Origin of the sequence: Mesorhizobium sp. M0701, from assembly GCF_040320365.1 — a bacterium.
Lineage (GTDB): Bacteria > Pseudomonadota > Alphaproteobacteria > Rhizobiales > Rhizobiaceae > Mesorhizobium.
Genome location: NZ_JAMYPO010000029.1, coordinates 1 through 89,382, shown reverse-complemented (window position 1 = coordinate 89,382; position 89,382 = coordinate 1). Strand labels below are relative to the sequence as shown.

General features: G+C 63.5%; 76 protein-coding genes and 1 tRNA gene. 33 read left to right on the top strand and 44 right to left on the bottom strand.

The window, feature by feature from the left end:
- Positions 1–146: 146 nt before the first annotated feature.
- Positions 147–842, bottom strand: a complete 696-nt coding sequence (locus tag NKI24_RS24130) for a sulfate transporter family protein (protein ID WP_352748960.1) — start codon at positions 840–842, stop codon at positions 147–149.
- A 215-nt stretch (positions 843–1,057) separates the two neighbouring features.
- Here NKI24_RS24130 and NKI24_RS24125 point away from each other — a divergent pair, with 215 nt between their 5' ends.
- Positions 1,058–2,050 (top strand): adenosine kinase, encoded by a 993-nt coding sequence (locus tag NKI24_RS24125; protein WP_352448506.1) that lies wholly within the window; start codon positions 1,058–1,060, stop codon positions 2,048–2,050.
- A 184-nt stretch (positions 2,051–2,234) separates the two neighbouring features.
- Here the strand turns inward: NKI24_RS24125 and NKI24_RS24120 are convergent, their stop codons facing one another.
- Positions 2,235–4,514 (bottom strand): NADP-dependent malic enzyme, encoded by a 2,280-nt coding sequence (locus NKI24_RS24120; RefSeq protein ID WP_352448507.1) that lies wholly within the window; start codon positions 4,512–4,514, stop codon positions 2,235–2,237.
- Positions 4,515–4,717: 203 nt separating this feature from the next.
- Here NKI24_RS24120 and mutS point away from each other — a divergent pair, with 203 nt between their 5' ends.
- The gene (gene mutS, locus NKI24_RS24115) at positions 4,718–7,366 is read left to right on the top strand and encodes a DNA mismatch repair protein MutS (protein ID WP_352748962.1); all 2,649 of its coding nucleotides are present in this window, start codon (positions 4,718–4,720) and stop codon (positions 7,364–7,366) included.
- 226 nt (positions 7,367–7,592) lie between these two features.
- Here the strand turns inward: mutS and NKI24_RS24110 are convergent, their stop codons facing one another.
- The 3 genes from NKI24_RS24110 to NKI24_RS24100 form a co-directional block, all read right to left on the bottom strand.
- Positions 7,593–8,438: an aldo/keto reductase gene (locus NKI24_RS24110; RefSeq protein ID WP_352748956.1), complete on the bottom strand. Its 846-nt coding sequence runs from the start codon at positions 8,436–8,438 to the stop codon at positions 7,593–7,595.
- Between the two features lie 109 nt (positions 8,439–8,547).
- Complete coding sequence (gene copM / locus NKI24_RS24105; protein WP_023676379.1) at positions 8,548–8,934, bottom strand: CopM family metallochaperone; 387 nt, start codon at positions 8,932–8,934, stop codon at positions 8,548–8,550.
- Between the two features lie 43 nt (positions 8,935–8,977).
- The gene (locus NKI24_RS24100; RefSeq protein ID WP_352748953.1) at positions 8,978–11,482 is read right to left on the bottom strand and encodes a heavy metal translocating P-type ATPase; all 2,505 of its coding nucleotides are present in this window, start codon (positions 11,480–11,482) and stop codon (positions 8,978–8,980) included.
- A gap of 227 nt (positions 11,483–11,709) precedes the next feature.
- Between NKI24_RS24100 and NKI24_RS24095 the strand changes: the two genes are divergently transcribed.
- From NKI24_RS24095 to NKI24_RS24075, 5 genes are all read left to right on the top strand, one after another.
- A complete protein-coding gene (locus NKI24_RS24095; RefSeq protein WP_352748951.1) occupies positions 11,710–14,508 on the top strand; it encodes a [protein-PII] uridylyltransferase in 2,799 nt (932 codons plus the stop codon).
- A 46-nt stretch (positions 14,509–14,554) separates the two neighbouring features.
- Positions 14,555–16,153, top strand: coding sequence for a murein biosynthesis integral membrane protein MurJ (gene murJ / locus NKI24_RS24090; RefSeq protein ID WP_352540447.1), 1,599 nt, complete (start codon positions 14,555–14,557; stop codon positions 16,151–16,153).
- Between the two features lie 281 nt (positions 16,154–16,434).
- Positions 16,435–17,511 carry a tryptophan--tRNA ligase gene (gene trpS, locus NKI24_RS24085; protein ID WP_352748948.1) on the top strand — a complete coding sequence of 359 codons (1,077 nt, stop codon included), beginning with the start codon at positions 16,435–16,437 and terminating at the stop codon, positions 17,509–17,511.
- A 185-nt stretch (positions 17,512–17,696) separates the two neighbouring features.
- Positions 17,697–18,188 (top strand): universal stress protein, encoded by a 492-nt coding sequence (locus NKI24_RS24080; RefSeq protein WP_023717912.1) that lies wholly within the window; start codon positions 17,697–17,699, stop codon positions 18,186–18,188.
- Positions 18,189–18,466: 278 nt separating this feature from the next.
- Positions 18,467–19,036 (top strand): NifU family protein, encoded by a 570-nt coding sequence (locus NKI24_RS24075; RefSeq protein ID WP_023676386.1) that lies wholly within the window; start codon positions 18,467–18,469, stop codon positions 19,034–19,036.
- Positions 19,037–19,147: 111 nt separating this feature from the next.
- On the opposite strand, the gene NKI24_RS24070 is transcribed toward NKI24_RS24075, so the two are convergent.
- The 4 genes from NKI24_RS24070 to NKI24_RS24055 form a co-directional block, all read right to left on the bottom strand.
- Positions 19,148–19,765, bottom strand: coding sequence for a L,D-transpeptidase (locus NKI24_RS24070; RefSeq protein WP_352448678.1), 618 nt, complete (start codon positions 19,763–19,765; stop codon positions 19,148–19,150).
- A 339-nt stretch (positions 19,766–20,104) separates the two neighbouring features.
- Complete coding sequence (locus tag NKI24_RS24065) at positions 20,105–20,230, bottom strand: hypothetical protein (protein ID WP_352748945.1); 126 nt, start codon at positions 20,228–20,230, stop codon at positions 20,105–20,107.
- Entirely contained in the window at positions 20,231–20,359 is a 129-nt protein-coding gene (locus tag NKI24_RS24060) for a hypothetical protein (protein ID WP_023676389.1), read from the bottom strand.
- A 159-nt stretch (positions 20,360–20,518) separates the two neighbouring features.
- Positions 20,519–20,845 (bottom strand): GYD domain-containing protein, encoded by a 327-nt coding sequence (locus NKI24_RS24055; protein WP_023676390.1) that lies wholly within the window; start codon positions 20,843–20,845, stop codon positions 20,519–20,521.
- Positions 20,846–20,995: 150 nt separating this feature from the next.
- Here NKI24_RS24055 and NKI24_RS24050 point away from each other — a divergent pair, with 150 nt between their 5' ends.
- Complete coding sequence (locus NKI24_RS24050; protein ID WP_352748942.1) at positions 20,996–21,295, top strand: DUF1330 domain-containing protein; 300 nt, start codon at positions 20,996–20,998, stop codon at positions 21,293–21,295.
- A 712-nt stretch (positions 21,296–22,007) separates the two neighbouring features.
- Here NKI24_RS24050 and NKI24_RS24045 read toward each other — a convergent pair.
- Entirely contained in the window at positions 22,008–22,331 is a 324-nt protein-coding gene (locus NKI24_RS24045; RefSeq protein WP_352748939.1) for a hypothetical protein, read from the bottom strand.
- Between the two features lie 214 nt (positions 22,332–22,545).
- Here NKI24_RS24045 and NKI24_RS24040 point away from each other — a divergent pair, with 214 nt between their 5' ends.
- Positions 22,546–23,046: an MmcB family DNA repair protein gene (locus NKI24_RS24040; RefSeq protein WP_352748936.1), complete on the top strand. Its 501-nt coding sequence runs from the start codon at positions 22,546–22,548 to the stop codon at positions 23,044–23,046.
- Positions 23,047–23,457: 411 nt separating this feature from the next.
- Here the strand turns inward: NKI24_RS24040 and NKI24_RS24035 are convergent, their stop codons facing one another.
- From NKI24_RS24035 to NKI24_RS23995, 9 genes are all read right to left on the bottom strand, one after another.
- A complete protein-coding gene (locus NKI24_RS24035) occupies positions 23,458–23,820 on the bottom strand; it encodes a nuclear transport factor 2 family protein (protein WP_352577470.1) in 363 nt (120 codons plus the stop codon).
- An 85-nt stretch (positions 23,821–23,905) separates the two neighbouring features.
- Positions 23,906–24,379 carry a carboxymuconolactone decarboxylase family protein gene (locus NKI24_RS24030; RefSeq protein ID WP_352448517.1) on the bottom strand — a complete coding sequence of 158 codons (474 nt, stop codon included), beginning with the start codon at positions 24,377–24,379 and terminating at the stop codon, positions 23,906–23,908.
- Positions 24,380–24,490: 111 nt separating this feature from the next.
- Positions 24,491–26,044 (bottom strand): alpha/beta fold hydrolase, encoded by a 1,554-nt coding sequence (locus NKI24_RS24025; protein WP_352748931.1) that lies wholly within the window; start codon positions 26,042–26,044, stop codon positions 24,491–24,493.
- Positions 26,045–26,149: 105 nt separating this feature from the next.
- Entirely contained in the window at positions 26,150–26,458 is a 309-nt protein-coding gene (locus NKI24_RS24020) for a formate dehydrogenase subunit delta (RefSeq protein ID WP_352469984.1), read from the bottom strand.
- A complete protein-coding gene (fdhD, locus tag NKI24_RS24015; RefSeq protein ID WP_352702418.1) occupies positions 26,448–27,278 on the bottom strand; it encodes a formate dehydrogenase accessory sulfurtransferase FdhD in 831 nt (276 codons plus the stop codon). Before fdhD ends, NKI24_RS24020 begins: the two co-directional genes overlap by 11 nt.
- 3 nt (positions 27,279–27,281) lie before the next feature.
- Positions 27,282–30,194, bottom strand: coding sequence for a formate dehydrogenase subunit alpha (gene fdhF, locus NKI24_RS24010; protein ID WP_352748928.1), 2,913 nt, complete (start codon positions 30,192–30,194; stop codon positions 27,282–27,284).
- 12 nt (positions 30,195–30,206) lie between these two features.
- Complete coding sequence (locus tag NKI24_RS24005; protein WP_352748925.1) at positions 30,207–31,763, bottom strand: formate dehydrogenase beta subunit; 1,557 nt, start codon at positions 31,761–31,763, stop codon at positions 30,207–30,209.
- A complete protein-coding gene (locus NKI24_RS24000) occupies positions 31,760–32,239 on the bottom strand; it encodes a formate dehydrogenase subunit gamma (RefSeq protein WP_352748922.1) in 480 nt (159 codons plus the stop codon). The genes NKI24_RS24005 and NKI24_RS24000 overlap by 4 nt, the downstream gene beginning before the upstream one ends.
- 133 nt (positions 32,240–32,372) lie before the next feature.
- Positions 32,373–33,272: a LysR family transcriptional regulator gene (locus tag NKI24_RS23995; RefSeq protein ID WP_352613836.1), complete on the bottom strand. Its 900-nt coding sequence runs from the start codon at positions 33,270–33,272 to the stop codon at positions 32,373–32,375.
- Between the two features lie 194 nt (positions 33,273–33,466).
- Here NKI24_RS23995 and NKI24_RS23990 point away from each other — a divergent pair, with 194 nt between their 5' ends.
- Complete coding sequence (locus NKI24_RS23990) at positions 33,467–34,108, top strand: DUF47 family protein (RefSeq protein WP_352613837.1); 642 nt, start codon at positions 33,467–33,469, stop codon at positions 34,106–34,108.
- Positions 34,108–35,115 carry an inorganic phosphate transporter gene (locus NKI24_RS23985; RefSeq protein WP_352748918.1) on the top strand — a complete coding sequence of 336 codons (1,008 nt, stop codon included), beginning with the start codon at positions 34,108–34,110 and terminating at the stop codon, positions 35,113–35,115. Before NKI24_RS23990 ends, NKI24_RS23985 begins: the two co-directional genes overlap by 1 nt.
- Before the next feature lie 38 nt (positions 35,116–35,153).
- On the opposite strand, the gene NKI24_RS23980 is transcribed toward NKI24_RS23985, so the two are convergent.
- The gene (locus NKI24_RS23980) at positions 35,154–35,531 is read right to left on the bottom strand and encodes a VOC family protein (protein ID WP_352748915.1); all 378 of its coding nucleotides are present in this window, start codon (positions 35,529–35,531) and stop codon (positions 35,154–35,156) included.
- 194 nt (positions 35,532–35,725) lie between these two features.
- Here NKI24_RS23980 and NKI24_RS23975 point away from each other — a divergent pair, with 194 nt between their 5' ends.
- From NKI24_RS23975 to chrA, 4 genes are all read left to right on the top strand, one after another.
- Entirely contained in the window at positions 35,726–36,910 is a 1,185-nt protein-coding gene (locus NKI24_RS23975) for an Mrp/NBP35 family ATP-binding protein (protein WP_352577477.1), read from the top strand.
- A 238-nt stretch (positions 36,911–37,148) separates the two neighbouring features.
- Complete coding sequence (locus tag NKI24_RS23970; protein ID WP_352748911.1) at positions 37,149–38,954, top strand: IlvD/Edd family dehydratase; 1,806 nt, start codon at positions 37,149–37,151, stop codon at positions 38,952–38,954.
- A 318-nt stretch (positions 38,955–39,272) separates the two neighbouring features.
- Entirely contained in the window at positions 39,273–40,112 is an 840-nt protein-coding gene (locus NKI24_RS23965; RefSeq protein ID WP_352748909.1) for a chromate resistance protein ChrB domain-containing protein, read from the top strand.
- Positions 40,109–41,497, top strand: coding sequence for a chromate efflux transporter (gene chrA, locus NKI24_RS23960; RefSeq protein WP_352748906.1), 1,389 nt, complete (start codon positions 40,109–40,111; stop codon positions 41,495–41,497). Before NKI24_RS23965 ends, chrA begins: the two co-directional genes overlap by 4 nt.
- A gap of 3 nt (positions 41,498–41,500) precedes the next feature.
- Here chrA and NKI24_RS23955 read toward each other — a convergent pair whose 3' ends face one another.
- Positions 41,501–43,090 (bottom strand): trimethylamine methyltransferase family protein, encoded by a 1,590-nt coding sequence (locus NKI24_RS23955; protein ID WP_352455053.1) that lies wholly within the window; start codon positions 43,088–43,090, stop codon positions 41,501–41,503.
- Positions 43,091–43,284: 194 nt separating this feature from the next.
- Positions 43,285–44,778: a MocR-like pyridoxine biosynthesis transcription factor PdxR gene (gene pdxR, locus NKI24_RS23950; RefSeq protein ID WP_023676815.1), complete on the bottom strand. Its 1,494-nt coding sequence runs from the start codon at positions 44,776–44,778 to the stop codon at positions 43,285–43,287.
- Positions 44,779–45,033: 255 nt separating this feature from the next.
- Between pdxR and pgi the strand changes: the two genes are divergently transcribed.
- Both pgi and NKI24_RS23940 read left to right on the top strand, forming a co-directional pair.
- Entirely contained in the window at positions 45,034–46,677 is a 1,644-nt protein-coding gene (pgi, locus tag NKI24_RS23945; RefSeq protein ID WP_352748903.1) for a glucose-6-phosphate isomerase, read from the top strand.
- Between the two features lie 5 nt (positions 46,678–46,682).
- Positions 46,683–47,405, top strand: coding sequence for an HAD family hydrolase (locus NKI24_RS23940; protein WP_352748901.1), 723 nt, complete (start codon positions 46,683–46,685; stop codon positions 47,403–47,405).
- On the opposite strand, the gene NKI24_RS23935 is transcribed toward NKI24_RS23940, so the two are convergent.
- A complete protein-coding gene (locus NKI24_RS23935; RefSeq protein WP_352748898.1) occupies positions 47,389–48,045 on the bottom strand; it encodes a class I SAM-dependent methyltransferase in 657 nt (218 codons plus the stop codon). The two genes, NKI24_RS23940 and NKI24_RS23935, sit on opposite strands and share 17 nt — an antisense overlap.
- 85 nt (positions 48,046–48,130) lie before the next feature.
- Positions 48,131–49,762 (bottom strand): long-chain-fatty-acid--CoA ligase, encoded by a 1,632-nt coding sequence (locus tag NKI24_RS23930; protein ID WP_352748896.1) that lies wholly within the window; start codon positions 49,760–49,762, stop codon positions 48,131–48,133.
- Between the two features lie 55 nt (positions 49,763–49,817).
- Here NKI24_RS23930 and NKI24_RS23925 point away from each other — a divergent pair, with 55 nt between their 5' ends.
- The 6 genes from NKI24_RS23925 (at position 49,818) to NKI24_RS23900 (ending at position 55,855) form a co-directional block, all read left to right on the top strand.
- Positions 49,818–50,405 (top strand): hypothetical protein, encoded by a 588-nt coding sequence (locus NKI24_RS23925; protein ID WP_352748893.1) that lies wholly within the window; start codon positions 49,818–49,820, stop codon positions 50,403–50,405.
- A gap of 165 nt (positions 50,406–50,570) precedes the next feature.
- Positions 50,571–52,163, top strand: coding sequence for an ABC transporter substrate-binding protein (locus NKI24_RS23920; RefSeq protein WP_023676821.1), 1,593 nt, complete (start codon positions 50,571–50,573; stop codon positions 52,161–52,163).
- A gap of 58 nt (positions 52,164–52,221) precedes the next feature.
- A complete protein-coding gene (locus NKI24_RS23915) occupies positions 52,222–53,229 on the top strand; it encodes an ABC transporter permease subunit (protein WP_023676822.1) in 1,008 nt (335 codons plus the stop codon).
- A gap of 1 nt (position 53,230) precedes the next feature.
- Positions 53,231–54,148 carry an ABC transporter permease subunit gene (locus tag NKI24_RS23910; protein ID WP_023676823.1) on the top strand — a complete coding sequence of 306 codons (918 nt, stop codon included), beginning with the start codon at positions 53,231–53,233 and terminating at the stop codon, positions 54,146–54,148.
- A gap of 4 nt (positions 54,149–54,152) precedes the next feature.
- A complete protein-coding gene (locus NKI24_RS23905) occupies positions 54,153–55,028 on the top strand; it encodes an ABC transporter ATP-binding protein (RefSeq protein ID WP_023676824.1) in 876 nt (291 codons plus the stop codon).
- Positions 55,025–55,855, top strand: a complete 831-nt coding sequence (locus NKI24_RS23900) for a dipeptide ABC transporter ATP-binding protein (RefSeq protein ID WP_352448539.1) — start codon at positions 55,025–55,027, stop codon at positions 55,853–55,855. Before NKI24_RS23905 ends, NKI24_RS23900 begins: the two co-directional genes overlap by 4 nt.
- Positions 55,856–55,877: 22 nt before the next feature.
- Here the strand turns inward: NKI24_RS23900 and NKI24_RS23895 are convergent, their stop codons facing one another.
- Positions 55,878–56,798 carry a LysR family transcriptional regulator gene (locus tag NKI24_RS23895; protein WP_352448540.1) on the bottom strand — a complete coding sequence of 307 codons (921 nt, stop codon included), beginning with the start codon at positions 56,796–56,798 and terminating at the stop codon, positions 55,878–55,880.
- A 93-nt stretch (positions 56,799–56,891) separates the two neighbouring features.
- On the opposite strand from NKI24_RS23895, the gene NKI24_RS23890 reads away from it, so the two are divergent.
- Positions 56,892–57,764 (top strand): NAD(P)H-dependent oxidoreductase, encoded by an 873-nt coding sequence (locus tag NKI24_RS23890; protein WP_352748888.1) that lies wholly within the window; start codon positions 56,892–56,894, stop codon positions 57,762–57,764.
- Here NKI24_RS23890 and NKI24_RS23885 read toward each other — a convergent pair.
- The 16 genes from NKI24_RS23885 to NKI24_RS23810 all read right to left on the bottom strand — a co-directional run bounded on the left by NKI24_RS23885 (position 57,695) and on the right by NKI24_RS23810 (position 74,603).
- The gene (locus tag NKI24_RS23885) at positions 57,695–58,987 is read right to left on the bottom strand and encodes a cysteine desulfurase-like protein (RefSeq protein WP_352448542.1); all 1,293 of its coding nucleotides are present in this window, start codon (positions 58,985–58,987) and stop codon (positions 57,695–57,697) included. The two genes, NKI24_RS23890 and NKI24_RS23885, sit on opposite strands and share 70 nt — an antisense overlap.
- A gap of 29 nt (positions 58,988–59,016) precedes the next feature.
- Positions 59,017–59,691 (bottom strand): amino acid ABC transporter permease, encoded by a 675-nt coding sequence (locus tag NKI24_RS23880; RefSeq protein ID WP_292656040.1) that lies wholly within the window; start codon positions 59,689–59,691, stop codon positions 59,017–59,019.
- Between the two features lie 108 nt (positions 59,692–59,799).
- Positions 59,800–60,591: an ABC transporter substrate-binding protein gene (locus NKI24_RS23875; RefSeq protein ID WP_352448543.1), complete on the bottom strand. Its 792-nt coding sequence runs from the start codon at positions 60,589–60,591 to the stop codon at positions 59,800–59,802.
- Between the two features lie 178 nt (positions 60,592–60,769).
- On the bottom strand, positions 60,770–61,165 hold the full coding sequence (locus NKI24_RS23870) for a RidA family protein (protein ID WP_352448544.1): 396 nt from the start codon (positions 61,163–61,165) through the stop codon (positions 60,770–60,772).
- Between the two features lie 72 nt (positions 61,166–61,237).
- Positions 61,238–62,386, bottom strand: a complete 1,149-nt coding sequence (locus NKI24_RS23865; protein ID WP_352448545.1) for an acyl-CoA dehydrogenase family protein — start codon at positions 62,384–62,386, stop codon at positions 61,238–61,240.
- Between the two features lie 224 nt (positions 62,387–62,610).
- Positions 62,611–63,423, bottom strand: a complete 813-nt coding sequence (locus tag NKI24_RS23860; RefSeq protein ID WP_352448546.1) for an enoyl-CoA hydratase family protein — start codon at positions 63,421–63,423, stop codon at positions 62,611–62,613.
- Positions 63,420–63,890 carry a MarR family winged helix-turn-helix transcriptional regulator gene (locus tag NKI24_RS23855; protein WP_023676834.1) on the bottom strand — a complete coding sequence of 157 codons (471 nt, stop codon included), beginning with the start codon at positions 63,888–63,890 and terminating at the stop codon, positions 63,420–63,422. Before NKI24_RS23855 ends, NKI24_RS23860 begins: the two co-directional genes overlap by 4 nt.
- Positions 63,884–64,657, bottom strand: a complete 774-nt coding sequence (locus NKI24_RS23850) for an SDR family NAD(P)-dependent oxidoreductase (RefSeq protein WP_352448547.1) — start codon at positions 64,655–64,657, stop codon at positions 63,884–63,886. The genes NKI24_RS23855 and NKI24_RS23850 overlap by 7 nt, the downstream gene beginning before the upstream one ends.
- Positions 64,654–66,948, bottom strand: coding sequence for a bifunctional salicylyl-CoA 5-hydroxylase/oxidoreductase (locus tag NKI24_RS23845; RefSeq protein WP_352448548.1), 2,295 nt, complete (start codon positions 66,946–66,948; stop codon positions 64,654–64,656). The genes NKI24_RS23850 and NKI24_RS23845 overlap by 4 nt, the downstream gene beginning before the upstream one ends.
- Before the next feature lie 143 nt (positions 66,949–67,091).
- Positions 67,092–67,691, bottom strand: a complete 600-nt coding sequence (locus NKI24_RS23840) for a VOC family protein (protein ID WP_352748880.1) — start codon at positions 67,689–67,691, stop codon at positions 67,092–67,094.
- A gap of 80 nt (positions 67,692–67,771) precedes the next feature.
- On the bottom strand, positions 67,772–68,602 hold the full coding sequence (locus NKI24_RS23835) for an ATP-binding cassette domain-containing protein (RefSeq protein ID WP_352748877.1): 831 nt from the start codon (positions 68,600–68,602) through the stop codon (positions 67,772–67,774).
- Positions 68,595–69,485 (bottom strand): ABC transporter ATP-binding protein, encoded by an 891-nt coding sequence (locus tag NKI24_RS23830; protein ID WP_352448551.1) that lies wholly within the window; start codon positions 69,483–69,485, stop codon positions 68,595–68,597. The genes NKI24_RS23835 and NKI24_RS23830 overlap by 8 nt, the downstream gene beginning before the upstream one ends.
- On the bottom strand, positions 69,482–70,330 hold the full coding sequence (locus NKI24_RS23825) for an ABC transporter permease (protein WP_352448552.1): 849 nt from the start codon (positions 70,328–70,330) through the stop codon (positions 69,482–69,484). Before NKI24_RS23825 ends, NKI24_RS23830 begins: the two co-directional genes overlap by 4 nt.
- Positions 70,323–71,330: an ABC transporter permease gene (locus tag NKI24_RS23820; RefSeq protein ID WP_352448553.1), complete on the bottom strand. Its 1,008-nt coding sequence runs from the start codon at positions 71,328–71,330 to the stop codon at positions 70,323–70,325. Before NKI24_RS23820 ends, NKI24_RS23825 begins: the two co-directional genes overlap by 8 nt.
- Positions 71,331–71,394: 64 nt before the next feature.
- Positions 71,395–72,921, bottom strand: a complete 1,527-nt coding sequence (locus NKI24_RS23815; protein WP_352448554.1) for an ABC transporter substrate-binding protein — start codon at positions 72,919–72,921, stop codon at positions 71,395–71,397.
- Positions 72,922–73,028: 107 nt separating this feature from the next.
- Complete coding sequence (locus NKI24_RS23810; protein WP_352748872.1) at positions 73,029–74,603, bottom strand: phytoene desaturase family protein; 1,575 nt, start codon at positions 74,601–74,603, stop codon at positions 73,029–73,031.
- 117 nt (positions 74,604–74,720) lie between these two features.
- Here NKI24_RS23810 and NKI24_RS23805 point away from each other — a divergent pair, with 117 nt between their 5' ends.
- The 5 genes from NKI24_RS23805 (at position 74,721) to NKI24_RS23785 (ending at position 81,541) form a co-directional block, all read left to right on the top strand.
- Positions 74,721–75,512, top strand: a complete 792-nt coding sequence (locus NKI24_RS23805; RefSeq protein WP_352448556.1) for a cyclase family protein — start codon at positions 74,721–74,723, stop codon at positions 75,510–75,512.
- A gap of 149 nt (positions 75,513–75,661) precedes the next feature.
- Complete coding sequence (locus NKI24_RS23800; protein ID WP_352748869.1) at positions 75,662–77,233, top strand: phytoene desaturase family protein; 1,572 nt, start codon at positions 75,662–75,664, stop codon at positions 77,231–77,233.
- On the top strand, positions 77,233–77,712 hold the full coding sequence (locus tag NKI24_RS23795; RefSeq protein ID WP_023676846.1) for a MarR family winged helix-turn-helix transcriptional regulator: 480 nt from the start codon (positions 77,233–77,235) through the stop codon (positions 77,710–77,712). The genes NKI24_RS23800 and NKI24_RS23795 overlap by 1 nt, the downstream gene beginning before the upstream one ends.
- Positions 77,713–77,754: 42 nt before the next feature.
- Complete coding sequence (locus tag NKI24_RS23790) at positions 77,755–79,908, top strand: thiamine pyrophosphate-dependent enzyme (protein ID WP_352748866.1); 2,154 nt, start codon at positions 77,755–77,757, stop codon at positions 79,906–79,908.
- Positions 79,901–81,541: an indolepyruvate oxidoreductase subunit beta family protein gene (locus NKI24_RS23785; protein WP_352748863.1), complete on the top strand. Its 1,641-nt coding sequence runs from the start codon at positions 79,901–79,903 to the stop codon at positions 81,539–81,541. Before NKI24_RS23790 ends, NKI24_RS23785 begins: the two co-directional genes overlap by 8 nt.
- Positions 81,542–81,576: 35 nt before the next feature.
- Here the strand turns inward: NKI24_RS23785 and NKI24_RS23780 are convergent, their stop codons facing one another.
- Positions 81,577–82,605 carry a YaaC family protein gene (locus NKI24_RS23780; RefSeq protein WP_352748860.1) on the bottom strand — a complete coding sequence of 343 codons (1,029 nt, stop codon included), beginning with the start codon at positions 82,603–82,605 and terminating at the stop codon, positions 81,577–81,579.
- 163 nt (positions 82,606–82,768) lie between these two features.
- Between NKI24_RS23780 and NKI24_RS23775 the strand changes: the two genes are divergently transcribed.
- The 3 genes from NKI24_RS23775 (at position 82,769) to NKI24_RS23765 (ending at position 85,722) form a co-directional block, all read left to right on the top strand.
- Positions 82,769–84,667, top strand: a complete 1,899-nt coding sequence (locus tag NKI24_RS23775; protein ID WP_352748858.1) for a DUF7380 domain-containing protein — start codon at positions 82,769–82,771, stop codon at positions 84,665–84,667.
- 66 nt (positions 84,668–84,733) lie between these two features.
- Positions 84,734–85,183, top strand: coding sequence for a hypothetical protein (locus NKI24_RS23770; protein WP_352748856.1), 450 nt, complete (start codon positions 84,734–84,736; stop codon positions 85,181–85,183).
- On the top strand, positions 85,180–85,722 hold the full coding sequence (locus NKI24_RS23765) for a hypothetical protein (RefSeq protein WP_352748853.1): 543 nt from the start codon (positions 85,180–85,182) through the stop codon (positions 85,720–85,722). Before NKI24_RS23770 ends, NKI24_RS23765 begins: the two co-directional genes overlap by 4 nt.
- A gap of 129 nt (positions 85,723–85,851) precedes the next feature.
- Here the strand turns inward: NKI24_RS23765 and NKI24_RS23760 are convergent.
- Positions 85,852–85,927 (bottom strand) — tRNA-Thr (locus NKI24_RS23760).
- A gap of 354 nt (positions 85,928–86,281) precedes the next feature.
- On the opposite strand from NKI24_RS23760, the gene NKI24_RS23755 reads away from it, so the two are divergent.
- Positions 86,282–87,433 (top strand): hypothetical protein, encoded by a 1,152-nt coding sequence (locus NKI24_RS23755; protein WP_352748851.1) that lies wholly within the window; start codon positions 86,282–86,284, stop codon positions 87,431–87,433.
- 98 nt (positions 87,434–87,531) lie between these two features.
- Here NKI24_RS23755 and NKI24_RS23750 read toward each other — a convergent pair whose 3' ends face one another.
- On the bottom strand, positions 87,532–89,133 hold the full coding sequence (locus tag NKI24_RS23750) for a cisplatin damage response ATP-dependent DNA ligase (RefSeq protein ID WP_352748849.1): 1,602 nt from the start codon (positions 89,131–89,133) through the stop codon (positions 87,532–87,534).
- Between the last annotated feature and the right edge of the window lie 249 nt (positions 89,134–89,382).

Here is an 89,382-nt window from a genome sequence, read left to right as displayed (position 1 = left end):
ACGGACGGCTCCCTTGTTTGAGATCTCAACGAACTCATTCTGGCACATCCGATGCCGTCGGGCGCCGTCCACCCCATCATGCCGTTACTGTGGCTGGAGAGTGCAGCGATTCCGTGCGTCGAACCTGCACTCCCAACAAAGGGCGGTCAGCTCCCTTCCCGTGCCGAGATCGCCTTGTGCAGATGCACCATCATGGCGGCGGCGAACAGCGGCGTCAGAAGGTTGAGCAGCGGCACGGCGAGGAAAGCGGCGACCACCAGCCCGGCCAGGAACACGGCGATGGAGTGCTTTCTGCGCAACGCCTTGGCCTCGGCCTCCGGGCGAAAGGGCATGGCGGCGAACTCGAAGAATTCGCGCCCGAGCAGATAGCCGTTGACGACGAAGAAGGCGGCAATGTTGATGCCCGGCACCAGGAGCAGCAGCAGGGCGACGATATTGCCGAGGATGACGACGCCGAAGAACCGGATCGCCAGCACCAGCGAGCGCAACGCCGGCACGGCGCGGCCGGGCGGGTCGTTTGGATAATCCGTGCGCTCGACCACTTCGGCGACGTCGTCGAGGAACAGGCCGGCGATGATCGCCGTCACCGGCGCGATGAGCAGCGCCAAGCCCAGCGCAAGGCCGATGCCGGCGACGACGGCGCCCAGCCATCCGGCCCAGGAGGGTAGGGCGGGCAGCCATCCATCGATCCACGGCCAGGCCAGCCATTCGAACAGGCTCTTGATCCCGAACCAAAGCGCCGCCAGCGCCAGCAAGGTCAGCGCCAGCGTCTTCAGGAACACGGAACGGAATTCGGGCGAGAACAGCCGGCTCAAGGCGGCGCGGGCGGCGTCGAGGATCACGGCGTTTCCAATTCCATGTCAAACGAGGCCCATGGGCGATATTTCGGGATAGGCGGAGACAGGTCGCGAGACAAGCGCAAACCGCGCGATACGAAGCATCTGCGTTCTGCCCGGATTTATAACTCGCGGCCTAGGCAAAGCCGCATCAAACCGCTAGACCCGCCCGCGCCCGGCGTGGCAGAAAGCCGGTGGGTTTTTGGCGGAGACATGAATTGATGCCGGACTATGACGTGCTTTGTATCGGGAATGCCATCGTCGACATCATCGCCCAGTGCGACGAGGCGTTCCTGGAGACGAACGGCATCATCAAGGGCGCGATGAATTTGATCGACACGAGGCGCGCCGAACTGCTCTACAGCCGCATGGGCCCGGCCATCGAAGCCTCGGGCGGCAGCGCCGGCAACACGGCGGCGGGCGTCGCCTCCTTCGGCGGCCGCGCCGCTTTCTTCGGCAAGGTCTCCAACGACGCGCTCGGCGAAATCTACGCGCATGACATCCATGCCCAGGGCGTCGCCTTCGACACCAGGCCGCTTAACGGCGAACCTCCGACAGCGCGCTCGATGATCTTCGTCACGCCCGACGGCGAGCGCTCGATGAACACCTATCTCGGCGCTTGCGTCGAGCTCGGCCCGGAGGACGTCGAGGCCGACAAGGCGTCGGGCGCCGCCGTCACTTATTTCGAGGGCTATCTGTGGGACCCGCCGCGCGCCAAGGAGGCGATCCGGCAGACGGCGAAGCTCGCCCATGCCGCCGGGCGCGAAGTGTCGATGACATTGTCGGACTCGTTCTGCGTCGACCGCTACCGCGACGAGTTCCTCGATCTCATGCGCTCCGGCACCGTCGACATCGTCTTTGCCAACAGCCACGAGATCAAGTCGCTCTACCAGACCGCGTCGTTCGACGAGGCGCTGGCCCAGATCCGCAAGGATTGCAAGATCGCCGCCGTCACCCGCTCGGAAAAGGGCTCGGTGATCGTGCGCGGCGACGAGACCGTGACCATCAATGCGACCAGGATCCGCGAGCTGGTCGACACCACCGGCGCCGGCGACCTCTACGCCGCCGGCTTCCTCTACGGCTACACGCAAGGCCGCAGCCTGAAGCAGTGCGGCGATCTCGGCTCGCTAGCGGCCGGGCTGGTCATCCAGCAGATCGGCCCAAGGCCACGCCAGAATTTGCGCAGAGAGGCCGAGCAGGCGGGGCTGCTGTAGCGGCACCTCTTCCTTCTCCCCCTGTGGGAGAAGGTGGATCGGCGCGCAGCGCCGAGACGGTTGAGGGGTGCTGGACGGAGTGCTGCCGGTGCCAAGCTGGAACACCCCTCATCCGACCGAGCTTCGCTCGGCCACCTTCTCCCCCAGGGGGAGAAGGGAGAGGCGCTGCTGCTGCCCCCGCTCGTCAAGCTCCCGCGCTATACGCCGCAATCGCTGCCATGTTGACGATGTCCGAATCCTTGGCATTGAGCGAGACGATCTGAACCGGCTTGTTCAGGCCGACCAGCAGCGGGCCGATGACGGTCGAGCCGCCGAGCTCCTGCAGCATCTTGGTCGAGATCGAGGCCGAGTGGAAGGCCGGCATGATCAGCACATTGGCCGGGCCGGTCAGCCTGATGAACGGGTACTGCGCCATGGCGCGGGCGTTGAGCGCCACGTCGGCGGCCATCTCGCCGTCATACTCGAAATCGACGCGGCGCTTGTCGAGGATGCGCACCGCTTCCTGGACGCGCTCGGAGCGCTCGCCCTGCGGATGGCCGAAGGTTGAATAGGCGAGCATGGCGAGCCTCGGCTCGTAGCCCATGCGGCGGGCGAAACCGGCGGCCTCCTCGGCGATGTCGGCGATCTCGACGGCATCCGGCATGTCATGCACCGCGGTGTCGGCAACGAGGACGGTGCGACCGCGCGCCAGCACGATCGACACGCCGATGACGCAATGGCCAGGCCTTGCGTCAATGACGCGGCGGATGTCGTCGAGCGCCGTCGAATAGTTACGGGTAACGCCGGTGACAATGCCGTCGGCATCGCCCAGCGCCACCATGCAGGCGGCGAAATGGTTGCGGTCGTTGTTGATCAGCCGCTGGCAGTCGCGGAACAGAAAGCCTTTGCGCTGCATGCGCTCGTAGAGATAGTCGGTGTAGACCGAGTTGCGCCGCGACAGCCGCGCATTGATGATCTCGATGCCTTGCTTGCCGAGATCGATGCCGGCGTTCCTGGCGTTTTCCTTGATGATGTCGTCGCGGCCGAGCAGGATGGCGGTGCCGAGCCGCTGGTTCACATAGGAGACGGCGGCGCGCATCACCTGCTCCTCCTCGCCCTCGGCAAAGACGATGCGCTTGGGCTGGCGGCGCACCCGGTCGTAGATGCGCTGCAGCGTCGAGGCGATCGGGTCGCGGCGCGCGGAAAGCTCCTGCGCGTAGCGGTCGAGATCGAGGATCGGCTTGCGCGCGACGCCGGAGTCCATCGCCGCTTTGGCCACCGCAATCGGGATGGCCGAGATCAGGCGCGGATCGAACGGCACCGGGATGATGTAGTTGGGGCCGAATTTCGGCCGCATGCCCTGATAGGCGGCGGCGACGTCGTCGGGCACGTCCTGGCGCGCCAGTTCGGCGAGCGCTTTGGCCGCGGCGATCTTCATGTCGTCGTTGATGGTGGTCGCCCGCACATCGAGCGCGCCGCGGAAGATGTAGGGGAAGCCAAGCACGTTGTTGACCTGGTTGGGATAGTCGGACCGTCCCGTCGCCATGATGGCGTCGGTGCGGATCTCGGCGACCTCCTCAGGCGTGATCTCGGGGTCGGGATTGGCCATGGCGAAGATGATCGGGTTCTTGGCCATCGACTGCACCATTTTGGTGGTCAGCGTGCCTTTGGCCGAGAGGCCGAGGAACACGTCGGCGCCGTCCAGCGCCTCGGCCAGCGAGCGCGCGCCGGTTTTCACGGCATGCGCCGATTTCCACTGGTTCATGCCTTCGGTGCGGCCCTGGAAGACGACGCCCTTGGTGTCGCAGAGGATGATATTTTCGGGCGCAAAGCCCATCGCCTTCATCAATTCGATGCAGGCGATGCCGGCAGCGCCGGCGCCGTTGCAGACCATTTTCGTGGTCTTCATGTCGCGGCCGGTGATTTCCAGCGCGTTGATCAGGCCGGCAGCCGAGATGATGGCGGTGCCGTGCTGGTCGTCATGGAAGACCGGGATATCCATCAGCTCGCGCAGCCGCTGCTCGATGATGAAGCATTCCGGTGCCTTGATATCCTCGAGGTTGATGCCGCCGAAGGAGGGTCCAAGGAAACGCACGCAGTTGATGAATTCGTCGGCATCCTCGGTGTCGACCTCGAGATCGATGGAATCGACATCGGCGAAGCGCTTGAACAGCACCGCCTTGCCTTCCATCACCGGCTTCGAAGCAAGCGCGCCGAGATTGCCGAGGCCGAGGATGGCGGTGCCGTTGGAGATGACCGCGACCATGTTGCCGCGAACCGTATAGTCGAAGGCGCGGCTCGGGTCCTCGGCGATGGCGAGAACCGGCACGGCGACGCCCGGCGAATAGGCAAGGCTGAGATCGCGCTGCGTCGCCATTGGTTTTGTGGCGACGATCTCCAGCTTGCCGGGGCGGCCCATGGCATGGAATTCCAATGCCTCCTGGGCGCTGACGGAGGGCCCGTTGCTTTCGGTTTTCTTGGCCATGGTACTTTTGGTTTCCTCGCCCGTACGGCACCGCTTGAGATGGGTGCGCATGCTTTCTTTTGTGGAAGGTTCGGGATTAAGGCTACACTTCGCCGCTGTAAACCGCCAAGCATGGCTTGCAAAATTTTGGAAGCAGCTTCTTGAACGACGAGACGCCCATTCGAAGCGACAACGCCACGCCGGCCTTCGCGCCGGCGACGCCGATGATGGAGCAGTATATCGAGATCAAGGCGGCGAACCCGGATTCGCTGCTGTTCTACCGCATGGGCGATTTCTACGAGCTGTTCTTCGACGATGCCGAGAAGGCAAGCCGGGCGCTCGGCATCGTGCTGACCAAGCGCGGCAAGCATCAGGGGCTCGACATCCCGATGTGCGGCGTGCCGGTGCATGCCGCCGACGATTATCTGCAGAAGCTGATCGGCCAGGGGTTCCGCGTCGCCGTCTGCGAGCAGATCGAGGATCCGGCCGAGGCGAAGAAGCGCGGCGGCAAATCGGTGGTGCGCCGTGACGTGGTGCGGCTGGTGACACCCGGCACCATCACCGAAGACAAATTGCTGGCGCCGTCGGAATCGAGTTTCCTGATGGCGCTGGGACGGGTCAAGGGCGGGGCAGAGCACGCTTTTGCCTTAGCCTGGATCGAGATCTCGACCGGTGTCTTCCGCGTCGCCGAGACAACCGCCGACCGGCTGCTCGCCGATGTCTTCCGCGTCGATCCGCGCGAGCTGATCGTCGCCGAACCGGTGTTTTACGACCCGGAGCTGAAACCGGTCTTCGACGTGCTCGGCCGCGTCGCCAGCCCGCAGCCGCCGTCGCTGTTCGATTCGGCTTCGGCCGCCGGCCGCATCGCCCGCTTCTTCGAGGTGGCAACGCCGGATAGTTTCGGCACATTTTCGCGCGCCGAACTGTCGGCGATCTCAGGTGTCATCGCCTATGTCGAAAAGACGCAGAAGGCCGAGCGGCCGCCGCTGTCGCGGCCGCAGCGCGAGGAGCAGGGTTCGACGCTGTTCATCGACCCGGCGACGCGCGCCAATCTGGAGCTGCTGCGCACGCTGTCCGGCAGCCGCGACGGGTCGCTGTTCAAGGCGATCGACCGCACGGTGACCGGCGGCGGTGCAAGGCTGCTCGCCGACCGGCTGATGGCGCCGCTGACCGATCCGGCGGCAATCGCTGCAAGGCTGGACTCGGTGTCGTTCTTCCGCTCCGAAACGCGCCTTTGCCAGGCGGTGCGGGCAAGCCTGAAGAGCGTTGCCGACATGCCGCGCGCGCTGTCCAGGCTGGCGCTCAACCGCGGCGGCCCGCGCGACCTCGGCGCGCTGCGCGCCGGTTTCGAAGCGGCCGGCGCCATCGCCGAACTGTTCGGCCAAACCGCCTTGCCGGGCGAACTGGCCGCGGCGTTGGGAGCTATCAAGGCGCTGCCCAATGAACTGGCGACGCATCTGGCGCAGGCGCTCAGCGACGAGCTGCCTTTGCTCAAGCGCGACGGCGGCTTTGTCCGTTCCGGCTACCATGCCGAACTCGACGAGATGCGGGCGCTGCGCGACGAGTCACGAAAGGTGATCGCCGGGCTGGAGCGCTCGCTGATCGACGAGACCGGCATCCGCTCGCTGAAGATCAGGCACAACAATGTGCTCGGCTACTATATCGAGGTCACCGCCAATCATCATGCGCTGATGACCGGCAGCGACGGCGCCAAGGCGCGCTTCATCCATCGCCAGACCATGGCCAACGCCATGCGCTTCACCACCACGGAGCTCGCCGAGCTGGAATCGAAGATCGCCAATGCCGCCGACCGGGCGCTGGCGATCGAGCTTGCCGCTTTCGAGGCGCTGACGGCGGAAGTCGTCGGCCAGGCCGACACGATCCGCGCCGGCGCCGAAGCGCTCGCCGTGCTCGACGTTTCGGCCGCACTTGCCTTGCTTTCCGAGAGCGAGGCCTGGTGCCGGCCGCTGGTCGATGCGAGCCTTGCCTTCGAGATTTCGGGTGGACGACATCCGGTGGTCGAACAGGCGCTGCGGCGTTCCGGCGAAGGCCCGTTCGTCGCCAATGATTGCGATCTGTCGCCGCAAGGCGATGCCAAGGCCGGCGCGATCTGGCTGCTGACCGGCCCCAATATGGGCGGCAAATCGACCTTCCTCAGGCAAAACGCGCTGATCGCCATCCTCGCCCAGACCGGCTCCTTCGTGCCGGCGGCATCAGCCCATATCGGCGTCGTCGACCGGCTGTTTTCGCGGGTCGGCGCCTCCGACGATCTGGCGCGCGGCCGCTCCACCTTCATGGTCGAGATGGTCGAGACGGCGGCGATCCTCAACCAGGCAGGCGAACGCGCACTGGTCATCCTCGACGAGATCGGCCGCGGCACCGCCACTTTCGACGGCCTGTCGATCGCCTGGGCGGCGGTCGAATATTTGCACGAGAAAAACCGCTGCCGGGCGATCTTCGCCACGCATTTCCACGAAATGACGGCGCTGGCCGGAAAACTGCCGCGGCTCTCAAACGTCACCATGCGGGTCAAGGAATGGGAGGGCGACGTGGTCTTCCTGCACGAGGTCGGCAAGGGTGCGGCCGACCGTTCCTACGGCGTCCAGGTAGCGCGGCTGGCCGGCCTGCCGGAAGCGGTCGTCGGCCGGGCCAAGGAAGTGCTGCACCAGCTTGAAGCCGGCGAGGTCTCGGGCAAGGCCAACCGTCTGGTCGACGACCTGCCGCTGTTTTCCGTGGCGGCGAAGCGGGAAGCGTCGAAGCCGGCGAAGAGTGACGGGCTGGGCGCGGCGCTAGCGGAGATCAATCCCGACGAGATGACTCCAAGGGAGGCGCTGGAAGCGCTGTACCGGCTGAAGGGGCTGGCTGGGAAGTAGCCGTCGCTGGCTGAGCCCGCCGTCTGTCGGCATTCCTTCGCGCCCCCTCTGTCCTGCCGGACATCTCCCCCACTTGGGGGGAGATTGGCAGCTTCGCTGGCAGCGTCTTTTCTTCGTTTGAAGTTGGCGAAAGCCGATGCGACGTCCAATCTCCCCACTCGTGGGGGAGATGTCCGGCAGGACAGAGGGGGGCGCGAAGGATCGCAACCTTGTACTGCGCGAACCCTCAAATCATCGCCAGGCCCGACTTCCGCCTCGGCGGTGGGAAGGCGCGGTCAATTTCGGCGAAATCTTCGCTCGTGAGCTCGATCTCCAACGCCGCGACATTCTGCCGGATATGCTCCGGGCGGCTGGCCTTCGGAATGGCAATCACCCCCTCCTGCGCCATCACCCATGCAAGTGCGATCTGCGCCGGTGTCGCACTGTGGCGGGCGGCGATGGCATCTAACCTGGCGTTGCGCGCCAATACCCCCTGATCGACCGGCGAATAGGCCATCAGCGGCATGCCGCGTTGCCGGCTCCACGGGGCGAGGTCGAACTCGACGCCGCGCTGCGACAGATTGTAGAGCACCTGGTTGGTCTGGACGTTGCCGCCGGCCGGCAACCGGACCAGCTCCTCCATCTCGCCGGTATCGAAATTGCTGACGCCCCAGTGGCGGATCTTGCCGGCTGCCTTCAACGCTTCGAACGCCTCTACCGTTTCCGTCAAAGGCACGCTGCCCGGCCAATGCAGCAGATAAAGATCGATTCGGTCGGTGGCGAGATGCCTCAGGCTGTTCTCGCAGGCCCGTTTCACGCCGGCGCGCGAGGCATTGGACGGCAGCACCTTGGAGACCAGGAAAACCTCGTCGCGGCGACCGGCGATGGCCTCCGCCACCACCTCCTCGGCACCGCCGCTGGCATACATTTCGGCGGTGTCGATGAGCGTCATGCCGAGATCCAGCCCGAGCTTCAGGGCATTGGCCTCGTCGCCACGGCGGCGAGCGTCTTCGCCCATCTTCCAGGTGCCCTGGCCGAGCACCGGCACGGCTTCGCCGCAGGGCAGGGAGGTCGTTCTTATCGTCGATGGCATGGCATGCTCCAGTCCGAGGCCCGGATAGCACCATAGCCGCCAAGGGAAATCCAGGCGAAGCAGAAATCCAGGTGAAGCCTCTCGCCCGGATTCCCCGACAGCGTGACGCCTACTTCACCGGATGGGCAGCGAGCCAGTCCTGCATCTGCTTGATCTCGGCTTGCTGCGCGGCGATCACTGCTTCCGCCAGCTTGCGGATTTCCGGGTCCTTGCCATTGGCGAGCTCGACCTTGGCCATGTCGATGGCAGCCTGGTGATGCGGGATCATGCCGCGGGCGAAATCGACATCGGCATTGCCGGAATATTCGATTGCCATCATGTCGGTATGCATCTTGTCCATCGCCGCCTTGTAGCCCTCGGTCGAGGGGCTCTGCGCGCCCATTGCGCCCATGTCGTGCTTCATCTCCTCGGCTTGTGCCGGAACACTTTCGAGGAAAACGGCAAGCAGCATTCCCGCCGCCATCATCAGCAGCACGATCTTCTTGGCCAAGGTCATTCATCGTCTCCTTTTTTGAACAGGGTCTATCTGGAATGTTTACTCAGAGTTTCAACGTCCTGAGCCGCAATGCGTTGGCGATCACCGAAACCGAAGACAGGCTCATCGCCGCCGCCGCGATCATCGGCGACAGCAGCGTGCCGGTGAGCGGATAAAGCACGCCGGCAGCAACCGGCACGCCGAGCACATTGTAGAGGAAAGCAAAAAACAGGTTCTGGCGGATGTTGCGGATCGTCGCGCGGGCCAGCGTCCTCGCCCTGACGATGCCGTTGAGATCGCCCTTGACCAGCGTAATTCCCGCACTTTCGACCGCAACATCGGCGCCTGTGCCCATGGCGATGCCGACATCGGCGGCGGCCAGTGCGGGCGCATCGTTTACCCCGTCGCCGGCCATGGCAACGCCGGCACCGCCGGCGCGCAATTCCTCGACCAGCGCGTTCTTCTGTTCGGGCAAGAGCCCGGCACGCACCGCGTCGATGCCGAGCTTGGCGGCGATGGCCTTGGCGGTGCGCTCGTTGTCGCCGGTCGCCATGACGATCTTCAGCCCGCTGTCATGCAGCGCCTTGATCGCCTCGGCGGTGGTCGCCTTGATCGGGTCGGCAACGGCGACGAGGCCGGCGAGCCGGTTGCCGACAGCAACGAACATCGCGGTCTTGCCGTCGGCCTGCAGCGCCTCGGCGCTGGCCAGGACCGCCGCCGTGTCGATGCCGAGATCGGCCATCATCGCGGCATTGCCGAGCGCCACCTTCTGCCCCGAAACCGTGCCGGAAACACCCTTGCCGGTGACGGCCTCGAAACCGCCGGCGTCCGGGATATTCACCCCGCGTTCGCGGGCGCCGTCGACGATCGCCTCGGCCAGCGAATGCTCCGAGCCTTTTTCCAGCCCGGCGGCGAGCGCCAGCAGCTCGTCCTGCGGCATACCCTCGACGCCGACGACGTCGGTCAGTCGCGGCCGGCCTTCGGTCAGCGTTCCCGTCTTGTCGACGATCAGCGTATCGACCGAGGCAAAGCGCTCGAGCGCCGCCGCTTCCTTGATCAGCACGCCGGCATGCGCGCCGCGCCCGGTGGCGGTCATGATCGACATTGGCGTGGCAAGGCCGAGCGCACAGGGGCAGGCGATGATCAGCACCGAGACCGCCGAGACTATGGCAAAGACCAGGCTGGGTTCCGGTCCGACGATCGCCCAGGCGACAAACGCTATGATCGCGACCAGCACGACGGCCGGGACGAAGTAGAACGAGACGCGGTCGGCCAATCCCTGGATTGGCGCGCGTGAACGCTGCGCCTTGGCGACCAGCTCGACGATGCGCGCCAGCGTCGTCTCGGCGCCGATCTTTTCGGCGCGCATGATCAGCGAACCATTCTTGTTGAGCGTGCCGCCGGTGAGGTTGTCGCCTTCGGTCTTCTCGACCGGCAGCGGCTCGCCTGTGATCATCGATTCATCGATGGAAGAGCGTCCTTCGAGCACAGTGCCGTCGACCGGCACGGCGTCGCCTGGGCGGATGCGCAAGCGGTCGCCGGCCTTGACCGTATCGAGCGGCACGTCGTTTTCGGAACCGTCCGCGCCGATCAGCCGCGCCGTCTTCGGCGCCAGGTCGAGCAGCGCGCGGATCGCCGAGCCGGTTTTCTCGCGGGCGCGCAATTCCAGCACCTGGCCAAGGAACACCAGCGCGACGATCACCGCCGCCGCCTCGAAATAGACCGGCACGGTGCCGTCATGGCCGCGGAACTGGTGCGGAAAGAGGCCTGGAAACAGCGTGGCGACGACGCTGTAGAGATAGGCGGCACCGACGCCGAGCGAAATCAGCGTCCACATATTGGGGCTGCGGTTGAGGACCGAGTCCCAGCCGCGGTGGAAGAACGGGAATGCCGCCCACAGCACCACCGGGCTGGCCAGCGCCAGCTCCAGCCAGACCTTCGCCCGCTCGTCGATAATGGCCTGAAACGTCAGGCCGAGCATCGGCGCCATGGCGATGACCAGCAACGGCACGGACAGCACCGCGCTCACCCAAAAGCGCCTGGTGAAGTCGACCAGTTCCGGGTTAGGCCCCTCGTCGCCGGTCGGCACGCCCATCGGCTCCAGCGCCATGCCGCAGATCGGGCAGGAGCCGGGCTTGTCGCGGATGATTTCCGGATGCATCGGGCAGGTGTATTGCGTGCCCTTGGGCATCGGCTGCGGCGCCGGCCTGTCGCCGAGATATTTTGCCGGCTCGGCTTCGAACTTCGCCTGGCAAGCGGCCGAGCAGAAATAGAAGCCCCGGCCCTCGTGCCGCAAAAAGTGCTTGGCCGTGGCGCGATCGACGCTCATGCCGCAGACGGGATCGGTTGCGGTCAGGTATTTTTCCGGCTCGGCGACGAATTTCGCGCGGCAGCTCTCGCTGCAGAAATGATAGCGATGGCCGTCATGCTCGGCCGTCGGCTTGCCGGCAGCCGGATCGACGGTCATGCCGCAGACCGGATCGCGGATGACGGCGTCGGCAGCAGAGGAGGCGCCTTTTGCCGAGCAGCAGCTGCCATGGGCGTGATGATGGTGATCGGAATGCGTCATGCCGAAAGCCCCTGTATTTCGATGTTGCGGCGGAGGTAGTGCTTCCAGTAACTGGAAGGTCAAGGGCTGATTTCGATTTTTCGTGGCCAGGCCCAAACTGCACCGGCCGCGGGCATGAGACGATCGTCCCGTTCCACGGCTGCGGAGAACGCGTCCGTCCGCCCCATACCCAGCGCCGCGAAAACGCGCTATAGACGCCGCCGAAACGGCGAGGCCGAACGGCATCTATGGCAAGAATATCCCTGAAGCTCGAGGAACTGATCGACGGCGAAGCCTTGCGCCGCGAGATGACCGAACTGACCGCGGCCACGGCAGGCGACGGCTCCGGCAAGGCGGCGCGCAGCGGCGTTCTCAAGCTTCTCAAAAGCCGACTCGCCGACGGCCGCACGGTCGCCGAACGCATGCTGATGGACGATGGCAGCGGCACCGCCTGCGCCGCCCGGCTGTCGCATCTGATGGATGAGATCATCCGCGCGCTCTACGACTTCGCCGCCACCCATGTCTATCGCGTCAAAAACCCGTCATCGGCCGAGCGCATGGCGGTCGTCGCCGTCGGCGGCTATGGCCGCGGCACGCTGGCGCCCGGGTCCGACATCGACCTGCTGTTCCTGCTGCCGTACAAGCAGACGCCCTGGGGCGAGCAGATCGTCGAATACATGCTCTATATGCTGTGGGACCTCGGGCTGAAGGTCGGCCACGCCACCCGCAACATCGACGAGTGCCTCAGGCTGTCGCGCACCGACATCACCATCCGCACCTCGATCCTGGAGGCGCGCTTCCTGTGGGGCGAGCAAAAGCTCTATGACGAGCTTTTGCAGCGCTTCGACCACGAGGTGGTGCGCACCACCGGCCCCGAATATGTCCAGGCCAAGCTCGCCGAACGCGACGAGCGCCACGCCAAGGCCGGCGAGAGCCGTTACCTGGTCGAACCTAACGTCAAGGACGGCAAGGGCGGCCTGCGCGACCTGCAGACGCTGTTCTGGATCGCCAAATATTTCTACCGCGTGCGCACCGGCGAGGAACTGGTCGACAAGGGCGTCTTCACCGACGCCGAATACAGGGAATTCCAGAAGGCCGAGGATTTTCTATGGGCGGTGCGCTGCCACATGCATTTCCTCACCGGCAAGGCCGAGGAGCGGCTGCATTTCGATATCCAGCGCGATATTGCCGAGCGGCTGGGCTACACCACCCATCCCGGCCTGTCGGCGGTCGAGCGATTCATGAAGCACTACTTCCTCGTCGCCAAGGATGTCGGCGACCTGACCCGCATTTTCTGCGCCGCGCTGGAAGAAGAGCAGGCCAAGCATGTGCCGGGCTTCAACCGCATCTTTCTCACCTTTTCGCGGCGCAAGCGCAAGCTCGCCGGCACGGCCGATTTCATCGTCGACAACCACCGCATCAACATTGCCGACGACGAGGTGTTCGAGCGCGATCCGGTTAACCTGCTCAGGCTGTTCTGGTTTGCCGATAAGCATGGCCTGGAATTCCACCCCGATGCGCTGAAGCTTTTGACCCGCTCTCTCGGCCTCGTCGGCAAGGCGCTCAGGCGCGACGAGGAGGCCAATCGGCTGTTCCTCGATGTGTTGACCTCGGACCGCAACGCCGAGCTCAATCTGCGGCGCATGAACGAGGCCGGACTGCTTGCCAAGCTGATCCCGGACTTCGGCAAGATCGTCGCCATGATGCAGTTCTCGATGTACCACCACTACACCGTGGACGAGCATTTGATCCGCTGCATCGGCGTGCTGGCCGAGATCGAGCGCGGCGACGGCGAAAAGGTCCATCCACTCGCCCACTCGCTGATGCCGGGGCTGAAGAAGAGCCGCGAGGCGCTCTATGTCGCCGTGCTGCTGCACGACATCGCCAAGGGCAGGCCGGAGGACCATTCGCAAGCCGGCGCCAGGATCGCCCGGCGCATCTGCCCGCATATGGGGCTGTCGCCGGCCGACACCGAAACGGTTGCCTGGCTGGTCGAGAACCACCTCGTCATGTCGATGACGGCGCAGACCCGCGATCTCAACGACCGCAAGACGATCGAGGATTTTGCCGCCATCGTGCAGTCGGTCGAACGGCTGAAGATGCTGCTTGTGCTTACCGTCTGCGATATCCGCGGCGTCGGGCCTGGGGTCTGGAACGGCTGGAAGGGCCAGTTGCTGCGTACGCTCTACTACGAGACCGAGCTTTTGTTGACCGGCGGGTTTTCGGAGGTGTCGCGCGCCAAACGGACGGCGGCGGCGCGCGAACAACTGGCCGAGGCGCTTGCCGACTGGCCGGAAAAGGCCCGCAAGCGTTATGTCGGCCAGCACTACGAGAACTATCTGCTGGCGGTCGATCTTCCCGACCAGCTCCGCCATGCCGAATTCATCCGCGAGGCCGATCACGCCGGCAAGAAGCTCGCCACCATGGTGAAAACCCACCAGTTCGAGGCGGTGACCGAGATCACGGTGCTGGCGCAGGACCATCCGCGCCTGCTCTCGGTGATTGCCGGCGCCTGTGCCGCGGCCGGCGGCAACATCGTCGACGCGCAGATCTTCACCACCTCGGACGGCCGCGCGCTCGACACCATCCTGATCTCGAGGGAGTTCGACCGCGACGAGGACGAGCGCCGCCGTGCCGAGCGCGTCGGCCGGCTGATCGAGGACGTGCTGTCGGGCAAGAGCTGGCTGCCCGAAATGATCGAGAAGCGGACCAAGCCGCGGCGCGGCGCCAAGGTTTTCCGTATTCCGCCACGCGCCGAGATCCGCAACACCCTGTCGAACCGTTTCTCGGTGATCGAGGTCGAGGGGCTGGACAGGCCGGGCCTTCTGTCGGAGATCACCGGCATGTTGTCGGACCTGTCGCTCGACATCGCCTCGGCCCACATCACCACCTTCGGCGAAAAAGTCATCGACACGTTCTACGTCACCGATCTCACCGGCCAGAAGATCGACAGCCCGTCGCGTACGGTGACCATCCGGAACAGGCTGATCGCGGTGCTCGAGGGCACGGCGTCCGAGCGCGGCAAGACCAAAACGGCCGCCGAGTGACTGTTACCTTCCATTTGCCCCAATCGCACAGGCAGTCTTCAAGCGCATGAGCCTTGTCAAGAAATTCGCCACGGTCGCTTCCGGCACGCTGATGAGCCGCGCACTCGGTTTCGGCCGCGAGATGCTGATGGCTGCCGCACTCGGCACCGGGCCGATCGCCGACGCCTTCAACGCCGCCTTCCAGTTTCCCAACACCTTTCGCCGGCTGTTCGCCGAAGGCGCCTTCAATGCCGCCTTCGTACCGCTGTTCGCCAAGGAGATCGAGACACACGGCACCGACGGCGCCAAGCGCTTTTCCGAAGAGGTGTTCGGCGTCTTGTTCACGGCGCTTCTGGCGCTGACCATCGCCATGGAACTGGCGATGCCGCTGATCGTGCGCTATCTGGTGGCGCCGGGCTTTGCCGATACGCCGGGAAAATTCGAGACGACGGTGGCGCTGGCGACCGTCATGTTCCCCTATCTGATCTGCATGTCGCTCGGCGCCATGATGGCCGGCATGCTGAATTCGCTGCGCCGCTATTTCGCCGCTGCGGTGGCGCCGGTGTTCCTCAACGTCATTCTTATCGCCGTGCTTGCCTATGCCTGGTACAAGGGTTCGGACGCCCGCACCGTTGGTTTCGGCCTGGCCTGGGGCGTGCTGGCGGCCGGCCTGGTGCAGCTGGCGATCGTCTGGGCGGCGGTGCGCCATGCCGGCATTTCGATCGGCTTCCGGCGGCCGAAGATGACGCCGAACGTCAAGCGGCTGCTGATCCTGGCACTGCCGGCGGCGATCACCGGCGGCATCACCCAGATCAACCAGCTGATCGGCACGGCGATCGCGTCGGCGCAGGACAGCGCGGTGTCGTCGCTGGCCTATGCCGACCGCGTCTACCAGCTGCCGCTGGGCGTCGTCGGCGTCGCCGTCGCCATCGTGCTGTTGCCGGAACTGTCGCGGGCGCTGAAATCAGGCAATCTGGTCGAGGCCGCCAATCTGCAGAACCGCTCGGTCGAGTTTACCCTTTTCATGACCTTGCCGGCGGCGGCCGCGCTGCTGGTCATGTCCGAGCCGATCGTGCGGCTGGTCTATGAGCGCGGCGCCTTTGCCGCCAACAATTCGACGCCGACGGTCGCGGCAATCCTGGCGATCTTCGGCCTCGGCCTGCCGGCCTTCGTGCTGATCAAGGCGTTCACCCCAGGCTATTTCGCCCGCGAGGACACGCGCACGCCAATGATTTTTGCCGCCATCTCGGTGGCGGTTAACATTACGACGGCGCTGACGCTGTTTCCGACCATGGGCGCGCCCGGCATTGCCGTTGCCTCCGCTGTCGCCGGCTGGGTCAATGCGGCGATGCTGCTCGCCGTGCTGATCCGGCGCGGCCATTGGGGCCGCGACGTGCCGCTCATGAAACGCATCCCGCGGCTGGTGCTGTCGGCGGCAGTGATGGCCGCGGCGCTCTATTTTGCCGAACACTGGTTCGCCGCAAGTCTCGGCTCCGGCTCGCTGCTGGTGATCAAGGCGGTAACCCTGCTTGCGCTCGTCGCCGGCGGGGCGCTGCTTTACTTCGTCACCGCCTTCGCCACCGGCGGCGCCGATTTCGGCATGATCCGCCGCAATATCGGGCGCAAGGGCTCCCAGCCGGTCAAGGAGCAATCTCCGGATCCGTGAGGGGGAAAATTCATCAGCGCCAATTTTGTTCTTGCTTTGTGCCGGCAGCTATGCTATTAATCTCGGTATGGTGCTAATTGGCTCCAACGACCCGCCCACCGAGGCGGGTTTTTGTTTCTGGTCGGCGCCATCCCTCAAACAGCCTTCTGTTCGGCCGACGTCAAAGCCTGCGCGCCCTGGCCCACGCCCCTCTTGATCGTCTCCTCGCTCTCGTCCATAAGCGCGCCGTCGCAAGACTTTCGCCGCGCGCGAAACGGCCCTCCACAAGCCAGGGAAACACCATGACCGATCAGCCCCCCTTCAAACCGCTCGTTTTTTCCGGCGTCCAGCCAACCGGCAATCTGCATCTCGGCAATTATCTCGGCGCCATCAAGAAATTCGTCGCCCTGCAGGACACCTCCGACTGTATCTATTGCGTCGTCGATCTGCATTCGCTGACCGCACAGCTCGTCCATGAGGATCTGCAGGACCAGACGCGGTCGATCACCGCGGCGTTTCTCGCCTCCGGCATCGACCCGACCAAGCACATCGTCTTCAACCAGTCGCGGGTGATGCAGCACGCCGAGCTTGCCTGGATCTTCAACTGCGTGGCGCGCATCGGTTGGATGAACCGCATGACGCAGTTCAAGGACAAGGCCGGCAAGGACCGCGAGAACGCCTCGCTCGGCCTGCTCGCCTATCCCTCCCTGATGGCCGCCGACATCCTCGTCTACCGCGCCACCCATGTGCCGGTCGGCGACGACCAGAAGCAGCATCTGGAGCTGACCCGCGACATTGCGCAGAAATTCAACAACGACTTTTCGGACCGCATCGCCGCGCTTGGCGTCGGCGTCGAGATGCAGGTCGGCGAAGAGACGGTGAACGGCTATTTCCCGCTGACCGAGCCGGTCATCGGCGGCCCGGCAGCGCGCATCATGTCGCTGCGCGACGGTTCGAAGAAGATGTCGAAATCCGATCCGTCGGACCTGTCGCGCATCAACCTGACCGACGATGCCGACGCCATCTCGAAGAAGATCCGCAAGGCCAAGACCGACCCGGAGGCTTTGCCCGGCGAACTGGACGGGCTTGCCGGCCGGCCGGAAGCGGAAAACCTCGTCGGCATCTATGCCGGCCTCGCCGAAATCTCGAAAGAGGCGGTGCTGAAGGAATATGGCGGCCAGCAGTTTTCGGTGTTCAAGCCGGCGCTGGCCGACCTTGCGGTGGAAAAGCTGGCGCCGATCGCCGAAGAGATGCGCCGCATCTCCGGCGACCGCGCCTATGTCGACGCGGTGCTGCGCGATGGCGGCGAGCGTGCCGGCACATTGGCCGAAGCGACCATGAAGACCGTGCGCGACATTATCGGCCTGCTGCAAGGCTAATGCATGTCGCGCAAAAGTGTGCAGCGGTTTTGCGATAACGACATGCATAAAACAAGAACCTGAAGCGCGTCGCTGGTCGAACGCGACGCGCTTTAAGCTGCACCAGCATTGCCACAGCCGCCGGTCGCTTGCGGGCGGGCTGTGGCGGTGGCAGATTGCGACCGAAACCATCGAACAGGGTGAATATGGTCTCCAAACGCCTCAGCCGCGAAGCCGGTCATCGCCGCAAGTTCCTGGCGATCATCGACGACACGCCCGAATGCGAGCGCGCCGTCGCCTACGCCTCGAAGCGGGCGCAAAGCACGGGCGGCGTACTGGTGCTGCTCTATGTCATCGAGCCGGATGATTTCCAGCACTGGCTGGGCGTCGAGAAGATCATGCGCGAGGAGGCGACCGCCACGGCGCGTGCCGCACTGGACAGCTACGCAAACAAGGTGCGCCAGAAGCTCGGCATCGAGCCGGAACTGGTGGTGCGCGAAGGCAAGCCGACCGAAGAGATCCACAAGCTGATCGAGGAAGACCAGGACATCGCCATTCTGGTGCTGGCGGCAGGCGCCGGCAAGGAAGGGCCTGGGCCGCTGGTCGGCGCGGTCGCCGGCAAGGGCGCCGCCTTTCCGATTCCCGTCACGGTGGTGCCGCAGAACCTGTCGGACGAAGAGATCGACAGCCTCGCCTGAGATGCGCTGATATTCAGGTGAGGCCGGCCTGCAATTGGCGGCTTCCTGCGCTTCCGGTGCTCACGTACCAAAAGTACGCTCCGCTCCGGTTCTCGGAACCCACCATTTTCGGCTCGGCCTGACCTGAATCTCAACACATCTCCAATCGTTTCAGCGAACTAGCAAAACATTCCGCCAGCCAGCCGTTCTCCCCGATGCCTTTCGCTTGAATGTCGGGCGGATAAAGCCTAATTAGAATTGTTCCAAACTAGCTGCCCGAAATGGGCACGGAGACGGCCATGTTCATCCAGACCGAGTCGACGCCAAACCCGGCGACGCTGAAATTCCTGCCCGGCAAGGAAGTGCTGCAAGAAGGCACCGCCGATTTCCGTGATGCCGACAGCGCCGCGACGGCTTCGCCGTTGGCCGGCCGGCTGTTCGAGATCCCCGGCGTCACCGGCGTCTTCTTCGGCTATGATTTCATCACCGTGACCAAGGACGGCCCCGACTGGCAGCATCTGAAGCCGGCTATCCTCGGCGCCATCATGGAGCATTTCATGTCCGGCGCGCCGGTGATGGCCAAGGCCGGCCCCGCCGCCGAGACCAGCCAGACCGGCGAATTCTACGACAAGGCCGACGAGGAGCTGGTCGTCACCATCAAGGAGCTGCTCGACACGCGGGTGCGCCCGGCGGTGGCCCAGGATGGCGGCGACATCACCTTCCGCGGCTTCGAGAACGGCACCGTGTTCCTGCACATGAAGGGCGCCTGCGCCGGCTGCCCGTCGTCGACGGCGACGCTGAAGCACGGCATCCAGAACCTGCTCCGGCACTTTGTGCCGGAAGTGCAGCATGTCGAACAGGTCTCCTGACGCGACGGTTCCATCGTCAACATCGATAGACAACAAAAAACCGGGCCAAAGTGCCCGGTTTTCTGTTTGCGACGTCTGTGTTGTTGCCTAGACGGTCCGCGTATAAGGGTTTTATATCACAATGACCTTGGCGCCGACCGAGGTGCGGTCGTAGAGGTCGATAATGTCCTGGTTCATCAGCCGGATGCAGCCCGACGACATCGCCTTGCCGATCGAATTCCATTCCGGGCTGCCATGCAGGCGATAACCCATGTCGCCACCCTTGTTGAACAGGTACATGGCGCGCGCGCCGAGCGGGTTCTTCAACCCCGGCTCCATGCCACCGGCAAACTTGGCCAGCTCCGGCTGGCGCTTGATCATCTGCGAAGGCGGTGTCCAGGTCGGCCATTCGCGCTTCAGCGCGATATGGGCGGTGCCGTGCCATTCGAAACCCTCACGGCCGACGCCGATGCCGTAGCGCATCGCCTCGCCGTCGCCCATGACGAAATAGAGGAACTTGTTCTGCGTATCGACGATGATGGTGCCCGGCTTTTCCCTGGTGTCGTAGTCGACGATCTGCCGGCGGTATTTGAACGGCACCTTTTCGATCGGAACGCGCGGCAGGTGATAGCCGGCGTCGGTCACCGCGCCGTAGTTGTTGGTGAAGATCTGCGAGCCGATGGTGCTGCAACCGGCGACAGCCGTCGACAGCGCCAGGGCCGCGACGATTGCAAGTGACTTCATGCGCATGAAAAGGTCCGATGCCTGCCCAAACAACAGCGGCTCGAGTCGGCCGCTTTTTTCATCTTCATTCATGCTGGCATTTGCTTTGCTTGCCAAGCGGGCGATGCCTATATCCTTGGACTTGCGTGCTGGTAAACCTGCGACTATGGCATTTCGGCAACAGCCCCCGCAGGATTATGTTGCAAAATCAATGGGGCCAGGAACAAGGACCAGGAGACGAAGAAATCACCCATGAAGTCGGCGACGCTGCCCGGCGCTCTGGCCTGCGGCCAAGACCATCCGTTGCTACGAGGAGATCGGCCTGAGACGCGGCCGCCGCAGGGGAAAGTCCAGACGGGCCCGGGTTTAATAAAGGACGCCGCGAAGCACGGCCCAAGCCAGAAGCCCGAACGTGCCGATCACCACCAATGCACCAAGGACCGTGCCGATCTTTTCAGGCAATCCATCGGGGCGACCAGGACCGTCGGCCATTCAACTATCGATCATGACGTAGGCCGCACCAAACACGGCAACGATAATTGCCCCAAGCACCGCCCATCCTCTGATGGCCGGGCGGATTTCCTCCGGCGTCGCTGATTTCCGGTCGTCATCTTCCGTCATCTAATGCTCCTCGTAAAACACCGTAGCCGACATTGAAAGCGCAAGCTGCCGGCGCTGCCAAGAGCCGCAGTGGACTCTTTTGCGCCAAAGTTTAGGAACGTGCGCAGTTCGCGAGCAAGCGTTACCAGCCTTCGACACTCCGCAAAGCGCGGGCGGCGGTCACGATCCCGGTGGGCGATACCGGATCGACTTGGCTTTCCCAAGAGCGTCCATCGTCTCTTCGACACTTAACAGCACGGTGGTCTGGTACGAGCTGAGCGCGCCTCCCGCACCGATGGCGAGCATGACGGATGCCATCGACACGTTGTCCGGCGCCTCCCATAGGTTCCAGCCGTCGTACTCTCCGAAGGCATACCAGAACCCGTGCAGCTTTCCGCCGACCGACTCGATATAGGAACGGGCAGCCTCGCGTCTATCCTCGGGATTATCCATCAAGCGCGCCCAGGTTTCGGGCCTGTAGCTGAATCGCGTGAGATACATCGGCATGGTTCGTCTCCTCCCAGAGCTGCCCCCACCAAGACAGTTAAGCGCCCCAATCCGGGAGAACGCGAGTCGTTTCCGAGGCGTAGTACCGCTGGCTTAGTTGCGGGGCCGCTAATAGACCTGTTTCAATGTTTTTTTCAGGGAGTAAGGTCAATGGCCGCATATCTCATTGCTGATGTCGACATAACCGACGCCGCCGTTTTCGAGGAATACCGCCGGGACGTGCCGGCAACCGAAGCCCGCTATGGGGGGAGGTATATCGCTTGCGGCGGAGCCACCAAAGTTCTGGAGGGCGATTGGGAACCTCATCGCCTCGTCATTGTCGAATTCCCGGACATGGCGTCCCTCCTGGCATGGTACGACTCTCCAGAATACGGCCGCCTCAAAACCATCCGCGAACGCTGCGCAAAGACGAGAATTATTGCTCTGGAAGGGATGATGCCGGTTAGCTGAAGGTCGGGTCGATGACAATGGCAAGTCTGAGTTGCCATATCAGGTGCGGCCCGGCGACGGGACAGGAGCATTCTGATATGAATCAGCAAGCTTTAAACTTGCGGGCGGGAAACGGCCAATGATGGGAGGATGACGCCGGAAACACTCATTGAACGGGACCTACAAATCAATATGACCCAACACCAGATCGGCAGGCGGTGTTACAGCGTGACCTAGGGTTGTGTCATGGCGTTGAAAATGCCGGCGCCAACTATCGCACATAAGGCTGCGGCCCCAAGCCCTCCCACAATGATGCACCACCAGGCGCGGCCATTTCCCCGAAGCACGGGATTCATTTTTATCATCCGTCGCGCCAGAAGCCCCTGGTAGAGTGCATAAGAAGACCCGAAACCGGCGAGCCAAATGACGGAAAATACGACGCCCCGCGTGAGCATCCTATTGAGCCTAGTCTGCTCGACCGTCAAACTTGCATTCTCAGTAACCATGCTTCGCCACCTTTTTGATTATGCTGCGACCACTATCGGGCCTGCAGCGGTGAATATTAGATCAACCGCGACGCCTCGCGAAAACATAGCTCCCCTCACCAGTAGGAAACGCATTCATAACGCGAGCGGCCCGCCTTGTGGAAGGGCGGGCCTTGTAGCGCCCGCTCCACAGTATTTTGCAGATTAGGTTTGTCAGCCAGATAATCGCCGCGAGGCGATTATGTACTTTACAAACAGGGAGGTCTGAAGACGCGGGTAGCCCCCTCTTCGGGGTCGATCACCAACACAACGTTTTCTGGGTTTTGCCAAGGCAGCGACATCACGTAGGCCGCAAAGTCGTCTTCGGAGAAATGGTTGAAGCCGCCGCCGGCTACAAACATTTGCGGGTGCTTGCTGCCGCCAAAGCTAGCCTCGACACTGTTAAGTTGTTGGAAGGGGCCGCGCTCCGCCAGCCATTCCTGTATGCGCTCAAAAAGAACGGGTTGACCGTTCGGGCTCGAACAGTCTTCGGCAGCGGATGTACAAAGCACCACACCGCTGACGACGCTCATTGTGACTCAGCCATTGCCTAACGGGCCTTCTTGCCCGTCTCCAGCCGTTCGAAAGCAGCTTCTTCGTTGTGGAAGTGTGGCTCGAAAAGGACACTCATAACCCGGATTCCTACTGTGGATTCAAGGTATCAGGCACATCGCCGTGTTTGTAAAGTGCGTAATCGCCCGCAAAAACCGGTTCAAACCGTGAACAAAATCTGCCATGGTATCCTCCATGCCGATCATCTCACCGATTCCCCTCAATCCGCTCATCGACGGCCGCCAGTCGGAGCGTGCCATGCTGGTCAGGCGTGGCGTGCAGCGGCTGCTCGGGCAGATGGGCGCGCATGTCTTGCCCGAACTGTCGCTGGCCACCGGCCGGCGCGCCGATCTCGTCGCGCTGACCCGCCACGGCGACATCTGGATCATCGAGATCAAGTCCTCGGTCGAGGATTTCAGGGTCGACCGCAAATGGCCGGACTACCGGCTGCATTCCGACCGGTTCTTCTTCGCCACCCATCCCGGCGTACCCCAGGAGATCTTTCCGGAGGAGTGCGGCTTCATTCTCTCCGACGGCTACGGTGCCGAGATTTTGCGCGATGCGCCCGAGCACCGCATGGCAGCGGCGACGCGCAAGGCGCTGATGCTGCGGATCGCACGCGCCGGTGCGTCGCGGCTGCTCGCGGCCGAGCTTGCCGGCGTGTCGGTGCCGGCGCTGGAAGGCGAGAGCGAGTAGAGCTCTCCTGCAGACGTCGCGCTGCCCCTCATCCGGCTGCCGCCACCTTCTCCCCGTAAGTGACGGGGAGAAGGGAGTAAGCCGGACTGCTATTCCACGATACGGTAGATGTTCCACAGGCTGGTGCCCCGACACCGCGTAGGGCTCCATCTCCTTGCCTCATTTGGCGTGCGCATCGATCTTGCCAATCTTGGCGAAGAAAGCCTCCAATTGGGCGAGGCTTTCGACCTGCTGGTGGGACTCGATCGTCGCTTCCCGCGCGCCGATCGATCCGGTCATGATCTAGAACTTGAGGTCGTCGAGACCGACCTGCGAGCCGATCTCGCGTTCCCATTTCTTCAACAGAGCACGGTCTGCTTGTGGCCGAACTTGGCGTCGATCTGCCATCCGGCACTGAACATCGCCGCCTCCTCACTCGTCCCACGCCTGCACGACGGTCTGCCGCGCGATCTGGCCGTTCTTCAGCTCCAGCATCGCCGCGCAGAACACCTTGGTCCCGTCCGGATAGGCGCACGCCTGGGTGAAGGCGAGATTGTTGCCGTCGGCGATGGTGGTGTCGACCTTGTGGGTCATCGCCCGGCTGCAGATATCGTCCCAGAACGTGGTGATCGCAGCGCGCCCGCGGATTTCGCGCGGCTTGCTCGGCGGGTTGTTGCGGTCGATCACCCGCACCAATGCGTCGTCGGCATAGAAGCTCGCCAGCAATTTTCCATCACGGCCCTCGATCGCCTTCTTGATCGCAGCGCCGTCTATCGTCTGTGTCTTGGTCAGCAATTTTTCCTCCATAGGCCCGTCTTCTCGGATCGGGTGGTTGCTTGATCAGGTACTGCCCGGCGCTCGCCGCCGGGCAGTGGCTTCTTCACTGCGACTTCGCCTTGACGGCCGCGAACACCTCGTCGGACTGCTTCTTGAAAGTGGCGAGATCGACCTGGCTGCCGTTGAGCATCGTCGACCAGTGGCGCACGATCGCCGCCATCGCCACCGCCTCCTTGATCTCCTCGTCGCTGGCGCCATTGAGCTTGGCCGCCTGCGTGTGGAAATAGATGCAGTACTGGCAGGGGATCTGCGAGGCGACGGCGAGGCCCATCAATTCCTTGGTCTTGCCGTCGAGCGCGGTGTTCGGGTTGAGCTGCACGCCCTTGATCTCGGCCCAGGCGCCGGCAACGGCGACGTCCGGCAGCGTCTTGAACATGTCCGGTACCGAGCCGAGCGTTGCCTGGATGTCCTTGTAGGCAGCCGTCGCCGAGGCGTCTTCGGCCTTGGCAGGAACGATCGCCAACAGCGCGCCAACGCCTGCCGCCAGCACCAGTGATTTGAGTGTCGACTTCAGCATTTTATTCCTCCCTTCGCAGCACCTTTCCTGGCGACATCCGCCTGGCCTGCATGGGACGAAGTGATAGCGCTTACGCATGCCTGGCCGCTTCGCCCGAAAGCGCCATGGCTCCTATGGCCCGTGCGGGCCAGCGTGCCGGGCCGAGAACGCCGCCGCCGCCGCCCGCGACGGCAGGTCCAGCTTGAGCAGAATATTGGCGACGTGGCGCTTGACGGTGTGTTCGCTCAGCCCGAGTTCGGCGGCGATCGCGGCATTGCTCTTGCCATCGGCGATGAGGTTCACCACCTCGCTTTCGCGCGCCGTCAGTGCGGCCGGCTCGGCAGCCTTGGCCTTCGGCCGGCAGGCCGGCTCCAGATGCTGTTCCGAGGTCGCCTGCACCAGCGCCAGCGGCTCATCCAGCTCGTCAAGCGCGATGCGCCCGGCGTCATTGAAATGAAGGCCTGAACCGGCGGCGAGGTCGGCGACCAGCCGCGAAGCGAGGATGTCGCCGCGCCCGGCATGCGCGGCAAGCTGCATCGTCACGCGCGCCGTCAACCCCGTCGGCGGTCCGCGCAACTCGACCTCGCCGACATGCACGCCCTGCGCGCTGGCGACGCCGATCTCCTGCGCCGCATCGCGCAGGGCCGCCGCGCAGCGTACGGCCCGTGCCGGGCCGTCGAAGCGCGCCATCATCAGCTCGCCATGCGTGCCGGCCGGCCGGCCGCCATGGCGCCCGACCAGCAGGCGCCATGTTTCCTGAAAACGTCGGCTGCGCTCGCTCCACATACGGTCGCCAAGCCGCGCCGTGTCGTAGATCCGGGTGACCAGCAGTGCAGCCAGCACGCGCTCGGCCTCGGCAACGGCGCGCGCTCCGGTCAGGAATTCCTCGATCAGATCGGCCACCCGGTCGACATCGCCGGTCCAGATCGGGTGGTCGCGCCCGGCCACCTCGACCAGCCGCGCATTCGGGATCTTCCTTGCCAGGAAGCGGCTGGCCTCCGGGTCGACGCGCGCATCGTTGCGGCGATGGATGAGCAGCGTCGGTGCGCTGATCGCCGCCAGCACGCCGCGCACGTCGATAGCCGCATTCATGCGGGCCAGGGCGATTGCCGCGGTCGGGCTCGCCGACAGCCGCTCGAAGCGCGCCCACCATGTGGCGAAACGCGGATCGTCGACGCGGCCGGGCGCGAAATGCGGCAGGGTGGCGCCGGTGCCCCATGCGGTCTCCGCCGTCGCGATGAACGCCTCAAGGCGTTCCGGCGGCATCACCCATTTGTGGAAATGCGCATAGCCGCCATAAAGCGCCAGCGCCCGCGTCCGCTCCGGGTAGGTGGCGGCGAACAGCATTGCCATCGGCGCGCCTTCCGAAGCGCCGAGCAAGGCGGCGCGGCCGCTGCCGGTCGCATCCATCACCGCGCGTACATCGTCCATGCGGGTTTCGAGGCTGGGCAGGTGGTGGACATCGACGCGGTCGGACAGACCGGTGCCGCGCTTGTCGAACAGGATCAGCCGTGAGAACGCGGAAAGCCGCTTCAACAGCCGGGTGTAGCCCTCGTCTTCCCAGTGCAGGTCGAGATTGGAAATGAAACCCGGCACGAAGACGAGATCGAGCGATCCCTGGCCGACCACCTGATAGGCGATCCGCACGTCGCCACTGAGCGCGTATCGAGTTTCGATCGGCCTCACGAGTTGTCCGCCCGACCCGACGATTTCTTATCGCCGGATCATAGCAGAGGCGCGCGGCCTGCGGCAGATGAAACTTCAGAGAGTGTGAATGTGGGCCAGCGGCGCCTACTTCTGTGACGCGGCGGCAGTCTCGGTGTTCGCTCCGCCGACGCTAAAACCTGCGCCCTCCGGCGCGCCCGGCCGCTTGATGTGTGGCGCGGCCGCGACGACAAGCTCGTTGAACCCCTCGCCACCGCTGTCCAGCATCTCGAACAATTGCCGGCGCATCCTCGGCTCCCAGAATTTGTTGATGTGCTCGGCGACGCCGGCAATGCCTTGCTCGCGCGGCTTTGAGTGGAAAAAGGCGGCAATCTGGTTGGCCATGCGAACCAGCTTTTCGCTGGTGCTCATGAGGTGGCCCTCGTCATGCGACATGCTTGGCAACTCCGGAAACCACGCGGTCAGGATGGGTGAAAATATCGAAATCGTCGCCGCGCACCAGCGCCACCAGCGTCATGCCGGAATCGTTCGCGGTGCGGATGGCAAGTGCCGTCGGCGCCGAGACGGCAATGATGACGGCCGAGCCGATCGCCGCGGTCTTCTGCACCATCTCGACCGAAACGCGCGACGTGACGACGACGGCCCCCGACCTGCCGTCGATACCGGCTTTGGCCAGCGCGCCAGCCAGCTTGTCCAGTGCGTTATGGCGGCCGACATCCTCGCGCGCCATGACGATGCCCTTGCCGGGAAGGTAAAAACCGGCGGCGTGGACGGCACCGGTCTCGGCGTGCAGCGGCTGCAGCTTCGACAAAAGCTTGACCGAGCGGACGATGTCATTGGCCTGAAGTGTAAGTTGCGACGCACCGACCGGGTTTACCGAGCGCATCGCCTCCTCGATCGATTCGATGCCGCACAACCCGCAGCCGACCGGGCCGGCCAGGCGTCTGCGACGCGCTTCGAAGCGGGTGTTGGCCTGGTCCTTCAGCCGGATCTGGATATCGATGCCGGCGCCGTGATCCTCGACCTCGATCGCTTCGATTTCGTCCGGCGAGGCAATGATGCCTTCGGTCAGCGAGAAGCCGAGCGCGAAATCCTCGAAATCAGCCGGGCTTGCCATCATCACCGCATGCGTGGTGCCGGCAAAGGAGAACGCCACCGGCGTCTCTTCCGGCACCATGCGGTTGGCGGCCGCAGTGCCGCCGGCGCGGCGCGCGAGGCGCGAGATCTGCGCAATGGCTTTGCGGCGCGCGGTCAAGGACTACTCCGCCGCTTCCAACTTCGCGATGCGGCGGCTTTGCTTTGCCTGCTCGTCATAGTCGCGCTGCCATTCCGACGGGCCGTTGGATGCACCCACCTGCACCGCGGTCACCTTGTATTCCGGGCAGTTGGTCGCCCAGTCGGAGAAGTCGGTGGTGATGACGTTAGCCTGGGTGTCGGGATGGTGGAAGGTCGTATAGACGACGCCCGGCGACACCCGCTCGGTGATCAGCGCGCGCAGCGTCGTCTCGCCCGAGCGGCTGGTCAGCCGCACCCAGTCGCCATCGCGCAGGCCGCGATTTTCGGCATCGTGCGGATGGATCTCCAGCCGGTCCTCGCTATGCCAGACCACATTGTCGGTGCGCCGGGTCTGCGCGCCGACATTGTATTGCGACAGGATGCGGCCGGTGGTCAGCAGCAGCGGGAAGCGCGGTCCGGTCCTTTCGTCGGTCGCGACATATTCGGTGCGGATGAACTTGCCCTTGCCGCGCACGAAGCCGCCGATATGCATGATCGGCGTGCCTTCCGGCGACTTCTCGTTGCAGGGCCACTGCACCGAGCCCACCCGGTCGAGAAGGTCGAAGGAAACGCCGGCGAAACTTGGGGTTGTCTTGGCGATCTCGTCCATGATCTGGGACGGATGCGTGTAGTTCCAGCCGAGGCCGAGCGCCTTGGCGAGCTCCTGCGTCGCTTCCCAGTCGGCATAGCCGCATTTCGGCTCCATTACCTTGCGCACCATGTTGATGCGGCGCTCGGCGTTGGTGAAGGTGCCGTCCTTCTCGAGGAACGTCGAGCCGGGCAGGAACACATGCGCGTAGTTGGCCGTCTCGTTGAGGAAGAGGTCGTGCACGACGACGCATTCCATCGCGGCGAGACCGGCGGCGACATGCTTGGTGTCGGGGTCCGACTGCAGGATGTCCTCGCCCTGCACATAGAGTCCCTTGAACGAGCCGTCGACGGCCGCATCCAGCATATTGGGGATGCGCAGGCCGGGCTCGTCGTCGAGCTTGACGCCCCACAGGCTCTCATAGATGGCGCGCACCGCGTCGCCTGAAATGTGGCGATAGCCGGGAAGCTCGTGCGGGAACGAGCCCATGTCGCAAGAGCCCTGCACATTGTTCTGGCCGCGCAGCGGGTTCACGCCGACGCCCGGCCGGCCGATATTGCCGGTCGCCATGGCGAGGTTGGCAATGGCGATGACGGTGGTCGAGCCCTGGCTGTGCTCGGTCACGCCGAGGCCGTAATAGATCGCGCCGTTACCGCCGCGGGCGTAGAGCCGCGCCGCGCCGCGTATGTCGTCGGGATCGACATTTGCAAGCTGGCCGATCACTTCCGGGCTATTTTCCGGCAGCGCCACGAACGATGCCCAGTCCTGGAACTCGTCCCAGTCGCAGCGCTCGCGGATGAAGGCCTCGTCGAACAGGCCCTCGGTGACGATGACATGGGCAAGTGCGGTCAGCATGGCGACGTTGGTGCCCGGCTTCAGCGGCAGATGGAACTGCGCCTCGACGTGGGCCGAGCGCACGATGTCGGTGCGGCGCGGATCGAGCACGATCAGCTTGGCGCCCTCGCGCATGCGCTTCTTCATGCGCGAGGCGAACACCGGATGCGCGTCGGTCGGATTGGCGCCGATCAGCAGGATCACGTCGGTCTGCTCGATCGAATCGAAATCCTGCGTACCGGCGGAGGTGCCGAAGGTCTGGCCGAGGCCATAGCCGGTCGGCGAATGGCAGACACGGGCGCAGGTATCGACATTGTTGTTGCGGAAGCCCTGCCGGACCAGCTTCTGGACGAGGTAGGTCTCCTCGTTGGTGCAGCGCGACGAGGTGATGCCGCCGATCGAGGTGCGGCCGTACTGGTACTGGATGCGGCGGAATTCGTTGGCGGTATGGGTGAGCGCCTCTTCCCACGACACTTCGCGCCACGGATCACTGACCCGCTCGCGGATCATCGGCTTCAGGATCCGGTCCTTGTGCGTCGCATAGCCATAGGCGAAGCGGCCCTTGACGCAGGAGTGGCCGTGGTTGGCCTTGCCTGCCTTGTAAGGCATCATGCGGATGACCTCGTCGCCCTTGACCTCGGCCTTGAACGAACAGCCGACGCCGCAATAGGCGCAGGTGGTGACGGTCGAGCGCTCGGGCAGGCCTTTCGCCAGCACGGTCTTTTCCCTCAGCGCATCGGTCGGGCAGGCCTGCACGCAGGCCCCGCACGACACGCATTCGGAATCGACGAACGCCTCGTGCATGCCGGCCGAGACCCTGGATTCGAAGCCGCGGCCCTCGATGGTCAGCGCGAACGTGCCCTGCACCTCCTCGCAGGCGCGCACGCAGCGCGAGCATACGATGCACTGCGTCGGATCGTAGGTGAAATACGGGTTCGATTCGTCGCGGGCGATGTAATCGATGGTCAGCGAGCCATGGCCGGGCGCCACGCCGTTTTGCTGCTTGACGTGGTTGCGGCCGTCCACGCCATAGCGGTTCTCGGTCAGGCCGACCGTCGTGACGACCTTGTCGAACTCGCTGGCGCCGGTGCCGGCCTTCTCGCCCCACGCCGCCGGGTGGTCGGAGACGTAGAGTTCCATCACGCCGCGGCGAATGGCGTTCAGCCGATCGGTCTGCGTATGCACGACCATGCCTTCGCCGACCGGCGTAGTGCATGAAGCCGGCGTGCCGCCGCGCCCGTCGATCTCGACGAGGCAGACCCGGCAGGAGCCGAACGAGTCCAGCATGTCGGTGGCGCAGAGTTTCGGGATTTCGACGCCGGCTTCCATCGATGCGCGCATGATCGAGGTCCCCGCCGGCACTGTTATCGACTTGCCGTCGACCGTCAGCGTCACTTGCTGCTCGGCTTCAGAGGCAGGTGTGCCGTAGTCGATTTCCTGGACCAGCGATTTGATGTCGAATGCCGCGTTCATGGCTGTCCGCTCCTATTCCGCTGCTTCGGCGACCGGCGTCGGCCGAAAGTCGTCCGGGAAATGGTTGAGTGCACTCATCACTGGATATGGGGTGAAGCCGCCGAGAGCGCAAAGCGAGCCGAACTTCATTGTGTTGCAAAGGTCGGTGACCAGCGCGATCTGCTTTTCCGGTTCGACGTTCTGGGCGAGCCTGTCCAGCACCTCGACACCGCGAGTCGAGCCGATGCGGCACGGCGTGCACTTGCCGCAGCTCTCGATGGCGCAGAATTCCATGGCAAAGCGTGCCTGCTTCAGCATGTCGGCGCTGTCGTCGAAAACGACGATGCCGGCATGGCCGATCAGCCCGTCCTTGGCGGCAAACGCTTCGTAGTCGAACGGCGTGTCGAACAGCGCGCGCGGGAAGTAGGCGCCGAGCGGGCCACCCACCTGCACCGCTTTGACCGGGCGTCCCGTCGCCGTGCCGCCGCCGATATCGTCGACGATCTCGCCCAGCGTCATGCCGAACGCCGCCTCGTAGAGACCCGGATACTTGACGTTGCCGGCAATCTGGATCGGGATGGTGCCGCGTGAACGGCCCATGCCGAAATCCTTGTAGAAGGCAGCGCCCTTGTCCATGATCACCGGCACCGAGGCCAGCGAGATGACGTTATTGATCACTGTCGGCTTGCCGAACAGGCCCTTGTGCGCCGGCAGCGGCGGCTTGGCCCGCACCTGTCCGCGCTTGCCTTCGAGGCTGTCGAGCAGGGCGGTTTCCTCGCCGCAGACATAGGCGCCGGCGCCGACGCGCACTTCCATGTCGAATGAATTGGCCGAGCCGAGCACATTGACGCCGAGCACGCCGGCCTTGCGAGCGATCTCGACGGCCTTCTGCATCACCGCCACCGCGTGCGGATATTCGGAGCGGATATAGATAAAGCCCTTGGTCGCGCCGGTGGCGATGCCGGCGATCGCCATGCCTTCGATCAGCACGAAGGGGTCGCCTTCCATGATCATGCGGTCGGCGAACGTGCCGGAATCGCCTTCATCGGCATTGCAGACGATGTATTTGCGGTCGGCCGACGTATCGAGCACAGTTTTCCATTTGATGCCGGTCGGGAAGCCGGCGCCGCCACGACCGCGCAGCCCGGACTCGGTCACCTGCTTGACGACCTCGGCCGGCGTCATCGCCACTGCATTCTGCAGGCCCTTCAGCCCGCCATGCGCCTTGTAGTGATCGAGCGACAGCGGATCGGTGACGCCGCAGCGCGCAAAGGTCAGCCGCGTCTGCCTGGCAAGGAACGGGATCTTGTCCGGTGCGCCCAGCCAGCGCTTGTGGTGGCCGCCGGTGAGGAAGCCGCAGTCGAACAGGCTTTTGACGTCGGAGGGCTTCACCGGCCCATAGGCGACGCGGCCATTAGCTGTTGCCACTTCGACCATCGGCTCGAGGAAATAGGCGCCGCGCGAGCCGTTGCGCACGATCTTGGCCTCGATGCCGCGCTCGGCCAATTCCGCACGAACCGCCTTGGCAACCTTTTCCGCACCGAGCGCCAGCGCGCCGGAATCGCCGGGAATATAGATACGCGGGATCATGAGCGCACCTCGGCAACGATCTCGTTGAGCTTTTCGTCGTCGAGCCGACCGATCACCTCCCCGTCCAGCATCGCCGACGGTGAGCAGGCGCAAAGGCCGAGGCAATAGACCGGCTCCAGCGTCACCGAACCGTCACGGGTTGTCTCGTGGAAGCCGATGCCCAGCAATGATTTGAGCTTGGCGGCGATCGCATCCGAACCCACCGACTGGCAGGCTTCCGCCTGGCAGAGCTTCAGCACATGCCGGCCAGCCGGCTGGCTGCGATAATCGTGATAGAAGGTCACGACGCCATGAACCTCGGCCCTGGAGATGTTCAGCGCCTCGGCGATGACCGGAAGCGCGTCCTGCGGCACATAACCGAACTCTTCCTGGATGCCGTGCAGGATCGGCAGCAGCGGGCCTTCGAGGCCTTTCAGCTCGTGGATGATCGCCGCGGTGCGCGATGCGATCTCGGTACTTGCAGGCTGCATCGTCATGCAGCGCCCTCCCTGGTCGTGGCGGTCTTCCGCTAAGTGCTTAGGAAATCAGAGGAAACCCACTAAATCAATAAAGCCGATCCGTTGCTCGATAGAAATCTTCTATCGTTCGCGGTCACCAGCATTGTCTAGCCTAGCGGCGGCCGTGGAAATCGTCCGCCAGCGCCATTGCCTCGTCCAACAGCGCCGAGACCAGCGGCGTGTGCGGTTCGCGCCGCGCCGCCACCAGCCCGACCGTGTGGCTGGCATCCGGCTCGACGATCGGGATCGCCCGGATCGGCTCGGAAAAACCGAAGGTTTCCGCAAGGTTAAGCGGCATGATCGACGACCATTTGCCGGTGCGGATATGCGAAAACAGCACGATCATCGAGTTGGATTCCAATGTCGGCCGCACCTGCACGCCGGCTTCGGCCAGATGCTGGTCGATGATGCGGCGGTTCTGCATGTCCGGCGTCAAGAGGCAGAGCGGCAGCTGGCTGAGTTCCGCCCATGTCACTTTGTCGCGGTCGAAATAGGGGTTCCCGACCGCGGTGATCAGCTGATAGCGCTCGTCATAGAGCGGCACGCTAGTGACGCGTCCGAGCGGCTCGTTGTCGAGATAGGTGATGCCGGCGTCGATGTCGAAATTGCCGAGCAGCGATAGCACCTCAATCGAGGTGCGCGACAGCACCGAGAAGGTGACGCCGGGATGCTTTGCCCGAAACGGCGTCGTCAGTCGCGCCACCATGGCCAGCGCCGTCGGGATCGCGGCGATGCGGATGCGCCCCGACAGGCCGTGGCGCGCCGCCCGCATCTCCTCGCGCATGGTCCTGCTATCGCCGACGATGCGGCGCGCCCACACCAACACCTGCTTGCCTTCCGGCGTCAGCCCCTGGAAGCGCGAGCCGCGCAGCACCAGCATCACGCCGAGCTGACCCTCCAGCTGCTTGATGCCGGCCGAAAGCGTCGGTTGGGTGACGCCGCACACCTCCGCCGCCCGGCCGAAATGTTCTTCCTTGGCAAGTGCTATGAAGAATTCCAGCTTATCGATCATGCCGTCGGGAGCCTGTCACGGACGCTGTGTCCGATCTTAGCGCGCAAGGTCGGGGAAATCGCCTTCGGCCGCAAGCCGCCTGTGTAAATCGTCCGCATCCACATCTTTCAGCCGGCTTACTGTTTCCCGCGATGGAATGCGGCGCTATGTGGATGAGACGGGGTCGTGGACTGGACACGACGGGAGTACCGAACATGCTGGGCTGGTTCCGCAAGCTTTTGCCGCGCGAAGATCGCTTCTTCGACCTGTTCGAGCGGCATTCCCGCACCGTGGTCGGTGGCGCCGAGGCACTGCAGCAGCTTTTGCAGGGCAACGACATCGACCGCTGGTGTCAGACGATCATCGATCTCGAGAACGAAGCCGATCAGATCACCGCGGAAGTGCTGCTGGCCGTGCGCCGCTCCTTCATCACGCCCTTCGACCGCGGCGACATCAAGGACCTGATTCAGTCGATGGATGATGCCATCGATATGATGCACAAAACCGTCAAGACGGTAAGGCTGTTCGAGAAGAAGGAATTCGACCCGCTGATGCAGGAAATGGGAGGTGTCATCGTCGAGGCCGCCAAGTTGGTGGCCGAGGCGATCCCGCTGCTCGGCAAGGTCGGGGCGCATACGGTGCGCCTCAACGCCATCGCCGAGGAGGTCATGCGCGCCGAAGGCCGGGCCGACGACCTGCACGAGCAGGGCCTGAAGGACCTGTTCAAGCGGCACGGCCGCAGCGATCCGATGGCCTATCTGATCGGCAGCGAGATTTACGGCCAGCTGGAAAAGGTGGTCGATCGCTTCGAGGACGTCGCCAACGAAATCAGCGGCATCGTCATCGAGAACGTATAGTGTCAGAAGCCGCAATAGCCTTTCCCGTGCTGGTCGGCCTTGTCGTCGTCGCGCTGTTCTTCGATTTCCTCAACGGCCTGCACGATGCCGCCAACTCCATCGCCACCATCGTCTCCACCCGGGTGCTGCGGCCGCATTATGCGGTGTTCTGGGCGGCCTTCTTCAATTTCATCGCCTTCATGTTCTTCGGTCTTCACGTAGCGGAGACGCTCGGAACCGGCATCATCGACGCCAGCATCGTCACGCCGGCAGTAATCTTCGCAGCACTTGTCGGCGCCATCGTCTGGAATATCGTCACCTGGCTCGTCGGCATCCCGTCCAGCAGCTCGCACGCTCTGATCGGCGGTTTGGTCGGCGCCGGCGTTGCCAAGGCAGGCACCGGCGCCATCGTCTGGACCGGGTTGGGCAAAACGACGGCGGCCATCGTGCTATCGCCGGCGGCAGGTTTTCTGCTGGCGCTCGTCCTGATCCTCGCGGTCTCCTGGCTGTTCGTGCGGCGGACGCCGTTCGCCGTCGACAGCACCTTCCGCGTCATGCAGTTCTTTTCCGCCTCGCTCTATTCGCTCGGCCATGGCGGCAACGACGCGCAGAAGACTATGGGCATCATCGCCGTGCTGCTCTATTCGCAAGGCATGCTCGGCGCGAATTTTTACGTGCCGCTGTGGGTCGTCATCACCTGTCAGTCGGCGCTGGCGCTGGGCACGTTGCTCGGCGGCTGGCGCATCGTCCACACCATGGGCTCGAAGATCACCCGGCTGAACCCGATGCAGGGTTTCTGCGCCGAGACCGGCGGAGCGATCACCCTGTTCGCCGCCACCTGGCTCGGTATTCCGGTATCGACCACGCACACGATCACCGGCGCCATCATCGGCGTCGGCGCCGCCCGCCGCGTCTCCGCCGTTCGCTGGGGCATTGCCGGTAACATCGTGGTGGCATGGATCGTCACCCTGCCGGCAACCGCGGCGATCGCGGCTCTCACCTACCTCGCGGTCGGCCTGGCATGGTGACAGCACCGTAGCACTGCGCGGCAGGCGATGCGCCGTATCTACCTATCCACAAGGTTCAGGATGTTGCCGTCCAGATCCTTGAACCATGCGACCTTCATGCCCTGACCGACATGAACATCGCCCTCCAGCGTCAGGCCTGGCATGTCGTAATGCTCGAAGGTCACGCCCTTCGATTTCAATGCCTCAACGATCTTGCCGAGTTCGTCGCCGACCGTCCATGTCACAGCCGTCGCCTTGTTGGTCCCAGCGAAGTTCGAACGGTAGACGTTGATGCTGGTGTCGCCGCTTTTATAGACGATCAGTTCGCCACCTTCATTGTGCACCTCTTTCAGGCCAAGGACCCCTTCGTAGAATGCCTTGGCCTTGGCCAGGTCCTTCACGGCGAGATTGGCCGTCGCGTTGCTGTTTGCGAGCATGATTCGTCTCCTTCCCTGGCTGTCATTCCATGCTCATGAAATAGGCTGCGTTGACGATTTGGCGACGGCTGCTCCCACTGGAAATGCCGTCATATGCTCGCTGCCTCCCCGATACGCCGCTGCAATTGGTGGTCCATCGCTTGGTTCTGTTCCGGAACTGCATTATCTGGAGCGGAAAAGTAGAGGAAAAACTCATGCCCGCCGCCAATGAAAACGTGACCAAGGAAATCGTTATCGAGCGCCTGAAGACGGTCAATGGGCCGGATTTCACCGGCAATATCGTCGACCTCGGCCTGGTTTCCGAGATTTTCATTGCCGATGCCAAGGTGTTCTTTTCGATCACCGTTCCCGCTGCCCGTGCCCAGGAGATGGAACCGCTGCGTGCGGCGGCCGAACGTGTCGTCAAGGCGATCCCCGGTGTTGCCGGCGCCGTGGTCGCGCTGACGGCGGAAAAGAAGGGCGGCGGCATGGAGGCGCCGGTTCCGCAAAGACCGGCTCAGAGGCCCGCTCCGCCGGCCGCACCTGCGCGTCCCGCGCCGCAGGCGCCCGCCTCGCACAGCCAGGGCAAGCGCGGCGTACCCGGCATCGAAGCGATCATCGCCGTCGCTTCCGGCAAGGGCGGCGTCGGCAAGTCGACCACCGCCGTCAATATCGCCCTTGGGCTTGCCGCCAACGGGCTGCGGGTCGGGGTGCTCGATGCCGACATTTATGGCCCTTCCATGCCGCGTCTGCTCAACATTCGTGGCAGGCCGCAGACCGTCGACGGCAAGATCCTGAAGCCGATGCAGAATTATGGCCTCAAGGTCATGTCGATGGGCTTCCTCGTCGATGAGGAGACGCCGATGATCTGGCGCGGGCCGATGGTGATGTCGGCATTGACGCAGATGCTGCGCGAGGTCGAGTGGGGACCGCTTGATGTGCTCGTCGTCGACATGCCGCCCGGCACCGGCGACGCCCAGCTGACCATGGCCCAACAGGTGCCGCTGGCCGGCGCCGTCATCGTCTCGACGCCACAGGACCTGGCCCTGATCGATGCGCGCAAAGGCCTCAACATGTTCAGAAAGGTCGACGTGCCGCTATTGGGTATCGTCGAAAACATGAGCTATTTTCTCGCCCCCGATACGGGAAAACGCTACGACATCTTCGGCCATGGCGGCGCGCGCCGCGAGGCCGAGCGTCTCGGCGTCACCTTCCTTGGCGAAGTGCCGCTCGAGATGGGCATCCGCGAAAGCTCCGATGCCGGCACGCCGGTGGTGGTCTCCAAGCCGGATGGCGCTGAGGCGAAAATCTATCGCGACATCGCCGCCAAGGTCTGGGACCGCGTCAATGAAGAGCGCGGCGCGGCCGAGGCTGCAGTGCCGAGCATCGTGTTCGAGTGATGCGGATGTCCCTCCCCCAAGTGGGCCTCTTGAGGGGGAGGGTGGCCGGAAGGGTCAGGTAGGGTCCGCGGCGACGCGCTCCAACTCTCCGGGATGGCGGGCTGACAAACCACGATCCCGTCTAGCGCGGAGGCAGATGTATGTCTTTCGTACCAAAGAGCGGATTCGGATGGCGCGTGCCCCTTGCCTGCTCCCGCGCGTTGTCATATCGATTTGTCATACAAATACGGAGACCACGATGGCAGGCGCCCCCACCCACAAGAAAAAATTTCGCTCGCAGGAGTGGTTCGACAATCCCGACAATCCGGGCATGACGGCACTCTATCTGGAGCGCTATCTGAATTACGGGCTGACGCGGGCCGAACTGATGTCCGGCAAGCCGCTGATCGGCATCGCCCAGACCGGCTCCGACCTGTCGCCCTGCAACCGCCATCACATCGAACTGGCCAAGCGCGTGCGCGAAGGCATCGTCTCGATGGGTGGCATCCCTTTCGAGTTCCCTTGCCACCCGATCCAGGAGACCGGCAAGCGGCCGACTGCTGCACTTGACCGCAACCTTGCCTATCTCAGCCTGGTAGAGGTGCTTTACGGCTATCCGCTCGACGGCGTGGTGCTCACCATCGGCTGCGACAAGACGACGCCGGCCATGCTGATGGCCGCGGCCACCGTCAACATTCCGGCTATCGCGCTTTCGGTCGGCCCGATGCTCAACGGCTGGCACAAGGGCAAGCGCACCGGCTCCGGCACCATCGTCTGGGAATCGCGCCAGCGCCTGTCGGCCGGCGAGATTGGCTATGACGAGTTCATGGATATCGTTGCCTCCTCGGCGCCGTCGACCGGCTATTGCAACACGATGGGTACCGCCACCACGATGAATTCGCTGGCCGAGGCGCTCGGCATGCAATTGCCGGGCTCGGCCGCTATCCCCGCCCCCTATCGAGAGCGCGGCCAGGTCGCCTACGAGACCGGAAAGCGCATCGTCGACATGGTGCATGAGGATCTGAAGCCCTCCGACATCATGACCCGTAAGGCCTTCGAGAACGCCATCGTCGTCAACTCGGCGATCGGCGGCTCGACCAATGCGCCGATCCACCTCAACGCCATCGCCCGCCATCTCGGGGTTTCGCTCGACAATGACGATTGGCAGAAGGTCGGCCTCAACATACCGCTCATCGTCAATCTGCAGCCGACGGGCGAATATCTCGGCGAGGACTATCACCATGCCGGCGGCGTGCCGGCCGTGGTCGCCGAACTGATGAAGGGCGGCCTGCTGCCCTATCCGGAAGCCATGACAGCTAACGGCAAGACCATCGGCGACAATTGCAGCGGCGCCGTCAACGAGAACCTCGACGTCATCCGCACGGTTGCCGAGCCGCTGAAAGCCAATGCCGGCTTCATCAATCTCAAGGGCAATCTGTTCGATTCGGCGATCATGAAGACCAGCGGCATCTCGCCCGAGTTCCGCGAGCGCTATCTGTCGAACCCGAAGGACCCCGAAGCCTTCGAGGGCAACGCCATGGTGTTCGACGGGCCCGAGGATTACCACGCCCGCATCGACGATCCGGCACAAGGCATCGACGAGCACACCATCCTGTTCATGCGCGGCGCCGGCCCGATCGGCTATCCGGGCGGCGCCGAAGTCGTCAACATGCAGCCGCCGGCCTATCTGATCAAAAAGGGCATCCACGCGCTGGCCTGTATCGGCGACGGCCGCCAGTCGGGCACGTCGGGTTCGCCGTCGATCCTCAACGCCTCGCCGGAAGCCGCCATCGGCGGCGGCCTGGCGCTGCTGAAGACCGGCGACCGCGTCCGCATCGACCTGCGCAAGGGCACCGCCGACATCCTCGTCAGCGACGACGAGATCACGCGGCGCCGCGCCGAGCTGCAAGACAATGGCGGCTATCAGTATCCGAAGCACCAGACGCCCTGGCAGGAAATCCAGCGCGGCATGGTCGACCAATTTTCCGAAGGCATGGTGCTGAAGCCGGCGGTGAAATACCAGGATGTGGCTCATACAAGCGGCGTGCCGAGGGACAATCACTGACCAGGGTCCGTCGCACGAACCAGCCGCCGGTGCAGGCAATTTGCCGAGGTCAGCGCCAGGAGGGGTAGGGGTGGGGGTACATCGTAGAGCGAAAGCCTCGGCTTTCCACCTGCGATAGCCTGCCGTTAATGGGCAGAAATGCCCGGCACAGGGTTGGACGCGGTCATTTGTCAACAGCGATTGCTCCCGCGAGAACGGCAATGCTTGACAAGCGGGCGTGACAAATCCACGATCATCGCAAGGGGTGCATCGCGACGACCCCGTGAGGCGTCAGCCCAACGTTCGCGTCCAAGCTTCTCTTTCAAGGAGGTGGACGCCATGCCGTCAACAACCGCTATCACTGTATCGCAACTGTCCCGTCTGATTGGGCTGCCGGGTGCACCCGCAATCATCGACGTCCGCATCGATGATGACTACAACGCCGATCCGCGCCTGCTGCCGGGGTCGGATCGTCGCGATTTCAGGAGTGTCTCGAACTGGGCTGCCGACTTCGCCGGCAGGCAAGTGACAGTCGTCTGCCAACAGGGAAAAAAGCTCTCGCAAGGCGTGGCCGCATGGCTACGGCAGGAGGGCGTTGCCGCCGAATCGCTCGATGGCGGGTTTGAAGCGTGGCGCGATGCCAAGGGCCTTCTCGTTCACGCCGGCAAGATACCGCCCACCGATGCCAAGGGCCGCACCGTTTGGGTGACGCGTACGCGCCCGAAGGTCGACCGCATCGCCTGCCCCTGGCTGATCCGGCGCTTCATCGATCCTCACGCGGTCTTTCTCTTCGTCGAGCCGGCCGAAGTGGCGGCCGTCGCCGATCGCTTTCAGGCCGTGCCTTTCGACATCGAGAACGTGTTCTGGAGCCACCGCGGCGAACGCTGCACCTTCGACACCATGATCGAGGAGTTCGGGCTCAAATCCGAAGCGCTCGATCGCCTGGCCACGATCATACGCGCTGCCGATACTGCGAGCCTCGATCTTGTTCCACAGGCGGCCGGGTTCCTGGCCGCCTCGCTTGGCCTGTCACGGATGTTTCGCGACGATCTGGAGCAGCTCGAGGCCGGCATGCTGCTTTACGATGCGTTCTTCCGCTGGTGCCGCGATGCCACCGAGGAGACGCATAACTGGCCGGTCGCCGGCGCAGTCAGTCTCGGCACAGGCAAACCATCGTGAGCGCCGTCCTTTCGAAAAAGCCGGCGGAGATTCAGGAGCCCGCTGTGCCGAGCTTCCGGCAGGCCGTGAAGGTCTGGGCAAAAATCGGCGTGCTCAGCTTTGGCGGCCCGGCCGGGCAGATCGCGCTCATGCACAAGGAACTGGTCGAGGAACGGCGCTGGATCGGCGAACAGCGCTTTCTGCATGCGTTGAACTACTGCATGCTGCTGCCTGGCCCCGAGGCCCAGCAACTCGCCATCTATATCGGCTGGTTGCTGCACAAAACGGCCGGCGGCCTTGTTGCCGGCATTCTCTTCGTCGTGCCGGGCGCGCTTGTCATGCTCGTCCTGAGCAGCCTCTATGCGCTCTATGGCGATGTACCGCTCGTCGCGGCGCTGTTTTTCGGGGTCAAGGCGACCGTGCTCGCCATTGTCATCGAGGCGGTGATCCGGATTGGCAGACGCGCGCTGAAAAACCCGGTCATGGTGTCGATCGCACTCGCCGCCTTCATCGCCATCTACGCGTTGAACGTGCCGTTTCCGCTGATCGTGCTGCTTGCCGGGCTGGCAGGCTGGATCGGCAACCGTAGTGCGCCGGCAGTTTTTTCCGGCGCCTCGCATGGCAAGGGCGATGTTCCCGACATAAAGGGCGTGGTCGATCTGATGTTCGAGCGCGGTGAACTGACCCACGTCAGGCCGACACGATGGCACGCGCCGCGCACTTTGGCGATCTGGCTGCCGATCTGGCTGGGGCCTGTTCTGCTGGTCTGGGCTTTCACCGGCCCTGCCAGCGTTTGGACTCAAATCGGTGGCTTCTTCAGTGTCATGGCGGTCGTCACCTTCGGCGGCGCCTACGCAGCCCTTGCCTATGTCGCGCAGGCAGCGGTCGAGTACTTCGGCTGGCTGGCACCCGGTGAAATGGTCGACGGCCTCGGACTTGCCGAAACCACGCCGGGTCCGCTCATCCTGGTCTTGCAGTTCGTCGGCTTCGTTGCCGCGTTCCGCCAGCCGGGCTTGCTGGCGCCGCTGCTTGCCGGACTGTTTGGCGGGCTGTTCACGCTGTGGGCGACGTTTACCCCATGTTTCCTATGGATATTCCTTGGGGCGCCTTACATCGAAGCGCTGCGCGGCAACAAGGCGCTGTCGGCGGCGCTCGGTGCGATCACCGCCGCCGTCGTCGGCGTCATCATGAATCTCGCTCTATGGTTCGGCTTGCACGTCATCTTCGGCGAAGTGCGCAATGTCGGGCTTGGAATGGACGTGCCGGTGCTTTCATCGATAGACTGGCGCGCGGCGCTGCTTTCCTGTGCCTCGATGATCGCCATTCTGAAGCTGAAGATCGGTATGCTGCCGACGCTTGCCGGATCGGCGCTGGCCGGTGTCTTGTTGCTGGCGGCGAGCGGGTAACGCTCAGCCGCCCATTCTGCCGCGCGGCAGCTTGATCATATCGCCGAAGCGGGCGCGCAATTTGTCGTCGACCGGCTTTGGCACATGGCGCGGGAAGCGTTCGGCAAGCACGCGTTTCTTCTCGATGATCGCCCGCTGCAGGATATCGGGCCTGCCTTTCTCATTCCATTCCTTCGGCGAAAAGCGGTCGCCGACGGCCGGATAGAAATATTCGGTCTGCATCAGCCGCAGCGTCTGCTCGTTGCCGAGATAATGGCCCGGGCCCTTCAGGCAGACATCGGCAATCGTGTCGATCGACAGCGACTCGTCCGTCACTTCGATGCCGCGCACGCAGCGCAGGCAGTGGCCGAGCATGTCGTTGTCGATGATCAGGCTCTCAAGGCAAAAGCCGAGCAGCGAGGCGTGCATGCCGGCCGATTCGTAAACCAGGTTGAGGCCGGCAAGACCGGCCATCACGTCGGTTATGCCCTTTTCGTAGCCGGACTGAATATCAGGCAGTTTCGAATCTGTCATGCCGGCGGCCGAACCGCCCGGCAGGTCGTAAAATTGCGCCATCTGCGCGCAGGCCGCGGTCAGCACCGCCTGCTCGGCCGAACCGCCCGACATGGCGCCGGTCCGGAGATCCGAGACAAACGGCCAGGTACCGAAAATCGCCGGATGGCCTGGCTTGATGGCGTTGACGTAGATGAGGCCGACGAGCACTTCGGCGACCGCCTGCACCACGGCGCCGGCAATCGCCGCCGGTGCCGTCGCACCCGCCTGTCCTGCCGACAGCAGCAGGATCGGAATGCCGCCCTCGACGCAGGCTTCGAGAACGCCACAGGCGTCCTCGGCAAACTTCATCGGCGGCACGACGAAGCAGTTCGAATTGGAGACGAAAGGCCGCGCGCGAAAATTCTCTTCGCCGCCCGCGATCGCATAGAGCATGTCGAGCGCCGGCTTGACGTTCTCACGCACGGTAAACGAGGTGCCGACATGCTTCGACGTGCCCATGACGCAGGCGTAGAGCGTGTTGAAATCCATATCGAGCGGGTCGGGAATGTCGCGCGGCACCATCGGCCGCTGGAAGAAATGGATGTTGTCGAGCCCTTCGACCAGGCGCGCGGCATCGTAAATGTCCTGCAGCAGCGACTCGCGATACTCACGCTTTTCGACATCGACAAGATGCACCGCAGCACCGGCCGTGCCGTAGTGCACACGCTTGCCCTGGATCACCATGTCGTGCTTCGGATCCTGGCCGTGGAGGGTGAAATGCCGCGCCGCGTTCTTGATGGTGTCGAGCACAAGGCCGCGAGGAAAGCGCAGGCGGCCGTCCTCACTGAAGGTCGCGCCGGCTTTGGTCAGCGCCTCGATGCAGGAGGGGATGGCGTTGGCGAAGCCGACCGTCTCCAGAAGGGTAAGCACGGCCTCGTGGATACGTTCGCAATCGCTGCCGCTGAGCGGGCTGTAGCTTCCGCCTTCGAGGCCGGCACGCACCGGCTTGACGTCGTCGGCAAGCGGTGCCGCCCGCATGGCGCGGCGCGCCTCGCGCCCGCCGGACCGCCGCGAACGCTGGTCTGCGGACACGTCCTGCTTCTCATGGGCCATTGGCATGAAGGCACTCCAACTTTAGCTGCGGAGCGGGCGCGGCGGTTGGTCCACCATCGGCCTGCTTCGTCCCCTCTATACAGCGACTATGCCGCCGGCATTGGCACAGCCTATGTGCCAGCCGGTCCCGTCGCATATGCCAAGGAGCTAAAGAACCGGAGCCGCACTACATGCGCCAGGCTCCGGTCGGGGAAGGGAGATCAGGCCGCTGCCGGCCTGCGTCCGGCTGCCGTCGCCAGTTCGCGGATGCCGGGTTCGATGTGCTGCAACGCGATCGAGGAAATGCCCAAGCGCATGAAACGCGATGGCTTTTCGGTGCGGTCGAAGAAGCGGTCGCCAGGCTCGATGATGACGCTGCGCGAGGCCGCGGCCTCCGCCAGCCCGCGCGAATCGGTGCCGCGCGGCCCCTCGAGCCAGAGCGACGTGCCGCCGGCCGAATCGGTCGAGCGCCACTCCGGCAGGAAGGCGGAAATCGCATGGACCAGACGCTTGCGCCTCTCGTCGAAGGCGCTCGACAGCCGCCGCACCAGCGCCTCGTGATGGCCGAGCGACAGGAACAATGCGACGGCGCGCTGGTTGTTCGCCGGCGGATGGCGCAGCATGAAGCGGCGTAGCGCCCGAAGCTCGGAGATCAGCCCGGCCGAGGCGACGATGTAGCCGAGCCTGAGGCCGGGAGCCAGCGTCTTCGACATCGAGCCGACATAGACGACGCGGCCGGAGCGATCGAGGCTCTTCAGCGCCTGCTGCGGCGCCTCGTCCAGGAGCTGGCTGTCATATCCGTCCTCGATGATGATCTGGTTGTGCCGGTTGGCGCGCGCCAAAAGCTCCTGCCGCCGCTCTGCCGACAGCGGCACCATGGTCGGGCAATGGTGGCTGGGCGTGACGAAGACGAAGCCGGAATCATTGGGAATGGCCGAGGTTACGATGCCGGAGTGGTCGACCGGAACCGGCTGGATCTCGGCGCCAGCCAGCCGGAAGATCGAACGTGCATCGGGATAGCCCGGGTCCTCCATCGCCACCTTGGAGCCCTTGGTCATCAACAGCGTCGCCAGCATGTAAAGCGCGTTCTGCGCGCCCAACGTCACGATGATCTCGTCCGGATTGGCGAAGATGCCGCGTCGCGGCAGCAGCCGTGCCTGGATCTGCTCGATCAGGAGCGGATCGTCGCGGTCGACCATGTCGGATGCCCAGTTGCGGATTTCGAGCACCGCCAACGCCATGCGGTTGCACTCGCGCCATTCGGCGGTCGGGAACAGCGCCGGGTCGAATTGGCCATAGACGAAGGGGTATGACGACTTGATCCAGTTGTCGTGCTTGGCCGGCGGCGGCATGTCGCTCGCAGCGATCTGCCGACGCGCCTTCCAGTCGATCTCGTTGGCCTGGTCGGGCGCCTTCTGATGCGGCTTGGCCGGCGTCGCCAGCACTTCGGGATTGACGAAATGGCCGCGGCGCTCGCGCGCTACCAGGAAGCCCTGATCGACCAGCTGCTGGAAGGCCAGCACCACGGTGCCGCGCGCCACGCCGAGTTTTTCGGCAAGAATCCGGCAGGACGGAAGCGGCATGGAAGCCGCGATCTGCCGGTCGAGGATGGCGGCGACGATCGCCTGGCGGATCTGCGCCTGCAGGGTCTGACCGGATTCCGCCGAAATCCGGAACAGGCCGGACCATATGGCCGTGTCGTTTCGCTGTGGCATGGGAGATGTTCCTCGATGGCCAGCTTTTTTCACTTGGCTGGACCAGTCGAATGTACCGGTGGCACAAGGTGTTGCGCCAATCAATTTTTCTGATCGCTGGGATTTATGCCAGTGATCCTTTGAGCCGGCCCACGCTGCGCTGCGGCATCGCTGCGCATTGAAACAGATGGAATTCGACCCGATAGTTTGCCGCGACGACACGCGCCGGAAACATCCGGCCTGATAAGATGCATCTCAAGAGACCGGAGCGAAGCAGTGGATCAATCGTCCTTTCAAAAGCAGCTCGACGCATTGCGCGATCATCGTGCGGCCAAATCGGGCTCGATGCGCGAGGCTTTCGCTGCCGATCCGCAGCGCTTCGAGAAATTCTCCGCCAGTGACGGCGACCTGCTGCTCGACTGGTCGAAATGCGCGGTCGATGCGCGGACTATGGAGTTGCTGGAGAAGCTGGCTGAGGCCGCTGACCTCGAAGGCCGGCGCGACGCGATGTTTGCCGGCAAGAAGATCAACGTCACTGAAGGCCGTGCCGCGCTGCACACGGCGCTGCGCAACCTGACCGGCAAGGGCATCGTGCTCGACGGCCAGGACGTGAAGGCGGAAGTCCTTGCCGTACTCGACGCGATGGGTGCCTTCGCCGACGCGGTGCGTTCCGGCAAGGCGGCCGGCGCGACCGGCAAGAAAATCACCGACATCGTCAACATCGGCATCGGCGGCTCCGATCTCGGCCCGGCCATGGCGACGCTGGCGCTGGCGCCCTATCATGACGGCCCGCGCGCGCATTACGTATCCAATATCGACGGTGCCCATATCCACGACACGCTGAAGGGTCTTTCCGCCGAAACCACCCTGTTCATCATCGCCTCCAAGACCTTCACCACGGTCGAGACGATGACCAATGCCGAAACCGCGCGCAGATGGGTCGAGAAGGCGCTCGGCAAGGAAGCGGTCGGCAAGCATTTCGCCGCCGTCTCGACGGCGCTCGATCTGGTCGCCAAATTCGGCATCGCGCCCGATCGCGTCTTCGGCTTCTGGGACTGGGTCGGCGGCCGCTATTCCGTCTGGGGTGCGATCGGTCTGCCGGTGATGATCGCCATCGGCCCGAAGGATTTTCGCGCCTTTCTCGACGGCGCCCATGAGATGGACGAGCAGTTCCGCACCGCGCCGCTGGCGAAGAACCTGCCGGCGCTGATGGGGCTGATTGGCTGGTGGCACCGCGTGATCTGCAAATACTCCGCTCGCGCCGTCATCCCCTACGATCAGCGTCTGTCCAGGCTACCGGCCTATCTGCAGCAGCTCGACATGGAATCGAACGGCAAGAGCGTCACCCTGGACGGCGGCGCTGTAACGACGCCGACCGGCCCGCTGGTCTGGGGCGAGCCCGGCACCAATGGCCAGCATGCCTTCTTCCAACTTCTGCATCAGGGCACCGATTTCATTCCGGTCGAATTCCTTGCCGCTGCCGTCGGCCACGAGCCGGAACTGAAGCATCACCACGACCTTCTGCTTGCCAATTGCCTGGCGCAGTCGGAAGCCTTCATGAAGGGCCGCACGCTTGAGGAAGCCCGCGCGCAGATGCTGGCGAAAGGCATGAAGCCGGCCGATGTCGACAGGATTGCTCCGCACCGTGTCTTCTCCGGCGACCGCCCCTCAGTGACGATCCTCTACAGGAAACTCGACCCCCACACGTTCGGACGGCTGATTGCGCTTTACGAACACCGCGTCTTCGTCGAAGGCACGCTGTTCAACATCAACTCCTTCGACCAGTGGGGCGTCGAGCTCGGCAAGGAACTGGCGACCGGGCTGCTGCCCGTCGTTGAAGGCAAGGAGAACGCCGCAAAGCGGGATGCCTCGACTGCCGGACTGGTGGAATACATCCACCGCTTGCGCGGCCCGGAGTGAAAAGCTTGGCGGACATTAAGGGAATATTGTTCGACAAGGACGGCACGCTCGTAGATTTCAACGCGACATGGCTGGGCATCGCCGACTTCATGGCGATGGATGCGGCCGAAGGCGATCGCTGGAAAGCAGACAGGCTGCTTGCGGCGGCGGGCTTCGACTTCGCCACCAAGCGCTTCAAGCCGGATTCGATTTTTGCCTCAGGCACCAACATGGACGTCGTCGAGCTGTGGTTTCCACGGCTGTCCGACGCGGACCAGATGCTTGCCGTCGCCCGCTTCAACGCCATCACTTCGGCGCAGGGATCGGCAATGGCGGTGGCGCTGCCGGGTGTGGTCGAGACGCTTGGGCTGCTTCACAGAAAATCCTACCGGCTTGGCGTCGCCACCAACGACTCGACCAGCGGCGCGGAAAAAACCTTGGTCACGCTGGGCGTCGCGCAGCTTTTCGAAGCCGCCTATGGTTACGACGCGGTGGCCAATCCAAAACCGGCGCCGGATACGATCCTTGCCTTTTCGGATCTGACAGGGCTCAGGCCGGCGACGATCGCAATGGTCGGCGACAATCGTCACGATCTGGAGATGGCGCGCGCCGGCGGCTGCGGCCTGGCGATTGGCGTGCTTTCCGGCACCGGCACACGTGAATCGCTGTCGCAGATCGCCGACGTCATCCTGGATTCGGTGGCCGATCTGCCCGATTTTCTTGCGGCGCGGGTCAGCGAGACAGTCTAGACTCGCAGCTAGCTGGTCCGAACGAGAACACGCCGCTCGGTTTCATCGCCGCATTCCTGCCTTCGCCGACATCCGGCACCTCGTATTCGGCCAGCAGGCGAAGCCGCGAGCGGGGCAGATAGGCGCGGCCCGGATCGCCGATCAGCACGGCGATGCCGGCTGCAAGGCAGCGGTCGAGGAAAGAAAGGGCCCGGCCGGCAAGATCATGGGCGTAAAACAGGTCGCCGACCACCACGACATCCACCGGTGGCGGCGGACCGCTGGTGATGTCTTCGCCAATGATCATGATAGCGACGCCGTTCGCAGTCGCGTTGAGGCCGAGCGCAACCACACCATTGTGATCGATCTCGGCCGCGACGACCTCGCTGGCTCCGGCTTTTGCCGCTGCGATACCGACGAGACCCGAACCGGCGCCGAGGTCGAGCACGCGACGCCCGGCCACGGTCTCCGGCCGGTCGATTATGTAGCGGGCAAGCACCGCGCCGCCGGCCCAGACATAGGCCCAGTACGGTGGCTCCGGTTCAGGTCCGTCTTCTTCGGTCGCATGTTGGTTCCATTCGAGAAGCCGCCTGAGCCCGCTTCCCGGATGGGCGGTGTAAAGCCGGATTTCGGGAAGCGCGGGCACGGGGGCGATCCGCATGTTCGCCCGGATGAACTCTGCCGGGTCCGGGCGCGAACCTATACTCACGGCGTTGGCGCCGGCGATGCAATCGCTCAAGCTGCGCCTAGCCCCGCAACGCCCGTCGCAGGATCTTGCCGACCGGTGTCTTCGGCAGCTCGGTGCGGAACTCAATATATCTGGGACGCTTGTAGCCGGTCAGGTTCTCGCGGCAATAAGCCGTCAGCATGTCGGCGGTCAGTGCCGGGTCCTTCTTGACGACGAACAGCTTCGGCACTTCACCCGAATGCTCGTCCGGCACGCCGATCGCCGCCACTTCGAGTACGCCTGGATGCTGCGCCACCACTTCCTCGAGTTCGTTCGGATAGACGTTGAAGCCGGAAACCAGGATCATGTCCTTCTTGCGGTCGACGATCTTGGTGTAGCCAAGCTCGTCCATGAAGCCCATGTCGCCCGATTTGAAGAAGCCGTCCTCGGTCATCACCTTGGCGGTCTCGTCCGGCCGGTTCCAGTAGCCGGCCATCACCTGCGGTCCGCGGATGCAGATTTCGCCGACTTCGCCGAGCGGCAAATTGTTGCCGTCGTCGTCGCGGATGGCGATCTCGGTCGAGGGCAGCGGCAGGCCGATCGTGCCGGTGTAAACGCCGTCGCTGAATTTGTTGATGGTTGTCCCCGGCGAGGTCTCGGTGAGCCCGTAGGCCTCGCTGATCGGGCAGCCGGTCAGCGCCTTCCAGCGTTCGGCGATGGCCCTCTGCACCGGCATGCCGCCACCCAGCGTCAGGATCAGCGGCTTGAAATCGAGCTTGCGAAAATCCTCATTATTGAGCAGCGCATTGAACAGCGTGTTGAGGCCCGGAAAGATGTGGATCGGGTATTTCTGCAGCTCCTTGACGAAGCCGGGAATGTCGCGCGGATTGGGGATGAGGACATTCTGCGCGCCTTGCTGCATGCCTACCAGCACGTTCGCCGTCAGCGCAAAAATGTGATAGAGCGGCAGCGCGCAGAGGAAGTTCAGATGCGCCGGCTTCGGCTTGACGGTAAAAGCGTCTTCGGCCCACAGCGCGTTCTGCGCGACGTTCGCCAAAATGTTGCTGTGCAAAAGCATCGCGCCCTTGGAGATGCCGGTCGTGCCGCCCGTGTATTGCAGGAAGGCGATGTCGTCGGCCGCGACCTTTGCGGGCCTGAAGGCCATGCCGGTGCCGGCCTTCAGCGCGGCGTTGAACTTGACATGGCCGGGCAGCGACCATGCCGGCACCATCTTCTTGACGCGGCGTACAACGAAGTTGACGATCGTTCCCTTGAGCCCGCCGAGCATGTCGCCCATCGAGGCGACCACGACATGCTTGACCGCGGTCCTGGCGATCACCGCCTGCAGGGTGCAGGCAAAATTTTCGAGGATGACAATGGCTTGAGCGCCGGAATCCTTGAGCTGATGCTCCAGCTCGCGCGGCGTGTAGAGCGGATTGATGTTGACCACGACATAGCCGGCGCGAAGCACTGCCATAATCGCCACCGGATATTGCAGCACATTCGGCATCATCAGGGCGACGCGCGCGCCCTTCTGCAGCCCCGTTGATTGCAGATAGGCGCCGAAGGCGGCCGACTGTCGCTCGAGGTCGGCATAGGTGATCGATTTGCCCATGCAGACGAAGGCCGGCCGATTCGCAAACTGCTTGCACACGGCGACGAGAAGGTCGCCGATCGAACTGGAGGGCAGGTCGCCAATCTCGGCCGGCACGATTTTTGGGTAACTCTGGAGCCACGGTTTTTCAGGCAGGCCAGCGGCCAGTGCGGTGATCGCCTTCGGTAATCTCTTGGCCGGACCTGCCGGCGGTCGTGGCGCTGTCGGCACTGCCTTCGCCGCCGGCTTGGCGGCAGATTTTGCAGCAGGCGCAGTCTTGCCGGTTGCCGGTTTAGCAGCCGTTCCAGCCGTGGTCTTCGCCGCCGGCTTCGCGCTTGCCTTCGCGGTAGCCGTCGGCTTGGCGGCGGCCGCTTTTGACTTGACTGCTTTCGATGTTGCCTCGGCCTTTGCTTTCGCCGCATTGGTTGTCTTTGCCGGTTTTGCCACCTGTCGCTCCCTCAATCGTTCTTATTGTTTCGGCATGCTTGCGCGCCACTACCGCCCTGATCAACAAAGATATCCCATCGCTTGCCGCAATATCCTGAACTTGGGAAAATCCGGCACGCTGCCCATCTATCTATGTATTGCCACAAGCGGCGGCCGTGCAAGCCTCGCCACCTGGAGTGCGGCAAGACTTGCCGTCAAACCTCTTGGCCGCGACCGGTTTTCGGACGCGCATCTCTTGAACCGAACGGCTCGATTCCCCCAATCGGCGGCATTACCGATCAACAAAAAATTGAAGTCGCTAATAATGTCGTGATTTGCGGATTCGGCTCGTTTTTTCCACAATTTGCCGCGTGCCGGAATTTTTTTCTGCTTCCCGTGGGTTAGGCAAACAAGCAGTTCCAAAGCTAGAAAAACGGTGCTTATATGCGGCCTTCGCGAGCCTGACAGAGGGGCTTGGAAGAACATCAGGGAGTGCTCAATGAAAAAGAAACTGACTTTTGCAGCCGCGTTGCTGGCTGCAAGCGTCCTCGGCGGCGTGGCCAATGCAAAACAACTGGTCTATTGCTCGGAGGCTTCGCCGGCCGGCTTCGACCCGTCGCCATGGAGCGGCGGCAACGACTTCGACGCCTCGTCGCGCACCATCTATTCGCGCCTGGTCGAGTTCGAGCATGGCAAGACCACCATTTCGCCCGGCCTGGCCGAGAGCTGGACGGTTTCCGATGACGGTCTCGAATACACCTTTAAACTTCGCCCGGGTGTGAAATTCCAGACGACCGATTATTTCACGCCGACGCGCGACCTCAACGCCGACGACGTGATCTTTTCCTTCGAACGCCAGTGGAAGAAAGAAAGCCCGTGGTACAGCTATCTGGAAGGCACCGGCTGGGAATATTTCACCGGCATGGGCTTCCCCGATCTCCTGAAGGAAATCGTCAAGGTCGACGACCTGACGGTGAAATTCGTGCTGAACAAGCCTGAAGTCGCGTTCCTGCCGGACCTCGGCATGGATTTCGCCTCGATCGTTTCCAAGGAATATGCCGACCAGCTCGACAAGGCCGGCACCAGGCAGCAGTTCACCCAGAAGCCGGTCGGCACTGGTCCGTTCCAATTCGTCGACTATCAGGTCGATGCGGTCGTGCGCTATGCAGCATGGGACGGCTACTATGGCGGCCGCCAGAAGATCGATGATCTGATCTTCGCCATCACGCCCGACCCCGCCGTGCGCGCGCAGAAGCTGAAGGCAGGCGAGTGCGATATCATGTCATACCCGGCGCCGGCCGACATTGCCGGACTGCAGGCTGACGCGAACCTCAAGGTCGACGAGCAGGAAGGCCTGAACATCGGCTACATGGCTTACAACACGACGCAGCCGCCCTTCGACAAGGTCGAGGTCCGCAAGGCCCTCAACATGGCGGTAAACAAGAAGGCGATCATCGACGCGGTCTATCAGGGCGCCGGCGCGCCGGCCATCAACCCGATCCCGCCGACCATGTGGTCCTATAACAAGGACATCAAGGACGATCCCTATGATCCGGAGGCGGCCAAGAAGATGCTGGCCGATGCAGGCGTCAAGGATCTGTCGATGAAGATCTGGGCTATGCCGGTCAGCCGCCCCTACAACCCGAACGCCCAGCGCGTCGCCGAGTTGATCCAGGCCGACTATGCCGCCGTCGGGGTCAAGGCGGAGATCGTCAGTTACGAATGGACCGAGTATCGCCAGCGCGGCAAGGCTAAGGATCGCGACGGCGCCTTCCAACTGGGCTGGACCGGTGACAATGGCGATCCGGACAACTTCTTTTTCCTGCTCGGTTGCGATGCCATCGGCCAGTCCAATTATGCGATCTGGTGCAACCAGGAATTCGAAGCCCTGCTGAAAAAAGGCAAGGCAACGACGGACGTCGCCGAGCGCACCAAGATCTACGAGGAAGCTCAGGTGGTGTTCAAGCGTGAGGCTCCGTGGCTGACCATCGCCCACTCCAAGGTCTTCATGCCGATGAACAAGAAGGTGTCGGGCTTCGTTATGGACCCGCTCGGCATTCATCGGTTTGACGGCGTCGACGTCACCGAATAAGTCCTGAGAAATTGAACGGCGGCGCTGGACTTCCCGCGCCGCCGTTCTATGAAGCAAGATGCTCCGTTATCTCCTCCACAAGCTCGCTTTGATCATCCCGACCGTGTTCGGCATATCGCTGGCGGCGTTTGCTTTCGTCCGGCTTCTGCCCGGCGATCCTATCCTGGCCCTGGCGGGCGAGCGCGGCGTCAGCCCCGAGCGCTACGCCCAGCTCATCGAGCAGTTTGGCTACAACCGGCCCTATGTCATCCAATACCTGGAATATATCGGCAGGGTCCTGACCGGCGATTTCGGCATATCTATTGCCACCAAGCGGCCAGTGCTCGGCGAATTCCAGGCGCTGTTTCCAGCCACGCTGGAACTGGCGACAGTGGCGTTGATCATCGCCGTCCTGCTCGGCATTCCTGCCGGTATCTTCGCCGCGGTCAAGCGCGGCTCGTGGTTCGACCAGGCGACGATGGGTGTCGCGCTGACCGGCTATTCGATGCCGATCTTCTGGTGGGGGTTGCTGCTCATTATCTTCTTCTCCGGCTATCTCGGCTGGACGCCGGTTTCCGGCCGCATCGGCCTGCAGTATTTCTTCAGGCCGACGACCGGGTTCATGCTCATCGACAGCCTGATCTCCGGCAGGAGCGGCGCTTTCAAATCTGCCGTCAGCCATTTGATCCTGCCGTCGATCGTGCTGGCGACGATCCCGCTTGCCGTCATAGCGCGCCAGACGCGCTCGGCGATGCTCGAGGTGCTGGGCGAGGACTATGTCCGCACCGCGCGCGCCAAGGGCCTGGCGCCGCGCCGCGTCATCGGTCTGCACGCTTTTCGCAACGCGCTGATCCCGGTAGTTACCACCATTGGACTGCAGGTCGGCACCTTGATGGCGGGCGCCATTCTGACCGAGACCATTTTTTCCTGGCCGGGCATCGGCAAATGGATGATCGATGCCATCGGCAAGCGCGACTATGTCGTCGTCCAGAGCGGATTGCTGATCATCGCGCTGATCGTCATGGCGGTGAACCTGATCGTCGACGTGCTCTACGCCGTCATCAATCCGCGCATCCGGGTGCAGTGAGATGACCGACGAATCCGCCGCCGAAGCTACCGCCGCCTCCATCCCGACAGGCGGCAGGCAACGGGCTTTCGCCGAGTTCTGGCACTACTTCTCGATGAACACCGGCGCGGTCATCGGCCTTGTCGTGTTTTCGGCGCTGGTGCTGGTGGCGATCTTTGCGCCGTTCGTCGCCCCACATTCGCCCGACGAGCAGTTTCGCGATGCGCTGCTGGCACCCCCTGCCTGGCAGGAAGGCGGCAAATCGATGTTCCTGCTCGGCACCGACGCGGTCGGCCGCGACATGCTTTCACGGTTGATCTTCGGGGCGCGTTTCTCGCTGTTCATCGGTCTGGTGGTCGTTGTCTTCTCGCTCACCAGCGGCATCGTGCTTGGCGTGCTCGCCGGCTATTTCCGCGGCTGGGTCGACACTCTGATCATGCGCATCATGGATATCATCCTGGCCTTCCCGTCGCTGCTTCTGGCGCTGGTGCTGGTGGCGATCCTCGGCCCGGGCCTGTTCAATGCCATGCTGGCGATCGCGCTGGTGCTGCAGCCGCATTTTGCGCGCCTCACCCGCGCCGCCGTGATGGCCGAAAAGAACCGCGAATATGTCATCTCCGCCAAGGTGGCTGGTGCCGGTCATCTTCGCTTGATGGTGAGGACGATCCTGCCGAACTGCCTGGCACCGCTGATCGTGCAGGCGACGTTGTCCTTCTCCAACGCTATTCTCGAGGCTGCGGCGCTCGGCTTCCTCGGTGTCGGTGCGCAGCCGCCGACGCCGGAATGGGGCACGATGCTCGCCTCGGCGCGCGAGTTCATCCTGCGCGCGCCTTGGGTGGTGACCTTCCCCGGCCTTGCTATCCTGATCACTGTGCTTGCCATCAATCTGATCGGCGATGGCTTGCGCGATGCCTTCGATCCCAAGCTGAAGAGGTCATAATCCAATGCCTCTTCTCGAGATCAAGAACCTGACCGTTTCCTTCGACACCGCCGCTGGACCATTCATGGCGGTACAAGGCATCGACCTGTCGGTCGAACCGCGCGAGGTGCTGGCGATCGTCGGCGAATCCGGTTCGGGCAAGTCGGTGGCGATGCTGGCGGTGATGGGGCTTTTGCCCAACACCGCGACGGTGAGGGCCGACCGCATGGCCTTCGACGGCATCGACCTGCTCAAGCTCGGCCCATCCGAGCGGCGCAAGATCGTCGGCAAGGACATTTCGATGATCTTCCAGGAGCCGGTCGCCAGCCTCAACCCGTGCTTCACCGTCGGCTTCCAGATCGAGGAGGTGCTGCGCTTCCATATGGGCATGGACCGCGCCCAGCGCCGGGCGCGTGCCATCGAATTGATGAAGTTGGTCGGCATCGCCGACCCCGAGGAACGGCTGGGCTCCTTCCCGCACCAGATGTCGGGTGGTCAGTGTCAGCGCGTCATGATCGCCATCGCCATCGCCTGCAATCCCAAGCTTTTGATCGCCGACGAGCCAACCACGGCGCTCGATGTCACCATCCAGAAGCAGATCCTCGATCTGCTGGTCGGCCTGCAGGCCAAATATGGCATGGGCCTGATCATGATCACCCACAATATGGGGGTGGTTGCCGAGACCGCCGACCGTGTCATCGTCCAGTACAAAGGCCGCAAGATGGAAGAGGCCGACGTGCTGTCGCTGTTCGAGTCCCCCAAGAGCAACTACACGCGCGCGCTCCTGTCGGCGCTGCCCGAAAACGCCGTCGGCGACCGGTTGCCTACTGTTTCCGACATGCTGTTTGAGCCGGCCCCATCTGTAGTCGCAGCCCGGTCCGCAGGAGGAACCGCCTCATGAGCGTGACGGTAGTCGAAGGCAAGAACATCGTGCGCGACTATCATGTCGGTGGCGGGCTTTTCCGCCCTTCCCGTACGGTTCATGCGGTCAAGGGTGTTTCGTTCAGCGTCGACAAGGGCAAGACGCTGGCCATCGTCGGCGAGAGCGGCTGCGGCAAGTCAACACTCGCCCGCATCATCACCCTGATCGACCCGGCGACCTCCGGCGAGCTTTTCATCGACGGCAAGAAGGTAGACATCGGCAGGAACGGCCTGTCGAAGGAAATGCGCCGCAAGGTCCAGATCGTCTTCCAAAACCCTTATGGTTCGCTCAATCCACGCCAGAAGATCGGCGACGTGCTTGCCGAGCCGCTGCTCATCAACACCGACAGCACGGCCGACGAGCGGCGCGATCTTGCCATGAAGATGCTAAAGAAGGTCGGTCTCGGCCCCGAGCACTTTAATCGCTATCCGCATATGTTTTCGGGCGGCCAGCGCCAGCGGATCGCCATCGCCCGCGCGCTGATGCTCAACCCCAGCCTTCTGGTGCTGGACGAGCCGGTCTCGGCACTTGATCTTTCGGTGCAGGCGCAGGTGCTGAACCTGCTCGCCGACCTGCAGGACGAGTTTCAGCTAACCTATGTTTTCATTAGCCACGACCTGTCGGTGGTGCGCTACATCGCCGACGACGTGATGGTAATGTATTTCGGCGAAGCGGTCGAATACGGCTCGCGCGACGAGGTGTTCGCCGACCCCAAACACAGCTACACCAGGACGCTGTTCGCTGCGACGCCACGTGCCGACGTTGCCAGCATCAAGGCACGTTTGGCGAAGAAGAAGGCCGCCTGATCCGGCGAGGTTTGCCGGTCGGCTACCGCTTCTCGATCCCCGGAATGCCGGAGATCTGCTCGGCGAGAAAGTCGACCAGCAGCCGCACCCGGGCAATGCCCACACGCTCCGGAACGATCAGCATGCTCAGCGGGACGGGAGGCGGAAAATAGCCCGGCAGGACCACTTCCAGCCGGCCGGCCGCCAGGAGATCGTCGACAAGCCAATGGTGGGCGGGTGCGATACCGCGTCCGGCGACAAGGGCTTCGCGCGCGGCAAGCCCATGGTCGACCCGAAATCGATCGCCAAAGGGCACCGCAAAGCGTTTGCCGCCCGGCCCCTGCAGGGCGAGTGTGTCGCTTCCCGCGATGTTCGACATCCGGATGCCTTCATGGCCAGGCAGATCCTGCGGGACAGCCGGTCTGCCCCGCGCCGCCAGATAGGCCGGCGCCGCCACCAGCAGACGCCGGGATTGCCCGAGCGCCCGCAGTTTCATTGAGCTGTCGGTGAGCGGACCCAGGCGAAGCGCAATGTCGACGCCCTCCCGCACAAGATCGATGCGCTCGTCGGTGAGGCTAAGATCGATGCCGATATCGGGATAGCGGTCCTGAAAGGCGAAGATCAGCCGGCTGACGTGCAAGACCCCGAGCGCCGCCGTGCAGGATATCCGGATCGTGCCGGCCGACGCGCCGCGCGTGCCCCGCGCCTCATCGCCGGCCTGCTCAACGAGGCGCAGGACCTGGACGCTGTCGGCATAGTAACGGCTGCCTTCATCAGTCATCGTCACACGCCGGGTGGTCCTGCTGAGCAAGGGCACTCCGACGGCCTCCTCGAGTTCTCGCAAATGCCGTGTGACCGTCGACTGCCCAATTCCGAGCTCGCGCGCCACCGCCGAGAGGCTGCCGCGCTCGGCGACGCGAACGAAGGTGCGCATGCGCTCGAGAGTGACGTCCGATCTATCCATTATTCGGCATTATCTTATACATTTCCTACATATAGTGGATCATTCCGCGGCTGGTTACCTTTGGTGTCTATCGTCCTTCTTCGGAGTAGACCCATGAAAGTCCTGCTTGTTTTTGCTCATCCTGAACCGCGTTCGCTCAACGGCGCGCTGCGTGACGTCGCCATCAGGGAACTCGAGGCCCAAGGCCACGAGGTGCGGGTGTCGGACCTCTATGCCGACGGCTGGAAAGCCGAGGTGGACCGTGCCGACTTTCCGTCGTGGCCGCCCGAAGCACGCTTCCTGCCGGCCGGCGCCTCCAAAAAGGCTTTTGCGACCAACACTCTGACCGATGACGTCAAAGCCGAGATCGACAAGCTGCTATGGGCCGACACCCTGATCCTCCAGTTCCCGCTGTGGTGGTACGCCATGCCGGCGATCCTCAAGGGCTGGGTCGATCGCGTGTACGCCTACGGCTTCGCCTATGGCGTTGGCGAGCACAGCGACAAGCGGTGGGGTGACCGCTTTGGTGAGGGAACGCTCGCCGGCAAGCGCGCAATGCTGATCGTGACCACCGGCGGCTGGGAGGAGCATTATTCCGCCCGCGGCGTTAACGGCCCGATCGACGACCTGCTGTTCCCGATCAATCACGGGATTCTATACTATCCGGGCTACGACGTGCTTCCGCCGTTCGTGGTTTACAGGGTGGACCGTTTCGGGGAGGCGGATTTCGAGCCTGTCGCGGAGCGACTGCGCGAAAGGATGCGAACGCTCGAGACGATCCGGCCCATTCGTTATCGGCAGCAGAATGGCGGCGATTACTTGATCCCAAGCATGCAATTGCGCCCCGGCTTGGAGAACCCGGGTGCGACCGCCTTTGCGCTTCACGAGGATCGCGCCGGCGTCGCCGCCCAGTCCGATCAGGACAGCCGGGCGATGATGATGCGCAGCGCCTCGCCGAAGCGCCGGACCTCCTCGATCGTATTGTAATGCACCAGCGAGGCGCGCACGGCGCCGCTGTCCATGCTGAGGTTGAGCCGCTTCATCAGACGCGGCGCATACATGTGGCCGTCGCGAATGCCGATCTGCATCTCGGCCATTTCCTCGACGATCCTCTGCGGCGACAGCGTGCCGACATTGAAGCAGAAGGTCGGCACGCGTTCGCTGAGGCGTGCCTCTTCGGCCACGCCGTAGATCGTCGCGCCGCAATCTTTGAGCACCGCCAGCATTTCGCGCGCCAGCACCTGTTCGTAGTCGCGGATTGCATTCATGCCGGCGACGATGTTGTCGCGGCGCGACCGATTGTTCTCGGACAAGAAATTGCGGCCGATCGATTCGAGGTAACGCACCGCGGCATCCATGCCGGAGACGTTCTCGTAGATGAACGTGCCGGCTTCGATTTTGTGGGGCGGCTCGTCGGGGATGAAATCCTCGCGGAAGGTCGGCAGGCGCTTCAGAGTTTCGAAGCGGCCCCACAGGAAGCCCATATGCGGCGAGAAATTCTTGTAGCCGGAGCAGACCAGATAGTCGCAATCCCAGGCCTGCACATCGATCAGCCCGTGCGGCCCGTAATGCACGCAGTCGAGGAACACTTCGGCGCCTGCCGCATGCGCAATCGCAGCCACGGAAGCAACGTCGACAATCGAGCCGATCGAATGCGCCGTGACCGTGCAGGCGACGAGCCGGGTGCGCTCTGAGACCAGCGGGCGCAAATCGTCGACATGCAGATTGCCGTCGTCGCGCATCCGCCACCATTTGAACTTGGCGCCGGCGGGCGCCAGCGCCAGCCACGTCGCGATATTGGCGTCGTGATCCATGTCGGTGATGACGATCTCGTCACGCTCCCCGTTTGGGCGCTCGGAAAGCATCTGGCCGATGCCGAGGCTGACCAGGCGGATGAACGAAGTGGCGTTCATGCCGAAGCAGATCTCCGCCGGGTTGGTGGCGTTGATCAGCAAGGCCACGCTTTCGCGAGCGCCGGCGACGGCTTGGTCGACGGTGACGCTGCGGCCATAGCGGCCGCCGCGCTGCACATTATGCGCGACCAAATGGTTGGTGACCGCATCGAGCACGCTTTGCGGGATCTGCGCGCCGGCGGCATTGTCCATGAAGACGAAGTCCCCGGCTTGCTGCAAGGCGGGAAACATGGCGCGGATCGTCTCGACCGGGAAAGCCGCGGCATCGCCGGTTTTCGAAATCTGATGCTGGTTCAAGGTCGTCTCCTGCGAAGTGCGCTGACAGATTAGCGGGTCTTTTCGGTTTGAAAGCGGCGTTCAAGGAGGCTGACGAGACGGACCATCGGCCAGAGAAAGATGAGATAGACCAGCGCCGCGCCGATCAGCGGTGAAGGATTGGCATAGAGCGATTGCGCGTTGGTCGCTTCCTTCAGCAGTTCGGGCAGCGCCACGGTGGAAGCGAGCGAAGTATCCTTGAACATCGAAACGCAATTGCTGGTCATTGGCGGAATGACGACGCGGATCGCCTGCGGCAGCACTACCTTGCGCAAGGTCAGCAAGAACGGCAGGCCGAGCGCCTGCGCCGCCTCGAACTGGCCGCGCGGAATGCTCTCTATACCGGAGCGGAACACCTCGGCCGAATAGGCCGCCATGATGATGGCGAAGGCCATCACCGCGGACGTCCACGATGACAGGCGAATGCCGAGGAACGGCAGCGCATAGTAGATCAGGATCAGCACGACCAGCACCGGCATCGCCCGGAAAATGTCAATGTAGCCGACAGCCAGCAGCCGAAGCGGCTTTGGCGCATAGAGCCGCACCAGGCTGATCGCGAGGCCGACGGGAATACCGATGCCGATGCTCATGATTCCGAGCAGCAGGGTGTTCAGGAAACCGCGCAGCAGCGCCGGCAGGCTGGAGACCATGACGTCGGCGTTGAAGAAGGTGTCCAGCAGCGACATCGCAGCATTTCCGAAACGTTTGGCGTCCCGCGACGCTCGAGCCCGAGCCCGAAATCCGAATCGTGCCGGCATCGAAAGCCGGCGCGACATTTAAGCGTGAACTGCCGCTCAGGCCTTCGGCATAGGAATTTCCTTGACGGTCGAGGAATCGGCAGGTGCGTCGCTGCCGAACCACTTCTTGTGGATCGCGGCCAGCGTGCCGTCCTTCTTCATCGCGGTCAGCGCGTCGTTCAGCTTGCCGAGCAGCGGGTGGTCCTTGGTCATCATCAGACCGTACTGCTCGCCGGTCTTGATGCGCTCTTTTACGGCGAGATCCTTCATCCTGGTGAAAGAATATTCCAGGCCCGGAATATCGCTGACCGCCGCATCGACGCGGCCTGAGCTGAGATCGAGTAGCAAATTCTGCTGCGTGTCGTAGCCCTTGACGTCACTGAACCCGTCCGCTTCCTGGTGGGCCTTGACCCAGGCTTCGCCGGTCGAGCCGGACAGCACGCCGACGATCTTGCCCTTGAGGTCGGCCTCGGCCTTGATCGGGCTGTCGGCCTTCGCGGCGATGCCCATGTCGGAATCATAGTAGGGCTGCGTGAACGACTGAGACTTCAGCCGCTCCGGCGTGATGGTGATCGACGAGATGGCGACGTCGATGCGCTTCGAGGTGGTGGCGGCGAACAGCGCCTGGAAACCGAGATCGGCGATATCAGTGGTCATGCCGATACGCTTTGCCGCCTCATTGATGATGTCGACTTCGAAACCCTCGAACGTGCCGCTCTCGTTCTTGTATTCAAAAGGCGGATTGGTCGGATAGGCGCCGACATTCAGCGTGCCTTCGGCGTAGGCCGGGCCGCCGGCGATGCCGATGGCAGCAGCAAGAAGCAGCAGGTTGCGACGGGTGAAGTTCATTTTCGTTCCCTCTGGTTGTGATCGGACGGGTTTGGCCCCGCACGGTTTTGATGCGTCAAGTGACGGGACTGCCGGAAAGCCCTCCCGGCACGGCAGTCGCAAGACATCGGATGCTATCCAAAGTACCGCGCTTTTCAAGGCGAAAGTTTTAAGCTTAAAAAATTGCCGCGTGTTGCCGTCACTCCGGAATAACCGCCGTGGCCTGGATCTCAACCTTGGCGCGATCCTCGACCAGCGCCATCACCTGCATGGCGGCCATCGCCGGAAAATGCCGGCCGATCACCTCGCGATAAACCTCGCCGATCCCCTTGAGATTGGTCAGATATTCCGCCTTGTCGGTAAAGTACCAGGTCATAGAGGTGATATGTTCCGGCTTGGCGCCGGCCTCGGCGAGCACAGCAACAATATTGGCCAGCGTCTGCCGCACCTGGCCGACAAGATCATCGGTCTCGAAGCGGCCCTGTCCGTTCCAGCCGACCTGCCCGCCGACGAAGACAAGCTGCCCGCGCGCGGCGACGCCATTGGCGTAGCCGACGGGTTTCGCCCAGCCTTCCGGCTGCAGGATGGTGTGCATGTCAAAACCTCCCAATGCTCAAATCCGGTCGCTCAAAACTCGAAGACAATAATTTTCACGCAAACTCCTGTCTCAGGCCGCTCCCATCACTTGCCGTGCAATCACCACCTTCTGCACGTCGGACGCTCCCTCGTAGATGCGTAGCGCCCGGATCTCGCGATACAGGCTTTCGACGATATGGCCCTTGCGGACGCCGTCGCCGCCATGCAGCTGCACAGCCTTGTCGATCACCTCCTGCGCTTTGTCGGTAGCGAACAGCTTGGCCATGGCGGCTTCGCGGGTAACCCGAGCCGCGCCCATGTCCTTGGTCCAGGCGGCACGATAGACCAGCAACGCGGCGGCATCGACATCCAGCGCCATGTCGGCGATGTGGCCCTGCACCATCTGCAGCTCGGCCATCGGCGCACCGAACAGCCTGCGCTCGGCCACTCTTGTGATGCTTTCGTCCAGCGCGCGCCGGGCAAAGCCGAGCGCCGCTGCGCCGACGGTCGAACGGAACACGTCGAGCACGGACATGGCGATGCGAAAACCGTCACCGGGTTTGCCGATCAGCGCCGAGGCTGGAATGCGTGCATTGTCGAAGGACAGCCGGGCGAGCGGGTGCGGCGCGATCACCTCCAGCCGCTCGGCAACGATCAGCCCCTCGGTTTCGGAAGGCACGACGAAGGCGGAAAGCCCCTTGGCGCCGGGCGCCTCGCCGGTACGGGCAAAGACAACATAAAAGTCAGCGATACCGCCGTTGGAGATCCAGGTCTTTTCGCCGGATAAGAGATAGCGGTCGCCGTCACGCGCGGCCGTCATTTCCATATTGGCAACGTCCGAGCCCGAACGCGGCTCCGACAGTGCGAACGCCGAAATCGCCTTACCGGCCCGTGTCTTAGCCAGCCAATGCTGCTGCTCGGGCGTGCCGAACAGGCTGAGTGCGCCGGTGCCGAGCCCTTGCATCGCGAAGGCGAAATCGGCCAGCCCGTCATGACGGGCCAGCGTCTCGCGCGTGAGGCAGAGCGTGCGCACGTCGAGCGGCCCCGGATTGTCCGTGTCGATCGCCGTCGGCTTCAGCCAGCCGTCCTTGCCAAGCCTCGCCACCAGCTCGCGGCAGGCGGCGTCGACATCGTCATGCGCGACCGGCAGGTTCTTGGCGCACCATGCCTCCAGCCGCTCCGCCAGATCGCGGTGGCGATCCTCGAAGAACGGCCAGGAGAGGAAGGAACGGTCAGGCATTGCTGCCTCCACAATTCTCCGGCCCTGGCGCTCCACGGCGCCCCCCTCTGTCCTGCCGGACATCTCCCCCTCTAGGGGGGAGATTGGCGGCTTCGCTACCACGGCTCTCCCTGCGATGTTGGAGATTGGCGAAAGCGGGCCTGATATCCAATCTCCCCCCTTGAGGGGGAGATGGCCGGCAGGCCAGAGGGGGGTGCTGTCCCGCCAGCGTGGAAGCGATCATCTCAATTTCCCTCGAACACCGGCTTCTCCTTAGCCACGAAAGCCGTGTACGCCCGCTCGAAATCGCGGGTCTGCATGCAGATCGCCTGCGCCTGCGCTTCCGCTTCGATCGCCTGGTCGAGACCCATCGACCATTCCTGGTTCAGCTGCGTCTTGGTCATGCCATGGGCGAAGGTCGGGCCGGAAACGATGCACGCGGCCATGTCGAGCGCGTCGGCCTCAAGCGTTGCGGCATCGACCAGCCGGTTATAGAAGCCCCAGCGCTCGCCTTCCTCGGCACTCATCGTGCGGCCGGTATAGAGCAGCTCGGCGGCGCGGCCCTGGCCAATGATGCGTGGCAGGATCGCGCAGGCGCCCATGTCGCAGCCGGCAAGGCCGACGCGGGTGAACAGGAATGCTGTCTTGGCCTGGGGCGTGGCGATGCGGATATCGGAGGCCATGGCGATAATCGCGCCGGCGCCGACCGCCACGCCATCGACCGCCGCAATAATCGGCTTGCCGCAATTCAGCATCGCCTTGACGAAATCGCCCGTCATGCGGGTGAAGGCGAGCAGCGCCTTCATGTCCATCTTGACCAGTGGGCCGATGATTTCGTGGACATCGCCGCCCGAGCAGAAATTGCCGCCATTGGGCAGGAACACCACAGCATCGACATCATCGGCGTAGACAAGGTCGCGAAATATGTCGCGCAATTCGGCATAGCTGTCGAAGGTCAGCGGGTTCTTGCGCTCCGGTCGATCGAGCCGGATCTTTGCGATCTTGCCTTCGACCTGCCAGAGGAAATGCTTCGGCTTGCGGCCGGCCAGCTTCGTCATTCCCGTCCCTCCCAATTGCTGCGGAAGGAGGTCAGCATGCCGGTCAGCCGGCGCGCCTCATCCTCGCTCACATTGCCCAGCAACTCGCCGACCCATTTTTCATGCGCGGCGGCGATCACGGCGAAAATCTTCGATCCCTCTTCCGTCAGCCGCACCATCGAGGTGCGGCGGTCGCCATTGCGTCGGGCCCGCATCACCAACCCTTCCGAGACCAGCCGGTCGATGATGCCGGTGACATTGCCGTTGGACACCAGCAGGAAGCGCGAAAGATCGCTCATCAGCATGCCCTCCGGCGCGCGGTAGAGCGCGGCCATCACGTCGAAGCGTGGCAGCGTTGTGTTGAACTCTTGCCGCAGTCGTTCGCGCAGCTCGGCCTCGATGGTGCGCGAGGCGCGCAGCAGGCGTATCCACAGCCGCAGGCGGTCCTTGCCGGGTCCGGACGGGGCGGGCAGGGGACCGGCTACCATGTCTCACCTCCGGAGATCGAAATCGTCTGCCCGGTAATCGACCGGGCGGCGTCGCCACACAGATAAAGTACCGCGGCCGCAATTTCTTCCGGCTGGATGAAGCGGCCTTGCGGGTTGGTCGCGGCTAGGCTTGTCCGTGCCTGCTCGGACGAGCGGCCGGTCGTTTGGACGATGCGCTGGACGGTGCTCTCCAGCATCTCGGTTTCGACAAACCCTGGGCACACGGCATTCACTGTTATGCCGGACTTGGCGGTCTCGACGGCGAGTGCCCGCATCAGGCCGACGACGCCATGCTTGGCGGCAACGTAAGCTGCGACATAGGGATAACCTTTCAGTCCGGCGGTGGAAGCGACGAAGATGATACGGCCAGTCTTGCGCACTGCCATGCCGGCCAACGCCGGCTTCACCGTCAGGAACGCACCGGTCAAGTTGACGTCGAGCGTGCGCTGCCAGTCTGCCAGCGAGGTCCGCTGCGCCGGGGCACTGCCGGACATGCCGGCATTGGCAACGACGATGTCGAACGCTCCGCGTGCCGCTTCCGCTGCCTCGTAGAGCGACGCCATCGACGTCTCGTCGGTGACGTCGGCGGCAATGGCGAAGATGGACTTGTTCTCCGCGGCGACCTCGGCAAGCGGCTCCACGCGCCGGCCGCAGATGGTCACGTCAATGCCCGCGCCGGCCAGCGCCAGCGCGATCGCGCGGCCGACGCCGGAGCCGCCGCCGGTGACCAGCGCATGACGCCCCGAAATCGTCGCCGCGGCACTCATACTTTCAACCCCGCTGCCGCTTCGCGTTCGGCCAGCCGGTAGAGCTGGTCGCGGCCGGGCAGATAGGGATCCGGCCATTTGACGCCGCGATCGCCAAGCGTGACGGCCGCGTGCAGCGTCCAATACGGATCGGCAAGATGCGGCCTAGCCAGTGCGACGAGATCGGCGCGGCCCGCCATCAGGATCGAGTTGACGTGGTCCGGCTCATAGATATTGCCGACCGCCATCGTCGCCATGCCGACCTCGTTGCGGATGCGATCGGAAAACGGCGTCTGGAACATGCGGCCATAGACCGGTCTTGCCACGGCCGAAGTCTGGCCGGCCGATACGTCGCAGATGTCTACGCCGGCCTCATGCAGCAGCCGCGCGATCTCTACGGCATCGGCCGGCGTCACGCCTTCGATGCCCAGCCAGTCATTAGCGGAGATGCGCATCGAGATCGGCTTCTCGGCCGGCCACGCGGCGCGCACCGCATGAAAGATTTCCAAGGGGTAGCGCATGCGGTTTTCCAGCGAGCCGCCATAGGAGTCGGTGCGCCGGTTGGTCAAGGGCGTGATGAAGGAGGACAGGAGATAGCCGTGCGCGGCGTGGATTTCGAGCATGTCGAAGCCGCAGCGCGCCGCCATCTCGGCCGAAGCGACAAACTGGTCGCGCACCATATCCATGTCGGCGCGGTCCATCGCCTTCGGCACCTGGTTTTCCCGCGACCACGGCACGGAAGACGCTGCCATGACGGGCCAATTGCCTGAGGGCAGCGGCACGTCGGTTCCCTGCCAGCCGAGCCTGGTCGACCCCTTGGCACCGGAATGGCCGATCTGGGCGCAGATCTTGGCCTCGGTTTCGGCATGGACGAACTCGACCAGCCGCTTCCAGGCGACCTCATGCTCGGGCGCATAGAAACCGGGGCAGCCAGGCGTGATGCGGCCCTCCGCGCTGACGCACGTCATCTCGATATAGAGGAGACCGGCGCCGCCCTTGGCCCGTTCGGCGTAATGGGCGAAATGCCAATCGGTCGGACAGCCGTCGACCGCTTTGTACTGCGCCATCGGCGAGACGACGACGCGGTTCTGCAGCGCCATGCCGCGCAGCCGGAACGGCGCGAACATCGGCGCGCGACGCAGATTGTTGCCCCCGGCGCCGGCCTGGCGCTGGAACCACTCCTCGGCGCCGGCCAGCCATTCGGCATCGCGCAGCCGCAAATTCTCGTGACTGATGCGTTGCGAACGCGTCAGCAGCGAATAGTTGAACTGCACCGGATCGAGGCCGAGATAGCGCTCGACCTCCTCGAACCATTCGAGCGAATTGCGCGCCGCCGACTGCAGCTTCAGCACTTCGGTGCGGCGGGCGTCCTCATATTTGCTAAAGGCGGCCTCGAGGTCTGGCTCGGACTCGACATAGTCGGCCAGCGCCACCGCGCTTTCCAGCGCCAGCTTGGTGCCGGAACCGATCGAGAAATGCGCGCTCGCCGCCGCGTCGCCCATCAGCGCCAGGTTCTTGTAGGACCAGCGTTCGCACAAGACGCGCGGGAAATTGATCCACGCCGAGCCGCGGATATGATTGGCGTTGGTCATCAGCGCGTGGCCGCCGAGATGACGGGCAAAGATGCGCTCGCAGACGGCAATCGATTCCTGCTGCGACATCGCGCCGAAGCCGAAGCGCTGCCAGGTCTGCTCGCTGCATTCGACGATGAAGGTCGCGGTATCGCTGTCGAACTGGTAGGCATGCGCCCACACCCAGCCATGCTCGGTCTTTTCGAAGATGAAGGTGAAGGCGTCGTCGAATTTCTGGTGGGTGCCGAGCCAGACGAACTTGCATCTACGAATGTCGATATCGGGCTTGAACACGTCGACGAAGGCGCTCCGCGCTTTCGAGTTCAACCCGTCGGCGGCGACAACCAGGTCGTGCGTCTCCATATATGGCTTGGGATCGGCTATGTCGGTTTCGAAGGCCAGCTTGACGCCGAGTTCGCGCGCCCGCCGCTGCAGCAACGTGAGCAGCCGCTTGCGGCCAATGCCGCAAAAGCCGTGACCGGTCGAGACCGTGCGCACGCCGTCATGGATGACGGCGATATCGTCCCAATAGGCGAAATGCTTGCGGATCCACACGGCGCTGACCGGGTCGTTCTTGGTCAGGTTCGCCAGCGTTTCGGCCGACAGCACGACGCCCCAGCCAAACGTATCATCGGCACGGTTGCGCTCGAACACCGTGACCTCATGCGCGGCATCCCTGAGCTTCAGCGAGATTGCAAAGTAGAGCCCGGCTGGTCCGCCGCCGAGAACCGCAACTTTCATCGTGCGATCTCCTCTTCGCTTCTGTTTGTCGAGTTTACGCCTGAGACGGATTAATTCAAGCTTGAAGTTTCAGGATTGAAACAATCCGCCCCAGAAACCCAGCTTGCCGGCAGTCGGCTTGCGCAGGCCAGGGACGCCCCGGGCTATTTTTCCGGGTTCTTCGGGCTCCACAGCACCGTCTCCGCATCTTTTTCATAGGCCATGCCATTGGGATAGCTGATCGCTTCCAACTGCAAGCCCCAGGGCGCCTGGAAGTAGAGGATGGTCTGGCCGGCGGCAGGGCCTTCGGTAACCGGCAGCGGTCCCATCCGCGTCTTGACGCCCTTGCCGTCAAGATAGGCTTTTGCGGCGGCGATGTCGTCGACATAGAAGGCGATATGGAAGCCGCCTATGTCGCTGTTGCGAGGCGTCAGGTCCTTCTGGTCCGGCGCGGTGTATTTGAACAGCTCGATGTTCGACCCGTGTCCGCAGCGGATCAGGGTGATCTCCTCAATCACCGCCTTGGGATCGACGCCCAGCAGATCCTGCATGAATGTGCCCTTGTCGTCGGCGAACGGGCCGAACGACATTGCCTTCTTGCAGCCAACCACCTCGGTGAAGAAATCGACCGCCTGCTCCATGTCGGGGACGGTGACGCCGGTGTGGTCGTGGCCACGCATGCCGGGAATGGAACTGGCGTAAGCCGTGCCGATGCCTCCCAGCACGGTGGCGGTGAGCACTGCGTAGCGGATTGCATTCTTCATGTCAGTCATCCTCCATCGCGGGACATTTTGCCGGGTGCACGCCTGAGGCCCGCTCTTTAGCGTGCGAATAGGATTGTGTTTCATGCCGGCGCCTTTGCGGCGGGAAGTAGCCAGGCATCATCGATCTCGGGCAGCGGAATGGCGGCGAGCAGATCGCGCGTGTAGCCCTGCTGCGGCTGCTCGAACAAAGCGTCGGTCGCGCTGGCTTCGACGATCGCGCCTTCGCGCATGACGATCACTTGCCGGCAGAGCCGCCGGATCACCGACAGGTCATGGCTGATGAAGGCAACGGTCAGGCCCATCTCCGCTGCAAGCTTTTCCAGCAGCGTCAGGATCTGCGCCTGCGTCGACACGTCGAGGCCGGAGACGATCTCGTCGGCCAGCACGAATTTCGGCGACAGCGCCAGCGCGCGGGCAATGCCGACGCGCGGGCGCTGGCCGCCCGACAATTCATGACGATAGCGGCTGGCGAAGCCTTGCGGCAGGCCGACGCGCTGAAGCGCCTCCGCGACACGATCCCTGAGGTTGTCGCCAAGCCCGTTCTGCTTGAGCGGTGCTGCGATGATGCTGAAGATGGTGCGGCGCGGGTTGAGCGACGACATCGGATCCTGGAAGATCATCTGCAGATTGCGGCGCAGCGGCCGGAGCTCGGCCTCAGGCAGATGTGTGATGTCGCGGCCGTCGAAGATGACCTTGCCGGCGCTCGGCTCCAGAAGCCGCACTAAGGCGCGGCCAAGCGTCGATTTGCCGGAGCCGGATTCGCCGACAATGCCGGTCACCGATCCCTTTGGCAGGTCGAAATCCAGCCCTTTCAGGATCTCGGCCAAGGGCGCGCGGCCGATCAGCGGCTTGCGCGTCATGTCGGGCAGCGCGACCTTCAGCCCGCGCACGGAAAACAGCGGCTCAGCCATGCAGGCGCCTCCAGGCCTGATCGGCGGCGGCGATCTCCGAAGCAAGCCCGGCCAGCACCGCCTCGTCCACCGGCTTCAGCGAAGCGAAGGGGTCGGTGTAGCGTGGCGTCGCGGCCATCAGCGCTCGCGTGTAGGGGTGCTGCGGAGCGGCGAAGAGAGCGGCCGTTTCGGCCTCCTCGACCACCTTGCCGGCATAGAGCACCGAGACCTTCTGGCTGATCTTGGCGACGACGCCGAGATCATGGGTAACGAACAGGATCGCCGTGCCGTGCTCGCGCTGCAGTTGCGCGATCAGCCGCAGGATCTGCTTCTGCACAGTCACGTCGAGCGCCGTGGTCGGCTCGTCGGCGACGATCAGCCTTGGTTCGGCTGCAAACGCCGCGGCGATCAGCACGCGCTGGCGCATGCCGCCGGACAGCTCGTGCGGATAGCATTTGAGGACACGCTCGGGGTCGCGAATCTGCACCTCGTCCAGCAATTGGCGAATGCGTGTATCGGCCTTCTCGCCGCTCCAGCCGAGGATGCGCACCAGCCGGTCGGTCATCTGTGGGCCGATTCGCCGTGACGGATTGAGCGCGGTCAGCGGGTCCTGCGGGATCAGCGCGGTGCGCGCGCCGATCAGCGTGCGCCTTGCCTTTGGCTGAAGCTTGCCGAGGTCCTCGCCCTCCAGCAGCATGTCGCCTTCGACGATGCGCACGCTCGAGGGCAGCACGCCAAGCACCGCCTTGCCGATCATCGTCTTGCCGGCGCCGCTCTCGCCGACCAGCGCGCGCACCTCGCCGGGCTCGACGGCGAGCGACACCGAGCGCAGCACGCGCAAGCCATCAGGCAGCACCGCGCTAAGGCTGCGTATGTCAAGGCAGGGTTTCGCCAGCGCGTTCATCGCAGCACCGGATCGAAACGTGCCCTGAGACCTTCGCCGAACTGGCTGAACGACAGCACTGTCAGGATCAGCGTGACCAGCGGGAACACCAGCACCCACCAGGCCTGATGGATCGACAGGCGGCCCTCGGCGATGATGCCGCCCCAGGTTGGGTCGTCGGTCGAGATCGACAGATTGACGAAGGACAGGATCGCCTCGACGATGACGGCAATGCCCATCTCCAGCGACAGCAGCGCGACGATCGACGGCACCACATTGGGCAGCACTTCGCGCAGCATGATGCCGATGCGGCCGTAGCCGGCGATGCGGGCGTTCTCGACATAGTCCATGCGCGACTGGCCCAACGTCTCGGCGCGGATCACCCGGCAGAAGCGCGTCCAGTCGATTACGGCAATGGCAATGATAACCGAGCTCAAGCCGGTACCGAGCACTGCGACCAAAAGGATGGCAAACAGCACCGGCGGAAACGCCATCCAGACATCGACGATGCGCGAGATGATGCGGTCGGCCCAGCCGCCGAAATAGCCGGCGATCAGCCCCAGCGTCGAGCCGACCAGGCAGGCGGCAAGGGCTGCCGCGAAGGCGACGATGAAGGCGATGCGGGCACCGAAGATCAGCCGTGACAGAAGATCGCGGCCGAGGCTGTCGGTGCCGAGCCAGTAGCCGGGCTCAGCACCGCTCAGCCAGAACGGCGGCAGCCGCTCCAGCATCAAATCCTGCGCCAGCGGGTCCTGCGGCGCGACCAACGGCGCAAGAATTGCGGCCAGCAGCGCAATCAGCAGCCAGCCGCCGGCCAGCCACAGGCGGGCGCGCGAGCCATGTCTTGAAATGCGGGCCTCATCCATGGCGCAGCCTCGGATTGAGCAGGGCGTACATCATGTCGACGGCAAGGTTGATCAGCACGAACAGCAGCGCGAAGACCAGGACGATGCCCTGGATCAGCGGCAGGTCGCGGTTGATGACGGCATCGATCGCCATGTTGCCGAGACCTTCATAGGAAAACAGTCGTTCGACGATGACCGTGCCGCCGATCAGGAAGGTGAACTGCACGCCGACCAGCGTCAGCGTCGGCAGGGCCGCGTTCTTCAGCGCCTCGCGCAGGATGACCTGCGTTTCCGAAAAGCCCTTTACCCGCGCCAGCACGACGTAGTCGAGGTCGAGCACTTCCTTCAGCGACTGTTTCAGCAGCTGCGAGATGATCGCGGCCAGTGGCAGCGCCAGCGCAATCGCCGGCATCAGCATGTGTGCCAGCAGGTCCCTGGTCAGGTCGAAGCGCAGCCGTACGATGCTTTCGAACAGATAGAATTGCGTGACGAAGGGCAGATCGAGTTGCGGCGACACCCGGCCGGAAATGTCGAAAACCGGCACCAGCACGCCGAACAAAAGGATCAGCACCAGGCCCCACAGGAAATCGGGAATCGAGAGTGCCGCACCGCTGGCAATGTCGATGCCGGCTTCGACCGCGGTGCCGCGTTCGCGCGCGCCGAGGATCGCCGTCGTGCCGCCGATCGCCAGCGCCATCACAAGCGCGACGATCGCGAGTTCCAGCGTCGCCGGCAGGCGGTTGAAGACCAGGCCCAGAACATCCTGCCGGAGCGAAATCGAAGTGCCGAAATCGCCCCTGACGACACCTGCCAGCCAGATGAAAAATTGCTGGACGATGGTCTTGTCCAGCCCGTAAAGCGCGCGCAGACGCGCGATGTCGGCATCGGTTGCACCGGGCGGCAGCATCATCGCGATCGGATCGCCTGGCGCGACACGGATGACGACGAAGACGACGACGGCCACGCCGAACAGCGTGATCGCCATCGTCAGAAGACGGATCAGGAATCTTTGCAGCAGCATGGTCGCCCGTGGCGGAAAATGCGCGCCGTCATTCCGGACGGCGCGCGACAAGCCGAAGACTGTCTCAGGCCGGGCTCATCAGCGCCGGCAGAAGTGCGCCCGACACATGCTGCACGACATTGACGCCCTTGGCATGCACGATCGGCTGCGCATACTGGATCAGCGGCAGCACATAGGCCTGTTCGGCGATGTATTTGTCGACGGCCTTCCAGCCGGCAATGCGCTTGGCCTCGTCCTTCTCGCCCCATAGTGGATTGATCATGTCGATCAGATCCTGACTGTCCCACACCGAATGCGGGCTCGGGCCATACATGGCAAAACCGGTCGAGGTGGTCGGGTCGCCGATGGCGTTGCCCCAATTGTAGAAGGCCGCCGGCGCCAGCTTGTCGGCGGCGCGCAGCTCGTAGTGCTTGGCGATCTCGTAGACCTCGATCGTCGCCTCGATGCCGACCTTGCGCCACATGCCGACGATCGCCTGGATCATCTCGTAGTCCTTGGGCTTGAAGCCCTTGGTCGTCTGTATCGTGAACTTGACCGGCTTTTCCGGCGAATAGCCGGAGGCGGCCAGCAGTTCCTTGGCCTTGTCCGGATTGTGCTCCACCTTGATCGACGCATCGTAGGCCGCGTATTCCGGCGTCTCCAGCGTATCGATGGGCTGGCCGTAACCGCGCAGCAGCCGGTCGACCAAAAGCTTTTTGTCGACGGCCATCACCGCTGCCTGGCGCACGTTCTTGTCCAGCATCACGTCGATGTCGTTGAAGAAGATCATGCCGATGTCGGAAACGTTCTTGCACGAGCCGGCAAGTCCATCCTTGGCGATCAGGCGGTCATATTCCTCATAGGGGATTTCCAGCGTCACCTGCGAGGAACCGGACTCGATCTCGGCGACGCGGCTCGCCGCATCGGTGACGAACTTGATGGTTACGTTTTCGAAGGCCGGCTTGCCGCCCCAGTAGTTCGGGTTGGCCTTGAGCCGCAGGAAGGCGTTGCGCTCGAATTTGTCGACCATATAGGGCCCGGTGCCGATCGGGGCTTTCTCAAAACCCTCGGCGCCGACCTTTTCGTAATAGGTCTTCGGCATGATGTAGCCGGTCAGGAACGACATCCACTTGAAATACACCGGGTCGAATTGCACGACGTCGCCGGTGATCTTGTTGCCGTCGATCTTGAAGTTGTTGACGTTCTTCCAGACGAACTGGATCGGGTTGCCGGTCTTTTCATCGCCCGCCCGCTGCAGCGACCAGACCACGTCTTCGGCCGTGAATGGCGAGCCGTCATGCCAGGTGACGCCCTCGCGCACCGTCATCATGATCTTGCTGCGACCCTCGTTCCAGCCCCATTCGGTGAGCAGGCCGGGCGCGAAAGAAAGATCCGGCTTCTGCGGGATGAACTGGTCGAACACCGACTGGTAGAGACCCTGGATGGTCGGGTTGACCGCCGAAGGCCCGGTGGTCGGGTCCCAGGACGGCAAATTGACATTGTAGGCGATGGTCAGTTCGCCGGCAGCCTTGGCGATTTGCGGCAGGCCGAGCGCCGTGGCGCCAAGTGCGGCCGCGCCATATCCGAGCAATTCTCGTCTGTTGATTGTCATGGTCGTTCCCCTGTTGCTTTTATGCGCGGTGTCGTTGTCAATCGGTGGGTTCAGGCTCCTTGGGCAACCGCGCCTTGTCCTCCTTCACCCTAGATGAAAAATGGAGCCTACCTCCCGCCAAGTTGTTGCGCGAGCATGAAGCCCGACGCCGCCCCGGTGCCGGCGCCGGGCCATGTTGCCGCCCCGGTCAGGTGCAGATTGCCGACCGGCGTGTTCCAGCCAGCGTAACCGCGCGCCGGCCGGAACAGGAAATTCTGCGCCAGATGATGACTGCCGCAGATCTGGTCGCCGCCGACAAGGTTCGGGTTCTCGCGTTCGAGGTCGATGGGCGAGAACACGGCGCGGCCGAGGATCTTCCGACGAAGGCCGGGCGCATGGCGCTCGATAATGTCGAGGACGCGCTCGGCGTAGTGCTCCCTAGCCTCGTCCCAGTGAGCCGCCGCGATCGTGCCCGCCGCATCGCCCACAATCTCGGCCGGCAGCATGCGCACCTGCACCCAAAGCACGTGCTTGCCGTCCGGCGCGCGCGAGGGATCGACGGCCGTCGGCTGGCCGACGACCAGCACTGGTTCGTCCGGCAGCATGCCTGCCATCGCCTGCTGGTAGGTCAGCGACATGGCGTCGAGCGACGGCGAAAGGTGCACATAGGCGAACTGCCGAAGCTCGGCGCCGGCGCGCCAGTCCGGCAGGTCGTCGAGCGCCAGATGGATCATCAACGTCCCCGGCGCGTGGCGGAGTTTTTTCACGGCCGTGTCGAAGCCGGTGTCGCCCGATCCGCTAGGCAACAGTTTCCCGGTCAGCGCCTTGGGCGCGACACCGGCGATGACGGCCTTGGTGGCTGTGTGGGTCTCGCCGGAAGCGAGCCGCACGCCGGTCGCTTTGCCGGCCGAAACCGTGATCTCGGCGACATCAGCCCCGGTGACGATCTTGCCGCCGGCGGCCGTGAGCATGCCCGACAAAGCGCGGATAATCGTGTCGGCGCCGCCTCTGCCGAGCACCATGCCGAAGCACTGGTTGGCCATGGATTCGAGGTAAGGGAACTCCGCGCCGCCGGCGATATCGGGCGCGAAATCGAGATGCATGCCCCAGGTGGCCAGCGTCGCCCTGACATGCGGTGACTGGAAAGTCTCCTCGAGCCACGCGCGGGGTGAGGAAAGCAGTAATCGACCGGTATCGAGCGCGCCGGCCAAACCCTTCTTGCGCCAGAGGTTCCAGGCGGTGCCGGCGAGCGCACGGCCGCTCATCGGCGAGCCCAGCAGCCGGAACAGATGCTCGGCCTCCGCCGGGAATGCCGCAACCAGACGGCGCCATGTCTGTGCGTCGGCGTCGGAAAAAGCGGCCATGCGCGAGGCGGTCTTTTCCAGGTCGCTGCTGACGCCGAACCAGCTTCCGTCCGGGAAGGCGCTGGCAAAGCAATCGGCCACCGGCGCGAATTCCAGCCCGTGGGTTTTCAATTCATTTGCATATTTCTTGTGAAAGGCCGAGCCGGCGAACAGGCTGAGATTCATCGCGCCGAAATCGTGCCGGAAGCCCGGAAGCGTCAATTCGCGCGTCTGGACGGCGCCGCCGATCGTTGCATTACGCTCGAAAACTGCCGTTTTCCAGCCTTTGAGCGCCAGATGCGCGGCGCATGCCAGACTGTTGTGGCCTGCTCCGACAAATATGGCGTCGAACTCGCTCACGCCCCGTCCCATTTCCTTTATGCTTAAAGATAATTGCAGATGCATATGTTTTCGTCTAGTAGGATATTAAGGGCCGCGAGAGCCTTCAGCACCATCGAGAAAGAGGGAACAGAGACCATGGATACACAACAACTTCTAGGCGAAGTCGCCGGCCAGCTGCTTTCAGGCGCCATCCAGGTGGTCGACCTGACGGCGCCGCTCGGGCCCAACACGCCACTGATCAAGCTGCCGCCGGAACTGGCGGTCGACACGCCGAAGATCGAGATCCACGCCATCTCCGCCTATGACAAGAACGGTCCGTGGTGGGCGTGGAACTGGCTCAAGCTCGGCGAGCATTCGGGCACGCATTTCGACGCACCCAACCACTGGATCACCGGCAAGGATTATCCGGACGGCGCCACCGACACCATTCCGGCGCAGAACTTCGTCGGCCCGGTCAACGTCATCGACTGTTCGAAGCAAGCGGCAGGCGATCACGATTTCCTGCTCACCGTCGATCACATCAAGGCATGGGAAGCCGAACATGGCGCTATCAACCCCGGCGAGTGGGTGGTGATGCGCACCGACTGGTATAAGCGCAACGGCTCGGAAGCCGAGTTCCTTAACGCCAATGAGACCGGACCGCACACGCCTGGCCCGACCGCCGAAGCCATCCAGTATCTGATTAGCAAGGACATCAAGGGCTGGGGCAGCGAGACGATCGGCACGGATGCTGGAAAAGCAGGGGGAATGGAGCCGCCGTTCCCGGCGCATAGCCTGATGCACAAGGCTAACCGCTACGGCCTCGCCAGCCTTTGCAACCTCGACCGGCTGCCGCCGAAAGGCGCGATCCTGATCGCCGCGCCGCTCAAGATCGAGCACGGCACCGGCAGCCCGATCCGCGCGTTGGCGTTGGTGCCAAGGCAATAGGATAGCTGCGGTCTTCGGGAGAAGATCATGTGTGGAAGTGGCACTGTGGTGACGGAGTGGGAGCGGCAGCCTTGCAAAGCTGCGGCTCTACGGCGCGGTAGAGCGCCAATCTCTGCAATTGAACTCCTGCCGGCTAGGAGCACGCATCGATGAGCGCTCCCGATCACATCGTCGTCGGCAGCGGCATCAACGCGCTGGTCTGTTCGGCGATGCTTGGCGGCAAGGGGGCGAAGGTGCTGGTGCTCGAGCGCAACGACCGCATCGGCGGCTGCATGCGCACCGAAGAAATCACCGCGCCCGGCTTCATCCACGACGTGATGGCGACGACCTTTGTCCTGTTCATCACCTCGCCGGCCTATGCGGCGCTGGGCAAGGATCTGGCCCGGCACGGCCTGGAGTTTTGCAACACCTCCACGCCGACCGGTGTGCTGCGCCCGGACGGCAGCCATGCCGTCCTGCGCATCGATCGTATCGCCAATGTAGCGGCGATCAATGCGCTTGCCGCGGGCGACGGCGACCGGCACGCAAACGATGTCGGCGAGATCGAGCGCAACGCCGGTCTGCTGTTCGGACTGCTCGGTGGCAGCCTGTGGTCCTACCCGACGGCCAGGCTGCTGGCGGGTGAAGCCTGGCGGCGCGGCCCGCGTGGCCTTGCCGCCTTTCTCGGCAGCGCGCTGGTGCCGGCGCGCGGTTGGCTGGAAAGCACCTACCAGTCGGAAACCATGCGCGCGCTGTGGGCGCCCTGGGTGCTGCATGCCGGCCTCGGGCCTGAGGACGCGTTCTCCGGCCAGATCGCCAAGGTCATCGCCTTCGCGCTTGAGGCGGCCGGCGCGCCGATCGTCAAGGGCGGTGCCAGGAATCTGCTGGCCGCCTTCGAAGCCCTGATCAGGGAACGTGGCGGCGAAATCCGCACCGGCGCCGACGTCGCGGCTATTGTCCAAAGCGGAGGCCGCGCCGCCGGCGTGCGGCTGGCTTCGGGCGAAACGATCAACGTGAACAAGAGCGTCATCTGCTCGGTCACGCCGACCCAGCTCTACCAGCGGCTGCTCGGCGACGCGGCGCCGAAAGCCGACGTCGAGGCAGCGCAAAAATACCGCTACGGCAAGGGCAATTTCCAGATCCACTATGCCTTGGACAAGCCGCCGGCATGGCGCGGCGAGGGCCTGGACAAGGTCGCGCTGCTGCATCTGACGCCGGGGCTCGACGGCGTCTCGAAGGCCTGCAACGAAGCCGTGCGCGGCATGCTGCCGGAGGTGCCGACCATGTGCGTCGGCCAGCCGCACGCGCTCGACCCATCGCGCTGCCCGGACGGCAAGGCGGTCCTGTGGCTGCAACTGCCCGAGGCGCCACGGCATATCAAGGGCGATGCCGCCGGCAAACTGCAAACACCGGCAGACGGTCGCTGGACCGAGGCGCTGCGCGAAGCCTATGCCGACCGTGCCGAAGCGATCCTCGCCAGCCATATCGATGGGTTCAAGGACAGCGTCATCGCACGCCGCGCCTGTTCGCCGGCCGACCTGGAAGCGATGAACATCAATCTGGTCGGCGGCGACCCCTATGGCGGTTCCTCGGCTATCGACCAGTCGTTTCTGTGGCGGCCGTTCAAGACGAGCCGCAATCACGCCACCGGGATCAAGGGCCTCTACCATATCGGCGCCTCGACCCACCCCGGCGCCGGGCTTGGCGGCGGCTCCGGTTTCCTGCTGGCGGGGAGGCTGTGATGGAACAGAAGGTTGAAAAGCGCCAGCGCATCTCGACCCTGGGCCAGATCGGCTTGCAGCAGTTCGCGCCCTATCTGATGAACCGCATCATGGGCCGCTACAACGCCACCTTGCGTGACAATTTCCGCAGGCAGGGCCTGACCATTCCGCAGGTGCGCACGCTGGCCGTGCTGTCGGTCACCGATGGCGTCACCGTCAACGATCTCTCGGTCTATACCGTCATCGAGCAGTCGACCTTGAGCCGCACGCTCGACACGCTGGAGGGGCAAGGGTTTGTGCGGCGCGAGCAGGGGGTCACCGACAGCCGTATCCGCCATGTGTTCCTGACCGACGATGGCCGCGCCGAGTTCGCGCGCGCCTGGCCGGCCATGCACGACGCTTTCGAGGCAATGTTCGACGATGTCGACGATGCCGAATACGCGGCGCTGATCGCGACATTGCAGAAGATGCTGAAGAACATTCGCAAGCACGACATCTGATCTTACGCGCCGCCATCGGGGCGGTAACGGAAGGAGCCCAAAATGGCCGAACGGTCTTTTGCCAAGGAAGTCGAAAAGCTCAGGCTCGGCGCCGGCGAGGAGTTTTCCGGCGAAGGCATTCTCGCCATCACCAAGGCGCTGCTGCAATGCGGCGTCGGCTATGTCGGCGGCTATCAGGGCGCGCCGATCAGCCATTTGATGGACGTGCTGGCCGACGCGCAGGATATCCTGGGCGAGCTCGGCGTGCATTTCGAGGCCAGCGCCTCGGAAGCGACCGCCACCGCCATGCTGGCGGCATCGGTGCACTATCCGATCCGTGGCGCGGCCACCTTCAAGTCTACGGTCGGCACCAATGTCGCCTCCGACGCGCTCGCCAATCTCGCTTCCGGCGGCGTCACCGGCGGTGCATTGATCATCGTCGGCGAGGATTACGGCGAAGGCTCCTCGATCATGCAGGAGCGCAGCCACGCCTTTGCCATGAAGAGCCAGGTCTGGCTGCTCGACCCGCGACCGAACCTGCCGTCGATCGTCAAGGCGGTGGAGGACGGCTTCGAGCTGTCCGAGGTTTCCAACACGCCGGTCATGCTGCAGGTCCGTATTCGCTGCTGCCATGTCCACGGCCATTTCATCGCCAAGGACAACAAGCGCCCGGCAATGACTGTGGCCGATGCGCTCGAGGCGCCGCGCCGCGACACCGGCCGCATCGTGCTGCCGCCCGCGTCCTTCCTGCACGAGAAGGAAAAGGTGCAGAAACGCTGGCCGGCGGCGTTGGATTTCATCCGCACCAACAAGATCAACGAGTTTTTCGGCCCGGAGCACGGCTCGGTCGGCATCGTCATGCAGGGCGGCATGTACAATTCGGTCATCCGGGCGCTGCAGCGGCTCGGCCTCGCCGACACTTATGGCGACACCGACGTGCCGCTCTATGTGCTCAACGCCGTCTATCCCTTGGTCGACGACGAGTTCCTGTCTTTCTGCGAAGGCAAGGACGCCGTCCTCGTCGTCGAGGAAGGCCAGCCCAACTACATCGAACAGGCCTTTGCCGCGATGCTGCACAAGGCCGGCCGCGGCACCAAGCTCGTCGGCAAGGAACATCTGCCTATGGCCGGCGAATATACCGGCCAGGTGATGCTCGACGGCATCGGATCGTTCCTGCGTGCCACCATCCCGCATCTGCTGCCAAGCGAGGTCCGCGCGCCGAACAAGATCGGCGACGGGCTCGACACCGCCGACCTGATCAACGTCGTCCCGGGCCGGCCGCCCGGCTTCTGCGTCGGCTGCCCGGAGCGGCCGATCTTCGCCGCCACCAAGCTGGTCGAGCAGGAGCTGGGCAAGCACCACATCGCCTCCGACATTGGCTGCCATCTGTTCTCGATCATGCCGCCTTTCGAGCTCGGCGCCACCACCATGGGGTACGGGCTGGGGCCAGCCTCGGCTTCGGCGTTCAATTCGCCCGATGCCAAGCGCCGCTCGATCTCCTTCGTCGGCGACGGCGGCTTCTGGCACAATGGCCTGACCTCCTCGATCGGCAATGCCGTGTTCAACAAGAACGACGGCGTCATCGTCATCGTCGACAATTTCTATTCGGCTGCGACCGGAGGGCAGGACATCCTGTCGTCCCGCGCCGGCAACAAGACCAAGTCGACCAAGCATCCGATCACCGAGGCGGTGAAAGGCATGGGCGTCAAATGGCTGCGCCACATCGACCGCACCTACGACGTAACCAAGATGCAAGACACGCTGCGCGAGGCGCTGACGACGGACGAGAAGGGCCCGAAAGTCATTGTCGCCTCGTCCGAATGCATGCTCAACCGGCAGCGCCGCGAAAAGCCGCTGGTCGATAAGGCGATCAAGGGCGGGACGCGCATAGTCAAGCCGAAATTCGGTGTCGACGAAGATATCTGCACCGGCGACCATGCCTGCATGCGGCTGTCCGGCTGTCCGTCGCTTTCGGTGAAGTCGCTCGACGATCCGTTGCGCGACGATCCGGTGGCGCATATCGACCAAAGCTGCGTCGGTTGCGGCAATTGCGGCGAGGTCGCCGATGCGGCGGTGCTCTGCCCGTCCTTCTACCGCGCCGACGTCGTGCACAATCCGAGCCGCTGGGACCGTTTCCTTGAAGCCGCGCGTCGCGCCATGATCGGTCTCTTGCAGCGGCGCCGTGAAAGCCGGCGCCTGATATTCGCCGATGCTTGACGCCGTTCCATCAACCCGTTCAAAGGCCGGCGCGCCGGACGACGAGCGCGTCATCAAGCTCGCCGTGCTGGCGGTCGGCGGCCAGGGCGGTGGCGTGCTGGCCGACTGGATCACCGACGTCGCCGAGCGCAACGGCTACGTCGCGCAATCGACCTCGGTTGCCGGCGTCGCCCAGCGCACCGGCGCCACCATCTATTATGTCGAAATGTGCCGCGACACCGGCCGCCTGCCGGTCTTCGCGCTGTCGCCGTCGCAGGGCGACGTCGACATTCTGATCGCCGCCGAACTGATGGAGGCCGGCCGCGCCATCATCCGCGGCTTCGTCACGCCCGAGCGCACCACGCTGATCGCCTCGTCGCACCGCATCGCCGCCGTCTCGGAGAAGATCGAGCCCGGCGACGGCCGCGCCTCGTCCTCCAAGGTGCATGCCACGGCGGAAGCCGCGGCCAAGCGCTTCATTGCCTTCGACATGGAGAAGATCGCCGCCGACAATGGCTCGATGATCTCGGCCAGCCTGCTCGGCGCGCTGGCCGGCTCCGACGCCTTGCCGTTCAGTCGCGAAAGCTATGAGCAGGCGGTCAGTGCCGGCGGCCGTGGTGTCAAGGCCAGCCTCGCCGCCTTCGGCGCCGCCTACGATCGGGCGCGCGGCATCGCGAGTGCGCCTTCGGGCGACAAGACTGCAGGGCCGGCGGCCGCTGAAACCGGCTCGGGCGCCGCGACAGAAGTCAGCGGCCCGGAAAGCCTGTTGAAGGGCTGGCAACAATTGGCGGCGCGCGTCGCCATGCTGCCTGTACCCGTGCGCGACATGGCGCTTCGCGGCCTGAAAAAAGTGGTCGACTATCAGGACGTTGCTTATGGCGGCGAGTATCTCGACCGGCTCGACCGGGCCGTCGCTCTGGACGATGCCGAACACGCCTACGCGCTGTCGATCGCCGCCGCCAAGCATCTGGCCAACGCCATGTGCTACGACGACATGATCCGCGTCGCCGACCTGAAGACGCGCTCTAGCCGCGACCGACGCGTACGCCGTGAGGTTGGCGTCAAGGACGGCTCGGTCCTGCAGGTGACCGAATATTTCCACCCGCGCATCGAGGAATTCTGCGGCACGCTGCCGGCTGGGCTCGGCAGCTACATCGAGGCGCGGCCGAAGCTCGCCGCCTTCCTCGACCGCCGCATCAACCGCGGCCGCCATATCCGCACCGACAGTTTTGCCGGCTTTGCCGCATTGTGGTTCATCGGCGGCCTGCGCCGCTGGCGCCGCCGGCTGCTGCGCCACAAGGTCGAGACCACCCATCTCGAGCGCTGGTACGCGCTGGCGCTGGGCCAAGTCGGCCAGGACTACGCGCTTGGCACGGAGATCCTCAACTGCCGCCGGCTGATCAAGGGTTACAGCGACACCCACGCCCGCGCCCAGTCGAAATTCGACCGGGTGCTGTCGGCGCTCGACCTGCTTAAGGGCCGCCCGGACGCCGCCGACTGGATCCGGCGCCTGCGCGAAGCAGCACTGAAGGACGAGAAGGGCGACATGCTCGACGGCGCGCTGAAGACGGTGGCGTCGCTGGGGTGGCACTCCCGTTTCATGAAGCACGGTCCCGCCGCAGCGGGGGAAGATGCCGGTAGCGACGGCGGCTGAATACCTCGCATTCTGCTAACCCCATTTTAAATCTATCAGGGCGTTTCAGTGGTTTTTAGAGCATCTTCAATCAGTTCCAGCACCAACTCTGGAAATGCGATCTCAACGTAATGCTGCGCTGCGTTGATGCTAGGCCAGAGCGCATCCCCTTTCTCCCCCATCATGAGGGCGGTCCAATGAGTTGGATAGTACCGCGCTAACATGCCGAGGAAATAGGCCAGCACGTAGGTGACTGCGATCTGGGAATATTGCTTACCCGGCCCAAATTGCGAGACTAGATACAGGTGTGGGATCGTGTCGAACATCTTGTGCACATAGGTATGCAGAAACTGTGGTGTATGCTGTGAGAAGAGCGCGGCGTCAGCGGTGATGACTACCATTTCTCCTTGTTCTGCTATCGAGTATCCTGCGTCGGTGAAATCCGAACGGAAGTGCTTGAGCCCCTCAGCGCGAACCTTCAACGACAGCCCGGCTTCGGTCGTGAAACTGATGTCCTGTATACCGACATAGCGCAAATCGCGTTTCAAATGCGCAAATTGGTTTTCAACATCGGGCAATCGGTCGAGGATGTCTAAGAGAGCAAACTCGTGGCCTATTGCGGGCACATCATAATCGAGCCTCCAGTCGACGGCCTCCGAGCGGACATGCAAGGCAATGCGATTTTTCGTTGCGGTCACCAAGTCGGAAAACAACCCTCCGGTGGTACGAACTTGCAACGCACCTACACCTGCAAGGGCTAGACTAAGGTCGCCTGATAGCCGGCCGGACCATGCGACAGTTTCCAATCCGTGCCCTTTAGCCAATCCCTCCTCGCCACCGTTCTTCCTGAACACCAATGTGAGTGCACGGCTCAATGATGCAACGCCATAGAATGTAAGCAGAGGCCGGACTGCATAGCTCGCACCGGCCGAGCTCCTGAAGAATTCACGCGCCTGCTTGGCTGACGCGATGATTTCCTTGGCGCGCCGGGCATTAAGATCGTTTTTGTGGAGCATTTGGAACCACCGAGAGACGACATCTCGGCTCTCCAGTGAAAGCAGGCGTTGCCAAGTTTCGGCGTCCATTCGAATTCCCCCCACCCTGCGTCAGGCAAATACACCATGTCTAGCAAAGGATCGCAGAATGCGAAATGACAGGCGACTAAGCTCATCGTCATGCAGGCATCGAGATGCTGTGACGTGGCGGGTAATTTCGCCTTCTCACTGGATAGCTGATAGGCTAGCAGCCATGTCAACCGACGAGTCGAGCGAAGCGGAAGATCAAGAGCCCACGCAGGGCGCACCTGCTCCCGGCGTAGCATTTGTCGTTCCTATCGAGACTTTCCGATTGAAGTCGGTGACGGCCTCGATCGATAATCCCAATGAGGTCGATATTCAGGGGACGCATACTCGGCTTGCAGCAGCAGCGACGGCTGCACGTGAGGTAGGTGATCCCGCCGCAGATGCCTTGCAGGTCCTTTCCGGTATCGCCTCATACCACTTCGTGCCGGAGAACCGCGTCGAGCCTTTCCAGCCCATGGCGACGTTCAGTGGTCGGCGTACGCTCATTCCCGGCGATCTCCTCGCAGAGCAAATAGAGGTGTTGGCAGCGTTCTCGCCTGATATCCCGAGTCCGGCCCTGCGAGCCCGTGTGTGCGATGTTTGCCGGTTGCGGGTGCCGAAGAACGCCAATGCTGGGATGCGCGCCGTTGGCGCCTACGTCGATTGCGTGGCGATGGTCTTTCGCGGCGAAGCCGAGTTCGCCTTTGAGAAAAAGAGCGCGGCATGCGTCACGGGATGCGACCTTCTGAGAAGGGCAACTATCATCGCGCGCCGCATGGGCTGGGATCGAGCCGAGTTCGATCCACTGCGCAACGTCATATCCGATGTTTCCCAGATGGCGGCAGGCTCGAATGACTCGTGGGGATTTGTCCATATCGCGCCCGTCAACCTTGACAATGGCATCTGGGAGCCGAAGGCCGTGGCGGACGCCGCCGAACATCTGGCAACGCACGACAAGATTGCAGGGGATCATTTCTGTCAGCGTGAGCTATGGCAACTCGCGGCCCGCGCATACCATCGGGCGAAGGATAACGAGAACGAGAGCCGTTGCTTGATCGCTGCGGCCGAGACGTATGTCGGCAACGCCGATGCGCGTCCCGAGTCTGCCATGGTGCAGGTCAGTTTCCTCGACAGCGCGATTGAAGCGTTGCGTCCGATACCGGGCACCGCGCAACGCCGCCGTGAGCTACAGGATCGTCTCAACGCTATCCAACCGAACATCCGAGATGAGATGTCGAGCTTCTCGCATGAGCAGGATATCACCGAACTTGTCGGCGCGATCGAAACGGTTGTTAGTGGGAAGCCGCTCCCGGATGTGCTTAAGGCGCTCTTTACTTGCGAACGCTCGCCTGAGCCCGACGCACTCCGAAAGCAGGTTCTCGAAAATGGCTATGGCAGCATATCGGCTATGATGCCGATGACGCTGAGCGACCATCAAGGCCGGACACGGTTCAAGGCTCCCGGCCTAAGCTTCGCTGGCCCTCCTGATGAGGATCAAGTGCGCTTCCTGATCAACCAGCAGGAACAGTTTCGACGACAAATGGCCGTGGCTGGTAAGATCAACACCATCCGCCGTGTGATCATGAACGAGCATTACGTCTCCCTCGCCATGTTTATGCCGATCATGCAGGCAAGCGCATTCGTGCCGCCTGACCATGAACTGATCTTCGCCAAGGGCGCGTTCCGGTTCCTCGCAGGCGATGACATCGAGGCTGCACACTTGGTCCTCCCGCAACTGGAGAACTCGTTAAGGTATATGCTCGCCTTGAACGGCATCGAGACGAACCGGATCAATCCTGACGGCACTCAGGAAGAGGCAATGCTGAGCCGCCTGCTAGAAGAGTACCGCGATCCCCTGCTTACAATGATCCCGGCTGCGATGTTGCAAGAAGTCGATCTTCTCTTCAACTTCCGGGGTGGCGCATCGGTGCGTAATGAGCTTGCGCATGGGAAAATGGGGGACGGCGACTTCTGGAGTCCGGACGTGGTTTATGCCACATGGCTTGTTCTGCGGACTGCGTGTGCGCCGTCGTTTGGAGTGTGGTCGGACGTTGCCGCCGCAATAACACGCATGGGCCGTCACTGAGTTCCTGTGGCCACCGGTTTGGTCTACATCCGGGCTGCCAACGTTTGAGAACCCACCGGAGGCGCAATGCGCGGTGATAACAGCCCACTTACCGAAGCCAGTCGATATTTGAAGTTTTCTTGGGCCGACCTCGATCTGCTGCCCGAAAGGGGGAAGACCGTGAGCATGCCAAGTTCGGGCGCGCTCTACCTGCGATCGGCAGGGTCATTTACTTCCACGCATTCGATGTCCTTCTCACCCGTCAAAGCGCGTCAGGCCCTCCCCCCACTCGGATACTGTGCGTTTTGCGGACGTGATAAAGATGCTAAAGGCAAGGCCTTGAAGCTAACAGACGAGCACATCGTTCCGGAGTTCTTGGGTGCAGGGATAGAGTTGCGAAGGGCCACGTGTGTCGCATGTCAGGCGATCACCGCCCGGTTCGAAAGCGAAATCGCCCGGCACATGTTTGACCCTGTCAGAAAGCATCTCGGTCTTAATGGAAAGAGCGGCTCGGTCTTAATGGAAAGAGCGGGGTGATAGAGAACACCAATTTCCCGGCTGATATCGGTCGTGAAGAATCTGATCGGGTCTTCATTCCGATCATCCACTACCCCACGGTCCTCGTGCTCCCGATGCTTTTCCCCGCATCAGTATACAGCAGCCGCTCATCGGACACTGATGGGCTATATCGCCTCCGGATGCACAACATCAACGCCTCGAAAAGGAATCTGGAGCAATACGAGATCGGAACTCTTTCAACTCAGGCAATCGATACCGTGCGCTTTTGTCAGATGATCGCAAAGATTGGGGTGACATATGCCGCCAGCAAATTTGATCCTCGCACTTTTTCTCCCGACCTGATGCAACTGATTACAGCGGACATGCCGAATGGGACGGCACAAGCATCGCACTACAATCGTGTCGGCTGCATATGGGATTCGCAGGACAGCGCCACTAGCGATCTGCATCAGCTAGAGCTTGGCACCATCGACTGGCTCGGTCAGTCGATGTTAGCTGTCAAGGTGCGTCTCTTCGCCTGCTATGAAATGCCTTCGTACTTCGTAGCCTTGAACTAAGCGCAGTTGATCCCTGTAATGCGACTCAGAATGCGGTGCCTCCTCGCGACCCCAGCGCTTGCTGCGGCCCAGACCTCCGACGGCTTTGGAGAAAGAGGCAAAAAGCGCCAAATTCCTACAGGAAATCAATGGTGCCGCTTAGGTGACTCGAACACCTGACCCCATCATTACGAATGATGTGCTCTACCAACTGAGCTAAAGCGGCCCGGGAAGCCGAGCTTCCAGGATGGGCTGCGTGATAGACGCAACCGGCCGCGAATTCAAGATGGCAGTCACGATTTCAGGACGAGGCAATTCGTGCCGCCTCCGGCCGGGCGCAAGGGCAGCCGCCGCGCGGATCTACCATTGGCCGCGTGATGCCGTATCGGCAGTCCGCCCCGTCCGCCACGTTGGCCGTGGCGGGAAAATCAGCGAAAAATGTTGATTCCTTTACCGAAAACCGCCGAAATGAGCTTTGTGCCCCTCGGCAAGGCAGAATGCAGCCGCTCGCTTGTTGATTGATTGGTCGCCTGCGGCTAACGATCATGGCAATGTGAGTGAAATTGCAGAGGGAATTCGCTTGGACGCGATCGAAAAAGCGATCCGCAATGCCTTCGAGAAAGGCAATGCCGACGACCGGACGTTTCGCGAGCGGGTCTATCGATCGGCTTTCGCGGCACTCGACCGTGCCCTGCAGGCCAATCCAAACGTCACGGTGGAAGTCGCCATCAAGCGGCGCAAGGCGGTCCAGGCGAAGATCACCGAAATCGAATCGGAATTCCTGCCGGCGGTTGCCGACGTCGCCGCGCCGACCGACAGTTTGGAGGCAGCACCGGAGGTGGAGCCCCCGGCCGAAGCTGAAGCCGCGCCGTCGCCCGATGTCGTCGTTGACGGTCCGGCGCAGCCGCCCGAATCCGATGCCCCCCGGTCGCGCGTCCTGCCGGTCGTTCCCGACATCATGCCCGATGCGCCTGTTGCCGAGGCGCCGGTGATCGACATGGGGGCCTCGGTTCCGACCGAAGCCGACGTCGAAACCGACGACGCGGAAGTGACGCCCGACCGCGACGACCGGCGGGCGAGGCGGCGGCGCCTGCCTTTGACCGCGATCTTCTTCGGTGTGACGCTGCTCGCAGCCGCCGGCATCGGCCTTTATTTCGCCAACCAGACCGGCGTCTTCAAATCGGCGACCGAGCTCGACACAGCGCCACCGGAAGCGCCGCCAACGGTCGATGGCGAAGATTTCACGCCGGACGACACCGCTTCGCCGCCGAAGCAGGGCGAGCAGGACGAGGCGCGCGACTGGATCAACGTCTTTTCGCCGGGTGACCCGACGCAGGTCAATGCACCGTCGGACGCCAAGGCCGACGTCATCCAGGACGAAAGCGGTTCCTTCCTGCGCATCCGCTCGGGTGCATCCGGTTCGGCCATCAGCTTCGACATCGGACAAGGCGTGTTGGAAAAACTAGCCGGCAAGCATGCCACATTCGACATCATCGCGCGCTCCGAGGAGGGGCAGGAGACGCAGATTTCCGTCGATTGCAATTTCGGCGAACTCGGCGACTGCGGCCGCAAGCGCTATGCGGTCGGTCGCGAGCGCAATGAATATCTGTTCGACGTGCGCTTTCCCGACAAGCGTCCGGGTGCTGCCGGCACCATCGCCATCAATTCCGACTTCGACAAGCAGGGCAAGTCGGTCGACATCTACGAGATCCGCGTTTCAGTCGTTCCCTAAAGCACGTCGCGTTCGGACAGGCCTCATGCGATGCGCTTCAGGTTCTTGTTTTGATGCATGTCGTTACCGCAAAACCGCTGCTTTTTGCGCGACATGCATTAACTATCGAGCAGCGCCTGCAGCGTCTCGATGCGGTCGGCTTCGGCCGCCGGCTTGTCCCAGCGCAGCCGCGAAATGCGCGGAAAGCGCATGGCAACGCCGGATTTGTGCCGCGTCGAGCGGTTGAGCCCTTCGAAGGCTACCTCAAGCACCAGCCCGTTCCTGCGGTCGGCACGCACCGAGCGGACCGGGCCAAAGCGCTCGATCGTATTGTCGCGGACATATTTGTCGATTTGCCTCAGTTCCTCGTCGGTGAAGCCGAAATAGGCTTTTCCCACCGGCACCAGCTCCTCCGATCCTTCCGGCCCGGACCAGACGCCGAATGTGTAGTCGGAATAGAAGCTCGAGCGCTTGCCGTGACCGCGCTGGGCATACATCAGCACGGCGTCGACCGTGTGCGGATCGCGCTTCCATTTGAACCACGGACCCTTCGGCCGCCCGGCCACATAGGGCGAATCCCAGCGCTTCAGCATGACGCCTTCGATGACCGGATGCAGCGGCTTGCGGCGCAATTCCTCGAGTGCCTGCCAGTTGGTGAATTCGACCAGCGGCGACAGATCGAAGCGGCTCGGATCGAGTGTCCTGACGAAGGCCTCGAGCCGGCCGCGCCGTTCGCGGAAGGGAAGTCCGCGCAAATCCTCGTCACCAATCTGCAGCGCATCGTAGCAGCGCATGAAGGCCGGGTATTGCTGCTGGGTCTTGGGTGACACGCTCTTGCGGTTCAGCCGCTGCTGCAGGTCCGAGAAGGTGCCCGTCGCCTGCCTGGGGTCTCCCACCAGAAGCTCGCCGTCGAGGGCGCCTGAAAAATCCATGGCCTCGGCAAGGTCCGGAAAGGCGCCGGAGACATCGTCACCGGTGCGCGAATAGAGCCGGCGAATGCCGCCTTCGCAAACCGCCTGGACGCGGATGCCGTCCCATTTCCATTCGGCCGCGTAGTCGGCCGGGTCGAGCTTTTCGAGGTCGCCGTCGCCGACGGCATTCGACAGCATCACCGGCCTGAACAGCGCCAGCGCCGTCTTCCTGGGTTTTTCGGCCTTGCCTTCCAGCCAGGCGAACAGCCCGGTATAAGGCGGCGTCAGCCCGTGCCAGAGTTCCTCGATCTCGGCGATATCGACCTTGCCGAAATCGGCCAGCGCCTGCTTGGCCAGCCGCGCCGAGACGCCGATGCGCAGGCCGCCGGTGACCAGCTTTATGATGGCGAAGCGCGCCGAAGTGCTGGCGCTGTCGAGCAGCCGGGCCAGCACCTGCGGCCCGTCGGAACGGCTCGCCGCCTGCAGCTTCGCCACCACCTCAGCCAGCGTCGGCTCGTGGCTCGCAATGTCGACCGGCGCCTGCGGCCAGACCAGCGACACGGTCTCGGCCAGGTCGCCGACATAGTCGTAGGAATAGCCGAACAGCACCGGATCCATGCGCTCGATCACCAGAGTGCGCAGCATCGCCGGCTTGACCGCGGCGATGGACAGATCGCCGGTGATCGCCGCCAGCGCCAGCCCGCGATCCGGATCCTCGACGCTGCGGAAATAGTCGGTCAAAAGCGTCAGCTTGCCGGTGCGCGACGGCGTCAGCACCAGCCGGTCGAGAAGCTCGGCGAAGCGGTTCATCGGAGGGGCGACGCCAATGGGGAAGGCTTGCGTTCTGTCGCGCCCCCCTCTGTCCTGCCGGACATCTCCCCCTCAAGGGGGGAGATTTGCTGTCGCGACTGCTTTCGCCAATTTCCAACGTTGCAGGATGAGCGGCAAAACCAAAGCTGCCGATCTCCCCCCTTGAGGGCAGGGGAATCGCATATGGCGATTTTGGGGTTGAGTTTAGGCTGAGAAAGGATTCTTTGGAGAGGCAGTTGAGCGAAGGAG

Excerpts from the sequence above, each read along its gene's own strand:
- NKI24_RS24125 (WP_352448506.1), top strand. The coding sequence starts at position 1,058 with ATGCCGGACTATGACGTGCTTTGTATCGGGAATGCCATCGTCGACATC.
- NKI24_RS24120 (WP_352448507.1), bottom strand. The coding sequence starts at position 4,514 with ATGGCCAAGAAAACCGAAAGCAACGGGCCCTCCGTCAGCGCCCAGGAG.
- mutS (WP_352748962.1), top strand. The coding sequence starts at position 4,718 with ATGATGGAGCAGTATATCGAGATCAAGGCGGCGAACCCGGATTCGCTG.
- NKI24_RS24110 (WP_352748956.1), bottom strand. The coding sequence starts at position 8,438 with ATGCCATCGACGATAAGAACGACCTCCCTGCCCTGCGGCGAAGCCGTG.
- copM (WP_023676379.1), bottom strand. The coding sequence starts at position 8,934 with ATGACCTTGGCCAAGAAGATCGTGCTGCTGATGATGGCGGCGGGAATG.
- NKI24_RS24100 (WP_352748953.1), bottom strand. The coding sequence starts at position 11,482 with ATGACGCATTCCGATCACCATCATCACGCCCATGGCAGCTGCTGCTCG.
- NKI24_RS24095 (WP_352748951.1), top strand. The coding sequence starts at position 11,710 with ATGGCAAGAATATCCCTGAAGCTCGAGGAACTGATCGACGGCGAAGCC.
- murJ (WP_352540447.1), top strand. The coding sequence starts at position 14,555 with ATGAGCCTTGTCAAGAAATTCGCCACGGTCGCTTCCGGCACGCTGATG.
- trpS (WP_352748948.1), top strand. The coding sequence starts at position 16,435 with ATGACCGATCAGCCCCCCTTCAAACCGCTCGTTTTTTCCGGCGTCCAG.
- NKI24_RS24080 (WP_023717912.1), top strand. The coding sequence starts at position 17,697 with ATGGTCTCCAAACGCCTCAGCCGCGAAGCCGGTCATCGCCGCAAGTTC.
- NKI24_RS24075 (WP_023676386.1), top strand. The coding sequence starts at position 18,467 with ATGTTCATCCAGACCGAGTCGACGCCAAACCCGGCGACGCTGAAATTC.
- NKI24_RS24070 (WP_352448678.1), bottom strand. The coding sequence starts at position 19,765 with ATGCGCATGAAGTCACTTGCAATCGTCGCGGCCCTGGCGCTGTCGACG.
- NKI24_RS24065 (WP_352748945.1), bottom strand. The coding sequence starts at position 20,230 with ATGGCCGACGGTCCTGGTCGCCCCGATGGATTGCCTGAAAAGATCGGC.
- NKI24_RS24060 (WP_023676389.1), bottom strand. The coding sequence starts at position 20,359 with ATGACGGAAGATGACGACCGGAAATCAGCGACGCCGGAGGAAATCCGC.
- NKI24_RS24055 (WP_023676390.1), bottom strand. The coding sequence starts at position 20,845 with ATGCCGATGTATCTCACGCGATTCAGCTACAGGCCCGAAACCTGGGCG.
- NKI24_RS24050 (WP_352748942.1), top strand. The coding sequence starts at position 20,996 with ATGGCCGCATATCTCATTGCTGATGTCGACATAACCGACGCCGCCGTT.
- NKI24_RS24045 (WP_352748939.1), bottom strand. The coding sequence starts at position 22,331 with ATGAGCGTCGTCAGCGGTGTGGTGCTTTGTACATCCGCTGCCGAAGAC.
- NKI24_RS24040 (WP_352748936.1), top strand. The coding sequence starts at position 22,546 with ATGCCGATCATCTCACCGATTCCCCTCAATCCGCTCATCGACGGCCGC.
- NKI24_RS24030 (WP_352448517.1), bottom strand. The coding sequence starts at position 24,379 with ATGCTGAAGTCGACACTCAAATCACTGGTGCTGGCGGCAGGCGTTGGC.
- NKI24_RS24020 (WP_352469984.1), bottom strand. The coding sequence starts at position 26,458 with ATGTCGCATGACGAGGGCCACCTCATGAGCACCAGCGAAAAGCTGGTT.
- fdhF (WP_352748928.1), bottom strand. The coding sequence starts at position 30,194 with ATGAACGCGGCATTCGACATCAAATCGCTGGTCCAGGAAATCGACTAC.
- NKI24_RS24005 (WP_352748925.1), bottom strand. The coding sequence starts at position 31,763 with ATGATCCCGCGTATCTATATTCCCGGCGATTCCGGCGCGCTGGCGCTC.
- NKI24_RS24000 (WP_352748922.1), bottom strand. The coding sequence starts at position 32,239 with ATGACGATGCAGCCTGCAAGTACCGAGATCGCATCGCGCACCGCGGCG.
- NKI24_RS23995 (WP_352613836.1), bottom strand. The coding sequence starts at position 33,272 with ATGATCGATAAGCTGGAATTCTTCATAGCACTTGCCAAGGAAGAACAT.
- NKI24_RS23990 (WP_352613837.1), top strand. The coding sequence starts at position 33,467 with ATGCTGGGCTGGTTCCGCAAGCTTTTGCCGCGCGAAGATCGCTTCTTC.
- NKI24_RS23980 (WP_352748915.1), bottom strand. The coding sequence starts at position 35,531 with ATGCTCGCAAACAGCAACGCGACGGCCAATCTCGCCGTGAAGGACCTG.
- NKI24_RS23975 (WP_352577477.1), top strand. The coding sequence starts at position 35,726 with ATGCCCGCCGCCAATGAAAACGTGACCAAGGAAATCGTTATCGAGCGC.
- NKI24_RS23970 (WP_352748911.1), top strand. The coding sequence starts at position 37,149 with ATGGCAGGCGCCCCCACCCACAAGAAAAAATTTCGCTCGCAGGAGTGG.
- NKI24_RS23965 (WP_352748909.1), top strand. The coding sequence starts at position 39,273 with ATGCCGTCAACAACCGCTATCACTGTATCGCAACTGTCCCGTCTGATT.
- NKI24_RS23955 (WP_352455053.1), bottom strand. The coding sequence starts at position 43,090 with ATGCCAATGGCCCATGAGAAGCAGGACGTGTCCGCAGACCAGCGTTCG.
- pdxR (WP_023676815.1), bottom strand. The coding sequence starts at position 44,778 with ATGCCACAGCGAAACGACACGGCCATATGGTCCGGCCTGTTCCGGATT.
- NKI24_RS23935 (WP_352748898.1), bottom strand. The coding sequence starts at position 48,045 with ATGCGGATCGCCCCCGTGCCCGCGCTTCCCGAAATCCGGCTTTACACC.
- NKI24_RS23920 (WP_023676821.1), top strand. The coding sequence starts at position 50,571 with ATGAAAAAGAAACTGACTTTTGCAGCCGCGTTGCTGGCTGCAAGCGTC.
- NKI24_RS23915 (WP_023676822.1), top strand. The coding sequence starts at position 52,222 with ATGCTCCGTTATCTCCTCCACAAGCTCGCTTTGATCATCCCGACCGTG.
- NKI24_RS23910 (WP_023676823.1), top strand. The coding sequence starts at position 53,231 with ATGACCGACGAATCCGCCGCCGAAGCTACCGCCGCCTCCATCCCGACA.
- NKI24_RS23905 (WP_023676824.1), top strand. The coding sequence starts at position 54,153 with ATGCCTCTTCTCGAGATCAAGAACCTGACCGTTTCCTTCGACACCGCC.
- NKI24_RS23900 (WP_352448539.1), top strand. The coding sequence starts at position 55,025 with ATGAGCGTGACGGTAGTCGAAGGCAAGAACATCGTGCGCGACTATCAT.
- NKI24_RS23895 (WP_352448540.1), bottom strand. The coding sequence starts at position 56,798 with ATGGATAGATCGGACGTCACTCTCGAGCGCATGCGCACCTTCGTTCGC.
- NKI24_RS23890 (WP_352748888.1), top strand. The coding sequence starts at position 56,892 with ATGAAAGTCCTGCTTGTTTTTGCTCATCCTGAACCGCGTTCGCTCAAC.
- NKI24_RS23880 (WP_292656040.1), bottom strand. The coding sequence starts at position 59,691 with ATGTCGCTGCTGGACACCTTCTTCAACGCCGACGTCATGGTCTCCAGC.
- NKI24_RS23875 (WP_352448543.1), bottom strand. The coding sequence starts at position 60,591 with ATGAACTTCACCCGTCGCAACCTGCTGCTTCTTGCTGCTGCCATCGGC.
- NKI24_RS23870 (WP_352448544.1), bottom strand. The coding sequence starts at position 61,165 with ATGCACACCATCCTGCAGCCGGAAGGCTGGGCGAAACCCGTCGGCTAC.
- NKI24_RS23865 (WP_352448545.1), bottom strand. The coding sequence starts at position 62,386 with ATGCCTGACCGTTCCTTCCTCTCCTGGCCGTTCTTCGAGGATCGCCAC.
- NKI24_RS23860 (WP_352448546.1), bottom strand. The coding sequence starts at position 63,423 with ATGACGAAGCTGGCCGGCCGCAAGCCGAAGCATTTCCTCTGGCAGGTC.
- NKI24_RS23855 (WP_023676834.1), bottom strand. The coding sequence starts at position 63,890 with ATGGTAGCCGGTCCCCTGCCCGCCCCGTCCGGACCCGGCAAGGACCGC.
- NKI24_RS23850 (WP_352448547.1), bottom strand. The coding sequence starts at position 64,657 with ATGAGTGCCGCGGCGACGATTTCGGGGCGTCATGCGCTGGTCACCGGC.
- NKI24_RS23845 (WP_352448548.1), bottom strand. The coding sequence starts at position 66,948 with ATGAAAGTTGCGGTTCTCGGCGGCGGACCAGCCGGGCTCTACTTTGCA.
- NKI24_RS23840 (WP_352748880.1), bottom strand. The coding sequence starts at position 67,691 with ATGAAGAATGCAATCCGCTACGCAGTGCTCACCGCCACCGTGCTGGGA.
- NKI24_RS23835 (WP_352748877.1), bottom strand. The coding sequence starts at position 68,602 with ATGGCTGAGCCGCTGTTTTCCGTGCGCGGGCTGAAGGTCGCGCTGCCC.
- NKI24_RS23830 (WP_352448551.1), bottom strand. The coding sequence starts at position 69,485 with ATGAACGCGCTGGCGAAACCCTGCCTTGACATACGCAGCCTTAGCGCG.
- NKI24_RS23825 (WP_352448552.1), bottom strand. The coding sequence starts at position 70,330 with ATGGATGAGGCCCGCATTTCAAGACATGGCTCGCGCGCCCGCCTGTGG.
- NKI24_RS23820 (WP_352448553.1), bottom strand. The coding sequence starts at position 71,330 with ATGCTGCTGCAAAGATTCCTGATCCGTCTTCTGACGATGGCGATCACG.
- NKI24_RS23815 (WP_352448554.1), bottom strand. The coding sequence starts at position 72,921 with ATGACAATCAACAGACGAGAATTGCTCGGATATGGCGCGGCCGCACTT.
- NKI24_RS23805 (WP_352448556.1), top strand. The coding sequence starts at position 74,721 with ATGGATACACAACAACTTCTAGGCGAAGTCGCCGGCCAGCTGCTTTCA.
- NKI24_RS23800 (WP_352748869.1), top strand. The coding sequence starts at position 75,662 with ATGAGCGCTCCCGATCACATCGTCGTCGGCAGCGGCATCAACGCGCTG.
- NKI24_RS23795 (WP_023676846.1), top strand. The coding sequence starts at position 77,233 with ATGGAACAGAAGGTTGAAAAGCGCCAGCGCATCTCGACCCTGGGCCAG.
- NKI24_RS23790 (WP_352748866.1), top strand. The coding sequence starts at position 77,755 with ATGGCCGAACGGTCTTTTGCCAAGGAAGTCGAAAAGCTCAGGCTCGGC.
- NKI24_RS23785 (WP_352748863.1), top strand. The coding sequence starts at position 79,901 with ATGCTTGACGCCGTTCCATCAACCCGTTCAAAGGCCGGCGCGCCGGAC.
- NKI24_RS23780 (WP_352748860.1), bottom strand. The coding sequence starts at position 82,605 with ATGGACGCCGAAACTTGGCAACGCCTGCTTTCACTGGAGAGCCGAGAT.
- NKI24_RS23775 (WP_352748858.1), top strand. The coding sequence starts at position 82,769 with ATGTCAACCGACGAGTCGAGCGAAGCGGAAGATCAAGAGCCCACGCAG.
- NKI24_RS23770 (WP_352748856.1), top strand. The coding sequence starts at position 84,734 with ATGCGCGGTGATAACAGCCCACTTACCGAAGCCAGTCGATATTTGAAG.
- NKI24_RS23750 (WP_352748849.1), bottom strand. The coding sequence starts at position 89,133 with ATGAACCGCTTCGCCGAGCTTCTCGACCGGCTGGTGCTGACGCCGTCG.